Source organism: Paenarthrobacter sp. NEAU-H11 (assembly GCF_050573415.1).
Lineage (GTDB): Bacteria > Actinomycetota > Actinomycetes > Actinomycetales > Micrococcaceae > Arthrobacter.
Genome location: NZ_JBNZGA010000011.1, coordinates 1 through 115,343, shown reverse-complemented (window position 1 = coordinate 115,343; position 115,343 = coordinate 1). Strand labels below are relative to the sequence as shown.

At 64.0% G+C, this 115,343-nt stretch carries 97 protein-coding genes and 2 pseudogenes (1 of these 99 running past the window's edge); 60 read left to right on the top strand and 39 right to left on the bottom strand.

Annotation, left to right across the window (positions count from 1 at the left end):
- A protein-coding gene (locus tag ACQ3DC_RS14805) for an aldehyde dehydrogenase family protein (RefSeq protein ID WP_157238340.1) crosses the window boundary here: on the bottom strand, positions 1 to 551 show its 5' end (the start). 829 nt of this gene lie to the left of the window's left edge; only the first 551 of its 1,380 coding nucleotides appear in the window; it begins with the start codon at positions 549 to 551; its stop codon lies beyond the left edge, outside the window.
- A gap of 156 nt (positions 552 to 707) precedes the next feature.
- Here ACQ3DC_RS14805 and ACQ3DC_RS14800 point away from each other — a divergent pair, with 156 nt between their 5' ends.
- The 5 genes from ACQ3DC_RS14800 (at position 708) to ACQ3DC_RS14780 (ending at position 5,328) form a co-directional block, all read left to right on the top strand.
- On the top strand, positions 708 to 1,508 hold the full coding sequence (locus ACQ3DC_RS14800; RefSeq protein WP_157238339.1) for an SDR family oxidoreductase: 801 nt from the start codon (positions 708 to 710) through the stop codon (positions 1,506 to 1,508).
- A 146-nt stretch (positions 1,509 to 1,654) separates the two neighbouring features.
- The gene (locus tag ACQ3DC_RS14795; protein ID WP_157238338.1) at positions 1,655 to 2,494 is read left to right on the top strand and encodes an IclR family transcriptional regulator; all 840 of its coding nucleotides are present in this window, start codon (positions 1,655 to 1,657) and stop codon (positions 2,492 to 2,494) included.
- A 164-nt stretch (positions 2,495 to 2,658) separates the two neighbouring features.
- Positions 2,659 to 3,624 (top strand): PDR/VanB family oxidoreductase, encoded by a 966-nt coding sequence (locus tag ACQ3DC_RS14790; protein ID WP_157238337.1) that lies wholly within the window; start codon positions 2,659 to 2,661, stop codon positions 3,622 to 3,624.
- 89 nt (positions 3,625 to 3,713) lie between these two features.
- Complete coding sequence (locus ACQ3DC_RS14785; protein ID WP_157238336.1) at positions 3,714 to 4,913, top strand: cytochrome P450; 1,200 nt, start codon at positions 3,714 to 3,716, stop codon at positions 4,911 to 4,913.
- Positions 4,914 to 5,178: 265 nt separating this feature from the next.
- Positions 5,179 to 5,328: a hypothetical protein gene (locus ACQ3DC_RS14780; RefSeq protein WP_157238335.1), complete on the top strand. Its 150-nt coding sequence runs from the start codon at positions 5,179 to 5,181 to the stop codon at positions 5,326 to 5,328.
- 1,802 nt (positions 5,329 to 7,130) lie between these two features.
- Here the strand turns inward: ACQ3DC_RS14780 and ACQ3DC_RS14775 are convergent.
- Positions 7,131 to 7,994, bottom strand: coding sequence for a sugar phosphate isomerase/epimerase family protein (locus ACQ3DC_RS14775; protein WP_157238366.1), 864 nt, complete (start codon positions 7,992 to 7,994; stop codon positions 7,131 to 7,133).
- 258 nt (positions 7,995 to 8,252) lie between these two features.
- On the opposite strand from ACQ3DC_RS14775, the gene ACQ3DC_RS14770 reads away from it, so the two are divergent.
- The 14 genes and pseudogenes from ACQ3DC_RS14770 to ACQ3DC_RS14705 all read left to right on the top strand — a co-directional run.
- Complete coding sequence (locus ACQ3DC_RS14770) at positions 8,253 to 9,242, top strand: substrate-binding domain-containing protein (RefSeq protein ID WP_370460761.1); 990 nt, start codon at positions 8,253 to 8,255, stop codon at positions 9,240 to 9,242.
- 73 nt (positions 9,243 to 9,315) lie between these two features.
- Positions 9,316 to 10,365: an ABC transporter permease gene (locus ACQ3DC_RS14765; protein WP_157238365.1), complete on the top strand. Its 1,050-nt coding sequence runs from the start codon at positions 9,316 to 9,318 to the stop codon at positions 10,363 to 10,365.
- 14 nt (positions 10,366 to 10,379) lie between these two features.
- Entirely contained in the window at positions 10,380 to 11,306 is a 927-nt protein-coding gene (locus ACQ3DC_RS14760) for an ATP-binding cassette domain-containing protein (RefSeq protein ID WP_157238364.1), read from the top strand.
- A gap of 31 nt (positions 11,307 to 11,337) precedes the next feature.
- Complete coding sequence (locus ACQ3DC_RS14755; RefSeq protein ID WP_430752586.1) at positions 11,338 to 12,768, top strand: aldehyde dehydrogenase family protein; 1,431 nt, start codon at positions 11,338 to 11,340, stop codon at positions 12,766 to 12,768.
- Positions 12,769 to 12,792: 24 nt separating this feature from the next.
- Positions 12,793 to 14,742: a 3D-(3,5/4)-trihydroxycyclohexane-1,2-dione acylhydrolase (decyclizing) gene (gene iolD / locus ACQ3DC_RS14750; RefSeq protein ID WP_430752585.1), complete on the top strand. Its 1,950-nt coding sequence runs from the start codon at positions 12,793 to 12,795 to the stop codon at positions 14,740 to 14,742.
- Entirely contained in the window at positions 14,739 to 15,527 is a 789-nt protein-coding gene (locus tag ACQ3DC_RS14745) for an HpcH/HpaI aldolase family protein (protein WP_430752584.1), read from the top strand. Before iolD ends, ACQ3DC_RS14745 begins: the two co-directional genes overlap by 4 nt.
- 26 nt (positions 15,528 to 15,553) lie before the next feature.
- Positions 15,554 to 16,765, top strand: a complete 1,212-nt coding sequence (locus ACQ3DC_RS14740) for a Gfo/Idh/MocA family protein (protein WP_430752583.1) — start codon at positions 15,554 to 15,556, stop codon at positions 16,763 to 16,765.
- Positions 16,766 to 16,767: 2 nt separating this feature from the next.
- Entirely contained in the window at positions 16,768 to 17,793 is a 1,026-nt protein-coding gene (locus ACQ3DC_RS14735) for a LacI family DNA-binding transcriptional regulator (RefSeq protein WP_157238361.1), read from the top strand.
- A 76-nt stretch (positions 17,794 to 17,869) separates the two neighbouring features.
- A complete protein-coding gene (locus tag ACQ3DC_RS14730) occupies positions 17,870 to 18,802 on the top strand; it encodes an NAD(P)-dependent oxidoreductase (RefSeq protein ID WP_430752582.1) in 933 nt (310 codons plus the stop codon).
- Between the two features lie 84 nt (positions 18,803 to 18,886).
- Positions 18,887 to 19,900, top strand: a complete 1,014-nt coding sequence (gene iolG, locus ACQ3DC_RS14725; RefSeq protein ID WP_430752581.1) for an inositol 2-dehydrogenase — start codon at positions 18,887 to 18,889, stop codon at positions 19,898 to 19,900.
- A gap of 3 nt (positions 19,901 to 19,903) precedes the next feature.
- Entirely contained in the window at positions 19,904 to 20,689 is a 786-nt protein-coding gene (locus tag ACQ3DC_RS14720; RefSeq protein ID WP_157238358.1) for an SDR family oxidoreductase, read from the top strand.
- Complete coding sequence (locus ACQ3DC_RS14715; RefSeq protein ID WP_157238357.1) at positions 20,686 to 21,573, top strand: sugar phosphate isomerase/epimerase family protein; 888 nt, start codon at positions 20,686 to 20,688, stop codon at positions 21,571 to 21,573. The genes ACQ3DC_RS14720 and ACQ3DC_RS14715 overlap by 4 nt, the downstream gene beginning before the upstream one ends.
- Positions 21,570 to 22,595 (top strand): Gfo/Idh/MocA family protein, encoded by a 1,026-nt coding sequence (locus ACQ3DC_RS14710; RefSeq protein WP_430752580.1) that lies wholly within the window; start codon positions 21,570 to 21,572, stop codon positions 22,593 to 22,595. Before ACQ3DC_RS14715 ends, ACQ3DC_RS14710 begins: the two co-directional genes overlap by 4 nt.
- Before the next feature lie 2 nt (positions 22,596 to 22,597).
- Positions 22,598 to 24,088 (top strand): annotated as a pseudogene (locus tag ACQ3DC_RS14705) (CoA-acylating methylmalonate-semialdehyde dehydrogenase); the annotation flags it as partial.
- 456 nt (positions 24,089 to 24,544) lie between these two features.
- On the opposite strand, the gene ACQ3DC_RS14700 reads toward ACQ3DC_RS14705, so the two are convergent.
- The 7 genes from ACQ3DC_RS14700 to ACQ3DC_RS14670 all read right to left on the bottom strand — a co-directional run bounded on the left by ACQ3DC_RS14700 (position 24,545) and on the right by ACQ3DC_RS14670 (position 29,796).
- A complete protein-coding gene (locus ACQ3DC_RS14700; RefSeq protein WP_430752579.1) occupies positions 24,545 to 24,883 on the bottom strand; it encodes a hypothetical protein in 339 nt (112 codons plus the stop codon).
- 25 nt (positions 24,884 to 24,908) lie between these two features.
- The gene (locus tag ACQ3DC_RS14695; protein ID WP_430752578.1) at positions 24,909 to 25,331 is read right to left on the bottom strand and encodes a (R)-mandelonitrile lyase; all 423 of its coding nucleotides are present in this window, start codon (positions 25,329 to 25,331) and stop codon (positions 24,909 to 24,911) included.
- A gap of 8 nt (positions 25,332 to 25,339) precedes the next feature.
- The gene (locus ACQ3DC_RS14690; RefSeq protein ID WP_430752577.1) at positions 25,340 to 25,672 is read right to left on the bottom strand and encodes a carboxymuconolactone decarboxylase family protein; all 333 of its coding nucleotides are present in this window, start codon (positions 25,670 to 25,672) and stop codon (positions 25,340 to 25,342) included.
- Between the two features lie 283 nt (positions 25,673 to 25,955).
- Positions 25,956 to 26,315 carry a nuclear transport factor 2 family protein gene (locus ACQ3DC_RS14685; RefSeq protein ID WP_430752576.1) on the bottom strand — a complete coding sequence of 120 codons (360 nt, stop codon included), beginning with the start codon at positions 26,313 to 26,315 and terminating at the stop codon, positions 25,956 to 25,958.
- Entirely contained in the window at positions 26,312 to 27,340 is a 1,029-nt protein-coding gene (locus ACQ3DC_RS14680; RefSeq protein WP_430752575.1) for an aldo/keto reductase, read from the bottom strand. Before ACQ3DC_RS14680 ends, ACQ3DC_RS14685 begins: the two co-directional genes overlap by 4 nt.
- Positions 27,341 to 27,364: 24 nt before the next feature.
- Positions 27,365 to 28,246 carry an aldo/keto reductase gene (locus ACQ3DC_RS14675; RefSeq protein ID WP_430752608.1) on the bottom strand — a complete coding sequence of 294 codons (882 nt, stop codon included), beginning with the start codon at positions 28,244 to 28,246 and terminating at the stop codon, positions 27,365 to 27,367.
- 74 nt (positions 28,247 to 28,320) lie between these two features.
- Positions 28,321 to 29,796, bottom strand: a complete 1,476-nt coding sequence (locus tag ACQ3DC_RS14670; protein WP_430752574.1) for an MFS transporter — start codon at positions 29,794 to 29,796, stop codon at positions 28,321 to 28,323.
- Positions 29,797 to 29,899: 103 nt separating this feature from the next.
- Between ACQ3DC_RS14670 and ACQ3DC_RS14665 the strand changes: the two genes are divergently transcribed.
- A complete protein-coding gene (locus tag ACQ3DC_RS14665) occupies positions 29,900 to 30,781 on the top strand; it encodes a helix-turn-helix transcriptional regulator (RefSeq protein ID WP_421093858.1) in 882 nt (293 codons plus the stop codon).
- 184 nt (positions 30,782 to 30,965) lie between these two features.
- Here ACQ3DC_RS14665 and ACQ3DC_RS14660 read toward each other — a convergent pair whose 3' ends face one another.
- From ACQ3DC_RS14660 to ACQ3DC_RS14630, 7 genes are all read right to left on the bottom strand, one after another.
- The gene (locus ACQ3DC_RS14660) at positions 30,966 to 31,118 is read right to left on the bottom strand and encodes a hypothetical protein (protein WP_430752573.1); all 153 of its coding nucleotides are present in this window, start codon (positions 31,116 to 31,118) and stop codon (positions 30,966 to 30,968) included.
- Positions 31,119 to 31,169: 51 nt separating this feature from the next.
- Positions 31,170 to 32,030 (bottom strand): phosphogluconate dehydrogenase C-terminal domain-containing protein, encoded by an 861-nt coding sequence (locus ACQ3DC_RS14655; RefSeq protein WP_421093860.1) that lies wholly within the window; start codon positions 32,028 to 32,030, stop codon positions 31,170 to 31,172.
- Position 32,031: 1 nt separating this feature from the next.
- Entirely contained in the window at positions 32,032 to 32,850 is an 819-nt protein-coding gene (locus tag ACQ3DC_RS14650; protein ID WP_430752572.1) for a sugar phosphate isomerase/epimerase family protein, read from the bottom strand.
- Positions 32,847 to 33,650 (bottom strand): triose-phosphate isomerase family protein, encoded by an 804-nt coding sequence (locus tag ACQ3DC_RS14645; protein WP_430752571.1) that lies wholly within the window; start codon positions 33,648 to 33,650, stop codon positions 32,847 to 32,849. The genes ACQ3DC_RS14650 and ACQ3DC_RS14645 overlap by 4 nt, the downstream gene beginning before the upstream one ends.
- A complete protein-coding gene (locus ACQ3DC_RS14640; protein WP_430752570.1) occupies positions 33,634 to 34,104 on the bottom strand; it encodes a ribose-5-phosphate isomerase in 471 nt (156 codons plus the stop codon). The genes ACQ3DC_RS14645 and ACQ3DC_RS14640 overlap by 17 nt, the downstream gene beginning before the upstream one ends.
- The gene (locus ACQ3DC_RS14635) at positions 34,101 to 35,858 is read right to left on the bottom strand and encodes a dihydroxyacetone kinase family protein (RefSeq protein WP_430752569.1); all 1,758 of its coding nucleotides are present in this window, start codon (positions 35,856 to 35,858) and stop codon (positions 34,101 to 34,103) included. The genes ACQ3DC_RS14640 and ACQ3DC_RS14635 overlap by 4 nt, the downstream gene beginning before the upstream one ends.
- Positions 35,859 to 35,966: 108 nt before the next feature.
- Positions 35,967 to 37,331: an MFS transporter gene (locus ACQ3DC_RS14630; RefSeq protein ID WP_430752568.1), complete on the bottom strand. Its 1,365-nt coding sequence runs from the start codon at positions 37,329 to 37,331 to the stop codon at positions 35,967 to 35,969.
- Positions 37,332 to 37,561: 230 nt separating this feature from the next.
- Here ACQ3DC_RS14630 and ACQ3DC_RS14625 point away from each other — a divergent pair, with 230 nt between their 5' ends.
- Entirely contained in the window at positions 37,562 to 38,272 is a 711-nt protein-coding gene (locus tag ACQ3DC_RS14625) for a FadR/GntR family transcriptional regulator (protein ID WP_430752567.1), read from the top strand.
- A 61-nt stretch (positions 38,273 to 38,333) separates the two neighbouring features.
- Here ACQ3DC_RS14625 and ACQ3DC_RS14620 read toward each other — a convergent pair whose 3' ends face one another.
- Positions 38,334 to 39,146, bottom strand: a complete 813-nt coding sequence (locus ACQ3DC_RS14620) for a substrate-binding domain-containing protein (protein WP_400575710.1) — start codon at positions 39,144 to 39,146, stop codon at positions 38,334 to 38,336.
- Between the two features lie 66 nt (positions 39,147 to 39,212).
- Positions 39,213 to 39,335: pseudogene (locus ACQ3DC_RS14615) on the bottom strand (LacI family DNA-binding transcriptional regulator); the annotation flags it as partial.
- Positions 39,336 to 39,724: 389 nt separating this feature from the next.
- Here ACQ3DC_RS14615 and ACQ3DC_RS14610 point away from each other — a divergent pair.
- The 7 genes from ACQ3DC_RS14610 (at position 39,725) to ACQ3DC_RS14580 (ending at position 47,734) form a co-directional block, all read left to right on the top strand.
- A complete protein-coding gene (locus ACQ3DC_RS14610; protein WP_430752566.1) occupies positions 39,725 to 40,984 on the top strand; it encodes an ABC transporter substrate-binding protein in 1,260 nt (419 codons plus the stop codon).
- A gap of 85 nt (positions 40,985 to 41,069) precedes the next feature.
- A complete protein-coding gene (locus ACQ3DC_RS14605; RefSeq protein WP_400575634.1) occupies positions 41,070 to 42,035 on the top strand; it encodes a carbohydrate ABC transporter permease in 966 nt (321 codons plus the stop codon).
- Positions 42,035 to 42,919, top strand: coding sequence for a carbohydrate ABC transporter permease (locus ACQ3DC_RS14600; protein WP_400575633.1), 885 nt, complete (start codon positions 42,035 to 42,037; stop codon positions 42,917 to 42,919). The genes ACQ3DC_RS14605 and ACQ3DC_RS14600 overlap by 1 nt, the downstream gene beginning before the upstream one ends.
- Before the next feature lie 39 nt (positions 42,920 to 42,958).
- A complete protein-coding gene (locus ACQ3DC_RS14595; RefSeq protein ID WP_430752565.1) occupies positions 42,959 to 44,710 on the top strand; it encodes a DUF5605 domain-containing protein in 1,752 nt (583 codons plus the stop codon).
- 79 nt (positions 44,711 to 44,789) lie between these two features.
- Entirely contained in the window at positions 44,790 to 46,532 is a 1,743-nt protein-coding gene (locus ACQ3DC_RS14590) for a hypothetical protein (RefSeq protein ID WP_430752564.1), read from the top strand.
- Positions 46,533 to 46,560: 28 nt separating this feature from the next.
- A complete protein-coding gene (locus tag ACQ3DC_RS14585) occupies positions 46,561 to 47,316 on the top strand; it encodes an SDR family NAD(P)-dependent oxidoreductase (RefSeq protein ID WP_430752563.1) in 756 nt (251 codons plus the stop codon).
- A 28-nt stretch (positions 47,317 to 47,344) separates the two neighbouring features.
- Positions 47,345 to 47,734: a Dabb family protein gene (locus ACQ3DC_RS14580; protein WP_430752562.1), complete on the top strand. Its 390-nt coding sequence runs from the start codon at positions 47,345 to 47,347 to the stop codon at positions 47,732 to 47,734.
- On the opposite strand, the gene ACQ3DC_RS14575 is transcribed toward ACQ3DC_RS14580, so the two are convergent.
- A complete protein-coding gene (locus tag ACQ3DC_RS14575) occupies positions 47,699 to 48,385 on the bottom strand; it encodes a TetR/AcrR family transcriptional regulator (RefSeq protein ID WP_430752561.1) in 687 nt (228 codons plus the stop codon). The genes ACQ3DC_RS14580 and ACQ3DC_RS14575 overlap by 36 nt on opposite strands.
- A gap of 186 nt (positions 48,386 to 48,571) precedes the next feature.
- On the opposite strand from ACQ3DC_RS14575, the gene ACQ3DC_RS14570 reads away from it, so the two are divergent.
- The 13 genes from ACQ3DC_RS14570 (at position 48,572) to ACQ3DC_RS14510 (ending at position 68,234) form a co-directional block, all read left to right on the top strand.
- Complete coding sequence (locus ACQ3DC_RS14570) at positions 48,572 to 50,092, top strand: ABC transporter substrate-binding protein (RefSeq protein WP_400575627.1); 1,521 nt, start codon at positions 48,572 to 48,574, stop codon at positions 50,090 to 50,092.
- Positions 50,093 to 50,161: 69 nt separating this feature from the next.
- Positions 50,162 to 51,103, top strand: coding sequence for an ABC transporter permease (locus ACQ3DC_RS14565; protein WP_400575626.1), 942 nt, complete (start codon positions 50,162 to 50,164; stop codon positions 51,101 to 51,103).
- Positions 51,100 to 52,941, top strand: a complete 1,842-nt coding sequence (locus tag ACQ3DC_RS14560) for a dipeptide/oligopeptide/nickel ABC transporter permease/ATP-binding protein (RefSeq protein ID WP_430752560.1) — start codon at positions 51,100 to 51,102, stop codon at positions 52,939 to 52,941. Before ACQ3DC_RS14565 ends, ACQ3DC_RS14560 begins: the two co-directional genes overlap by 4 nt.
- A complete protein-coding gene (locus tag ACQ3DC_RS14555) occupies positions 52,938 to 53,798 on the top strand; it encodes an ATP-binding cassette domain-containing protein (RefSeq protein WP_430752559.1) in 861 nt (286 codons plus the stop codon). The genes ACQ3DC_RS14560 and ACQ3DC_RS14555 overlap by 4 nt, the downstream gene beginning before the upstream one ends.
- A 69-nt stretch (positions 53,799 to 53,867) precedes the next feature.
- Positions 53,868 to 56,369 (top strand): beta-glucosidase family protein, encoded by a 2,502-nt coding sequence (locus ACQ3DC_RS14550; RefSeq protein ID WP_430752558.1) that lies wholly within the window; start codon positions 53,868 to 53,870, stop codon positions 56,367 to 56,369.
- Positions 56,366 to 57,877: a family 43 glycosylhydrolase gene (locus tag ACQ3DC_RS14545; protein WP_430752557.1), complete on the top strand. Its 1,512-nt coding sequence runs from the start codon at positions 56,366 to 56,368 to the stop codon at positions 57,875 to 57,877. The genes ACQ3DC_RS14550 and ACQ3DC_RS14545 overlap by 4 nt, the downstream gene beginning before the upstream one ends.
- A 53-nt stretch (positions 57,878 to 57,930) precedes the next feature.
- A complete protein-coding gene (locus ACQ3DC_RS14540) occupies positions 57,931 to 60,813 on the top strand; it encodes a family 78 glycoside hydrolase catalytic domain (RefSeq protein ID WP_430752556.1) in 2,883 nt (960 codons plus the stop codon).
- 28 nt (positions 60,814 to 60,841) lie between these two features.
- Positions 60,842 to 62,611 carry a DUF5605 domain-containing protein gene (locus tag ACQ3DC_RS14535; protein WP_430752555.1) on the top strand — a complete coding sequence of 590 codons (1,770 nt, stop codon included), beginning with the start codon at positions 60,842 to 60,844 and terminating at the stop codon, positions 62,609 to 62,611.
- A 110-nt stretch (positions 62,612 to 62,721) separates the two neighbouring features.
- Positions 62,722 to 65,136, top strand: coding sequence for a glycoside hydrolase family 2 TIM barrel-domain containing protein (locus ACQ3DC_RS14530; RefSeq protein WP_430752554.1), 2,415 nt, complete (start codon positions 62,722 to 62,724; stop codon positions 65,134 to 65,136).
- A 1,082-nt stretch (positions 65,137 to 66,218) separates the two neighbouring features.
- Positions 66,219 to 66,350 (top strand): hypothetical protein, encoded by a 132-nt coding sequence (locus ACQ3DC_RS14525; RefSeq protein WP_430752553.1) that lies wholly within the window; start codon positions 66,219 to 66,221, stop codon positions 66,348 to 66,350.
- 219 nt (positions 66,351 to 66,569) lie between these two features.
- Positions 66,570 to 67,079 carry a hypothetical protein gene (locus ACQ3DC_RS14520; protein ID WP_430752552.1) on the top strand — a complete coding sequence of 170 codons (510 nt, stop codon included), beginning with the start codon at positions 66,570 to 66,572 and terminating at the stop codon, positions 67,077 to 67,079.
- A gap of 150 nt (positions 67,080 to 67,229) precedes the next feature.
- The gene (locus ACQ3DC_RS14515) at positions 67,230 to 67,958 is read left to right on the top strand and encodes a PspA/IM30 family protein (protein WP_421094097.1); all 729 of its coding nucleotides are present in this window, start codon (positions 67,230 to 67,232) and stop codon (positions 67,956 to 67,958) included.
- Positions 67,959 to 68,063: 105 nt separating this feature from the next.
- Entirely contained in the window at positions 68,064 to 68,234 is a 171-nt protein-coding gene (locus ACQ3DC_RS14510; protein WP_430752607.1) for a helix-turn-helix domain-containing protein, read from the top strand.
- Here the strand turns inward: ACQ3DC_RS14510 and ACQ3DC_RS14505 are convergent, their stop codons facing one another.
- Positions 68,235 to 68,693 carry a hypothetical protein gene (locus ACQ3DC_RS14505; protein ID WP_430752551.1) on the bottom strand — a complete coding sequence of 153 codons (459 nt, stop codon included), beginning with the start codon at positions 68,691 to 68,693 and terminating at the stop codon, positions 68,235 to 68,237.
- A gap of 114 nt (positions 68,694 to 68,807) precedes the next feature.
- On the opposite strand from ACQ3DC_RS14505, the gene ACQ3DC_RS14500 reads away from it, so the two are divergent.
- Positions 68,808 to 69,095: a hypothetical protein gene (locus ACQ3DC_RS14500; protein ID WP_430752550.1), complete on the top strand. Its 288-nt coding sequence runs from the start codon at positions 68,808 to 68,810 to the stop codon at positions 69,093 to 69,095.
- Positions 69,096 to 69,171: 76 nt separating this feature from the next.
- On the opposite strand, the gene ACQ3DC_RS14495 is transcribed toward ACQ3DC_RS14500, so the two are convergent.
- Positions 69,172 to 69,951: a hypothetical protein gene (locus ACQ3DC_RS14495; protein ID WP_430752549.1), complete on the bottom strand. Its 780-nt coding sequence runs from the start codon at positions 69,949 to 69,951 to the stop codon at positions 69,172 to 69,174.
- 813 nt (positions 69,952 to 70,764) lie between these two features.
- Here ACQ3DC_RS14495 and ACQ3DC_RS14490 point away from each other — a divergent pair.
- Both ACQ3DC_RS14490 and ACQ3DC_RS14485 read left to right on the top strand, forming a co-directional pair.
- The gene (locus tag ACQ3DC_RS14490; protein WP_430752548.1) at positions 70,765 to 71,358 is read left to right on the top strand and encodes a lytic transglycosylase domain-containing protein; all 594 of its coding nucleotides are present in this window, start codon (positions 70,765 to 70,767) and stop codon (positions 71,356 to 71,358) included.
- 8 nt (positions 71,359 to 71,366) lie between these two features.
- A complete protein-coding gene (locus tag ACQ3DC_RS14485; protein ID WP_430752547.1) occupies positions 71,367 to 71,873 on the top strand; it encodes a hypothetical protein in 507 nt (168 codons plus the stop codon).
- Positions 71,874 to 71,894: 21 nt separating this feature from the next.
- Here ACQ3DC_RS14485 and ACQ3DC_RS14480 read toward each other — a convergent pair whose 3' ends face one another.
- Positions 71,895 to 72,572 carry an NADPH-dependent F420 reductase gene (locus tag ACQ3DC_RS14480; RefSeq protein ID WP_430752546.1) on the bottom strand — a complete coding sequence of 226 codons (678 nt, stop codon included), beginning with the start codon at positions 72,570 to 72,572 and terminating at the stop codon, positions 71,895 to 71,897.
- A gap of 134 nt (positions 72,573 to 72,706) precedes the next feature.
- Between ACQ3DC_RS14480 and ACQ3DC_RS14475 the strand changes: the two genes are divergently transcribed.
- The gene (locus ACQ3DC_RS14475) at positions 72,707 to 73,285 is read left to right on the top strand and encodes a TetR/AcrR family transcriptional regulator (RefSeq protein WP_430752545.1); all 579 of its coding nucleotides are present in this window, start codon (positions 72,707 to 72,709) and stop codon (positions 73,283 to 73,285) included.
- Positions 73,286 to 74,551: 1,266 nt separating this feature from the next.
- On the opposite strand, the gene ACQ3DC_RS14470 is transcribed toward ACQ3DC_RS14475, so the two are convergent.
- From ACQ3DC_RS14470 to ACQ3DC_RS14460, 3 genes are all read right to left on the bottom strand, one after another.
- Entirely contained in the window at positions 74,552 to 75,565 is a 1,014-nt protein-coding gene (locus ACQ3DC_RS14470; protein WP_421094116.1) for a YeiH family protein, read from the bottom strand.
- A gap of 181 nt (positions 75,566 to 75,746) precedes the next feature.
- Positions 75,747 to 76,808: a phosphotransacetylase gene (locus ACQ3DC_RS14465; protein WP_430752544.1), complete on the bottom strand. Its 1,062-nt coding sequence runs from the start codon at positions 76,806 to 76,808 to the stop codon at positions 75,747 to 75,749.
- A 72-nt stretch (positions 76,809 to 76,880) separates the two neighbouring features.
- Positions 76,881 to 78,245, bottom strand: a complete 1,365-nt coding sequence (locus ACQ3DC_RS14460) for an aspartate aminotransferase family protein (protein ID WP_430752543.1) — start codon at positions 78,243 to 78,245, stop codon at positions 76,881 to 76,883.
- A gap of 227 nt (positions 78,246 to 78,472) precedes the next feature.
- Here ACQ3DC_RS14460 and ald point away from each other — a divergent pair, with 227 nt between their 5' ends.
- Positions 78,473 to 79,594, top strand: coding sequence for an alanine dehydrogenase (gene ald, locus ACQ3DC_RS14455; RefSeq protein ID WP_157242464.1), 1,122 nt, complete (start codon positions 78,473 to 78,475; stop codon positions 79,592 to 79,594).
- Between the two features lie 94 nt (positions 79,595 to 79,688).
- Entirely contained in the window at positions 79,689 to 81,179 is a 1,491-nt protein-coding gene (locus tag ACQ3DC_RS14450) for a PLP-dependent aminotransferase family protein (RefSeq protein WP_430752542.1), read from the top strand.
- Between the two features lie 384 nt (positions 81,180 to 81,563).
- Here the strand turns inward: ACQ3DC_RS14450 and ACQ3DC_RS14445 are convergent, their stop codons facing one another.
- Together ACQ3DC_RS14445 and xsc are read right to left on the bottom strand one after the other, a co-directional pair.
- Positions 81,564 to 83,057, bottom strand: a complete 1,494-nt coding sequence (locus ACQ3DC_RS14445) for an NAD-dependent succinate-semialdehyde dehydrogenase (protein ID WP_430752541.1) — start codon at positions 83,055 to 83,057, stop codon at positions 81,564 to 81,566.
- Positions 83,058 to 83,296: 239 nt separating this feature from the next.
- Positions 83,297 to 85,183, bottom strand: coding sequence for a sulfoacetaldehyde acetyltransferase (xsc, locus tag ACQ3DC_RS14440; RefSeq protein WP_430752540.1), 1,887 nt, complete (start codon positions 85,181 to 85,183; stop codon positions 83,297 to 83,299).
- Positions 85,184 to 85,395: 212 nt separating this feature from the next.
- Here xsc and ACQ3DC_RS14435 point away from each other — a divergent pair, with 212 nt between their 5' ends.
- Genes ACQ3DC_RS14435 through ACQ3DC_RS14425 form a run of 3 tightly spaced genes read left to right on the top strand, consistent with a single transcriptional unit; the run spans position 85,396 to position 89,056 of the window.
- Positions 85,396 to 86,280 carry an IclR family transcriptional regulator gene (locus ACQ3DC_RS14435; protein WP_157242462.1) on the top strand — a complete coding sequence of 295 codons (885 nt, stop codon included), beginning with the start codon at positions 85,396 to 85,398 and terminating at the stop codon, positions 86,278 to 86,280.
- On the top strand, positions 86,268 to 87,269 hold the full coding sequence (locus ACQ3DC_RS14430; protein WP_323057284.1) for an AAA family ATPase: 1,002 nt from the start codon (positions 86,268 to 86,270) through the stop codon (positions 87,267 to 87,269). Before ACQ3DC_RS14435 ends, ACQ3DC_RS14430 begins: the two co-directional genes overlap by 13 nt.
- Positions 87,270 to 87,277: 8 nt before the next feature.
- Complete coding sequence (locus tag ACQ3DC_RS14425; RefSeq protein WP_430752539.1) at positions 87,278 to 89,056, top strand: cobaltochelatase CobT-related protein; 1,779 nt, start codon at positions 87,278 to 87,280, stop codon at positions 89,054 to 89,056.
- A 683-nt stretch (positions 89,057 to 89,739) separates the two neighbouring features.
- On the opposite strand, the gene ACQ3DC_RS14420 is transcribed toward ACQ3DC_RS14425, so the two are convergent.
- Positions 89,740 to 91,164, bottom strand: coding sequence for an amino acid permease (locus ACQ3DC_RS14420; protein WP_157242459.1), 1,425 nt, complete (start codon positions 91,162 to 91,164; stop codon positions 89,740 to 89,742).
- Positions 91,165 to 91,766: 602 nt separating this feature from the next.
- On the opposite strand from ACQ3DC_RS14420, the gene ACQ3DC_RS14415 reads away from it, so the two are divergent.
- The 4 genes from ACQ3DC_RS14415 to ACQ3DC_RS14400 all read left to right on the top strand — a co-directional run bounded on the left by ACQ3DC_RS14415 (position 91,767) and on the right by ACQ3DC_RS14400 (position 95,295).
- Positions 91,767 to 92,561, top strand: coding sequence for a sulfite exporter TauE/SafE family protein (locus ACQ3DC_RS14415; RefSeq protein ID WP_157242458.1), 795 nt, complete (start codon positions 91,767 to 91,769; stop codon positions 92,559 to 92,561).
- Between the two features lie 107 nt (positions 92,562 to 92,668).
- On the top strand, positions 92,669 to 93,595 hold the full coding sequence (gene pdxS, locus ACQ3DC_RS14410; RefSeq protein WP_430752538.1) for a pyridoxal 5'-phosphate synthase lyase subunit PdxS: 927 nt from the start codon (positions 92,669 to 92,671) through the stop codon (positions 93,593 to 93,595).
- 99 nt (positions 93,596 to 93,694) lie between these two features.
- Positions 93,695 to 93,946, top strand: a complete 252-nt coding sequence (locus ACQ3DC_RS14405) for a hypothetical protein (RefSeq protein ID WP_430752283.1) — start codon at positions 93,695 to 93,697, stop codon at positions 93,944 to 93,946.
- 143 nt (positions 93,947 to 94,089) lie between these two features.
- Positions 94,090 to 95,295, top strand: a complete 1,206-nt coding sequence (locus tag ACQ3DC_RS14400) for an MFS transporter (protein ID WP_430752282.1) — start codon at positions 94,090 to 94,092, stop codon at positions 95,293 to 95,295.
- Positions 95,296 to 95,344: 49 nt separating this feature from the next.
- Here the strand turns inward: ACQ3DC_RS14400 and ACQ3DC_RS14395 are convergent, their stop codons facing one another.
- Entirely contained in the window at positions 95,345 to 95,917 is a 573-nt protein-coding gene (locus tag ACQ3DC_RS14395; protein WP_157242455.1) for a hypothetical protein, read from the bottom strand.
- Positions 95,918 to 96,382: 465 nt separating this feature from the next.
- Here ACQ3DC_RS14395 and ACQ3DC_RS14390 point away from each other — a divergent pair, with 465 nt between their 5' ends.
- Positions 96,383 to 97,036: a hypothetical protein gene (locus ACQ3DC_RS14390; protein WP_157242454.1), complete on the top strand. Its 654-nt coding sequence runs from the start codon at positions 96,383 to 96,385 to the stop codon at positions 97,034 to 97,036.
- 268 nt (positions 97,037 to 97,304) lie between these two features.
- A complete protein-coding gene (locus ACQ3DC_RS14385; protein WP_157242453.1) occupies positions 97,305 to 97,583 on the top strand; it encodes a hypothetical protein in 279 nt (92 codons plus the stop codon).
- A 59-nt stretch (positions 97,584 to 97,642) separates the two neighbouring features.
- Here ACQ3DC_RS14385 and ACQ3DC_RS14380 read toward each other — a convergent pair whose 3' ends face one another.
- Positions 97,643 to 97,783 carry a hypothetical protein gene (locus ACQ3DC_RS14380; RefSeq protein WP_157242452.1) on the bottom strand — a complete coding sequence of 47 codons (141 nt, stop codon included), beginning with the start codon at positions 97,781 to 97,783 and terminating at the stop codon, positions 97,643 to 97,645.
- A gap of 525 nt (positions 97,784 to 98,308) precedes the next feature.
- Here ACQ3DC_RS14380 and ACQ3DC_RS14375 point away from each other — a divergent pair.
- Complete coding sequence (locus ACQ3DC_RS14375) at positions 98,309 to 99,040, top strand: FadR/GntR family transcriptional regulator (protein WP_323057270.1); 732 nt, start codon at positions 98,309 to 98,311, stop codon at positions 99,038 to 99,040.
- A gap of 99 nt (positions 99,041 to 99,139) precedes the next feature.
- Positions 99,140 to 99,907 (top strand): glucosamine-6-phosphate deaminase, encoded by a 768-nt coding sequence (locus tag ACQ3DC_RS14370; protein WP_430752281.1) that lies wholly within the window; start codon positions 99,140 to 99,142, stop codon positions 99,905 to 99,907.
- Positions 99,908 to 99,939: 32 nt separating this feature from the next.
- Here ACQ3DC_RS14370 and nagA read toward each other — a convergent pair whose 3' ends face one another.
- The 8 genes from nagA to ACQ3DC_RS14330 form a co-directional block, all read right to left on the bottom strand.
- The gene (gene nagA / locus ACQ3DC_RS14365; protein ID WP_430752280.1) at positions 99,940 to 101,178 is read right to left on the bottom strand and encodes an N-acetylglucosamine-6-phosphate deacetylase; all 1,239 of its coding nucleotides are present in this window, start codon (positions 101,176 to 101,178) and stop codon (positions 99,940 to 99,942) included.
- Positions 101,175 to 101,858, bottom strand: coding sequence for an N-acetylmannosamine-6-phosphate 2-epimerase (locus ACQ3DC_RS14360; RefSeq protein WP_430752279.1), 684 nt, complete (start codon positions 101,856 to 101,858; stop codon positions 101,175 to 101,177). The genes nagA and ACQ3DC_RS14360 overlap by 4 nt, the downstream gene beginning before the upstream one ends.
- A complete protein-coding gene (locus tag ACQ3DC_RS14355; protein ID WP_430752278.1) occupies positions 101,855 to 102,826 on the bottom strand; it encodes an ROK family protein in 972 nt (323 codons plus the stop codon). Before ACQ3DC_RS14355 ends, ACQ3DC_RS14360 begins: the two co-directional genes overlap by 4 nt.
- 22 nt (positions 102,827 to 102,848) lie before the next feature.
- Positions 102,849 to 103,778 (bottom strand): dihydrodipicolinate synthase family protein, encoded by a 930-nt coding sequence (locus ACQ3DC_RS14350; protein WP_430752277.1) that lies wholly within the window; start codon positions 103,776 to 103,778, stop codon positions 102,849 to 102,851.
- Between the two features lie 35 nt (positions 103,779 to 103,813).
- Positions 103,814 to 104,620: an ATP-binding cassette domain-containing protein gene (locus tag ACQ3DC_RS14345; RefSeq protein ID WP_430752276.1), complete on the bottom strand. Its 807-nt coding sequence runs from the start codon at positions 104,618 to 104,620 to the stop codon at positions 103,814 to 103,816.
- Positions 104,617 to 106,743 carry a dipeptide/oligopeptide/nickel ABC transporter permease/ATP-binding protein gene (locus ACQ3DC_RS14340; RefSeq protein WP_430752275.1) on the bottom strand — a complete coding sequence of 709 codons (2,127 nt, stop codon included), beginning with the start codon at positions 106,741 to 106,743 and terminating at the stop codon, positions 104,617 to 104,619. The genes ACQ3DC_RS14345 and ACQ3DC_RS14340 overlap by 4 nt, the downstream gene beginning before the upstream one ends.
- Before the next feature lie 3 nt (positions 106,744 to 106,746).
- Entirely contained in the window at positions 106,747 to 107,703 is a 957-nt protein-coding gene (locus ACQ3DC_RS14335; RefSeq protein WP_323057261.1) for an ABC transporter permease, read from the bottom strand.
- A gap of 111 nt (positions 107,704 to 107,814) precedes the next feature.
- Positions 107,815 to 109,440 carry an ABC transporter substrate-binding protein gene (locus ACQ3DC_RS14330; protein WP_157242445.1) on the bottom strand — a complete coding sequence of 542 codons (1,626 nt, stop codon included), beginning with the start codon at positions 109,438 to 109,440 and terminating at the stop codon, positions 107,815 to 107,817.
- A 117-nt stretch (positions 109,441 to 109,557) separates the two neighbouring features.
- On the opposite strand from ACQ3DC_RS14330, the gene ACQ3DC_RS14325 reads away from it, so the two are divergent.
- Positions 109,558 to 110,460, top strand: a complete 903-nt coding sequence (locus ACQ3DC_RS14325) for a DUF4862 family protein (RefSeq protein ID WP_421093630.1) — start codon at positions 109,558 to 109,560, stop codon at positions 110,458 to 110,460.
- Positions 110,461 to 110,512: 52 nt separating this feature from the next.
- Here ACQ3DC_RS14325 and ACQ3DC_RS14320 read toward each other — a convergent pair whose 3' ends face one another.
- The gene (locus ACQ3DC_RS14320) at positions 110,513 to 112,204 is read right to left on the bottom strand and encodes a sialidase family protein (RefSeq protein WP_430752274.1); all 1,692 of its coding nucleotides are present in this window, start codon (positions 112,202 to 112,204) and stop codon (positions 110,513 to 110,515) included.
- A 177-nt stretch (positions 112,205 to 112,381) separates the two neighbouring features.
- On the opposite strand from ACQ3DC_RS14320, the gene ACQ3DC_RS14315 reads away from it, so the two are divergent.
- Positions 112,382 to 115,300 carry an exo-alpha-sialidase gene (locus ACQ3DC_RS14315; protein WP_430752362.1) on the top strand — a complete coding sequence of 973 codons (2,919 nt, stop codon included), beginning with the start codon at positions 112,382 to 112,384 and terminating at the stop codon, positions 115,298 to 115,300.
- Positions 115,301 to 115,343 lie beyond the last annotated feature (43 nt).

Genomic DNA, 115,343 nt, shown 5'->3' with positions numbered 1-115,343 from the left:
GTCCGGACTTGCAGCACCCCTGCGGGGAGGACCTCATTGAGCAGGTCCACCAGCGCAATGGTGGACAGGGGAGTGGAGGGGGAGGGCTTGGCGATAACGGTGCAGCCGGCTACCAGGGCGGGGGCGAGTTTCACACTGAGCAGGGAGATGGGGAAGTTCCACGGTGTGATGGTGCCAACAACCCCCACCGGCCGGTACTGGACCTCCAGGCTGCGGTCGGCGCGCGGTTCAAGCTGCTGGGCTTCGTCCCATTTGAGATCCGCATAATATTCGAAAAGGCCAGCAGCCACGGAGAATTCACCCTCAGCGTCCGCCTTGGGCTTGCCCTGCTCCCGGGAGAGCAGGGTGGCCAGCGAATCCAGATCGCGGCGGATCAGGGCAGCGCCTGTGCGAAGGGCAGCACGGCGGGCTTCGCGGTCGGCAGCCCAGCGGGGCGCGGCCCGGCGGGCGGCGGCAACCGCCTGCTCGACATCCTGGTCGGTGTTTTCCGGAGCGTGCCCCACGAGCTCAAGCGTGGCAGGGTCCAAAACCTGATAGTGGGCTGCCGTCATGGCCTGTCCTTTCGGCGGAATGGGATTTCTCATCCCAGTCTCATGGCACCGATCACACTCTGCCCGGACCTTTCCGTCCAACGGAAAGGCTGCGAGAATGGAGTGGTTCCCTGTCACTATGGAGTGAATCACGTCACGCACTAACGAGGAGTCTCCATGTTCCAAGAGCAGCTGCCCATCGTCCTTACGGGGGTTTCGTCCGGCATCGGCGCCCGGACAGCACAGATCCTCAGCAAGCGAGGTGTCCCGCTGATCGGCATTGACCGCAACGCTCCCACCGAATTCAGCGGCACATTCGTGCAGGCGGACCTGTCGAGCCAGGCCGGCATCGAGGCGGCCGCCGCAGCTGTCACGGCTGCCGCTCCCAACGGCATCGCGGGCCTGGCAAACATTGCCGGAGTCCCGGGCACCGCCCCGTGGCGCACTGTGCTCTCGGTCAACGTCTTCGGCGTCCGCGGGCTGGTCCGTGCGCTTGCCCCGCTGCTTGGCGAGGGTGCCGCCGTCGTGAACCTTGCCTCCAGCGTTGCCGTGAACTGGCGGGACGTGAAGGCGAAATGTTCCGATTTCGCGCTCGCGGACGATCAGGCCGCCGCCCTGGAAGCGGTTGCGGACGATGACGAGATCACAGGCGAGTCCTATCTCTTCTCCAAGCAGTGCGTGCGGGTGCTCACCGAGCACCTCGCAGCTGAACTGCTCCCGCAGCGCATCCGCGTCAACAGCGTCAGTCCGGGACCCGTGGCCACCCCCATCCTGGAGGACTTCAAGAAAGACCACGGCCGCGACAAGGTGGAAGGTGCCGGCGCCCTGCTGGGCCGTTTCGGTGACCCGGGGGACATTGCGCCGGTTATCGACTTCCTGCTCCGTCCGGAGTCGGGATGGGTGAACGGCTCCGACATCCGCGTGGACGGCGGCCTGGGTGCGTACCGCGGCTCCGGCCTCGCCTCTGTGCCCGGCTGAGTTCCCTCTACCGGAGCATGCATTAGATCACGACGACGGTGTCTCACCGTTCGCGCTAGGGGGCGCCGGCGTCGGGCCTTGAAATGGCAGGTGCGGCGTCGCACCCAATACGGCGCCGAGCTCGCCAGTACTCAGAAGGGTGACTCATGGCAAACCCTGCCCCGGCCGGCCGGTCCACACGCCGCCCGGGTACTACGGCGGCCCACAGACGTCCAGCTGACGACGGCGATGCTGCCGCCCATCAGGCAGCCAGTGTCACCTCACGGGCCCTGGCCTTGTTGGGCACCTTCGACACCGAACACTCGGTTCAAAGCCTGAGCGCAATGGCCCGGCGGGCAGGGCTGCCGGTGGCCACCGCGCACCGCCTTGCCGGTGATTTGGTTGCCTGGGGCGGCCTGGAGAAGCTGAACGGCGAGTACCGGGTGGGGCAACGGATCTGGCGGCTTGGCCTGCTGGCCCCCGCACAGCAGAACATCGCGGAGGTGGCTGCCCCGTTCATGCAGGACGTCCTCTTCGTCACCCACAACGTGGTGAACCTGTTCATCCTGGAAGGGCACGAGGTTCTGCTGGTGGAGCGGATGTCCGGCACTGGCGCCGGCCAGCCCTTCCGGCGGGTGGGCGCGCGCCTGCCACTGCATGCCAGTGCCGCCGGAAAGATCATGCTGGCCTACGGGCCCGAGGACCTGTTTTCAACGGCCGTCCAGCACCTGGAGCCGCACGCGCCCCGCACCATTACCAAGCCCGCAGCGCTGGCGACCGAAATCGAACGTGTCCGGGCCAACGGCTACGCCACCACTGCCGAAGAAGCCGGGCCGGACAACTACGGCCTGGCCGTCCCGGTGTTCCTGCCCAACAAGCAGGTGGTGGCCGCCTTGGGCATCGTGACCCGGGGCCGGTCCGCTCCGGTGGGAAGCGTGGTTCCCGTGCTCAACATCGCGGCGCGGGGCATTGCCCGGCGGCTCGGCGTGGAGCATCTCCCGAAGTAGCTCGGGCTTGCGACAGCTTCCAGCAGACACCCTTTCCGTTGGATGGAAAGCTTCCGGCGGCATGTGTCGTGGAACACCTAACCTCAAGTAAGCGCATAGTCCGGCCGGAGATCCGGCCTAAACCTGCTTTGCCAGGCGAGCCGTTCCAAAGGAAGTGAAGACTGATGACTGCATCTGCAGGAGCCACCATCGACGCTGTTGTCGACCAGGTGGACATTGTGGCGGACCAGGTGGTTTCCCTGGTGCTGCGGCGCGAGGACGGCCAGCCGTTCCAGCCCTGGCAGCCCGGCGCGCACATTGACGTCCATGTGGGCGACGGTTTGGTGCGTCAGTACTCCCTGTGTTCCTCACCGCAGGAGCTGGACCATCTGCGGATCGGCGTGCTGCACGTGCCTGAATCCCGCGGCGGGTCAAAAGCGGTGCATGCCCTGCTCCCCGGTACCCCGATCACCATCTCTGAGCCGCGCAACAACTTCCCCATGCGCGAATCGCGGCGCTACCTTTTCCTCGCAGGCGGCATCGGTATTACGCCCCTGATCCCGATGCTGGAGGCAGCCGAGACTGTCGGCAAGGAATGGACGCTGATCTATGGTGGCCGAAGCCGGAACACGATGGCGTTCGCGCAGCAGTTGGAGGACCGGTACGGCACTGACCGTATCCGTATCGTCGCCGAGGACGAGGTTGGCCGCCTGGACCTCGACCAGATACTCGGCATGCCCCGGGCTCACATGCTGGTGTACGCGTGCGGTCCCGGGGGACTGCTCGGCGCGGTGGAAGAGCGCTGCATGGGCTGGCCTCCGGGTGCACTGCACACCGAACGTTTCGTCGCCTCCACGCTTGGTGCTGCGGCGGCCAACGCGCCGTTCGAGGTGGAACTGGCCAGGACCGGAACAACCGTGACAGTGCCGAACGACAAAACTATCCTCGAGTCCGTTGAAGAGGTGGGCGTGCGCGTCCTGTCCTCCTGCCGCGGCGGGTTGTGCGGCACCTGCGAAACCCAGATCATTTCCGGTGAGCCCGAGCACCGCGACGCTGTGCTTTCGGAAGAGGACCGCGAAGCCGGTGAGGTCATGCTGGTCTGCGTCTCGCGCGCTGCCGCCGGCTGTCCGCGCCTCGTTCTGGATTTGTAGAAAAGCTCTGCCTTTTCGCGGTAGCCCACCTGTGGTCCAGTCGCTGACTGGACCATCCCAGCCAAGTTTCGTCACCAGGAGTGATTCCAATGACCGTAACCACCCATGAAGCCAATGTATTGGGCGAGGACCCCTTCGAGACCGCAAATCTCCTTGATCCGTACCCGTTCCTGGGGCGGCTTCGCGATGCTGGCGCCGTCTCCTATCTGGAGAGCACCGGCAGCTACGCTGTGGCCGGCTACCAGGAGGTATACGAGGTCCTCACAGACTTCGAAACCTACATATCTTCCGGTGGCCTGGGTCCGCGGGACATCCGGAAAGACTCGGGTTGGCGCCCGCCCAGCATCCTCGAATCAGATCCGCCCATCCACACGGTGATGCGCCGCGCCCTGACCGGTGTCATCAACCCCTCCACAGTCCGTGCCCTCAGGGAACCGTTTACGCCACCGGCCGTTGAGCTGACGGAGCAGTTGGCCCGCAGCGAGCGCTTTGACGCCATCACCGACCTCGCCGAGAAGTACCCCCTGCGTGTCTTTCCGGACGCTGTGGGGATTCCCGACGTCGGACGTGAACATCTACTGCCGTACGGCAACATGGTGTTCAACGCTTTCGGTCCGGAAAATTACATCTTCAAGCAGGCTTTCGCCCAGGGCGATGAGCACGCTGCCGCGGTAATGCGGAACTGCCAGCGCGAAAACCTCGACGACATCGGCTTTGGTGCCCAGATCTGGAAGCGCGTGGAGGACGGCCTGATCACCGAGCAGCAGGCCACGCTGCTGGTCCGAGCACTGCTGTCCGCCGGCGTGGACACCACCATCTTCGGCATAGGCAATACACTGTCGGTGCTGGCCCGTTACCCTGAGGCGTGGGCCCGGCTGCGGGAAAACCCCAAAATCGCGAAATTCGCCGTCGATGAAGCTTTGCGTCTGGAATCTCCGTTCCAAAAGTTCCACCGAACCGTCGCTGTGGACACCGTCCTGGGAGGCGTGCATCTCCCGGCCGGAGCGAAAGTGCTGGTCTTCCTGGGCGCCGCGAACCGGGACCCACGCAAATGGGGGGACAATGCCGACGAGTTCGACCTCGACCGCAATGCCTCCGGCCACGTTGCCTTCGGCATGGGCCTTCACCAGTGCGTGGGGCAGCCGATCGCCCGACTCGAAATGGAAATAGTGCTCCAGCAGCTGCTCCAACGGGTAGCAGCAATCGAACCGGACGGCGCGCCCGTGCCGATCCTGCACAACGTTCTCCGAGGGTTCGAGTCCCTGCCGGTGCGGATCACGGCGGCTTAGGCTTCGATTCGGTGCAAACATGGGCCTGCTCTTTCTGGCGTCGTTTGCCATCAGGGATTGAAGTTCAGCATCAGTCCGGCTAACAACAGGGCCGCCTTGAAGTCGACTCAGCCGCAGTGCTGGCACCTGCGTCAATCGCCAAGATTCCGGGGAAAAGATACGCGAGGCCGTGTCGCCCATATCGACCCTCCTGCCGCCGTCGACTCCGCGCCATGTGGATGGGGCGGAGACGGAACGGCTTGTGAGTCGGACTGAAAGGAAGACCATGAATTGCCTGGTTCGCTACCTGGGACTGATGTTCCAGCTGTCCCGCATCCAGGACCTGGCGTTGTGGGAGGCGGAGATGACGGAACCCACAAGGGCATTGACCTCGTCCGCTTGGATCGGCTGGTACGAGGAGGACGCTGCGGGCTGACCTGCGTCAGGGATCGAGATTGTCCCTGCGCGCAATCGTCTCGGAAGAGCATCTCACCGAAGATTCGTTTCAACGGTGATGTGTGTGGCATTGCAGACGAAGGTGCCAACAGTACCTGGACCTGCCGATGCTGCAGAAGTGGAAGAACTTACGTCGTCAACGATGTGAGTAGTCGGGCTTGCTGTTGTCGGCCAACCGTGCCCGCCAAGGGTCGAAATACGGCTGTGGACATTGTCCACACTTTCAGCTTCAGATTGTGTCGTACTTCCCTCGAACTGCTTCGGATTGCGCATGTTTCCTCGGGCGTCCAGTGTTTGCAGGGCGGGAATGTAGTTCGAGTCCCACCTCGGGCACGACGTTTTCCCTCGTCAGAGGCGATTTTGCTTTGACGTGTGTACAAAGCTTGTGGTCGCGTCGCTCTGACGGATGGTTCGCGGGCTTTGGCCTGGCTGCCGCGGAGCCTATTCAGGTGTGGGGGGTGGCGGGTTCAAGGCCCTGGCTGGTGGGCCTTCCGCCTGCTGTGGGCTTGGTTTGTGCGGTTCCTCGTTCCGATTCTGTCGGGTTGGTCGGGGGTGGCCAACACCTGTTCATCGGCCGGGGCCGCGGTCACAACATGACTTCGCTGTTGTTGGTGCGAAAGCTCCTTGGAAAGCACCTTCTTTTGCGGCACGGAAGCTTCGGGGTGCTCGCTTTGTCCTCTCAAAGGGGGTGTGGACAGTGTCCACACTTATGTCTGCTTTTTAAGGTTGTTCAAGGCGGCTGAAGAGCGCTGCGCCAAATTCGGATTGCCGACGAGCGCACGGCCTGATAGCACAGAGGAGTTGCCCGGCGTCTGTGGAGTTCAGAATGACAAACCGCGAAGCTGGATCTGGTTGTTCAAGAGCGTAGGGAGCGGACCGACCGTTGACGCACCTGAGTGCTTGGGCCGACGGCAGTGGCTGGGGCGTGGGCGCGCCAATCGCCGGGGATAATTTGCCCTGCAGTTTGGCCAATCTGGTCGACTCGGATACGTCAAGGGGCGGTATGTATCGTCGAGTGACCGGGCCAACGAAAGTCAAGTGTCGCTGCACATTGAGCCGAGTAAGGAGTGTCAGGTTTCGATCTCAGAGGTGTTAGAAGCTCTTATTCAGCACCTTCCTGACGTCAGGTTGGGGTGTATTTCAATCGGGCATGATGCAGCCTCGGCTGGCCATTTCTGCTGCCGACCGATACTCGCCCGTAGATAGCTGAGCGGAGCAAGTTGCGTGAGTTATCACTGCTGGTGCTTCCGTTCAGGGTTTGTTCGCATCCAGTGCGTCGCTGCGCTGGCTGTCGAGATGGCCTTTGAACGCTTTTTCCGATTCGCAGCAGCGGGGGAGATCGCGCCAGGATCAGCTAGCTGCCGTGGCTGAGGCGCTTCGTGACTTCGTAGTGGAAGCCCGCGCGGTCCTCTGCTGCCCATGCCTCATAAGACTCGGCTTTCTCAAACAGCCTCCGGTTCTGCGCTATCGGTCGCAGCCAGAGAATGGTTCCGTCGTCAGTGACAGCATCAACGTGTCCGCTACAGATAGGACTGCCTTGCTGGCGAATCTCGATACTGGCCCCGGTGAGTTGCGTCCAATCTGTGATGCGTCTCAGATCCACAGTTTCCTTCGTCCTTTCGAAGTGGAGGGTTGACGCCGTGCCGTTCCGGCGCATGCCGGCTTCGTGCGCGGGGGAGGGGCATTTGCTAGACCTAAGCGGTCGACCGACCCCGTGGCCGGCATAAGTTTTCCTTGTACCAGCCATCCTTTCAGCCTTTCAGCCGGGATTTTTGGAAGTGACTAGTCCGTTGGAAAGCAGGCCGATGCTGTGGCATGGGCCATCTGCAGAGCTTCCTTGACGGGAAGTGCGCGGTGTTCGCTGGACAGGATTTCGACGCCCCAGGGACCATTGAAGCCGAGGTTCTTCAAGGAGCGGATGAACCCGGTGACATCCTGGTCACCGTGCCCGCACAGGCGGCGGTTGTCCCGGGTGTCCTCGAAGAGAGTGCCCCGGATCTCCCTCGCCGCGTCGTTGAGTTCGACGCCGAAAATCTGGTCTGCGGTAAGGCGCGCAGACAGTTCTTCCAGCGTTGTTCCTGCTCGGAAGACGTGCCAGTAGTCAACCACCAGCCCACAATCGGGCATGTCCACCTTGCGCATGAGGTCGGCGGCGGCGGGGACGCTTCCGACCATCGAAAACGGCATCGGTTCAAGGGCAATCCGCGTACCCCGCAGTGTGGCCTCGGTGGTTAGCTGCCGGAGGGGTTCAATCAGGAAGTCGAGGTCCTCAAGGGGCTGGCCCAGGGAAGTTCCTACTTTGATGAACCGTGCACCGAGCGTTTCGGCAGCTTCAAGGAGGAGCTCGAATTTGGGCCGCCAGTCCGTTGCGAGACTCTCGTCCCACCAGTCGGTGAGGAGTTCAACTTCGATGTAGCGCAGGCCGGCGTCGTCGATAAGCCCCCGCAAGGCCGGAAAGCCAATGGTGGCGCGTGCGGCGGCGAGATCATCATGTGCGAGCCCAAAGCCTGACCATCCGGTGGCAGCGATGGCTTCGACGCGGTCCGCAAGTGGCACGGGGCTGGTTTCGGGTTGTGCCAGCGGCGCCACATTGCCGGCGCTGGTCCAACACGATGCGACGAGTTCCGGGGAGGTGGTCGTTGTCATTGTTCTCCTTCGAAGCAGATGAGTGCCGCGCCGGGTGCCATAAGGGATGCAATGAAGCGCGTGAAAGTATCAAACCACAGATCATTGGAACGGTCTATTGACTTCTGTGATCCCCGCGATCTAGTGTTGGACCGTTCCACAAAGCGATGTGGATCACAAACGATCAACAACGCCGACCTCGACACTTCGGCCCACGCCATTGTGGGCCAGGAGCATTTACGAGGGGCGACAAATGGCGCGAATCAAAGGAGATTTCACGTGGCAAAACTCACTTGGCACCGGGGCGTTATGGCTCTGGCTGTCGTTCCGCTTCTGGCGCTGTCGGCATGCTCAAGCGGCGGCAAGACCGAGACAGGAACATCCGGAGAAGCCGGGCAGGTTGCTGACACGGCCCGAATCAAGATCGCGATGATCACTCATGCCGCAGCCGGGGACACGTTCTGGGACATCGTGCGCAAGGGCGCCGAAACCGCCGCGAAGAAAGACAACGTCGAGCTGCTTTACAGCGGTGATGGCGATGCCGGCCGCCAGGCGCAGCTTGTGCAGCAGGCGATCGACCAGAAGGTGGACGGCATTGCGGTGACGCTGGCGAAGCCGGATGCATTGAAGGATGTCGTTCAGAAGGCTCTGGCTGCCGGGATTCCTGTAGTGAGTTTCAACGCAGGCGAGGACCAGTACAAAGCACTGGGAGTCATGGCCCACTTCGGGCAGAGCGACAAACTTGCCGGCGTTACGGTGGGCAAACGCCTGGCCTCCGAGGGCATCAAGCACCCAATCTGTGTGATTCAGGAGCAAGGCCACGTGGGGTTGGAGAACCGTTGCGCCGGAGTCAAGGAGAACGTCCCCGGGTCGGAAATCGTATACGTCAACGGTGCGGACATGACGTCCGTGTCCTCGACGGTCACGGCCAAGCTGCAGTCGACTCCGGATGCCGACGCCATTATCGGCCTCGGTGCGCCTTTCACTTTGACCATTGTGAAATCCGTCAAGGAGACGGGGAGCAAGGTCAAGGTTGCATCCTTTGACCTGAACGCCGATCTGGCCGCGGCGGTCGTGGATGGAAGCGTGGACTTCACAGTGGACCAGCAGCCCTACCTTCAGGGCTACGGCACTGTCGACGCCATCTGGGCGCAAAAGGTCGGCGGTTTCACGGTCGGCGGAGGGCAGCAGGTCTACACCGGTCCCGCCATTGTGGACAAGACCAACGCCGCGGACGTCTCGAAATTCGCGCAGGCCGGCATCCGCTAGGCCCCACAGGAATACCTGGCTGCGGGAAGACCGGTCCTGGTTCTCCCGCAGCCAGAACAACAAGGAGTTTTGTATGACACAGACGTTAGCAAAGCCGGCACCGCTGGCCACGGATGAGCGGATAGGGCGCCGGAGTCCTCTGCAAAACCTGCTGGGACGGCCGGAAGTTGGCGCCCTGGTGGGTGCCGTTGTCCTGTTCGTCTTCTTCTCACTCGTATCTACTACTTTTACCCAGCCGAACGCTTTTGCCACCGTCCTGTATGGCAGTTCCACGATCGGGATCATGGCTGTGGGGGTGTCGCTGCTGATGATCGGCGGCGAGTTTGACCTTTCCACCGGCGTGGCCGTGATCAGCTCGGCGCTGACCGCGTCGATGTTCAGCTGGTTCTTTAGCGTGAACGTCTGGGTGGGCGTAGCGCTGGCATTGGTCATGTCACTTGCCATTGGTTTTATCAACGGCTGGATCCTGATGAAGACCAAGCTGCCCAGCTTTATCGTCACGCTGGCGACCTTCCTGATGCTCACAGGCCTGAACCTGGGCCTGACCCGTCTGATCGGCGGCGGGGTCTCATCCCCTTCCATCTCCGCCATGGACGGTTACAAGTCCGCGCGGGCCGTCTTCTCCTCCTCCGTGAACATCGGTGGTGTGGACGTGAAGAACACCGTCTTTATCTGGATCGCCCTGGTGGCTGTCGCATCCTGGGTATTGCTGCGCACCAAAGTGGGCAACTGGATCTTCGCCGTCGGCGGGGAGGAGAACGCGGCACGTGCTGTGGGTGTTCCTGTCAAAGCCACAAAGATCGGCCTGTTTATGGGCGTTGGCTTCTGCGGTTGGATCCTGGGCATGCACAACCTGTTCGCCTTCGACGCCGTGCAGTCGGGTGAGGGTGTGGGCAACGAGTTCCTCTACATCATCGCCGCTGTCATCGGCGGCTGCCTGTTGACCGGCGGCTATGGTTCGGCGGTGGGAGGTGCGATCGGTGCCTTCATCTTTGGCATGGCCAACAAAGGCATTGTCTACGCGCAGTGGAACCCGGACTGGTTCAAGTTCTTCCTGGGCCTGATGCTTCTGCTGGCCACCATCGTCAACCTCATCGTCAAACGCCGCGCCGAGCTCAAGTAAAGGGGCGGAGAAAAATGAACGCCAAGCAAATTGACCAGCAGACCCTGCTCAAGAACGAAAAGGATCCGCTGACGCACACCCCGGTTCACCTGCTCTCCCTTGACAATGTCGGTAAGCACTACGGCAACATCGTGGCGCTCAAGGACGTCACTATGGCCGTGGACAACGGCCGCGTTACGTGCGTTTTGGGAGACAACGGCGCCGGTAAGTCCACGCTGATCAAGATCATCGCGGGCCTGCACCAGCATGACGCCGGGACACTGAACATCATGGGGGAGGAGCGGAAGTTCACTTCCCCCCGCGACGCCCTCGATGTCGGCATCGCGACGGTTTACCAGGACCTCGCGGTGGTTTCCCTGATGCCCATCTGGCGGAACTTCTTCCTCGGCTCGGAGCTCACCACCGGGTTCGGCCCGTTCAAGAGCCTCGATGTCCAGAAGATGAAGGACATCACCAAGAAAGAGCTCGCCGACATGGGCATCGACCTGCGCGATGTGGAGCAGCCCATCGGCCAGCTTTCGGGCGGCGAGCGCCAGTGTGTGGCCATTGCCCGGGCAGTGTACTTCGGAGCCAAGGTCCTGATCCTGGACGAGCCGACGGCGGCCCTGGGCGTCAAGCAGTCGGGCGTAGTTTTGCGCTATATCCTCCAGGCGAGGGACCGGGGCCTTGGGGTCATCTTCATCACCCACAACCCGCACCACGCCTTCCCTGTCGGGGACCGGTTCCTGCTGCTCAAGCGGGGCAAATCCATCGGCTACTACGACAAAAAGGACATCACGCTGGACGAGCTCACGGCCCAAATGGCCGGCGGCGCCGAACTCGCTGAACTCGCGCACGAGCTCGAGCAGCTCGGCGGCCACGGCGACATCGTCAAGGAAGTCCAGGCCGAAGTCGCCGACGTCACTGACGCAGCCCACGAAGGCACCACCCGGCGCCACTGAGCGCCACCGTTTTCAATCAGATGGAGCAATCATGCAGATGCTAATCGCCGGAACCTGGCGCGGTGCCGCCGACGGCAGGACCGAGGACGTGCGGTCGCCTTTCGACGGCCGGATCATTGACACAGTCCCCGTCGCCACGGTCAAAGACGCGCAGGCCGCCCTCGACCGGGCTGAGATCGGTGCCAGCTTGCAGCGGTCCACGCCGGCACACGTTCGGGTGGACATCCTCCTGCGGGCTGCTGCCCTGGCGGATGAGCGTGCGGAGGACATTGCACAGGCGATCAGTGCGGAAACCGGGAAGCCGATCACGGAAGCACGGGGGGAGGCCGGCAGGTCGGGAAACATAATCCGGCTTGCTGCCTATGAGGGCAGCCAGCTGTACGGTTCCACTCTTCCGCTGGATGCCAACGCAGGCACCGGGCTGGATAAGATCGGGTTCACCCTGCGGCAGCCCGTGGGCATCGTTGTTGCCATCACACCGTTCAACTACCCCGCCCTCCTGGTCCTGCATAAGATCGCACCCGCGCTGGCAGCAGGCAACGCCGTTGTCCTCAAACCCGCCCGGGCCACGCCGCTGACGGCGCTGAAGTTGGCCGAGTGCTTTGTCGACGCCGGCCTGCCGCCGGAGGCGCTGTCCGTGCTGACCGGGCCAGGCAGCACGCTGGGTGATGTGCTGGTCACCGACCCGCGGGTGCGGAAAGTCTCCTTCACCGGATCCACCGCCACAGGCACCCGGATCAGCTCCATCGCCGGGGTCAAGAAATTGTCCCTGGAGCTCGGCGCCTCCTGTCCTGTGATCATCCTTCCGGACGCCGACCTTGAACTTGCATCCAGCGCCGTGGCCGCGGGCGGTTTCATCAACGCCGGCCAGGTTTGCATCTCGGTGCAGCGGGTCATTGTGGACCGCCGTGTCGAAGCCGACTTCCTCGATGCACTCGTGCCCAAGGTCGAGGGCATCGCTGTTGGCAACCCGAAGGAAGCCGACACCCGGCTCGGGTCACTGATCTCCGAAGAGGAAGCGATCCGCGTCCACACCTCGATCGGAGAAGCCAGGCACTCCGGTGCCACAGTGCTTACCGGCGGGGACCGTGACGGCGCCGTGGTCACCCCGGCCGTTGTTTCCGGCGTCGACCCTCGCTCCCCGCTGAGCCGCAACGAACTTTTCGGGCCCGCCGTCGCCGTTTCCTCTGCACCGGATATCGAAACGGCAATAGCAATGGCCAATGACAACGATTACGGGCTCGGCGCCGGGATCTTCACCAGCGATGTCGCCGGCAGCATCCGGGCCATGCGGCAGATCGACGCAGGAAATATCCACATCAACTGGACGCCCCTGTGGCGGGCCGACCTCATGCCCTACGGCGGACTCAAGGGCAGCGGCATCGGCAAGGAAGGCGTCCGCTCCGCAGTGAATGAGATGACCGAAGAAAAAACGGTCGTCCTGCACGGACGCCCCTGGTAACCCACCACCGACTGGAATAAGGCAATGACCACTAACTCACAGACCATCAGGCTCACCACAGCCCAGGCCGTCATCAAATACCTGTCGGTCCAGCACTCCGTTGCGGACGGCGTCAGGCGCCGCTTGGTTCCGGCCGCCCTGGGGATCTTCGGGCACGGCAACGTCGCCGGCCTCGGCCAGGCCTTCGACGAACTCGCTGATGACATGCCGTTCATCCAGGGCCGCCACGAGCAGTACATGGCCCACATTTCGACGGCGTTTGCCAAGGCGAGCCGGCGCCAGGCCGTCCTCGCGGTGACCGCATCCATTGGCCCGGGTGCCCTCAACCTCGTCACCGCCGCCGGACTGGCGACGGTGAACAGGCTTCCGCTGCTCCTCCTTCCCGGCGATACGTATGCAACGCGGCATCAGGGCCCGGTCCTGCAGCAGCTTGAGCACCCGATCGAGGCTGATGCAACGGTCAACGACGCGTTCCGGCCTGTCTCGCGCTTCTTCGACCGGATCACCCGCCCGGAGCAGCTCCTGACCGCCCTGCCGCAGGCCATGCGCGTGCTGACCAGCCCCACCGATACCGGCGCCGTGGTCATTTCGCTGCCCCAGGACGTGCAGTCCCACGCATACGACTTCCCGGCCGAATTCTTCGAACCACGCGACTGGAAGATCCGCCGGCCCCTGCCGGACCCGGAAGAGATCAACGACGTCGCCCGGCTCATCCGCTCGGCTAGGCGTCCGGTGATCATCGCCGGCGGCGGCATCCACTACTCGGATGCCCACGCCGCACTTGAAGCGCTGGCAGGCCAGGTCGGAATTCCCGTGGTGGAAACCTTCGGCGGCAAGGGTGCCGTGACCAAGGATGAATGGTGGCAGGTGGGGGGCGTGGGCCTGGAAGGCAACTTCGCCTCCAACACGCTCGTCAAGCAGGCTGACCTGGTCCTGAACGTCGGCACCCGACTCACTGACTTCGCCACCGGTTCACAGTCCATCTTCGAAAACCCGGACGTCCGCTTCGCCTCCTTGAACATTGTGGACGCCGACACCCGCAAGCAGGGCGCCACCGGGATCCTCGCCGACGCCCGGCTCGGACTCGAAGCCCTCGCCCAGGCACTGGAGGGCCACAGCACCAGCGAAGCCTGGCAGGACACGGTCCAGGCAGAGAAGGCCGGCTGGGCCCCCATCCGGACCACGTGGCTCGACGCCGACACCGCCTACAACCCTGAAGACCACCCCGACGCGCCCGTCACCGAAGCCGTCCTCACCCAGCCGCAGCTGATTGGAATCATGCAGGAGCATGCCCGTTCCGGCGACACGGTTATTGCCGCCGCCGGCGGGGCCCCCGGGGACCTGCAGAAAGTCTGGGACGCCACCGGCAACCGGCACTGCCACCTGGAGTTCGGGTTCTCCTGCATGGGCTACGAGATCGCCGCGGGCATGGGTGTCCGCCTGGCCCAAGGCAACAACGACAACCGCGTGGTCACCTTCATCGGTGACGGCACGTTCCTGATGGCACCCACCGAGATCCTCACCGCCGCACAGGAAGGGCTCAACGTCACCATCATCGTCTCCGAGAACCACGGCTACCAGGTCATCCACCGCCTGCAGATGAACCGGACCGGCAAGGAATTCGGCAACGAGTTCCGCTACCGCACCACCGGAGGCAGCGTCGCAGCCGCCGACGCCCCCAAGGCCAGGCTCGACGGGGATTACCTCAAGGTCGACCTGCGGCAGATCGCTGAAGGCCTCGGCGCCCGTGCCATCCGCGCCACCTCGGCGGCCGAGGTCCGGGAGGCCCTGTCCTCAACCCGGGACACCCAAGGCCCTGTAGTCATTGTGGTCCCCACGGTGCCGCACGTGGACCTGCCCGGCGGCGACGTCTGGTGGGACGTTGCCCCGGCGGAAGTCTCCGAGCAGGAATGGGTCCGCACCCTCCGCACCGATTACGAGAAGGCACGCGGCAAGCAGCGGTGGTTTGGATGAGCCACGAACCAATGGCCTCAGGACCACTGAACGCAGGACAGCTGCGCTGGCGGCTTGCCGGGGGCGAAGTCACGATCGGTACCTTCGTCGGATTGTCATCTGCGACGGCGGCCGAAGTCTGCGCGGCTGCCGGAGCCGACTGGATCCTGATCGACCTCGAACACGGCTCCGGAGGCGAGGACGCGGTCCGGGACGGCGTTGTTGCCGCCGGCAGTTACGGCGTCCCGACCGTCGTCCGGGTCGAATCAGGCGACCGTATCCGCATCGGCCGGGTCCTGGACCAGGGAGCTGCCGGGATCATGGTTCCGCGGTTGAACACCGTCGACCAGGCCGCGGAATCGGTGAAGCACATGCTGTATCCGCCGCGCGGGGACCGCGGCGTGGCCACCTATAACCGCTCCTGCCGCTGGGGCATGGACCGCCGGACGCTCATCGAACCGGGCCAGGAAACCCTGGGAGTCATCCAGATCGAAACCCTTGAGGCGTTGGAGTCTGTGGAGGACATCGCTGCGCAGGACGGCGTCGACGTCGTCTTCGTCGGACCCCTGGACCTTTCTTATGCACTCGGGGTTCCGCTCCAGCTTGACAGCAATGTCTTTCAGGAAGCGCTGCAGCGCGTTGTGGCCGCGGCGCAGCTTCACAACAAGGCAGCCGGGATACTCGCCGTGGACGGCACGGGAGCTGCCAAGTACGTCCGCCAGGGCTTCCGGTTCGTAGCCATCGGTTCAGACTCCACCATCATGGCCGCGGCCTTCCGCGATGCCTTCGATACCGCCCGTAATTGACCAGAAAACAAGGAAAAGACAAGAACGTGAACGCAGAATCTCGCACTATCGGTGTCGGTCTCATCAGCGTCGGATGGATGGGAAAGCTCCACTCCAGGGCCTACCAGACCGTCCCCTACGCGTACCCGGACCTTGGCCTGAGGACAAAGCTCGTCATTGCCGCCGACACGGCACTCGGCCGCGTCGAGTATGCCCGCGATGTCCTGGGCTTCGCTGAAGGCACCACCGACTACCACGATGTCCTGAACCACCCTGACGTGGACGTCGTCTCCATCTGTGCGCCGAACTTTCTCCACGCCGAGATCGGCATCGCCGCCGCCAAGGCCGGCAAGCACTTCTGGATCGAAAAGCCTGTCGGGCGCGGCTACCAGGAAACCGCCGCTGTGCAGGAAGCCGCAGTGGAGGCCGGCGTCGTCACGTCCATCGGCTATAACTACCGCCATGCTCCGGCGGTGGAGCACGCGCGGAAGCTGATTGCCGATGGCCGCCTTGGCAGGATCACCAACGTCCGCGCCGTCTTCTTCTCCGGCTACGCGTCCGAGCCCAACGGTGCCCTTTCCTGGCGCTTTGACCGGAAGCTCGCAGGCACCGGTGTCCTGGCGGACCTCTTCAGCCATGCAACGGACCTGTGCCAGTATGTAGTCGGACCCATCGCCGAGGTAACCGCGCTGACCAGCACGGTGTACACCCAGCGGCCGAAACTGGCCATGGGATCCGGCACGCACTTCGCAGTGATCGAGAACGGTGAAATGGGGGAGGTCGAGAATGAGGACTACGCTGCAGCGCTGGTCCGCTTCGGCCCGTCCGCTGTCGGCGCCGGAGCGGTTGGCACCATCGAGTCGTCCCGCGTTGCCGTGGGCCCCGAGTGCGGTTACCAGATTGAGGTCTACGGCACTGAGGGCTCCCTCAAGTGGGACTTTGAGCGCATGAACGAACTGAAGGTCTGCTTGGGACGGAACAACGAGGAGCAGGGCTACACCACCGTCAATGCCAGCCCGCGGCACGGCGACTACGCCCACTTCCAGCCCGGCCCCGGCAACAGCATGGGCTTTGACGACCTCAAGGTGATCGAGGCGAAGAAGTTCCTCGTCGCCGTCGCCGGTGGAGCGCAGGAAAACTCCAACATCCACGATGCCGCCTCCGCCGCCGCGATCGTCAGTGCCGCGGAAGCATCTTCGCAGTCCGGCCAGTGGCAGAAGATCGAGGAAATCCACGGCACCACGGCAGCACGGGTGTAGCGATGAGCACTGCATCCGCCCGTCGGCCAACGATCAAGGACGTCGCTGAACGCGCCGGCGTTTCCAAGTCCTTGGTTTCGCTCGTCCTGCGCGACTCACCGCGCGTCAGCGACGAACGCCGCAAGCGGGTGCTCGAAGTTGTCGAGGAGATGGGCTATGAGCTGAACCTCGCAGCCCGCTCCCTGGCTACCCGGGACAACGGAACCATCGGCGTCCTGGTCAGTGACATGCACAATCCGTGGGCGTTCGACGTGGCCGACGCCGCCCGTACGGTGCTCGAAGAAGCCGGACACACCGTCCTCTTCAGCGCGGTGACGGCCAGCGGCAGGGGAGTGGACCAGTCCATCCTCCAGGCCTTCAGGGATTTGCGCGTGGCGGGCCTGCTGGTGGTCGGGACGGTGCCCGACAAGGCACCGTTCAACCGGGCAGTTTCCGGAGGGGCTGTGGTCTTTGCCGGCGGCGGACCGGACTACATCGACACCGCCGATGTGGTCCGCAGCGACGACACCCTCGGCATGAGCATGGTCGTTGAACACCTGATCGCCCAGGGACACGAGAACATCGCGCACCTCGGCGGCCTGGGCGGCTCGGTAGGCAGGGCACGCGTGGATGGATATTCCGCCGCCATGGAAGAGCACGGCCTGGCCCGCCACATCCACGTCGTCGACGCCGACTTCTTCCAGGAATCCGGCTACGTCGCCGCCCAGCGGGCCCTGGGCTCCTCGCGGTCCAGGCACCAGCGCCCCACAGCGCTGGCGTGCATCAACGACCTCGCCGCCTTTGGCGCCATGACTGCTGCCGATGAACGCGGCGTCGAAGTGGCCATCACCGGCTACGACAACATCGCGCTGGGTGCCATGCCCCGCCTGGGACTGACCACCGTCGACCCGGACAGTTCCGGCATCGGCGTTGCAGGAGCCAAAACGCTCCTGCAACGCATCCAGGACCGTGACTTCCATGGCGGCTTCGTCCACCAGCCGATCGTCCCTCAGCTGGTCATACGCAAGTCCAGCCTGCTCGGCCTCTAACCTTCCACCCAACCTGTCACCCCGCGGGCTTTCCAGGCCCTCCCGGGAGTGCACCCCCACATCTTCAAGGATGACGATGGCAACATTCAGCACACCCCAAATACTCGTAGCCCTTGGCAGCGTCGAGGCTGGCCTGGTGGAACCGGAGCTGGCTCCGCACCAGCGACTCATCCACAACCCCACCGAGGCAGACCTCGCCCGGGCCGATGCCGCCATTGTCCGAGCCGCCTACCGTGTGGACCGCGAACTCCTGGACCGCATGCCGGCCCTGAAGGTCATCGCCAGGACCGGCGTCGGCACTGACCTCGTGGATGTCGCGGAGGCGAACCGCCGTGGTATCCCCGTGGTCATCACGCCCGGGAGCAACACCGCCTCCGTCGCCGAAGGCGTGTTCTCACACTTGCTGGCCTTGGTCAAGAAGCTGTCGACACTGTCGTCCCTGGTGCGGGACGGCCGTTGGGAGGAACGGTCCAAGGTGGCCGTCGGGGACCTGGAGGGCTTCACCCTGGGCATCATCGGCTACGGGCGCATCGGGCGCCGCGTGGCCCGGATCGCCGAGGCCTTTGACCTCAAGGTCCTGGCCTTTGATCCGTTCGCAGACGTCCCCGCCGGCATCCGCTGTGCAACTGTCGAGGAACTGCTGCGTCGCAGCGATTTCGTCACCCTGCACGTGCCCTTGACCCCGGAAAACCACAACCTCATCAATGCCGAACGCCTCGCACTGCTGCCGGCCGGGGCCATCCTCGTCAATTGCAGCAGGGGCGGCCTCGTGGACCTGGAAGCCGCCCACGAGGCTCTTCTCTCAGGGCAGCTGGGCGGCCTCGGACTGGACGTCTTTGACCCCGAACCGCCGGCCCACCACGCCGTCTTTGACCACGCGAACGTCGTCCTGACGCCCCACCTCATGGGATTCACCCGCCAGGGAATGGCCCACACAGTCCGGGACGCCGCCAAGGGTGCCGTCGACGTCCTGGCCGGACGCTCCCCGGCTGCCGTGGCAACCCCGTGACCAACAGCCTCACCAAACTCAACCAAGCTCCATCAACCGCAGGCGAACCATCCGCCAGCGGGAATCAGGAAAGGACCCCCACCCATGTCCAGTGACCGACCACTCAAGGTTGCACTCTTCGGATCCGGCCGCATCGGCCAGGTCCACGCCCGGAACATCGCCGACCACCCTGACCTGGAACTGGCCTGGATCGCTGACCCGTTTATCAAGGGTGCGCAGGACCTCGCCGCCGCCACCGGGGCCCTCGCCGTCGAAACCGCTGATGAGGTTTTCGCAAACGCTGACCTGGACGCCATCATCATCGGTTCGCCGACGCCCACCCACGTGGACCTGATCTCCCGGGCAGCAGCCGCCGGCATCGCCGCCCTCTGCGAAAAGCCCATTGACCTGGACATTGACCGGGTCCGCGTGTGCCGGGACCAAATCCGCGGCACCAGCAGCCCACTGATGCTTGGGTTCAACCGCCGCTTCGACCCCAACTTCGCCTCCCTCCGCACCCGAGTGGAGGCCGGGGAGATCGGCCGCCTCGAGCAGCTGACAATCATCAGCCGCGACCCCGCCCCCGCCCCCAAGGCGTACATCGAGACCTCCGGCGGGATCTTCCGGGACCAGAGCATCCACGACCTGGACATGGCACGGTTCTTCGTCCCGGACATCGTTGAGGTCTCTGCCACCGGATCCAACCTGTTCTGCGACTACATCGAAGAGGCCGGCGACTTCGACTCGGTGGTCATCAACCTTCGCGGCCGCGGCGGCGAGCTCATCACCATCATCAATTCCCGCCACAGTGCCTACGGCCACGACCAGCGGCTGGAAGCTTTCGGCAGCGAGGGCCTGCTGACCGCCGGAAACATGGCCCCCACCACCGTACGCAAGTACAGCGCCGCGGGGACCGAAGAGTCCGACCCCTACCTGCCGTTCTTCCTGGAACGCTACGGCCAGGCCTACCGCAATGAGCTGGACAGTTTCGTCAAGGCCATCCGCGGCGGAACGAGTTGCAGTCCCGGTTTCGACGACGGCGTGATGGCCCTCGTCCTTGCCAACGCCGCCGATGAATCCGCCCGGTCCGGCCGCGTTGTCACCATCGGAAAGGAGTAGGAAATGAACAGCCCGCTTCTCGCAGGCAAGGTGGTCCTCGTCAGCGGCGGCACCCAGGGCCTGGGCGCCGGCATTGCCCGCCGGGCAGCAGCCGAAGGCGCCGCCGGAGTGGCCGTCACCGGCCGCAACGCCGGCTCGGGCGAAAGGCTCGCGGCCGAACTGGAGGAGTCCGGCGTCAAGGCACGCTTCATCAAAACCGACCTCGCAGATGTGGACCAGGCCCGGAACTCGGTCCTGGAAACCATCTCCGAGTTCGGGCGGCTGGACTGCGCTGTCAACGCTGCCGGCCTGACAACCCGCGGAACCATGCTGGATACAACACCTGAACTGTTCGATGCGCATATCGCGGTGAACCTGAAGTCGCCGTTCTTCATCATGGCCGAAACGATCAAGCACCTCCGTGAACGGGGAGCCCCCGGCAGCATCGTGAACGTCATCTCCATCGCCGAGCTCGGCGGCCAGCCCTACCTGGCCCCTTATGTCGCGGCAAAGGCCGGGCTTGCCGGTGTTACCCGGAACGCTGCACACGCACACCGCTGGGACAAGATCAGGATCAACGGCCTGGACATCGGCTGGACGGCCACGGAGGGGGAAGCCGAGACCCAGCGGAAATTTCACGGCGCAGGGGATGACTGGCTGGAAAAGGCCAATGCCTCTGTGCCGATGGGCAAGCTCGGTCAAGTGGACGAGATTGCCGAATTTGTAGTCTTTCTCCTCTCCAACAGGAGCGGAGTGGTCACCGGCTCGGTCATTGACTGGGACCAGAACGTACTTGGAGGATCAGATTGAACACCATCACCAGCCGCCTCGCCGCCGCCCCCATCTCCTGGGGCGTGTGCGAAGTCCCCGGATGGGGGCACCAAATGGAGGCAGACCGCGTCCTGTCCGAGATGACCGCGCTGGGCATCACCGCAACCGAATTCGGACCGGCAGGCTTCCTGCCTGAGGAAGCCGCGGCGCGCGCCGAGGTTCTGCAGCGGCACAACCTCCAGGCCATCGGCGGATTCTTTCCGGTCATCCTGCATGATCCCGCCAAGGACCCGCTCGAGGCGGTCTCTGCGGAGCTGGACGCCTACCAGGCGGCAGGGGCCAGCGTCATGGTGCTGGCCGCCGAAACCGGCGTCGCCGGATATGACCAGCGCCACGAGCTCGACGCCGAGGGCTGGCACCTGTTCGGCCGGAACCTGGATACCATCGTCAAGGCCGCCGCCGACCAGGGCATCCAGGCAGTGGTGCACCCGCACGTGGGCACCATGATCGAGACGACGTCGGACGTCAACCGCGTGCTGAACGACACCGGCGCGAACCTTTGCCTGGACACCGGCCACCTCCTCATCGGCGGCACCGACCCAGGGCAGCTCGCCCGCGACTACGCCTCCCGCATCGGCCACACCCACCTGAAAGACGTACGCAAGGCCGTCGCCGAACGGGTCCAGAACGGTGAAATCTCCTACACCGACGGCGTCAAAGCGGGAATGTACGTACCGCTGGGCCAAGGCGACGCCGGAATTGCCGGCATCGTCCTGCACCTGCTCGAGGCAGGTTACGGCGGATGGTTCACCATGGAACAGGACACCATCCTGGAGTCCGCACCGGCAGGCGACGGACCGGTACGGGATGTCCGGCAGTCAGTGGCCTTCCTCCGCGACCTGGAAGCCGGGCTAGCCAAGTGAGCGCGGTGCGCTGGGGCGTTCTCACTACCGCCCGCATCGCCCAGGACAGGTTCCTGCCGGCCATGCACAAAGCCCGCAACGCGACCGCCTCGGCGATCAGCAGCCCCAACGGGCGCGCCGCCGAAGTCGCCGCCCGCTTCGCCATCCCGGCCGCCTATTCCTCACATGAAGAACTGCTGGCCGATCCGGCCATCGAGGCTGTCTACCTTCCGTTTCCCAACGGCCTGCACGCTGAATGGATCATCGCCGCGGCCGAGGCCGGCAAGGACATCCTGTGCGAAAAGCCATTGGTGGGAAGCCTTGAGGACTACGCACGCGTCGTCGAGGCCTGCCAGCGCAACGGGGTAAGCCTGATGGAAGCGTTTATGTACCGTTTCCATCCTCAGCACCAGAAAGTCCGTGAGTTCATCGACGCCGGCCGCATCGGCCAGATTGTCTCGATGCACGCGCGCTTCCACTTTGTGATGGACCGCAGGCCGGGCGAGGTCCGTCTGCAGACGGGCCTTGAGGGAGGTGCCGTTAATGATGTGGGATGCTACGCGGTCGACATCATGAACATGGTGATGGGACGGGCACCTGTCAGCGTATACGCCAAAGGGACCAGCCCGGCGGACCCCGTTGAGACCACTGTCGCCGCGATCCTGGATTACGACGGCGTCTTGGGAACCCTGGACTGCGGCTTCGAGGGACCCCGCGTGAACACGTTCCAGATCATCGGCACCAAGGGACAGATCACGCTCGACAATGCCTTTGACCCCCTTCCGGGGGAGGCAGCACGCGTGACCGTTTCGCTTAGGGACGGCAGCACCGAGGTCTTCGATGTCATCGAGGACCCGTTCAGGCTCGAAATTGAACGGTTCAGCGTCTGGGCCCGCAGCGCCGGGCAAGAGGTTGTCCACCAGGAACTGACTGAGCAAAACCTGGCCGTCCGCCTCGCCCTTCATGAATCCCTCGCCGCAGGACTCCCACGCACCGTCGAACCGGTGCACGCCGTGGAACACCACTTACTACAGGAGCAATAACAATGACCGTTATCAACCACTTCATCAGCGGCTCCGAGGCTGCAGGATCCGGAACCGATACCAAGCCCGTCTACAACCCGGCCACCGGCGCCGTCACCGCAGAGCTGCGGCTGGCCACCAGGGCGGACCTCGACGCGACCGTCGCCGCAGCCAAAGCCGCCGCCATCACCTGGGGCGACATCTCCCTGGCCAAGCGCACCGCCGTCCTCTTCAAGTTCCGTGAACTCGTGGCGTCCCACGTGGACGAGCTCGCGGCGCTTATCACCGCCGAGCACGGCAAGGTCCTGTCGGACGCAAAGGGCGAGATCGGCCGCGGCCTGGAAGTCATTGAGTTTGCGTGCGGCATCCCGCAACTGCTCAAGGGCGAGTACTCAGACCAGGTCTCCACCGGCATTGACGTGTTCTCCTTCCGCGAGCCGATCGGGGTCGTCGCCGGCATCACCCCGTTCAACTTCCCCGTGATGGTGCCGCTGTGGATGGCCCCGATGGCTATCGCCACCGGCAACGCCTTCATCCTCAAGCCTTCCCACCGGGTCCCGTCCGCAGCCATGTTGCTGGCGGACCTCTTCAAGCAGGCCGGACTGCCCGACGGCGTATTCCAGGTCCTGCACGGCGACCGCGAAGTGGTCTCCGGCCTCCTCACCCACCCGGACGTGGACGGCATCTCCTTCGTGGGCTCAACCCCCGTGGCCAAGCACATCAATGAAGTTGCAACCGCGCACGGCAAGCGGGTCCAGGCCCTGGGCGGAGCGAAGAACCACGCCATCGTCCTGCCCGACGCCGACCTCGACAACGCTGCTGACCACCTGGCCGCCGCTGCCTTCGGCTCCGCAGGCCAGCGTTGCATGGCCATCTCGGTCGCGGTCGCCGTCGGTGACGCCGCCGACCTGCTGGTCAAGAAGGTCGAAGAGCGCGCCGTCGCCGTGAAGGTCAAGAACGGCACCGAACCGGACGCCGACATGGGCCCGGTCATCAGCGCGGACTCCAAGAACTTCATCGTAAAGACCATCACTGAAGCAGAAGCTGCGGGAGCCGCCATGGTGGTGGATGGCCGGGACCTGGTGGTCCCCGGCCACGAGGACGGCTTCTGGGTGGGCCCTACAGTCATCGACCATGTGAAGTCCGAGATGAGCGCCTATACCGAGGAAATCTTCGGACCCGTCCTCGTCGTCGTCCGTGTGCAAGACCTGGAGGAGGGCATCAAGCTCATCAACTCCAACCCTTACGGCAACGGCACGGCAATCTTCACCTCCTCCGGCGCCGCGGCCCGGAAGTTCCAGCGCTCCGTGGATGTGGGGATGATCGGCATCAACGTGCCCCTGCCGGTACCGGTGGCCTACTACTCCTTCGGCGGCTGGAAGGCATCACTCTTCGGCGACAAGCACATCTACGGCCCTGAAGGCGTGTCCTTTTACACCCGCGGGAAGGTCATCACCTCCCGCTGGCCCGAAACCCACCACGCCTCCGGCGCCTCCTACAACTTTCCGTCCAACACCGACGACAGCCATGCCGTCCGCCACGACGGAATCGCGGACGGACTTCCCGACGAGCTGGCGCATGGAGAAGACGCCGTTCCAGGCCGGGCCGACGACGCCACGGAAGGCCGCGGCCGTCGCGACTGACCTTCGCCTGTAAGGCGGCCCGCCCCCGCCGCCCGACGGGAGCCGCTGCCTTAGGCACTGCTGCCTCCGGCGCCTTCACTCGGAAGGCGCCGGAGGCAGCGTCACTTTGTACAGTGCGCCTTCAGGTGAAGCGCTACGGTCCGGAGTCGCTGTACTTCCGATTGGTACGGGGCCTGCAACGGGCAGGTAGAGCCGGCGCGATCCGCTGTGAACCAAGCTTCCGTCACGACAGGCCTTGGCTTACGAACTCAATCTCGCCCCTCAACAGTTCGCAGCGCCTAGGCATAGCTTGAGCGAAAAGGTGTCCCGACGGCGACCAAACTGGAGCTAGGCGCGGGGGTCCCGCAGTCGTGGTTGTGCCGGAAGGGGGGCAAAAGGAATCATGGCGGCCGGCAGTGCGGTCGCGAAACCCAGAACTACGGCGAGCAGGAGCGTCAGCGCGCCACAGGCCAGCATCGGGCCCAGGTAGTCGCCCTTTTTGTCGGCGTAGGCTGGCAGCAGCAGTGAGGCGATAAAACCGCTGCTGTTGTAAACGCCAAGCACCCAACCCACCTCAGCCGTGGTGGCCCCGTAGAGATTGACAAGGAGCAGAGCCAGGGCGGGACTGAGAAAGGCCAGCTGCAGGCCCCACAGCACCGCAGATGATGGCACGAAAAGCTTATTCACTGGGTTCCGTCCCTGTAGGCGTTGCTTACCTGACGTTCAGATAAAGGTCATGGCCGTTGTATTCGTCGTCTGTGATGTGCTCGGCCCATCTGGTGGTCCTGGATGGGTCGTCGGCGTTTTGGAGCATGGCGATGTGTTCCATGAAGCAGCCGGGGGCGGCGGTGTGCCAGTGCTCCTCGCCGGGTGGGGTGTAGATCGTCTGGCCTGCGTGCACGTCGACAATCTTTCCGTCGCGGGTGCCGAATCGGCCTACGCCTTGGGTCACGCGCAAATATTGGCCGTGCTCATGGGAGTGCCAGGCTGTCCGCGCTGCGGGAGCGAATCGGACGGTCGCGACGATCATCGTCTGGCCGGGCTCGTTTGGGAGCGCGATCGGATCCAGCCATACGTCGCCGGCGAACTGTCCCGGCGGGTTCTTGGTAGTCGGCACCGTGGGTTCGATATTCATAATGGTCCTTACTTGTGGTCGGTGAAGACTTGCTTGGCGGTGCCCATTGCTGACATGCCCCTTGGCCAGCCGGCGTAGAGCGTGACATGGGTGATGGCTTCAATGAGCTCGTCCTGTGTCACACCGTTCTCGATGGCGCGGCGAAGATGGGAACCAAGCTGTTCTGTGTTCCCTCCGGCGGTGAGCACGGCCACCGTGACGAGGCTGCGGTCCCGTGCGCTCAGTTCGGGCCGGTTCCAGACATCCTCGAAGAGCATGTCATCGGTGAGTTCAGCGAGCTTCGGCGCGAAAGTCCCGAACATCTTTCGGCCGCCGCCGATCTGTTTGGGTTGGTCAGTCATGATCTTCCCTTTCTTCGTTTGGACCCACAGTTGATGGGTACATCAAACCGGGTCTGGATTCGCGGCTACGGTGTCATCCACCGTGCCGGCGAGGCGAAGTTCCAGAAGCACTTCACGCTTCCGCTCCAGTAGGGCGTGACAGAGCCCAGAAGGTGCGCGACGGCGGCAACGACCAGCAAAGTGCTGAGCAACACGATGCCGCGCAGATCCCGCCGGATGGCCCGGAGCGAGGTAGTCAGGCTTTCCCAGAAGGCTTTCAGGTGCGGCGGTTACCAGGTCGATGTCACGGTGCGTGTGATCTCCCAGATGTCTCCATGGGGTTCAAACGAGGGTGCAGCGTCAGTCGCCATGTGGCTCCGGGGCCCCAGATCGTGGCGTCGGTGAGGGTTCGGGCGGTCAGTTCTGGCGCCGCGGGGTCTGCGCCGTGGGTGGCTTCCCTCGTTTCCATCCGGTGGTACCGCATCTCGCCGGCTCGAATGGCCTCAAGCCACTCGGCCTTGGGCTGCACGTACCCCGTCATGTGCGTCAACGTGTAGTCCTGGGCGAGGATGCTGTCCAGCTGTGCTACATCGCTGGACACCATCGCTTCGCATAGGACGTCGTGGAGCTCCCGCACCTCCGCGGGGATGATGTCGTCGCTCACGCCAGGTTCCGTCGTCGTGCCTGTACGGTGAGTTCGTGGGCGCCGTAGCTGTTGTCGTCGGGGTTGATGGTGACGCCGGGGGCCACGAGCTGGTCGATGCGGTCCAGCACCTCGGGGGCGAGGGTGGTCTCTGCCGCGGGCAGGTAGGACTCGAGCTGTCCCATGGTACGGGGACCGACGATGGCGGAGGTGACGCCGGGGTGGTTGATCACGAACGCGATGGCCAGTTCGATGAGCGTGGCGCCGGCCCATTGGGCCACCTGGGCGAGTTCTTCGACGATGTCGAGCTTGCGCTGGTTGGCGGGTTGGGTCATGTCGAACCGGGAGCTGGGGCGGGCACTGGACGCGGGGCTGGATGCGGAGTCTTTCCGCCAGCGGCCGGAGAGCCAGCCGCCGGCCAGCGGGCTGTAGGTGAGGGTGCCCATCCCGTGGCGCTGAACTGTGGGGAGGATGTCCTCTTCGATGCCGCGGGTCAGGATGGAGTAGGGCGGCTGTTCGGTGACGAACCGTTCCAGGTTGAGGTCCCGGGAGGCCCACTGGGCTTCGACGATTTGGGAGCCGGAGTAGGACGAGGAGCCGATGTAGCGGACCTTGCCCTGGCGGACCAGGTCGGTGAGCGCGCCGAGGGTTTCCTCCACGTCTGTGTCGGGGCTGGGCCGGTGGACCTGGTAGAGGTCGATGTAGTCGGTGTTCAGCCGGCGAAGCGAGTCCTCTACGGCCCGCATGATCCAGCGGCGGGAGCCGCCGCGCCGGTTGGGGTCGTTCTCATCCATGGGCATGAAGAACTTGGTTGCAAGGAAGACGTCGTCGCGGCGTCCGGCCAGCGCCTCGCCAACAATCTCTTCCGATACGCCGCCCGAGTAAACATCGGCGGTGTCGACGAAGTTAATGCCGGCGTCCAGGGCGCGGTGGATGATGCGGGTGGAATCGGCGCGGTCGTGGTTGCCCCACGGGCCGAACATCATTGCGCCAAGGCAGAGGGGGCTGACCTGCACGCCGGTGCGGCCAAGCGGGCGGTATTCCATGATGGTTCCTTCTCTCTGGCGGTTTTAGGCTTCGGGAATGACCATGGCGAACCGCTCCGGGCGGGCCACCTCCGGGTCCGGACCGCTGCGGATGCCGGTGTCCAGCGCGTCGATGGCTTCGAGCTCGGCCGCGGAAAGCTCGAAGTCGAACACGTCAAAGTTCTCGGCGATGCGGGCCGGGTTGGTGGACTTGGGGATGGCGGAGCGGCCCTGCTGCAGGTGCCAGCGGAGCATCACCTGGGCGGGGGTCTTGCCTTGGGCCTGCGCGACGGCGGCAATCGCCGGGTCCCGCATGACGTTCTTCCGGTTTTCGCCCCAGCCGGGGTAGAAGGTGATGCCGCCGATCGGCGACCACGCCTGGGTCAGGATGCCATGTTCCGCGTCCGCCGCCTGGACCTTCCGCTGGGCGAAGTAGGGGTGCAGTTCGATCTGGTTGACGGCGGGAACCAAATCCGTTGCGTCGAGCAGCTGCGCGAGATGGTGCGGCAGAAAGTTGCTGACGCCGATGGCCCGCACGCGCCCGTCCTTGAGCAGGGTTTCCAGCGCCTTATACGCGGCGATGGTCTTCTCGAACCGGTCCGGGGCGGGCTGGTGCAGGATGAACAGGTCCAGCTGCTCCACGCCCAGCTTGCCGGCGGCCTTGTCCCAGGCGTGCAGCGCCTGGTCGTAGCCGTAGTCGCTCACCCAGACCTTGGACTCGATGAACACGTCGGCCCGGTCCAGGGCTGAACGGCGGATGCCCTCGCCAACCTCCCGCTCATTGCCGTAGGCGGCGGCGGTGTCGATGTGCCGGTAGCCCACCTCGAGCGCGGTCTGGACGGCCGCCGTCGTCTCTTCCGGGGGACTCTGGAAGACGCCCAGGCCGAGCGCCGGCATTGTGATTCCGTTGTTGAGCGTGAGTTCCATAACCATGCCTTTCACGGTATTGGGGTGGACGGGTTTGTGGGAGGGGCAGCCAGTACCCCTTTTCGGGTGAGTACTCACCGGGCGGGCTGGGGCTGTGTGGTGCGTGCCGCCGTCGGCCGTTTCTCCGTCCGGCGTGCGGCGAGGTCGGCGGGCAGGATGAGGGCCGCGGTGACGGCCAGGGCCAGGAGGAGGAGGACGCTGCCGGCGGTGAGGGCGGCGCTGACATGGGCGGCCAGATGTGCGGCGGCGAGTCCGGATGGGGCGGTGGGGGCGGTTGCGGCGGCGGCGACCGCGACGGCGAGTCCCAGGCAGGTGCCGATCTGGTGGAAGGTGTTCAGCAGTCCGGAGGCGGCGCCGGCGTCGGCGGCGGGTGCGCCTGTGATGCCGAAGGATGTCAGGGGCGCGAATGCCAGGCCCTGCCCTGTGCCGATGAGGACCATGGGCACGGCGACGCCGGGAAGGTAGGAGGAGTCGATGCCGGCGCGGCTGAGCCAGGCCATTCCGGCGAGGGTGAGGAGGATCCCGGCCAGGAGCGGGATGGAGCCGGGCATCCGGCGGGTGATGCGTGGGTTGGCCATGGCGACGGCGAAGTTGACGGCGGTCATGGGTAGGAATCCGATGCCGGCCTGGAGCGGGTCGAGGCCGAGGACTTCCTGCATGAACTGGGTGGTGAAGAAGAAGAATCCGATCATCGCGCCCAGGTAGAGGAAGCGGGCCAGGTAGGCGCCGGTGCGGCGGCGGCTGGCGAAGAGCCACAGCGGCATGATGGGCTGGGCGGCCTTGCGTTCGATCAGGACGAAGGCGATGAGGAGTACGACGCCGACACTGACGGTTGAGAGGGTCAGCGGCGAGTCCCAGCCTGCTTCGGCGGCGTTGATGATGCCGAACACCAGGGCCCCGGCGCCGAGGGTGGCGGTGAGTGCTCCGGCGATGTCGAAGCGACCGGTGGCGCGGCCGGTTTCGCGGAGGAACCTGGGGGCCAGGACGATCATGGCAGCCCCGATGGGGACGTTGACGAAGAACCCGGCGCGCCAGGAGATCCAGTGGGCCAGGGCGCCCCCGATCACCAGTCCCAGGCTGGCGCCGATCCCTGCCGTGGCGCCATACAGCGCCACGGCCCGGGTCCGTTCACGGCCTTCGGGGAAGCTGGCCGTCAGCAGGGACAGGGACGCGGGCGCCACGATGGCAGCCCCGACGCCTTGCACGGCCCGGCCGGCAATGGCCCACCCTGCCGATGGGGCCAGGCCGATCAGCAGCGACGCGATCGAGAACACCACCAGTCCGAACACGAACACCCGCCGCCGGCCCAGCAGGTCACCGGCCCGGGCGCCGAGAAGCAGCAGGCCGCCGAAGACCAGGACGTAGGCGTCCTGGACCCACGTGAGCTCAACAGTGGTGAGCCGCACGTCTTCTTGCAGATTCGGCAGGGCAGTGAAGATCACCGAGTTGTCCAGCAGAATCATGAAGTAGCTGGCCAGGATGATCGCCAGGATCGCCGCCGGGCGGGCAGGCGCCGCCGGGAGGGCGGTGGGTGCGGATGCAGGTTTCATGATTTCCACTCAACCGTGATCTCCTGGCCCCCGGGAGTCACGGCTTTTCAGGGTAACGCCAGTGCCTCCCTCGCCCCGGGGGCGGCGGCGTAGCGTGGATGCCATGACACACAACGACGACGTGCGGAAGTTCCTGACCTCCCGCCGGGCCCGGCTAACGCCCGATGAAGCCGGGCTGCCCGTCTATGGCGGCAATCGGCGGGTCAAGGGCCTGCGCCGCGAGGAAGTCGCGATGCTCGCGGGAATGAGCATCGACTATTACATCCGCCTGGAGCGGGGGAACCTTTCCGGCGCGTCGGACAGCGTCCTGGAGGCGCTTGCCCGCGCTCTGCAGCTGGACGACGCTGAGACCGCTCACCTTTTTGATCTGGCCCGCGCGTCCATGTCTGCGCCGCGGGTGCGCCGCAAGCGGAGCCCGCATACGGTGCGGCCCAGCGTGCAGCGCGTCATTGATGCGATTACCACAGCTCCGGCCTGGGTCCGCAACGACCGCGGCGACATCCTGTCCTCGAACGAGCTCGGCCGGGCGCTGTACCTGGAGATGATGACCGACGGCGGCACCCCGCCCAATAGCGCACGGTTCACCTTCCTGAATCCGAAAGCGCGGGAGTTCTTCGCCGACTGGGAACGCGCCGCGGACGATATTGTTGCCGTGCTGCGGTCCACAGCAGGGAAAAACCCGTACGACAAGGACCTGTCGGACCTGATCGGCGAGCTCTCGACCCGCAGCGAGGAGTTCCGCACCCGCTGGGCCCGGCACGACGTGAAGTACCACCGCACCGGCCGCAAACGCCTGCATCACCCGATCGTGGGGGACCTGGACCTAAGCTTTGAGGCCCTGGAACTCCCCGCGGACCCGGGCCTGCGCATCAACGTGTACACCGCAGAGCCGGCCACCCCTTCCGAGGACGCCCTCAAAGTCCTGGCCAGCTGGGCCGCCACCCAGCGCGAAACCACAGCGGCCCCAGTCAAAGAGAAACAATGAACCACCGGCCCTCCACCGCTCTGGTAATCGGTGCCACCGGAAGCATCAGCCGTTACGCCACGGCAGCGGCGCTGCGCCAGGGTTGAACGGTCCGTGCGCTTGTGCGGGATCGCGTCCGGGCCGCCCGCTTGCTGCGCTTTTGCTTATTGCCAACAGATGGCGCAGAAGCCTGAGGATGTTTCCGTCAGCAGTTAGCGTCGCCCCGTCCTTGGTCCAGCAGTCCCTTGCGGTGGTGTACCTCGACGTCGCAGCCCTCGAGCAGGGTCCAATCCTCGGCTGGTTGCCAGGCTTTGTAGTTCTCGAGGGCCGCACCGCCGGATGTTACAGGTGTATTCATCGCCTGGATTCCTGGAGGGAGGGGGCAGCGCTGAGTTGCCTCCTCCGCGGGTTAGCCTTTGACGGCGTCCAGCTTGAGCATCTTGGCGATGACGCTGTCGAGTTCGGAGTCGTCGAAGATCTTCTTCCAGTCGTCCTTGATGATGGTGTCCTTGCCGTATTGGATGGCGATTTCGCAGGCCTCGGAGAACGGGTTGGAGCCGCGGAGGGCGTTGGTCAAGGCGATCTGGACGTGGCCGAACAGCATGGCCTTGGCGGCTTCCTCGGGCACCCCGGCGGTGTGTACGGTCTCGTGCAGTGCCTCGTTCAGCAGGGTGCCGATCATGCAGGCCACGGTTTCCACCAGGGTTGGTTCCAGGATGGCGAGCTGCTTGACGGTGACCCAGTGGACGTCGATGACGGGGGCGTAGATGACGCGGATGGTTGCCTCGGCAGCTGCTTTGGCCTCCTCGGAGGCGTCGTCGTCGATCGCGGCAACCACGTTCTGCGGGGCGCCTTCGCCGCCGAAGGTGTCGGCCCACTCTTCCTTGGTGGTGCGCTCCAGGAACACGGACGGGTGGCAGGGGTGCGCAACCGCCTGGACGACGTCGTCGCGCTTTGCCAGCAGGCCGGCGTAGGCGGCGGCGGGGTCAAGGGTGAGCAGGATCGCGCCTGCCTTCATCTGCGGGACGACGCCTTCGGAGACGATGCCCAGGACGGTGTCCGGGACGGCGAGGATGACCACGTCGGCCCCCTTGACGGCGTCGTCAGTGGTGCTGATGTCGCGCCCTTCGGCCTTGATGCGTTCCTGCCCGGCGGGGGAGTTCTCGCTGTAGAACACGGTGTGGGCGCTCTTCTGGAGGTTCCGCGAAACGCGCATTCCCATCTTGCCTCCGGCTCCGATGACGGCGACGGTCAATTTTTCTGCTGACATTTCATTTGCTCCTTAGGAATTCGATGCTGTGCCGGGTCCACTGGTTTTCGAGGCGGATGGTTTCGGCCTCGGAGTCCTGCCAGGGCAGCCAGTGTTCGACGATCTGGTTGATGTTTTTTTGGTGGGGCTTGATGGTGCTGACCATGTAGTCGTAGTCGAGCAGGCCTTCGCCGAGCGGGGCCCCGGCATAGGTAAAGCCGACCCAGCCGTCCTTGCGGCTGAACGCGAAATCCTTGATGTGCATGTTCAGGACATGGGGCGCGACGGCGTCAATCACCTCGCGCGGGATTTCCAGCGCCGCGACGGTGTTGGCGGGATCGCTGCAGATGCCCAGGTACGGGCTGTCCACGCCCCGGATCACGTCCAGGATCCGGGAGGTGGGAACCTGCTCGTAGGTCTCCACCGCGATCTTCACCCCTGCGGCCTCGAACGCGGGCATGACCTCCTTGAAGATTCCCACCGCCTCCTCGTTCGTTGGGGTGTGGCCCGGGGTGTTGAACATGGTCCGCAGCAGGGGAGAACCCAGTATCCCGGCGATGTGCAGGAACTTCCGCAGGTGCTCCGGGCGGATGCCCTTGGTGCCGAGCTCCAGGGAGATGCCCAACCGGTCCGCTGTGGCCCGGACTGCTTCCAGTTCGGAGTCCGTCATGGCTTCCAGCGGGGCGTAGTCGCAGACCTGGAAGAGGTCCACGCCCAGGTCCGCTGTGCGCTCCAGCGCGTCGTGGATGCTTAGCGGCTCCGAGACCTTGTCCGAGAGCTGCCAGAAGAATGCGTAGCTGCTCAGGCCAATCCTTGAACCCTGCCCACTGCGTGACGTCATACTGTCACCTCCGCTGCGGCTAGCCGTGCGGCGGTCTCGTCCAGGATGGTCTTCAGCGCCTTGGGATCGTGGGCGAAGCGGCCCAGGAAGAGGCCGGCGACGGCGGAGTCGAGTTTGGTGATCAGGCCCGGGCCGGCGCTGCCGCCGTAGATCACGCGGCTGTTCTCCTGGCCGGGCAGTGCGCGCAGGTGGGCGTCCAGTCCGGTGATGACGGCGCTGATGTACTCCGGCGTCGCGGGTTCCGGGGCGCCGATGGCCCACTGCGGCTCGTAGGCCACGATGGTCCGGCCGGCCGGTCCGAGGGTCCGGGCCCGGTTGATCGCGGCGTCAATCTCCGCGGAGCAGCGTGTGATTGCCTCTTCCACGGATCCCTGATGCAGCTCACCGGCACACAGGACCGGGGTGAGGCCGTTGCGGTAGGCGGCGGCGGTCTTCAGGCCAATGATCCTGTCGTCCTCGCCGAAGATGCGGCGCCGTTCGGCGTGGCCCACTTCGGCGTAGCGGCCGCCGAGTTCCGCCACGGTTTTGCCGCCGACCTCGCCGGTGAAGGCGCCTTCGTCCTCCCAGAAGATATCCTGCGCGCCGGTGGCGGCTCCCGCGGGGCCCAGGATGCGGGCGGCCTCGGGAAGAACCGGAAGGGTGGGCAGTACGAAGAGTTCAACGCCGCCGCTCCGGACTGCCGGGTGTGCGAGGGCGATCGCCGCCACGTCGCGGCAGTAGTCCACCGAGCGCTGGTAGCCGAAGTACATCTTCAGGCTGACGCCGATGATGGCCTTCGGGTTGTTAGCAGGAAGTGACACCTTCGTAGTCCTTAATCAGCGTGACTTTCTCTGCAGACGCGGAGCTTTCGTCGAAGGTGTAGGTGAGCCATTCCTTGGCGAGGCGACGGGCGAGTTCCAGGCCGACCACGCGCTGGCCGAAGGTGAGGACCTGGGCGTTGTTGGAGAGGATGGAGCGTTCTACCGAGAAGCTGTCGTGCGCGGTGACGGCGCGGACTCCGGGGACCTTGTTAGCTGCGATGGCCACGCCCAGGCCAGTGCCGCAGACGAGCAGTGCGCGGTCTGCCTTGCCGGCGGCGATGAGCTCGGCGGCGGCGATAGCCACGGACGGGTAGGGGGTGTGGCTGGCGGCGTCCACACCGACGTCGGTCACGGATCCCACCAGTTCGGAGGCTTCCAGGTCAGCTTTTAGGGCTTCCTTATACTCGAAACCGGCGTCGTCGGCTCCAATGACCAGGCGCAGTCTGGCGCTCATGCTTTCTCCTTAGTTGGGGTGTTCTCGGCAAAAGTGTTGTGGATTGCCCGGATGATCAGTGCCATGGAGACGGCGCCGGCGTCCGGGGTGCCCAGGCTCTTCTCGGCGTGCGGACGTGCCCGGCCCATCAGGGGAAGCAAGTTGGCTGTGGCGTCGGCGGCTTCCTGGGCGGTGGCGGCTGCGGTGCCCCAGGCTTCGGTGAGGCTCTTCCCGGCGACCACCTCTGAGGTGAGGGCGTCGCGGAACGGGACCAGGACGTCCACCAGGGTTTTGTCGCCGGGCTTGGCCTTGCCGAACTCCATGATTGCCGCAGCTGCCCCTGCGACCCCGGCGGCGACAGCATCGCCGTCGGGCGCTTTGATGTCACCCACGGCGTCGGCGACGGCGCGCAGGGCCATTCCCCAGAGCGCGCCGGAGGTGCCGCCTGCTTTGTCGGCCCAGGCGTCACCGGCGAAGTACAGGGTGGTGGCTGCCCCAGCCCCGCGTCCGACGGCGTCCGTTGCGGCTTCGACTGCGGCGCGGACGCCGCGTTCCATGCCAATGCCGTGGTCGCCGTCGCCGGCGATGGCGTCGATCCGGCCCAGCTCGTGGGCGTTGGCGTCCACCACGGTCTTCGCAGCATCCAGCGCGGCGAGGACCCGCGCGGCGGCTGCCCGGGAGTCCGCTGTGGCACCGGGGATGGAAAGTTCGACGTCGGCCTCTTCAACCGCGTCCCTTGCCTCCAGGGCATCGGCGGTGACGGCGCCGCGGCGGAAAGCGGGAGCATCGGCGGGGGCGTTCCACAGGGTTTCGAGTTCGTCGTCGAGCCAGAACAGGCTAAGGGAGGTTCCGGCCATGTCGAAGCTGGTAACGAGTTCGCCCACCTGTGGGTCCACCGCTTCCAGCCCGGTCTCGGCCAAGAGTTGGGCAACCCGGCGGTAGACCACAAAGAGCTCTTCGTATTTCACGCTGCCCAGGCCGTTGAGGATGGGAACCACGCGGGATCCCGTTTTGTCCCCGGCAAGGGTGACGCCGTCGGGGATCTCGGTGAGCAGCCTGGACACCAGCAGCTCGGCGAGTCCATCCGCCGTCGGAATGTCTGTCTCGCCGATGCCAGGCTCGCCATGGATGCCCATGCCCACGGCCATGCGGCCCTCCGTGACAGAGAACAGCGGGTGGTCCGCGCCCGGCAGGGTGCAGCCGCTGAAGGCGACGCCGAAGGAGCGGGTGCGGTCGTTGGCGCGCTCGGCGATGTCCACCACGGCGTCCATGGAGTAGCCGGCCTCTGCGGCTGCGGCGGCCACCTTGAAGACGGTCAGGTCGCCGGCGATGCCGCGGCGCTTGGCGCGTTCGGCCAGCGGGGCCGAGGAGACGTCGTCGGTCACGGCGATGCTCCGGCAGTCGATACCTTCCCGGCGGAGGCGTTCCTGGGCCTGTGTGAAGTGCAGGACGTCGCCGGCGTAGTTGCCGTAGCCCAGCAGCACGCCTGCGCCGTTGTCCGCTGCCTTGGCCACGTTGTAGACCTGTTGCGCGGACGGGGAGGCGAAGAGGTTGCCCATCGCGGCGCCGTGCGCGAGGCCCTGTCCCACCAGCCCTGCGAAGGCAGGGTAGTGGCCTGAGCCGCCGCCGATCACCAGGGCCACCGTGTCCGGGGTGCTCTTGGTGTTGCGGACCACGCCGCCGGAGACGCGCTTGACCCAGCGGCCGTGGGAGGCGACGAAGCCATCGATCATTTCGTCAGCGAAGGCTGCGGGTTCGTTGAACAGGCGGGTCATGGGAAAGCTCCTGGGACTGACGTGGTGGGAGATCGTTCGGTGGTGCAGTTTGGGGCGGTGGCGCCCCCGGGTGAGGGGGACGCCACCGGGTTTTGTGTCGCGCGGTATTTACGGCTCTGCGTGCTGTCCGGCTCCGGCCGGGTCCAGCGCCTCGGTTTGGCCGCCTTCGCTGACCTTGCCGGCGCTGCTGAGGGTCACCATGAGGATGCAGGAGAGGAACATGAAGCCGCCGACGACGAACATGGGAACCGTATAGCTGCCCGTCAGGTCCTTGAGCCAGCCGGTGATGTAGCCGGCGCTGAAGCCTGCCAGGTTGCCCACCGTGTTGATGAGAGCGATGCCCGCTGCTGCCGCGGCGCCGGTGAGGAACTGCGTGGGCACCGTCCAGAAGTTGGGCAGCGCCGCGAAGATGGACATGGCGGTGATGGTGATGACGGCGATGGTGGCTGCCGGGGAGCCGGCGAACAGGGCCAGCGGGATGCTGATCGCGCCGGTCAGGGCGGGAAGCGCGATGTGCCAGGTCCTGACGCCGCGCTTGGTGGCATCCTTGGACCAGAAGTACAGGGCGAAAACCGCGGGCAGGTATGGGATTGCCGTGATCAGGCCCTTCTGGAACACGTCGAACTTGGTGCCGTAGATGCCTTCGAAGCCGGCGATGATGGTGGGCAGGAAGAAGCCGAGTGCGTACAGGCCGTAGATGAAGCCGAAGTAGATGAGCGAGAGCATCCAGACGCGGCCGTTGCCGAAGACGGTGCGGACGCTGACGTGCTTGTTGCTGGCGGCGGTTTCCTGCTTTTCCTTTTCCAAGGCGCCGGTCAGCCAGGTCTTCTCCTCCTGCGTCAGCCAGGTGGCAGTCGCGGGGGAGTCGGCCAGGTAGAACCAGGCGATGACGCCGACGATGATGGCGGGGAGGGCAACGCCGAAGAACATGACGCGCCAGCCTTCAAGGCCGAAGAGGCCGTGCTGCTGGATGAGGAGGCCGGCCAGCGGTGCACCGATCACGGTGGTCAGAGGCTGGGCCAGGTAGAAGAGGGCGAGGATCTTGCTGCGGTGCCGGGATGGGACCCAGAGGCTGAGGAAGAGGATGGCGCCCGGGAAGAAGCCAGCCTCGGCCACACCCAAAATGAAGCGCAGGATGTAGAGCTGCTCCACGTTGCCCACCCAGGTGAACAGCAGGGACACGATGCCCCAGCTGACCATGATGCGGGCGAGCCAGCGGCGGGCGCCGAACTTGTGCAGGGCCAGGTTGCTGGGGACCTCCAGCAGGATGTAGCCGATGAAGAACACGCCTGACGCGAAGCCGAACTGTGCGGCGGAGAGCGCTAGGTCCGTGTTCATGCCGTTGGGGCCGGCGAACGAGATGGCGGTGCGGTCCAGGTAGTTGATGAAGAACATCAGGGCGACGAACGGGACAAGCCGGATCGCCACTTTCCTGATTGCTGATTTTTCGACCACCGATTGGATGGTGTCCACGTTGACTCCTAGATAGTGATGCCCCCGGAGCGTCCCTCTCTGGAAGCTCCGGGTCTGTCTCATGCCGGAAAGGGTCAGCGAACCGGGCCGGCGGCTAAAGCATGCGAGTTCAACCATACGAGCCAAATCAAAATTGGTCAACCGGTTGATATCTGGCTGGCCGAGCCATCAGACGGTCATCCGGTTGCTACCCTGTGAAGATGACAACAGACTCCTCTGCGATACATCAGATGACCGCAGCCCTTGCACCCATGGAGCAAGGATCCGTTGTCTCTGAAGTGGCCGAGCGGCTCCTCGCATATTTCACCAGCGGGGACATCGCACCAGGTACAAGGCTGCCTGCGGAACGTCAGCTGGCAGCGACGCTTGGCGTTGGGAGGTCAGCCGTTCGGGAGGCCCTGGCGGCCTTGGAGATCCTAGGTATTGTTGTGGTCCGGCCCGGATCCGGAACGTATCTTCGCGACGGGGTCTCGGAGCTGCTGCCGCGTACGCTCAGTTGGGGCATGATGCTCGGCGCGCCCCGGACCCGTGAGCTTGTGGAACTGCGTGGCGGCCTTGAAGTCCAGGCGGCCCAGCTGGCCGCCGAGCGGATCACGGACGAAGCTCTCGACAGGATGCAGGGCCACTTGGACATTATGGCGGCCACCCTTGATGACCTTGCTGCCTTCGTGGAGGCTGACGCGGCCTTCCACCGGGAAATCGCCGAGAGCTCGGGAAACCAAGTGCTGCAGGAACTGCTGCAGAGCATCCGTTCCCTGTTGCGGATCTGGGTGGACCGTGCCCTCACTGACGAGGGCCACGCGGCCGCTGCCCTCAAGGAACATGCAGAAATTCACACTGCCTTGAAGGCGCGGGACTCCGCCGCGGTCACAGCCACCATGCGCTCCCACATGGAGACCGCCTCCCGGCGCCTGCTCCTCGGATTTGATGCATCGCAGTAGCTCCCAGGGTCGGCAGGTGCCGCAGGGGCCGGGCTTGCGGCCTCGCCGGGGCGCAGGTAGGTCAGGGGTTGCGGGCTACCGAGGTTGATGCACGCACGACCAGTTCAGGTTCCACGACGTGATGCTGGGCCCGTTCTCCCGTGAGGATCTGGTGATGAAGCATTTTGAACGTTGCGAGGCCAAGAGCCCTGAAGTCAAGCCGCATGGTGGTCAGCGGGGGTGAGAAGTAGGCGGCTGCGGGCATGTCATCAACTCCGACAATCGAGAAATCCTCAGGTGCCCGCTTACCGCGTCTTTCCAGGGCGCTCATGAAGCCAAGTGCGATCTCGTCGTTGGCTGCAAAGACACCTGTGAATCTTGCCGGATCCGCCAGTTCGCCGGCACGGAATCCTGACACCGATGACCAGTCATCCGCCACATGAAGCACCTGCGGTACAAGCCCGGCGCCCAGCATAGCGTCGCGGTAGCCCCGCTCCCGCTCCCGCGCCTCATTTCGGGTCGACGGGCCGGCAACATGCACGATGTCCCGGTGCCCCAGCCCGATGAGGTGCTGTGTTGCTTCAAGGCCGGCCGCATGGGAATGGGTGCCGGCGGAGCCTTCGTCCGTCCATGGCAGTTCGGAGACCGTGATCAGGGGAGTGGATTGGTCCCAGTCGGCAGTCAACTTGTCCACGTCCGGCAGTGGGGTGGAGAGAACGATCCCGTCGACCTGTACGGACTTGAAGTGCAGCAGCGCCCGCCTCGCCTCGATCTCCCAGCCCTTGGCCTCAAAATCCAGGTCCAGCGCAGCAATAGTGAGCGTGACGTCTGCCTCGCGGGCAGCAAGGCCCAAGCCGGTAAGGACGCCGGCGCTTCCGTAGTTGAACGCGCCCATGGTTAGGACTCCAACTGAGTTTGTCCTGCTCGTGCGAAGAGTGCGCGCGGACTGGTTGGGCACATACCCGAGTTCTTCAATCGCAGCAGCAATCCGCTCCCGCGTTTCAGTCCGGACATAACCGACCCCGGTGAAATAGCGCGACACTGTCTGTGTCGACACATTGGCCAGCCTTCCGACGTCAGCCATGCTTGGCCGCATTGACGTTCTTACCTTCGTCACGTTTCCACCCTCATCGCCTCCCCTCCCGGACCGGCACGTATTGCCGTCCACGAGGCCACTGCGGAGGCCTCACATTGGGGCTGCCCGCAGAATAAGTTTACGATAACCTACGCACGTGCCCCGGCGTTGGGAACGGGCCAAAATCCATTTCCTGTTTACTAGCACAGGGCAGCGGCTTGGGGCTGGTGCCCGGCAAGCACGAGTTCGAGAGATGAATTGGTCAACCGGTTGACATAGGTTATCGTAAACCTACATACTCGGTTATGGGCCAGGTCACACCCGCAACTTTTCGAGGGGGCGGCCGACTATTCAGTGACGAAGGCACCCCCAACGTAAACCTACGAAAGGACGCGACGATGCGTTTGCTTGCCAAAGGCGCTGTTGCTCTAACGGCCATTGCCGTACTGGCCGGCTGCTCTGCCGGAGCAGGATCCGATACTTCAGGCAAAACCCAGCTGGACTGGTGGGTTATCAATCCCGCCTCCCCATCTGCATCGGAGGCACAGGAGAAGATCATCAAGGACTTCGAGGCCGCCAACCCCGACATCAAGATCAAGAAGACCAACCGGGCAGTCGATGCCCACAAGGATGCCCTGCGTACGTCCATCGGCACCGCAGCTGCTCCCGATATCTATGACTACTGGGCGGGGCCGGGTCTTGGCGGTGAGTTGGTCAAGAACGGCGCCAGCGCCGACCTGACCGCCCAGTACACCGAGTACAAATGGCCCGAGAGGTTCACCGAGGCGGCCTTGGCCCCTGTTACGCAGTACGGCGGTTACCACGGTGTGCCGTGGAAGCTCAACGGCGAAGCGCTCTACTACAACAAGGCTTTGTTTCAGCAGGCCGGCATCACCGAACTGCCTAAGACCCTCGATGAGCTGAACGCCGTGGCCGCCAAGCTCAAGGACGCCGGCATCACCCCCATCGAATTCGGGGGCACGGTGAACTGGCACGTTATGCGCCTGCTCGACACGTTCCTCGAAGGGTACTGCGGCTCGGAAATCTTCGACAAGCTGGTCACCAAGCAGGCCAACTGGGGCCAGGAGGAGTGCGTGACCGAGTCCTTCACCAACCTGCAAAAGTGGTCCAAGGACTACTTCAACCCCGGATTCATCGGCATCAACAACGACGAATCCTCGTCCCTGTTCTTCAACGGCAAGGCCGCCATGGCTCTTGAAGGAGACTGGTTCAACGCCCAGATCCAGGACAACGCTGCCAAGCCCGACGACATGGGCGTGTTCCCGCTGCCAACAGGAACGGGCCGCATGTACGGCTTCGAGCAGGCCATGTACATCACCAAGGACAGCAAGGACGCAGCTGCGGCCGCCAAATTCCTGGACTTCATGATGTCCACTCCGGTGCAGAAGGAGACTCTGGGCAAGTTCTCGACCCAGTCGGTGAACAAGGAAGTGAAGCCCACCGCCACGGATGAACTCAGCAAGTCCTGGGAGGGAATCTTCGAAGATGCCAAGGGCCTGTACATGAACAATGACCAGAACCTCAGCCAGTCCCAGACCACTGAGTACTGGCGCATTCAGAACCTGGTTGCCACGGGCGGCCTGGACCCGGCCAAGGCCGGGGCTGAGTTCCAGAAGTTCCTGGATTCGAGCAAGTAGCTCCTCCGCTAAGGGTGGGGCCGTGCGCCCCGCGCGCAGTCCCACCCTTAGCCCCTTAACCGATCCAAAGATCAAAGGCGACCTCTTGTCCAAGCTCATAGCCGCGCCCCACCAGACGCAGGTGCCCGCGCCGCGGAATCTTCCGAAAAAACCCTTCCTGAAGCGCCTTGGCAAAGGTGGTTTCGTCGCGGCGCTGCCGTTCCTCGCCCCTGCCCTGGCCGCATACGTAGTCTTTGTTATCGGCCCGATGGTCAGCGCCGTGCGATTGAGCCTGTACGAATGGTCGGGCTTCAACACCGACCCGCAAGTGTTCGTCGGGTTCCAGAACTATGTACGTCTCTTCACCCAGGACCCGGTGTTCTGGACGGCAATGCAGAACACCATTGTCTGGGTCCTGCTCTCCCTGGTAATCCCCACCACGCTCGGGCTGGTGATGGCCCTGGCCCTGAACCGGCCCATCTTCGGACGAAACCTCTTCCGATCCGTGTTCTACATTCCCGGCGTCCTGGCCCCCATCGCCATCGCCAACATGTGGCGCTGGATGTACAACCCGAACTACGGCGTGTTCTCCGAGCTCGCCAAGGCCTGGAACATCGGCGACGGCTCGGGAGTCACCTTCCTCAGTGATCCCAAAGTCGCCATCTACGCCATCTTTGCTGCCTTCGTTTGGCAGATCGCCGGCCTGAACATGGTCCTGTTCCTTGCCGGCCTCCAAAGCGTGTCCAAGGATCTGGTCGAATCGGCCAAGCTGGACGGGGCGAACAACTGGAAGGTCTTTCGCCACGTAACCTTCCCTGCCCTCCGGCCCACCGTCGTCGTCGTCCTCGTCCTGACGATCGTGCACTCCATCAAGGTCTTCGACCTGGTGGTCGGCATGACCGGGGGCGGCCCCGCCCAGTCTTCGCAGGTGCTGGCGCTGTGGTCCTACTCCCAGTCCTTCCTGCAGCACGACTTCGGCATGGGCAACGCGATCGCCACCGTACTGCTCGGAATCACCCTTGTCCTTGTCATCCCTTACCTGATCTGGTCCACCAAAGGAAACGAAGACTGATGAGCACCCTGACACTCGGGCGCGCAAAGCACGCCGACGGAACCTCCCGTCCACGCCGCAATGTCGACTACGTAAGGATCGGGCTGTGGCTGGCACTGGCCGTCACCATGGCGATCTGGGCTATGCCGCTGCTCTTCGTGATGTTCACATCGCTGAAGTCCGAATCGGCGATCTTCAACACCTCCTCCTTCACCCTGCCTCTGGCTGCTGAATGGGAGAACTACACCGAAGCAATCGAAACCGGAAACCTCCTTACCGCCGGCGGCAACAGCCTTCTCATCGCCGCTATCAAGGTACCGCTGGGCCTACTCTTCTCGGCAGCGGCAGCATTTGGCTTGTCGCGTATCCGTTTCAGGCACAGCAAGCTGCTACTGGGTGCGTTCGCCCTTGGTTCCATGGTGCCAATCCAGGTCGCCTTGGGTCCGCTGTTTAAGACGATCCTCGATATGGGCCTGCTGAACAGCCCCGTCGGCGTCATCCTCCCGTACATCGGTTTCGGCCTGCCCATCCAGATCTTCATCCTGCACGGGTTCTTCAGCGCCATCCCCAAGGAAATTGACGAAAGCGTCCGCGTCGACGGCGGCGGGAACTGGCGCCTGTTCTGGCAGATCATCCTTCCCCTGTCCAAACCGGCCCTCGCGGCGCTGTTCATTTTGGACTTCGTGGCCACCTGGAACGAATACGCCATCGCCCTGGTGATCCTGCAGGACCAGGCAGCCCAGACCATCCCTCTGGCGATCCAGGGCTTCCAGTCCCAGTTCACTAGCTCCTACGGCCCGCTGAACGCCTTCACGATCATGTCGATCCTCCCGGTCCTCATCGTGTATCTGCTCTTCCAGCGCTACTTCGTCGAGGGTATGTTCAGCGGCGCCGTCAAGGGCTAAGACACCCGCCCCGATCTTTACATCACCAGAGAGGTACCAATGCCATCCTTCACCGCGACGACGCCGTTGTTCGAGGTCATGCGCGACCCGTCCGCCCACGGGATCATTTCCAAAGAGATCCCCGAACTGGCGAACAACCCCATCCTGCATACGCTCTACCACTACCCGCTGGGGCTCATTTTGGGCACCGAGGAACAGCTCCGCGCCGATGACACCCGTCGCGCTGAGATCCTGGCACGCCTGACCGCCATCGAGCCCGCAGCAGTGCGGGAACAAGCAAAGGCCCCCCGGCCTCAGCCGCAGCAGGATTACGAACCAGCCGACACTCCCGAGGCCAGCGCCCAGACCAGCTTCCCCTCAACCTCAGCAAAATGGTCTGCCTTTGAAATTGAACTGAACGGCCCCGGCCACGGGAACCCCTTCACCGACGTCGATCTCTCCGCCAACTTCAGCAGCAACGGTTCGAGCTTCACTGTGCCTGGCTTCTACGACGGGGAAGGCACCTACCGCATCCGCCTGCTGGTTCCGGAAAGCGGCACCTGGTCCTTTACCACCGCCAGCAACGCACGATCACTGAACGGCATCAGCGGCAGTTTCGAAGCCGGAGCTGCCACCTCCCTTGGGGTCGTCCGCGTAGTGAAGCAGTTCCACTTTGCCTACGATGACGGCACCCCCCACGTCCCACTGGGCACTACCTCCTACGCCTGGACGCATCAGGGGGATGACTTGGAGCAAGAGACGCTGAGGAGCCTGGCCAACGGGCCCTTCAATAAGATGCGCATGTGCGTGTTCCCGAAGTCCTACCTGTTCAACGAAAACGAACCGGAAATCTACCCCTATGAGGGATCAGTGGATAGGGGTTTTGATTACCTTCGCCCTAACCCGGCCTTCTGGGCCCACCTGGAACGCCGGATCGACCAGCTCGAAGAGCTCGGCATCGAAGCCGACCTGATCCTGTTCCATGCATACGACCGCTGGGGTTTCTCCACCATGGGCCCGGACGCGGACGACCTATTCGTCAAGTACGCCGTCGCCCGCCTGGCCTCAAAGCGCAACATCTGGTGGTCCCTCGCCAACGAGTACGACCTCCTCTTCGGCAAGAACACCGAGGACTGGGAACGCTTCGCGGACATCGTCACCGCCAACGACCCCAACGGGCACCTGCTCTCCATCCACAACTGCCGCGAGTTCTACGACCACTCACGGCCTTGGGTAACGCACTGCAGCATCCAGCGCCGCGACATCTACAAGACCGCCGAGATGACCACCGAATGGCGCGCACAGTACGGCAAGCCCGTGGTCATCGACGAGTGCGCCTACGAAGGCAACATCGACCAGGGCTGGGGCAACATCACCGGGGAAGAGATGACCCGGCGGTTCTGGGAAGGGGCCATCCGTGGCGGCTACGTCGGACACGGCGAAACCTACATGGACCCTAACGACGTCCTGTGGTGGGCCAAAGGTGGCTCCTTCAAGGGAACAAGCCCGGACCGGATCGGTTTCCTGCGCCGCATCATCAGCGAAGTTCCGGGTGGCCGGCTTGAACCCCTGGAGGGTCACTGGGACGTCATCAGCGCCGGCCTTGAGGACGAGCACGAGCTGATCTACTTCGGCTTCTTTCAGCCCACGTACCGACGGTTCGTGAAGCCTCAGGACATCACCTTCGAGATCGACGTCATCGACACGTGGAACATGACAGTGGAAACACTTCCCGGCACCTTTCAAGGCCGGTTCCGCATCGACCTGCCCGGACGGCAGTACATCGCCGTCCGGTTGCGCGCAGTAGCCTGACGTCTATCCAGTCGCCGGGGGCGTTCCAGCAGCCCCCGGCCATCGCCGCCCCCGCCCACCCCAACCTGAAAGTCCAACGATGCTTGCGGAGAACGAGTCCCGGCTCCTTACACCTGCCCAGGAACTTGCACACGGACCCTGGCGGTTCCAGTTGCGCGGGGACGAACTCGCCGAGATTGAATACCGCGGCCGGCCAGTCCTTCGGGCCATCCGTGCCGTGGTCCGGGACCACGACTGGAGAACTCTCTCGCCCACCGTCGAATCTGTCACCGCCAGCGGAGAAGCCGGAATACTGAACGTGGTCCTCGCTATCCGATTCACCGGTTTCGGCTGCGAGTACACGGCCGAACTGGCTCTCCAGGCTTCCGGCAATGATCTTCACGTGTACTTCGAAGGCACTGCAACGCAGGATTTTAGCAGCAACCGCATAGGTCTCGTTGTCCTTCACGGACCGGATGACGCAGGCCGCGATGTCACCATCACGTCGCCCGAACACGCGGAGACCAAAGGTGCCTTTCCCCCGGAGATCAGCCCGCACCAGCCCTTCGTGGATATTGCCGCCATGAGCTGGGAACGCGACGGTACGGCCTTTCGGCTGGACTTCAGCGGCGACGTTTTCGAAACCGAAGACCAGCGGAACTGGACGGACGCCTCGTTCAAGACCTACAGCACCCCACTATCCCGGCCCTTCCCCGTCAATATCCACGCCGGCCATCAGATCCATCAAAGTGTCCGGCTCAGCGCCGCACCAACGGCGGCGGTTGCGACAGCCTTTGTCGGGCCGTCCGCAACGGAGGTGTTGACCGTTCGGAAGGATGTCCGGGGGAGCGTCCCGGCCCTGGGCACATCAGCATCGCAATCGGCGGTAAAACTGCCGTTCTTGCCCGGCCTGGAGGCCTTACTCGTGGAGCTTCCCGGCAGCGATCCCGCCGCGGCCGCAGGGCTGCTGGCGCACGCCTCGGGGCAGGCCGCCGAACTTGGCAGCCGCCTGGATGTGCGGATAATCGCTGCCACCGCCGCGGACATCCCACCGGTAATGGACCTGCTTCCTCTGGGGAATGTCATTAGAATCGGGACGTTCAGCTCCCAGGGACACGTAGCGGAGCCGGAGTTGTGGGAGCAGCTGCGCACCGAGGCGAAACGTCTCGGATTCGCCGGTGCATTGCTTTCCGGCGCCCGTTCACACTTCACCGAGCTCAACCGCCGGCGGGACTCCATTCGGGCAGACGCCGACGCCATCACCTACAGCATCACGCCCCAGATGCACGCCACCGAAGTGCCGCACATCGTCGAGAGCCTGCTGATCCAGCGGCAGACGGCGCTGAACGCCCACCTTCTCGGATCCGGCAAGCCGCTGCACGTCGGCCCCGTGACACTCAGGGCACGCTTCAACGCCGTCGCCACCGACGGCGCCTACGACCCCGCCACCTTGGAGGCCATGACAACCGACCCGCTTCAGGCGGAGGAATTCACCGCCGCCTGGCTGCTGGGCAGTATCCACGCACTGACGGTGCCCGGGGTGGAATCCATCAGTTACTTCGAGGCCAGCGGCCCTAGAGGCCTCATCACGGCAGAAGGATCTCTTACGCCGTCGTTCGGGATCATGGCAAAGCTGGCCGCCTTGCGCGGCGCTGACGTGCTGCACGTCGATGGTGCCGTCCCCGGTCTGTTGCTGTACCCGGTCGCATCCCGAACCGCGGTGCTGCTCTTTGCCGCGAACCTCACCGCTGACGCGCTGAAAATTGCTGTCAAACTTGAAGGCGGCTATGCGCTGATCCTTGACATTCCGGCATGGTCGGCCATCACCCGGCCGCTGAGCTGACTCGACCCACCACGAAAAGAGGAACAAGATGTCCACCAGGCTTGCAGGGAAAACCGCCCTCGTCACGGGTGCTGGATCCGGCATCGGGCTGGCAGTGGCCCGGCGCTTCACCGCCGAAGGTGCCCGTGTGTACTTTGCCGACATCAACGTCGAAGCTGCCGAAAAGGCCGCCGCGGCCAGCGGCAGCGAACGGGCCACGGCCCTGCCTGTGGACATCTCCGATGAGCACAGCGTCGAAGCCGCCTATGCTGCCATCGCTGCCGAGGGCGCGCTGGACATCGTTGTGGCCAACGCCGGCGTCCAGCTCTTCGGGCAGGACGCGAAGGTGGGAGACCTTTCCCTGGAGGTCTGGGACAAGACCGTAGCCATTAATCATCGCGGGGCGTTCCTTACCCTCAAACATGCCGTGCGTGCACTGGAGGGGAGGGGAGGATCGATCATCTGCACCGGCAGCCCCACAGCCGTCGTGGCCTGCGGGCAGACCTTCACCGCATATTCCAGCTCAAAGGCCGGCGTCCATGGACTGGCCAGGGTTGTGGCCGCAGACTACGCCAAAGACGGCATCCGGGTTAACACCGTAGTCCCGGGATACACCGAGACCCCTCTCGTGCAGACCATCGCCGATGATCCCGCCAGCCGCGCCGGCCTGGTTAATTCCACCATGCTCGGACGGGCAGGCACCGCTGCCGACGTCGAAGGCATCATGGTCTATCTCGCCAGCGATGAATCAGCGTACGCCACCGGCGGCCTCTTCACGGTCGATGGCGGGCTGACCGCACTATGAGCCCGGCGTCCTCCCTTGGGGGCACGTCGTGAATGACTCGATCATCACAGCTCCCGACTATCGCCCCGGGTTGCTCAGGCACATCGTTCTGTTCGGATACCGGGACGCAACGACGCGTGAACAACGCCGGGAAATTGAGAACCGGTTCCACGCCCTGGCCGAATCAAGAAGGCGAGGAAATCGCTACATCGTCAGCATTGAATCCGGTCCGCAAAACAGTCCGGAAGGCCTGCACGGTGGACTGGAGCACGGCTTCATTGTCACTTTTCGATCCGAGGGCGACAGGAACTACTATCTCGGGGAGCCGCTGGTTACGGATCCGTCCTGCTACGACCAGGTCCATCATGACTTCAAACAGTTTGTGGGCCAGTATTTGCGTCCGTCAGGCGTTCTGGTCTTTGACTTCAGAGTCGGATAGGCGCGCCCCGGCCTGGAACGTTCCAGTGGTGACGGCCTCCAGGAACGCAGCCACCTCGGCGGGCATGTCCACAGAGTCGTTGTCCAGCAGCCACTGCACCTGCAGCCCGTCCATCAGGGCGATGAGCTGCCGCGTGGCTGCAAGGGGAACGATGCCGGGGCGGAGCCTGCCAAGCCTTGCGACTTCCGCAAAGGCCCCGGAGATGGTGTCCCGGACCCAGGTATAGCGGCGCAAGAAGTATTCGTGGGCTGGATGCTCCGGGTCAGTTGCTTCCGCCGAGAGTATGCAGTACAGGGACACCAGGCCCGGGATAGTGGTGTTGTAGCGCGTCAGCTCAACCAGCCCCCGCAACAGGTCCATGCCCTTGGCGTCGGCGGTGCCAAGCCGGTCCACCGACTCCTCATCACGAAGGGTCAGCACCGCTTCCAGCAGCGCTTCCTTGCTGGGGAAGTGGTGCAGGAGCCCAGCCTGGGTCAGGCCCACTTTGTCAGCCACATCCTTCAATGACCCCGCCCGGTAGCCTGACGCCGCGAAAACCTCGAACGCGGCCGTCAGGATTTCCTTCCGGCGGGCCTCAGTCTTGGCATAGCTGCCCCGCGGCCGGCCCCTGCGGGGAGCATCGGCAACCGCCACGGCAGGAGAATCAGTCATCACAAAACCCTATCAAGCGAGCCGCCGGACAAGTGGCGCGGGCGGGTCGGCCACTGTGTGGGGCGTCACATTTCGTATCGATTCAAGATTCCAGAATGAAAACCTAGTAGGCACTAGGTTTTCATGTTACGGTCTTTCCCAATGGCCGTCCATGGTGGACGCCACTGACCGTGAAAGGGACCAAAGATGTTCCGATCGAAGCGAATGGCCGCAATTGTTGCCGCCGTTGCCCTGAGCCTCGCCGGCTGCTCCGCGGGCGGAGATGCCTCCGGAGAACAGTCCTCCGAAACCCTCACCCTTGGCGCCCTGCTGGCGCCGAAGACCTTTGCCGCCGACCAGTCCGAGTTCGCCAACCTCTCGCCGTTCTACCAGGCCGTATACGACACCCTCATCCGCATGGAGCCGGACGGAACGCTTGTCCCGATGCTTGCCACGGAGTGGAACTACAACGAGGACAAGACCGTCCTCACCCTGAAGCTGCGCGATGACGTGAAGTTCACTGACGGCACAGCTTTCAACGCCGACGCCGCCAAGCAGAACCTCGAGCGCTTCAAGGCCGGCACCTCCCCGGACGCGCAGTTCCTCGCTGCCCTGCAGACCGCTAAGGCCGTGGACGCCACCACACTGGAATTGACCCTCTCCGCTCCGGACCCGGCCTTCCTGAACTACCTGTCCAAGGACGCATCGTTCATGCAGAGCCCGGCTTCCTTCGGCAATGCGGACATCGCCACCAATCCTGTCGGCTCCGGACCCTACATCCTGGATACCGCCGCAACGGTCACGGGCACCTCCTATACCTACAAGAGCAACCCGGATTATTGGGCCAAAGACCTCCGTCACTATGACAATCTGGTCCTGAACGTCTACAGCGACCAGACCTCGCTGCTGAATGCCATCAAATCCGGCACCCTGAACGCCGCCAATACCATCGACAACAACACGTTGTCGGAAATCGAAGCAGCCGGCTACAAGGTCAACCCCCTCGAGCTGAACTGGTCCGGCCTGCTCATCTTCGACCGCGCCGGCACCACCAACCCGGCACTGAAGGACGTCCGCGTCCGCCAGGCACTCAACTACGCCTTCGACTCCAAGGCCATGCTGGAATCCATTGGCCAGGGCTACGGTGAGCTGACCACCCAGGTGTTCCCGCCGTCGTCGGACGCCTATGACAAGTCCCTTGACTCCCGCTACACCTACAACCCCGCCAAAGCCAAGGCCCTGCTGGCCGAAGCCGGTTACGCCAGCGGGCTCACCCTGGAACTGCCGTCCTCCACCCTGCTGGGCAACACCATCCCGGCGCTGATCACCCAGCAGCTCAAGGACGTGGGCATTGACGTAAAGTTCACGGACGTCGGAAACAACTTCATCGCCGACCTCCTGGCCCCGAAGTTCGGCGTCAGCTACATGATCCTTGAACAGCAGTCAGACTGGCAGCTGATCAACATGAAGCTCACCCCCAACGCCCCCTGGAACCCGTACAAGTACGAGGACCCCAAGGTCGACGAACTGGTCAACAAGATTCACATGGGTTCCGCTGAAGAGCAGAAGTCCGCTGCCAAGGAACTGAACAAGTACATCGTGGAGCAGGCCTGGTTTGCCCCGTGGTACCGCCCCCAGTCCAGCTTCGTGACCGACGCAAAAACCAACGTCGAGGTCCAGACGGGCAACGCCTACCCGTTCCTCTGGTCCTTCACCCCCGCCTCCTAGCGGACCGGCTGCCGGACGGGCCCCTCGCCCGGCCCGGCAGCCTCAGGAACCTTCCTTAAGGAATTTCGAATGTACCGATTCGTGCTGCGGCGCCTGCTTGCCGGTGTCCTCTTGCTGTTCGTCATCACCACGGTGGCCTACCTGTTGCTCTACGCCGGCGGCGGCGACATCGCCCGCCGCATCGTGGGACCCACCGCCAGCGATGCCCAGGTTGCGCTGAAGGCCAATCAGCTGGGCTTGGACCGCCCGCTTGTTGTCCAGTACTGGGACTGGCTGGGCGGGGCCCTGACGGGCGACCTTGGCAGATCCTGGTTCACCGGCCAGCTCGTCAGCGTCGGGGTCAGCAGCCGCGTCTCCGTCACCATCTCCCTGGTCCTCGGTGCCACCATCATCGCTGCGGTCGTGTCGGTGGTCGTGGCCGTCTGGGCGGCAGTGCGCCGCGGCTGGGTGGACCGTATGGTCCAGTTCGTGGGCGTCCTTGGCTTCGCCATCCCCGGGTTCCTGATCGCGCTGGGGCTGGTGTCCCTGTTCGCCCTCAACCTCAAGTGGTTCAAGGCCACAGGGTATGTACCAATTACGACGTCATTCGGCGGCTGGGCGGCCACAGTCACCCTGCCGATCATCGCGCTATCGATCGGCTGCATCGCTGCCGTGGTGCAGCAGATCCGCGGGTCACTGATCGATGCGCTCCGCCAAGACTACGTCCGAACGCTGCGCGCCCGCGGCCTGTCCTTCAACCGGGTGGTCTACAAACACGTGCTGCGCAATGCCGGCGGTCCGGCCCTGGCCGTGCTGGCCGTGCAGTTCATTGGACTGCTTGGCGGCGCCGTCATCGTTGAACAGATCTTTGCCCTGCCCGGCCTTGGGCAGATCACCGTCGCCGCCACCGGCCAGGGTGACATTCCGGTGGTGATGGGCGTCGTCGTTGCGACGGCTGCCATCGTGGTCACCGTCAACCTCATCATCGACCTCGCCCAAGGCTGGCTCAATCCGAAAGTTCGGCTGTCATGATCGAAGCTCCCATCGTACTGCCTACCACGGCAGCTAAGGTTTCCCTGTTCCGCAAGCTCCTGACCCACCCGACGGGTGCTGCTTCGCTGCTGGTCCTGTTCCTGGTGGCACTGGCCTCGATCCTGGCCCCGGTGCTGGCAACGCATGATCCCAACGCTGCCAGCCTCAAGGATGTGCTGGCCAAGGCCGGATCCGAACACCTCCTCGGCGCTGACAGCGCGGGCCGCGATGTCTTCAGCCGCCTGCTGTTCGCCGGCCAGTTCAGCCTCGCCGGAGCCCTGGTGGCCCTTGCCGTGGCACTGGTCATCGGCGTCACGGCCGGGCTGATCGCCGGCTACTACGCGGGCTGGTTCGATTCGGTCTCCTCCTGGCTCACCGGCCTGATGATGGCTCTGCCGGGCATGGTGGTCCTGCTGGCGGCCCGCGCCGTAGTTGGCCCCTCCATGTGGCTCTCCATGGTGATCTTCGGTGTGCTGCTTTCGCCGGCGTTCTTCCGGCTCGTTTATGCATCCGTCACTGCAGTCCGCAACGAGTTGTACGTTGATGCGGCGCGCGTCTCCGGCCTCAGCGATTTCCGGATCATCGGCCGGCATATCCTGACCGTGGTCCGGGCCCCTGTCATCATCCAGTCCGCTATGGTCCTCGGCATCGCCATCGCCATCCAGGCTGGACTGGAGTTCCTTGGCTTGGGCGACCTGAACATCCCCACCTGGGGCAGCATGCTCAACGACGGCTTCATCAATATCTTTAAATCCCCCAGCCTGGTCCTGTGGCCCGCCCTGATTATTGGGCTGGTCTGCATCGCCCTGACGCTCCTGGCCAACGCCATGCGCGACGAGCTGGAACGCAGCCGCGGACCGGTCAAGAAGAGCCGCAAGGCCGCCGCTGCAGCCGCTGCAGCCGACGCAGAGGGTGCCGCCGAGAAACGCGGTGCGGCCGCCGTCGTCCACGCCGAAGAATTGAATGAGAATGCCGGCGAGCTGCTGCTGGAAGTCACCGACCTCGGCGTCGGCTACGACCAGTCCGACGGCTCCACCACCCACGTGGTGAACCACGTGAACCTGACGGTCCGCCGCGGCGAAGTCCACGGCCTGGTGGGGGAGTCCGGATCCGGAAAGACGCAGACCGCTTTTTCCATCCTCCGGCTCCTGCCCCAAGGCGGGCGCATCACCGGCGGGTCCATCTTCTTCGAGGGCCAGGACCTGGCACATCTTTCCGAGAAGGAGATGACCAAGGTCCGCGGGAAGCGCATCGCGTATATCCCGCAGGAACCCATGTCCAACCTGGACGGAGCCTTCACGATCGGCAGCCAGCTGATGGAGCCCATGCGCGTCTGCCTGGGAATCTCCAAAGCCGAGGCCCGGACACGGGCGCTGGCACTCCTGGCCAAGGTGGGCATTCCCAACCCGGAACGCACCTTCAATGCGTACCCGCACCAGATCTCCGGCGGCATGGCCCAGCGTGTCCTGATAGCCGGCGCCGTGTCCTGCGAGCCGGACCTGCTGATCGCCGACGAACCCACCACTGCCCTGGACGTCACCGTGCAGGCCGAAGTCCTGAACCTGCTCCGCGAACTCCAGGACGAACTGAATATGGGGGTAATTCTGGTCACCCACAACTTCGGCGTGGTGGCCGACCTGTGTGATCGTGTCTCGGTCATGCAGACCGGCCGCGTGGTGGAGACCGGACCCGTCCGGGCCATCTTCAACAACGCACAACACCCCTACACCCGGCAGCTGCTGGACGCGATCCTCGAGGACACCGCACCCCGCGGCCCGCTCGCCCCTGCTGACGCGGCGACAGACGGAACCAAGGAACTGAAGGAAGTGACGTCATGACAGAGACGCTGCTCGACGTCAAGGACGTCGTGGTCGAATACCCGCTCAAGGGCTTCCGCCGGGAACCGTTCCGGGCGCTGAAGGGCGTCTCCCTGGACATCAGGCCGGGCGAGACCGTGGGACTGGTGGGAGAATCCGGTTCCGGGAAGACCACCCTGGGCCGTGCCGTACTGGGACTGGCACCGGTCACCGGCGGCAGCATCAAGTACCGCGGCCAGGAAATTTCCAAGGCCAGCCGGGCCCAGCGCAAGGAACTTAGCCACGAGATCCAGGTGGTCTTCCAGGACCCGTACACATCGCTGAACCCATCTATGACGATCGAGCAGATCCTGACCGAGCCGCTGACGGTCCGCAAGGTGGAGCGGCAGGCCGCCAACAAGCGCGTCGCTGAACTGCTGGACCAGGTCCGGCTGCCGCACGATGCCGCGCACCGCCTGCCTCGCGAGTTCTCCGGCGGCCAACGCCAGCGCGTCGCGATCGCCCGGGCCTTGGCCTTGGATCCGAAGCTGATCGTCTGCGACGAACCCGTGTCCGCGCTGGACCTCTCCACCCAGGCCAGGGTGATGGAACTCTTCATCGAGATCCAGGAACGCACCGGCGTCGCCTACCTCTTTGTCTCCCACGACCTCGCAGTGGTCCGGCACCTCAGCCACCGCGTGGCCGTGATGTACCACGGCGAGATCGTGGAATGGGGCGACGGCGAGCAGGTTACCGGGGCTCCCGAACACCCCTACACCCAGCGGCTTTTCATGGCCGCCCCGATTCCCGATCCCGACCGGCAGGCCAAGCACCGTGCTGACCGGCTCCGCCTCCTGGAACTCCAGCACCAGCAGGACCTCCAGGCCGGCGTCGCCTGACCCGAGGCCAGCTGGCCTCTTTAGCCGCACACGCACCACGTCCTCCACAAAACAGCCAAGAAAGCCACGATGGAAACCCTCACCACTGACACGAACACTGACCAGAGCACCGACGTCCGGCTCAAAGCCCTCCTGGCTGAACTGACCCTCGAAGATAAGGTCCAGCTGCTGACCGGCCGTGACTTCTGGACCACTTGGCCGCTGGAGAAGATTGGCCTGCGCCGGATGCTGTTCTCGGATGGCCCCACCGGCGTCCGTGGCGAGGTGTGGGATGAGCGGGAGCCGTCGATGAACTTCCCGTCCGCCGCGGCGATCAGCTCGTCCTGGGACCCGGCCATCGCTGACCGACTCGGCGCAGCTTCCGCCGTTGAAGCCCGGCGAAAGGGCGTCGACGTCGTCCTTGGTCCCACGATCAACCTGCACCGCTCCCCGCTGGGCGGCCGGCACTTCGAAGCATTCAGCGAAGACCCGGTCCTCACCGCCGAACTCGCCGCGGCGTACGTTGCCGGGGTGCAGCGCAACGGGGTGGGAGCCACCCCCAAGCACTACATCGCCAACGACTCCGAGACGGACCGCTTTACCGTGGACGTGAAAGTGGGGGACCGGCCGCTACGCGAGCTCTACCTGCTCGCGTTCGAAAAGGCCATCGTTGAATCGAAGGCGTGGCTGGTGATGAGCGCCTACAACTCCATCAACGGCGCCACCGCCACCGAAAACGACTTGCTGGAAACCCCGCTGAACAGCGAATGGGGCTTCGACGGTGTGGTCATCAGTGACTGGACCGCCGTCCGCAGCATTGACAGCGCCAACGCGTCCCAGGACCTGGCCATGCCCGGGCCGGACGGCCCCTGGGGCGAAGCCCTGGTGGTGGCAGTGAAAGCCGGTCGGGTTCCGGAATCCGCGGTTGACCGAAAGGTGCTCCGGATCCTGCAGCTCGCCGCCCGTGTCGGCGCCCTGGAGGGTTTCGAGCCGGTGGCTGCAGAACCGGCGGACCGGGAGGACCCCGCCGCGTTCGCCCGTGAAGCGTCCGCCGCCGGCACCGTCATGGTGAAGAACGACGGAGTGCTGCCGCTGGATCCTGCCTCAGTGAAGAAGGTCGCGGTGATTGGGCACAACGCCCGCTACGCCCGCACCCAGGGCGGCGGCTCTGCCACGGTGGTGCCGGAAAAGGTCATCACCCCGCTGGACGGGATCCGCGAAGCGTTCGGTGCCGACAACGTGACCTACAGCGTGGGCGCCGTGGTCCAGGAAGGCATCTCGGAACTGCCGCTGGAACAGCTCACCAACCCCGCCACCGGAACCCCCGGCCTGCGGGTCCGGTTCCTGGACTCTAACGGGAACGAACTCTTCGCCGAGGACCGCCGCTCAACTGCCTTGGTCTGGTTCGGCGGGGACGCCCCCATCGCAGCCTCCTCCATGGTCCAGTTCCACACCTTCTTCACGCCCGAGGAGACTGGACCGGTCAACCTGGGTTTCTCCACCGTGGGCCACGGCCGGATCTTCGTCGACGGCATCCTGGCCCGTGAAGCCACTATCGAAGCCACCGGCACGGACCTCGGCGCGGCATTCCTCGCCCCGCCGTCCGCGTCCGTCCAGGTCCAGGCCACGGCAGGCGTCCCCTTGGAGGTTCGGATCGAACTGGACACCCATGACCGCGAGGGCGCCCTGTCCAACGCCCTGGCCGTCACCATCGGCATCGAAGCGGACGACGCCGACCCGGACGCCCTGATCCGCGACGCCGTGGAGGCTGCCCGCGCGGCCGAGGCCGCCGTCGTCGTCGTGGGCACCAACTCGCGGGTCGAATCCGAAGGTTACGACCGGACGTCCCTGGCGCTTCCGGGCCTGCAGGACCGCCTGGTCCACGCAGTCGCCGCCGCCAACCCCCGCACCATCGTGATCGTCAACTCCGGCTCACCTGTCCTGCTGCCGTGGCGCGAGGAGGTAGCGGCGACCCTGATCGGCTACTTCGGCGGCCAGGAGTTCGGCCACGCCCTCACCGACATCCTCACCGGCGCCAGCGAACCCGGCGGCCGGCTGCCCACCACCTGGCCAGCCACCCAGGAGGACGTCCCCGTCATCAACGTCACCCCGGCACCCGACGGGACCCTGACCTACGACGAGGGCATCCACATCGGCTACCGCGCCTGGCTCAAAGCCGGCACGGAACCTGCCTATGAATTCGGTTATGGCCTCGGCTACACCGGCTGGACCCTGGACAAAGCCGACGCACCCGCACACGCTGGCCCGGGCGCCGTCGTCCCCCTTACCGTGACCCTGACCAACACCGGTACCCGGCCCGGCAAGAACGTGGTCCAGGTTTACGCCGAAAAACCGGGCTCCGCCGTCGACCGCCCGGTCCGCTGGCTCGTCGCCTCTGCTCCGGTTTGGGCCGGCCCCGGCGAAACCGCCTCCGCCGCCCTCGAAGTACCCACCCGCCTCCTGGCCTACTGGGACAACGGCTGGACCTACGAACCCGGAACCTACACCCTCCGCATCGGCACCTCCGTAACCAACGTGCCACTCGAAACCGCGCTGACGCTGTCCGCAGCAGACCAGGAAGACGCCGCATGAGCCTGCCAAACCCCCTGATCCCCGGCTTCAACCCGGACCCCAGCATCGTCAAGGTGGGCGGGGACTACTACCTGGCTACCTCCACGTTCGAATACCTCCCCGGAATCCCCGTCTACCACAGCACCGATCTGGTCAACTGGACCCGGATCGGCCACGTGGTGGACCGGGAGGGCCAGCTGGATTCGCGGGACGTGCCCACCCTCGGCGGCGCCTGGGCACCGACCATCCGCTTCCACGACGGCCTGTTCTATGTCGCCGTCACGGACGCCATGGCCCGCGGCACGCTGGTTTTTACCGCCAAGAACCCCGCCGGCCCCTGGAGCGACGGGCTCGCCATCGAAGGTGCCATCGGCATCGACCAGGACCTCGCCTGGGACGAGGATGGCACCGCCTACATGACCTACTCCGGGCTGGACACGGTCACCGGTAACATCAACGAGCACGGCGGCATCCTCCAGGTCCGGGTTGACCTTGAGTCTGGCAAGGCCTTGGAGGAACCGCGCAGCGTCTGGTCCGGTACCGGCCTGATGTTCCCCGAGGCGCCGCACCTCTACAGGCATGGCAGCTACTGGTACCTGATGATCGCCGAGGGCGGCACCGAACGCGGCCACAGTGTCAGCATCGCCCGCGGAACCTCTCCGGCCGGCCCGTTCGAGGGCAACCCGGGCAACCCCATCCTGAGTGCCCGGAGCACCGACAGGCCCATCCAGAACACGGGCCACGGTGACCTGGTGGAGACCCCCGACGGCAGCTGGGCCATGGTGCTCCTCGGCATGCGGCCCAAGGGCATGACACGCGCCTTCTCCGCCCTGGGCCGGGAAACGTTCATCACCCCGGTCGCGTGGGAGGACGGCTGGCCCGTTGCCGAGCCGGTCATCCTGAACCCCCGCGACGGCGGCTTCGCGTATCAGAATGACTTTACGAACACGGACCTCGACGGCGGCTGGGTCGCCGTCCGGCGCTTCCCTGGCGCCTTCGCCTCCAGCGAAAAAGTCCCCGGGCGCCTCACCCTGACAAGCGACGGCGCGGACCTGGACGATGCCCGTCCCGCGTTCCTGGGCCGCCGCCAGCAATCCCAAGTGGAAACCATCGCTGCTTTGGTGAATGCCGGATCGCCAGAGTCCGGCAAGGGTGCGGGCGGCCTGGCAGTCCGCTACGACGAGGCCCACCACTACTCGATCCAAACGGACGGAGTCACCATCACGGCCCGGGCCAGGATCTCCTCGATCGAACAGAGCTGGACCCGACCGGCGCCCGCCGGTCCGGTGGAACTGCGGATCGAAACCCGGGAGCCGAACCCGGACAACGCCATCGGCAGCTTGAGCTCGGACACCATCGCACTGCAGGCCGTCATCGACGGCGAACCCGTCACCCTGGCCGAGCTCGACGGCCGGTACCTCTCGGCCGAGACCGCTGCGTCCTTCACCGGACGGGTGGCGGGCGTCTTTGCCAGCAGCGGAACCGTCTCGTTTGACTGGTTCCGCAGCGAGGGCCGCGAACCCCGCTAGCTCCGGGACCGCCCCAGCCGTCTCGACACCCGTGCCCCCTTGAAAGGTCTTCTGTGACATCCACCTTCCTGACACCGCAGTCAGCCACCCGCCAGCAGCCCGCGGTCGCGCGGTTGACCGCCGAGTACCGGACGGACACGCCGTTCGTCGCCGTTCCCCGGCCGCGGCTCAGCTGGACCACGACCACCGGGAACGTGGACTGGCGGCAGGTCCGGGCCGAGCTTCGGCTGACCCGTGCCGGGACGGTGGAGTCCACCGTGCACGAAAGCCCGGAGTCCGTGCTGGTGGACTGGCCCTTCGGGGACATCGCCGCGGGTGAGCAGGTGGAGGTAGAGGTCAGAGTCACCGGGAACGACGGCGGCACCACGGACTGGAGCGCACCCCTTTCCCTGGAGAGTGGTTTTGTGGACGGCCCGTGGCAGGCCCAGGCCCTCAGCCTCCCGGCCGCGGCCGGGGAGGAACACCCGCCGGGCCAGCCCGGCCAGCTCCGGCACGAGTTCACCGTGCGGGAGGGACTGGCCAAAGCCACCCTGTTCGCTACCGCCCACGGTGTCTACCAGGCCGAAATCAACGGCTGTGAGGTGGATGACCAGGTCCTGAAGCCGGGCTGGACGGCCTACGCGGACCGGCTCAACCACGAAACCACCGACCTTACGGCGCTCCTGGCTCCGGGCCCCAACGCCATCGGCGTCTGGTTGGCCGGCGGCTGGTTCACCGAAAAGTACGGCTTCCACGGCTTCGCCAAACCGTTCTACGGGGAACAGCCGGCGGTCAAGGTGGAACTGCGCCTTGAATACACCGATGGAACGCGGGAAACCGTGGCCAGCGGGCCGGCCTGGCGGGCTTTCACCGGTGGCCCACTGGTGTCCAGCGGGATCTACGCCGGCGAGGCCTACGATGCCGGGCGCGCCGAGGCCGGCTGGTCCGAAGCCGGTTTCGACGACGCGCACTGGCTCCCCGCCGCCGTCGACTCGGGAAAGAGCTGGGCGGAGGCCACCCCGGCCACAGCCCCGCCCGTGCGCCGCATCGAGGAGGTGCCCGTCCGGGAGGTCCTGACCACGCCGTCCGGGGCCACCGTGCTGGACTTCGGCCAGAACCTGGTGGGCCGTTTGCGGATCCGCGTTTCGGGCGAAGCCGGCCACACCATTACGTTCCGGCATGCCGAAGTCCTTGAGGACGGTGAACTGTCCCTCCGCCCGCTGCGCCAAGCCGCCGCCACCGACACCTACACCCTGGCCGGCAACGGCGAAGAAGAATGGGAGCCGCGCTTCACGTTCCACGGCTTCCGATATGCCCAGGCGGACAACTGGCCCGGCGAGCTGGACCCGGCGGCGATCACCGCCGTCGTCATCCACAACGACATGCGCCGCACCGGTTGGTTCGAATGTTCGGAGCCGCTGCTGAACCGGTTGCACGAAAACGCCCTCTGGGGGATGCGGGGCAACTTCCTGGCACTGCCCACTGACTGCCCGCAACGCGACGAGCGGCTGGGCTGGACCGGCGACATCCAGGTCTTCAGCCCCACCGCCAGCTACCTTTATGACTCGCTGGGCTTCCTCGGCTCCTGGCTGCAGGACCTGGCCCTTGAGCAAGGCCACCGCGACGGCGTGGTTCCCATTATCGTGCCGTCCGTGCTCGACATGCTCGAATCGCCTGTGGCCGCGTGGGGCGACGCCGCAACCGTGGTCCCGTGGGTGCTGTTCGAACGCTTCGGTGACACCGGCCTGCTTCGTCGGCAGTACGCCAGCATGCGGGACTGGGCCGATGCCCTCCTGAAGGTCCGGGACAGTTCCGGACTCTGGCAGGGCCAGATGCAGCTGGGTGACTGGCTCGACCCCGCCGCGCCGCCGGACAAGCCCGGCGCTGCCCGCACGCACGGAGACATTGTGGCCAGCGCATACCTGTTCCGGTCCCTGGACCTGGTGGCACGGGGCGCCGCCGTCCTCGGTTATGACACTGACCGGGGTAAGTACGAGGCCCTTGCTGAGGCGACCCGGCTCGCCTTCCTGGCCGAGTACGTCACTCCGGCCGGCCGGATGGTCTCGGACGCCCAGACTGCCTACTCGCTGGCCCTGATGTTCGGGATCAGCACCGACCCGTCCCAGCGCCAGGCTCTCGGGGACCGGCTGGCCGAGCTCGCCCGCCTGGGCGGCTACCGGATCGCCACCGGATTCGTGGGGACGCCGCTGATCGCCGATGCCCTGACCGTCACCGGCCACCTGTACGCTGCCGAACGGCTGCTGACCCAGACGGAGTGCCCGTCCTGGTTGTACCCGGTCACGCAGGGCGCCACCACCATCTGGGAACGCTGGGACTCCATCCTCGAGGACGGCAGCGTCAACCCCGGCGAAATGACGTCCTTCAACCACTACGCGCTGGGTGCGATCGCCGATTGGATGCACCGCACCGTCGCCGGCCTGGCCCCGGCAGCTCCCGGGTACCGGAAATTGGCCATCGCGCCCCGTCCGCTCAGCAGCCTCACGCACGCGTCGACGTCGCACGAGACCCCCTACGGCCTGGCCCGGGTTGCCTGGAAGCGCGTGGGTGACCGCATCCTGGTGGAGGCCACCGTGCCGCCGGGCACTAGCGCCGTGGTATCGCTCCCTGGTGGTTCCGCGGAGTTTGAGGTGGGCTCAGGCCGGCATCGCTGGGACGTTGCCGGTGCGGAGCCGGCAGCTGCATCCGGCACGGTGTCCCTGTCCTCCCCGCTCGCGGACGTCATGGACGACCCCTCGGCGTATGCCGCCGCGTGGAAGGCAATCGACGCGCATAATCCCGCCGAGGCTGTAGCTTTCCGCAGGGACACCATCTGGTACCGGCAGACCACGTTGGAGCAGAGCCTGCTCTTCACCCAGCCCGCCGTCAAACACGACATTGCCGCTGCGCTGGCCGCGCTGGCCGACCGGCGCTCTGCCGGAAATCCTGAAAACTCCTGAACCAAGCCCCTTAATCCAGAAGGTCTCGATGACTACTTTCACCGCAGAAAGCCCGCTGTACTTTGTGATGCGGCATGCCGAGGGCAACCGCATCCTCACTGAACACGTCCCCACACTGACGAACAATCCCCTGCTCCACACGCTGTACTTCCACGAGGTGGGCATGATCCTGGGAACCGAGGAGGCACTGAAGGGCCGGCCCGCCGAGGTGGCCGAGATTCTCCGGCTCATCGGTGAACTGGAGCCGGAGGACTCTGCAGCGGAACGCGCTGCGGCAGCCGCCGTCGACGTTCCGGCTCCGGACGCGGGCTATGAGCCGGAAACCGTGCTGCGGGGCAGCGCGGCTGTTTTCCTGCCCACGACGGCGGCGGCGCAGCAACGCTTCGAAGCCGCCTTCGCCGGCCCCTCGCACGGCAACCCGTTCACCGACGTCGAGCTCCGCGCAGTGTTCACCGCCCCCTCCGGCCAGGAACTCAGCGTCCCCGGCTTCTACGACGGGGACGGCAGCTACAAGGTCAGGCTCCTGATCCCCGAAGCGGGGGAGTGGACCTTCGTCACCTCCAGCAACGCACGCTCGCTGGACGGCGTCAGTGGTTCGTTCCGTGCCGCGGAAGCCGCAGCAGGTGCCAAGGGCGTGGTGCGCGTGGCCGGCACCTTCCACTTCGCGTACGACGGCGGCACCCCCTACCTGCCGATCGGCACCACTGCCTACGCGTGGACCCATCAGGGCGATGCCCTCGAAAAGCAGACCCTGGAGACGCTCGCCACAGGACCGTTCAACAAGATGCGCATGTGCGTCTTCCCCAAGTCCTACCTGTTCAACGAGAACGAACCGGACCTGTACGCGTTCGAGGGCTCCCTGGCAGGTGGCTTCGACTATGAGCGGCCCAACCCGGCGTTCTACCGCCACCTCGAACAACGCATCACCCAACTGGACGAGCTCGGCATCGAGGCCGATCTCATCCTGTTCCATGCCTACGACCGCTGGGGATTTTCCACCATGACTCCCGGCCAGGACGACCGCTACCTGAAGTACGTGGTGGCCCGGCTCGCTTCGCACCGGAACGTCTGGTGGTCGCTGGCCAACGAATACGACCTGCTGTTCCGCAAGACCACCGGGGACTGGGAACGCTTCGCCGGCATTGTCCAGGCCAACGATCCGTCCGGGCACCTGCTGTCCATCCACAACTGCCAGGACTTCTACGACTACAGCCGGCCGTGGATCACCCACAGCAGCATCCAGCGGCAGGACGTGCACAAGACCGCGGAGTTCACGGGGGAGTGGCGGGACCGCTGGCAGAAGCCGGTGGTCATCGACGAGTGCGCCTACGAGGGCAACATCGATCAGGGCTGGGGTAACATCACCGGCGAGGAAATGACCCGCCGGTTCTGGGAAGGCTCCCTCCGCGGCGGCTACGTCGGCCACGGCGAGACCTACATGCACGCCGAGGACATCCTGTGGTGGGCCAAGGGCGGGGAGTTCCACGGCAGCAGCCCGGAGCGCATCGCCTTCCTCCGCCGCATCATGGAGGAAACCCCGGGCGGATTCCTGGAGCCGCTGCCCGGCGCCTGGGACGTGCCCACCGCCGGGATCCGGTACGAATACGAGATCAGCTACTTCGGGTTCAACCAGCCCACCTACCGGAACTTCGTGATGCCCGCCGGACGGAAGTACGAAGTGGACGTCATCGACACCTGGAATATGACCATTGAAACCCTTCCGGACACGGTGGCGGGACGGTTCCGCGTGGAGCTCCCGGGCAGGCAGTTCATGGCAGTCAGGTTCCGGGCAGTGTAGCCCTGCATCGGCTGTGTGGCCATGTGAACGTGCCTCAACCCGAGTCCGGAGCCGCCGGTATTCTTCGACTCGAATCCTGACCCACCTACCCTATGCCGGGAGGCATTTCATTGAACCGCATTTCTTTTGTTGACGGCTGGACGGTTGGTCCCAAGCTCGGTGCCTTCGAGTCGCGGGATGCCGCGACGGCAGCTGTACCGGTGGCCGTCCCGCATGATGCACTGCGGGACCTGCCCAGGTCTGCGGACGAGGGCGTGCACAGCGGCTACATCCCGGGAGGAGTCTTCGAGTACTCGAAGACCTTCGATGTCCCGCTCCAATGGCGGGACAAGTCAGTGCGCGTCGAGTTTGAGGGCGTCTACCGCGACGCCTCCGTCTACATCAATGGTGATTTCGCGGTCCATGAGGCGAACGGTTACGCCGCATTCGTCGTGGACGCTGATCCTTTTCTCCGCTTCGGTGAGCCGAACACCATCACTGTCGAAGCCCGCGTCCACAAGGACAGCCGTTGGTACACCGGCGGCGGCATCTACCGTCCGGTCCACCTCATTGTGGCTGACCCCGTGCACATAGCGCTCGACGGCACGGTTGTCACCAGTACCGACATCGATGATGAGCGGGCGATCGTGGAGATCGCCACGCGCATCGAGAACAAGACCCGTCATACGGCCACCCGGCGGCTGAACTGGGTCGTGGTCGACGAGGATGGTGCCGAGTCGGCTTCCGGCACGTCGCCGGTGACGGTGCTTCCCGGCGGCAGTTCCGTCGCGCGGGTGCGCCTGCCTCTGTGGAACCCCCGTCTGTGGGGTCCGGATGCCCCGCACCTCTACCGCGTCCAATCCGTGCTGACCGAACTCGACGGCGGCGCTGAATCCGATGCGGACGAGACCCGCTTCGGAATCCGCCGTCTGCAACTGGACACGAAACACGGTTTGCGAATCAATGGCGTCACCCTGGACCTGCGCGGTGCCTGCATCCACCATGACAATGGCCCGCTGGGCGCGGTTTCGGTCGCGGATGCGGAGGAACGCCGCGTGCGGCTGCTCAAAGCCGCCGGGTTCAACGCGATCCGCAGCGCCCACAACCCGGCCAGCCGTGCGTTGCTTGATGCATGCGACCTGCACGGTGTGATCGTGATGGATGAACTGACCGACGTCTGGACCAAGTCGAAGACGTCCTTCGATGCGTCCATCGGCTTCGATGAGCGCTGGCAGCGCGACATTGCGGCTCTCGTGGCAAAGGACATCAACCACCCCAGTGTGGTGCTGTACTCAATCGGAAACGAGATTCTTGAACTGGCTACGCCGCACGGGGCCACCTGGAGCCGGCGTCTTGCCGAGGAGTTCCGTGCGCTTGATCCCACTCGGTTCATTACCAACGGCATCAACGGGATCATCGCGAATCTGGACCGGATGGGCGAGGCGATGGCTGAGGCTGGAGCCTCCGATCCCAACACAATGATGGCGAACATGGGCGAGAAAATGGCACTTGCGAACGCCTCGTCGTTGGTGACCGACTCGACCGAAGAGTCCGCCGCGGTGCTCGACGTCGTCGGTTTCAACTATGCCGACTCCCGCTATGCCCTTGACGCGGAGCTTTTCCCCAATCGCGTGATCGTCGGATCCGAAACGTTCCCCGACCGGATCGCGTCGCTGTGGGCCGACGTGCGTCGGTTCCCACACGTGATCGGCGACTTCACCTGGACGGGCTGGGATTACATTGGTGAGGCAGGCATTGGCCGGGTGGACTACACCGACGGTGAGGACTACGAGCCAACCGGGACGGCCGGCCCCTATCCGTACCTGCTGGGCGCATGTGGTGACATCGACATCACCGGCCACCGTCTTCCGGCGTCGTATTATCGCGAAATTGCCTACGGACTGCGGGCGGATCCGGCGATCGCGGTGCATCGTCCGCAGCATCACGGCAGACCCACAATAAAAACGCCGTGGTCCTGGGACGATGTTGTCTCCAGTTGGACATGGGGCGTACCAGCGGGGTCTCCGGTGACCGTTGACGTATACGCCGACGCTGACGAAGTCGAACTGTGCCTCGACGGGACCGTACTCGCCCGATCTGCCATCGGAACCCAACTGCCGTTGATTGCGCGGTTCGAGACGGAATACCATCCCGGGGCGCTCACCGCCGTCACTTACACAGACGGCGCAGAGGTCTCCAGAACCAGCCTGCACACCGCCGGCCGGCCGGCACTTGTGGCTCGTGCCGAGTGCGGCGAAATTGCCAGCAACGGGGTGCTCGGATACGTCGTGATCACGATTCAGGATGCCGGGGGAACAGTACTCTGCGACTCGGACCGGCTCGTGACCGTCGAAGTCTCTGGGGGTGAACTCGCCGGGATCGGCTCGGGACGGGTGCGCACTGAGGAGTCTTTCGCGGGCCCTTCATGCACCACGTACGACGGCCGGTTGCTGGCCATTGTGCGCCGGACCGGTCCTGGCGAGATTCGCTTGACTGCGTCCGCGACCGGCTTCGACCCGGCTGTTGCGGTGATTACCGCCTTGTAGCAGTTGTCTGGGCCGTAGGAGGCGCACCCGGCCCTGCCATGCAGACAGCAACTGCGACGCTGGACTGAGCGGAGTTCAGGCTCTATCAGCTTCTCATTCGGAGATGACAGCGCCCACAGCGGATACGTGCACCGGTTGCTGAGCCAAGAGGACTCTCCCTCGACCCATGCCCAAGGTCCTGAAGGGCCATACGGCGTGGGGTGCCTCGCAGATCGCCGGATCCCCGTCGAAAGCCCTCAATAATTGGAAGCATTTTCCGGGCTGTGGTTCCGGCCCTTGCTTTACGCACACCGGAACCTTGCTGCTGGTCAACTCGATCGTCGGGCTGCCCGGAGGACAAATCCGGGGTGTGGACAATGTCCACACTTAGCGTCTCGGATCGTGTAGTACGGGGGTCGGTCTGCTTCGGATTCCGCATGTTTCCGCAGTTTCCCAGTGTTTTCAAGGGCTGGAATGCAGTTCGAGTCCCACCTCGGGCATAGCGTTTTCCCCAGGTCAAGGACTTTTTGTCTTATTACTGTTGACAAAGCTTGACTTTTAGCGAATTGCCATGCCGGCAATACTCCGAAGCTCTCGCAGTACAGGTGTACGAGCATGGCTCGGTCACCCCGCAACCCGCAAGTGGGGAGTGACGGGTTCCCGGGCAATGTGGCGAAGTCGAAAACGATCGTTTCTGGGTTGCCGCTGGAGGCGCGCTGGGGGAGAGCCCGACTGGGGTCAAAGACGCCTGAAAGCCATGCTGGGGCAGTGTCGCAGGACAAGCTAGTGCTTCGGTTTCTTAACGAATCCTCTGCCTCTCATCCAGGCATGGAAGAACTCATCTGCAACTTCGCGGGAAGCCCGCGCTGCATCGAGCTTCGCATTTAGCTTCCGCTCTACTTCGATGGTCCTGATCGGCCTCGGGATATGGCACGCGGGCTGGCACATCTGGCTGCCCAACCCCGCCGATCAGGAAGAGGTCTGGTTCGGTAACCGCTACATTTTCGCCGGGTGCGCGCTGTCCCTCGTGGCCGCCGTCTGGTCGGGCGCGCGGGAGAACCGTGTCTGGGTGACCGTCTGCGTCGGGCTGCCGGGGGGTTCTGGTGGGCTGGGCGGCTCTGGATTCCCCGTACGACCTGAAGCGGTTCGTGGCCGCCGTGGTGGCGTTCCCGATGGCGCTGGCAGGAATCGCTGAGGTCATCAGGGTTCGTGGCCGCCGGCAGCAGGAGTGGTAGGCGGGCAGGTCCGGGGCGCTGCCGTAACGAAAAACCCCGGATATTAGTAGGGTAGGGCGGCCTGGGGCCGACAGGTGCACGGGGGCGTAGGTTGAAGAGTACGGGAGCCTCCGTTTAGCGGGTTGCCCCAAGATGCAGGGATTGGCTGGGAGCCCTCCACTCAGCGCCGCTATCTGTCGGCGATTTTGCTTCACCTCGTGTCCTTTTCAGGAGACAACCATGTTCAAGCGCATTCTGGCGATTCTCGCCGCCCTCTTTACGGCCATCCTTCTCTTCGGCGGGCCGGCACAGGCCGGACCTCCCAACGGCAACCCGCACTTCATCAAGAACGCCACCAGCGCGTCCCTGTCCGGGTCCAGCCTCGTCGTCTCCTTCAAGGAGACCGGCCTGCCCTCCGGTGCTACCGAGTACGTGACCGCCTCGGCCGACTTCAGCGGTACCTACCAGTGCATCAATAAGGCAGGGCACAACCCGTCCGACATCAAGAAAACAGTCACCGATGTCCCTGTGTACTCGTCCGGAACATTCACGGCAGACAAGAACGGCAACATCACCGGTTCGCTGACGTTGACCCCTGCTGCTGCTAATACCGTCCTGGATTGCCCCTCAGGCCAGACGGCAACCCTTACGGCGTGGTCGTACACCAATGTCGCCATAACCGACGAAACCAGCGGCGCGACCCTGGCCATCCCGGGCACCTACGGCGGAGGAAGCCGCGTAGTCCGCTAAGACCAGCAAGGAAGTCAGTTCCAAAGGGTCCGGCGTCTACGCGCCGGACTTTCCGCTGCCCCCGGGGGACGTTGATGCGGCTCCTCGGGATGTGGTCCGAGCGCTGCCGTACACATAAAATGCGAATCAACCACCGATAGAAAGACCCCCGTGAAGCAGAGTATTTTCGCCCGCGTTGCCCAGCTCGCCAAGGCCAACCTGAACGCCCTCCTGGACTCCGCCGAAGACCCGCAGAAGATGCTGGACCAGATGGTCCGGGACTACTCGGAGAACATCCGCGAAGCCGAGGCCGCGGTCGCGCAGACGATCGGCAACGTCCGCATGGCCGAAGAGGACTATCGCCGGGCCGTCAACGACGCCAACACCTGGGGCAACAAGGCCATCGCCGCCTCCCGGAAAGCCGACGAGTTCCGCGCCGCCGGTAACAGTGTGGACGCGGACAAGTTCGACGCCCTCGCCAGACTCGCTCTACAGCGGCAGATGACCGCCGAAACCACCGCCAAAGCCCAGGAGCCGGGCCTGGCCGCGCAGAACGAGATCGTCGACAAGCTCAAGGGCGGGCTCGACCAGATGAAGGGCAAGCTGCACGAGCTGACCGCCAAGCGCAACCAGCTGGTGGCCCGGTCCCGGACGGCCGCCGCCCAGTCCCAGGTCCACGACGCCCTCAAGTCCCTGGACGCCGGCGACCCGACCTCGGCGATTGGCCGGTACGAGGAGCGCATCCGCCGCCAGGAAGCCACCGTCCGCGGCCAGCAGGAACTCGCCGCCTCATCCCTTGACGCCCAGTTCGCCTCCCTGGAAGACCTCGGGGAGCAGACCGAAGTGGAAGCACGGCTCGCCGCGCTGAAGTCCATGGACCGAAAAGCCATCGACAACTAGGAACAGCTCCCGCACAAGGCCCTGGATCCTCACAGTCCGGGGCCTTCGGCGTTGCCGCACATAGGATGAACCGGTGACCGATGAACCCGTAAAGCCCGTCGATTCCTGACAATCTCGCAGGCGGCCGAAGAGCTGAACGTGAACCAGAACCAGATCAGGGCCCTGCTCAGCAGTGGGGAGCTTCGCGGAATCCAGGTCGGTGGCCGGGGCCTGTGGCGTATCGCCGAACGGACCGCCGCCGTTGAGCTTAAGGACCAAGTCGGGGAACCGGAGTAGCTAGTCCGGGGCCATGCGGGCCCTGATGTTCAGGCCGACTTTCTGAGGTTCCCCCGGGCCGGGGCTAGCGACAGAGAGCCAGTAGGTGAATTCGCCGTCCTTTCCCGTGAAGATGCAGATGGTGCTGTTCCCGATGACGTTGGACTCTCGCTTGCACGGTCCGTCGGCAGTCATCGCGACACCAACCCCCGAGACTACTGCCGCGACGTCGTTATCGGTGAGCTCTTTTCCGGTCTCCCAGCGGCGCGACAGACTCGGGCACGGGTTCGTGCTGATGCACATGAACCGCTCGGGGCGGACAATCTCGTCGGCCGGTTTCCAGTCGGCCGGGATGGCGAATCGCCCGGCGCGGGAAAGCATGTCGGCGGTGACCTTGTCCTCGGCGGAGCGGACCATGAAGTGCGCCGTGACCCCCAGCGCCAGGATCACCGCGAAGACCAACCAGATCCTGCGTTTCACTGGATCCCCCAATCCGCGCCTGTTCCGGTCAGCCTAACCCGCGACTGCCCCTGCTTCCAGGACACGCCCGCCGTCGTCCACCATACTGTCGGTGCCCGGGAGCACCATGGTCCTATGACGGCTCCAACAGTTGAGGCGGCGATCCACGAACTGATGGATCTCGCCTGGAATGTTGTCTACGACCTGCTCGAGGAGCGGGGCCTGCTCGGTGACGGGTTGTTCGTCGAGGAGTACACCGGGATCCATTCCTGGGTCGAAGACCTGACTCGCTACACCGTGGTCCACTCCAGGGATGTGGCGATTCTGTTCGTTGACACCCGGCCCGTGGACGCCATTGCCTTCCATCATGACCTGCTGGGTACCGATGATCCGAAGGCCTATTTCAGGCTCCCATGGGCTTAGTGCCGGTATGCCGTATTCTTGCTTGCCCATGCAATGAGTCGGCGCCACAGGCGGGATCGCCTATCGCATCAGCTGGTCACTTGCCGGACCTGAACACGATGGAGTCGAAGACGGCGCGTGCCTCTCTCGTCAGCTCCGGGTTGATCGATTCGTGGAGTTGGCTCACCGCGATCACAGCGCGCTGGCCGCTCAAGTCGACCACCCGGTAGGTTTCGCGTTCAGCCACGCTTGAGTACCAGCGTGAGCATTCGTATGAGGATCCTGAGTGGATGCATAATTTGCCGCCGTCGCAGGCTGTGATGTCCGCGTCGCCCTCGACGGAGTGGTCGAACTCGAAGCCGGAGTAATTGCCCACCATGACCTCGACGGCAGGGGTGCTTGCCGTTGACGTCTGCGACGCCATCGCATCGACGAAGGCCTTAGGCGACGAGTCGACCTCGGCGAGCTTGCCCACCCACGTGCATGCGTCCGTCGCCACATAGTCGGCGGGCCAAAAAGTGAGGTAAACGGCCCATTCATCCGGGTGATCCGGGTCGTCCTTGATCACGCTGTCGCCGTCGAAGGACTTCCAGCCGTCTGGGACAGTGATCTCGAAAGGCTCCGTGTAGCCGGGGACGAGGACGAGGTATGTGCCGGCGTCGATGTCGCCATTCTTCGGCAGAGGTGGGACCGTGCCAGTGTCGCCGCCGTTCGGCAGCGGTGGGGGCGTGCGAACCTCCGTAGTCGGAGTACTGGCGGACGGGAGGGAGACGTCGTCGGACTCATACTGGCACCCGCCGAGACATCCAATCAGGGCGATAGCCACCAAGGGCCAGAGATGGCGCGACTGCTGAGCGGCCAGTTCGAGGGGTGTCATGGAACTCATCGATCCACCAAGCCGCTACAGGGGTGCTGTGAGGCCCTGCAGCCGGGTGGCCCCCGCGGGCGGTCCGGGATGGGATGCCGTCGCCTCAAGTCTCCTCCGGCACAGAACCCGTGACAATGAAGAGTTGTACGGAGATCAGTTTCGACTCAAGCAATCCCCCGAAATGACAGGAACGCGCTGAGGCAGTGTTGAGGAAACGCCAAATATTGGGCAGCGCGGAAGGAAACAGAATCTCTCCTGTGGCCAAAAACCCAGGGTGTGCCCCATAAAGCTGAGGACATCTGGTGGTGTTCTAATCGTAAGCTTTTCCATAATCCCGTTGATTCCCCTCACCTGGTGTTGCCGGGCTTTTCTCCGGTTATTGGTTGTGGGTGTCGTTCTGGTAGGGGGACCACCCGCTGGTCTAAGGGGCCGAAGTGCAACTTGGGAAACCTGTGTCGGGAGCGAAAACTTCGTTTCGAAGCCATTCCCCTCCGGTCTGGCAAGTATTCGGTCCTGGGGTCGGCGCGGTAGCGCCCTGGTTGCGCGGAGGACCCGCCCAGCGATTATGGGGGCATATCAGAATGACAAGCAGTTCGTACTTCTGCTCATTCATCTGGGTGCGGAGAACAGGCAGCATGACTTCTGCGGTGGTTTGATTGGTTGGTGCTTCGTCTCAGACGCCTCGTGGTTCTAATCGTGTTTGCAGTTTGTGTCACAACCGCTTCATTGTCCTGGGCGCTTGGGCAAGCTGGCGTTGAAGCGCGGCGTGCCTTTTCTCCACCGCCGCGAGCGGAGGTTGAGCTTGAGATGCTGCCTGGCGGCATGACCACCGCCGTGAATGTCACCAGAAACCCGGATGCCGACTGGGTTGTCCGGGCTGCTGGGCAGACCGGGATCCCTGAACGCGCGCTGCGGGCGTATGTCGCCGCGGCCGCGACCGTGAATGTTGCTGCTCCGACGTGCGGGATCGGTTGGAACACCGTGGCGGCCGTTGGTTTCGTCGAAACAGCACACGGGACGTACGGCGGCGGCAGCCTGACCGCCGCGGGGGAGGTGAGCCGACCGGTTGTGGGCCCGGTTCTCGACGGTGCCGGTTTCGCCGCTATCGCTGACACAGATGCGGGTGCCCTGGACGGGGATTCCCGTTGGGACCGTGCTGTGGGACCGATGCAGTTCATTCCTTCCACGTGGCAGCTCGTCGGGCGGGACGGTAACGGGGATGGCACGGCGGATCCATTCAATATCGATGATGCCGCCCTCAGTGCGGCGACGTATCTGTGTTCCGGCGGCCGTGACCTCACCACTACGGACGGGTGGACCGAGGCGATCTACGCCTACAACCAGTCGGACGCGTACATCGGTCAAGTGCGTGACCAAGCCATTGCATATGCCTCGAAGACTGGTACCAGGGGATGAGCAGGAGTGTGGAGAGCCCATCCCCTCCTTCGTGTGAAGAAAACGTCGGACGTGCCTATATGGCGTTCTGGCGGGACCCGAAGAGTCGCGAGCAGCAGGGCCTAACAGTTGCCTCCGAAACTGAGGCTGAAACGCTCAAACGGCTGCTGGACGGGAATGGTCAGTCCTTCGAGATCGCCCAGCATGCGATCCTGTCAAACGAGACCCGCGTTCCCACAGTTGACGAGATCGTCCAGGAACACATCGATCTTTTGATCCGTCCGTCCAGTGGAACCACCAGGACGTACCAGGTAATGCTGGACCTGCACATCCGGAACATCATTGGTCGACAAAATCGACTACCGGCTCCTCAATCACTGGGCCAAGTCGATGATGGCCAAGGAAAAGGCGCCCAAGACTATCCCCAGCGTTCACGGCCTGATTTCGGCAGCCATGAATACCGCGGAGATGCTCGGCTATATCGCGCGGAACCCTTGCCATGGGTGCAGCTTCCGGGCCACTGTGGCGGACGGTGATCTGCTGCCTTGTCCAGTGTCCTAGCGGACGATCTTGAAGTTGAAGGCAGGTGTGCCGAGTGCGCCCCAAAGGCGGAGCCAGACGGGGAGGAGCATTTCGGTGCCCCGCGCTGTCGTAATGTCGCCGAGGTCGATGACATCCTGGTGGCCGAACTCCTTTAGCAGTTCCGTGACGGTTTGCTTGGCGGCAGAATCATTCCCGGAGACAAAGACCGTGCTGGCTTCGGGAAGGCTACCCGGACGGGCCATGAGATCGGCGTTAAGGGTGTTGAGCGACTTCACGACTCGGGCGGCGGGGAAAGCGCGCTGGATCTGCTCGCCGAGTGAATCAGTGTCCTTGACGAACAGGGTCGGCGGCATGCCCTGGCTGAAGTCGAGGGGGTTGGCGATGTCCAGAATGACCTTGCCGTCGAGGTGTTCCACCCCGGCCTGGGCCAGAACGTCCAGGGAAGCGGCGCCATTCGTGGCGTTGACAATGAGTTCAGCCCCTGCTGCGGCGTCCGCGAAGCCGGCCAGGGCGACGCCGGGGTTCTCCGCTGCCCAGTCGGCGAAAGGTGCGTTGCCCATGGCGTCGGCCTCCGTGCGAGCAAGTGTGGCCTCACGATCGCGGGTGCCGATAGTGACACCGTGTCCGAGTTCGACCAGCCGTGCGGCGATAATGCGGCCTACGGTGCCGGTTCCGAGAATGGCGGTCTTCATGGGCTGTCTCCCGTTGTCGATTACTGGATCCGATGTGACGGATCGTTCTCCCACAGTTTGTGACGGATCGATCCGTCTGTCAAACTTGAAGCAGCAAGACCTCTGGTGAGAGTTCAAATAGGAGTGGGATTTCCGTGGCACGCAAGACCGGCGAAGAGAACCGGCGCAACGTTCTCGAAGTGGCGACCCGCCTGTTCTACCAGCGCGGCATCCGGGCCGTCGGGATGGACACGGTGGTCAAGGAATGCGGCGTCGGCAACGCCACCATTTACCGCCAGTTTCCCACCAAGGACGCTCTCGCCACCGCCTACGTGCAGGGCCGCGCGGAAGCCTGGTTCGAACGGATGCGGCAGGCTGCAGAGGAATTCCCGGACCCCCGCGACAAGCTCGTAGCCGTCTTTGAGGTACTCGCCGGTGACACAGCAGGAGCCTCCTATCGCGGGTGCCCGATGCTGAACACGAACACCGAGTTCCCGGAAGGGGAGCACCCGGCGCATTTGGTGGCCGTGGAGCACAAGCAGAAGGTACGGGACTGGTTCCATTCCCTCGCCGCCGAGGCCGACGCCAATGACTCCGACCAGCTCGCGGATGAACTTCTTCTTATCCTCAACGGCGCCTATGCCACAGGCTCCGTACTGGACGGCGCTGCCTACGGGACACGCGCCCTGGGCCTGGCCCGGCGCATCGTCCACGATGCCTGTCCCCGCCCCTAAATCCCGGACTGCTGCTCTGCTGGCCACCCCGGTCGACGCTGGCCGTCTCCAGCAAATCGGCACGGATTTCGTAGCTTTGAATCTGATTGTGAAAGAACACAACCCTTCATGAACCCCGCATCGCACCCTCGTCGTCGTTGCCCACCCTGATCTGGAAAATTCGCGGATCACCGCACAGCTCACCGCAGCCGCCACGGAAATGGATCACGTCACCGTCTGTGTTCTCTCCGCTGCCTATCCAGCGACTGCGTGAAGTGAAATCAGAATGATCCAGGACGAAAGTATGGCCCGGAGCCTAGCGGAAAGTGCCGCAGAGGGTTCCGCTAACGGGCACGAACGGTGCGGTGATCCATAGGCGTGTGACTCGCAGCGAAGTGGAAATCCCTCGATCAGGCATGTGCGGCGGGTTCCGCGCCGTGGAACCGGGCCGCTTAGGGTCGGGGGTCATGAGGCGCATGCCCCGGCCGGGATGCTAGCAGCGCGGAGCCATTTCAAGGCCTCCTGCTCGTCTGTGAAATACCTGCTCGGGCACTTTGGCGGGGGCAGTCCGCGCCGCCCGTGGGCGATGACCCGGTCCACTGACGTGCTGCCGAGGATTGCAAAGGCTGTGACGGTTACGGCTTCACTGAAGACACGGACGGCATCGCGGCTGACATGCTCAACGCCCGTGACCTGCAGTAAGACCGCGCAGCCCGCGCCTCCGGTCAGGGTCAGGAAGCGCTCCCGCACGGAGGTTCCGTCCGCGGCAGTAATCTGACTTCCGGGACGCAACGTAATCCGGAGAATCCGTTCGCTTTCAACGGTGAGGGTGAAGTTCGTCGAGCCGGGCTCTGAGGCTGCGGGTCCGTCCCCGGAGCTTTCGTCTGCCAGAGAACGCTGTTCGTCTTCGGCATGGACCGGTGTGGTCATCGAATCCCCCCGGATGCGGTTCAACGGCGTCCCCGCCGGCGCAGTGAGCCCGGTTTTACCCCAGAGCTTTGCAGGCCAGAGTACCTCGGGGCGGGCCCAGGGTCCATGAAAGACCGGATACTGGTCCGAAGCCGCGATCTGGGACCTTGCTCACGGCGACGTCGTGCTGCTCATCGGCTCGCTCCTGGCAATCTGCCCTATGAACCGTTACTTCTCCGCCACGTCCAGGGCGCCTTATTGGATATGAGCCCAAAAAGGTACATGCGCGCGTTCCATGTCCAAGAAAAGCAGCGAAAATATCCGGAGCGGGGTGTCGTTGGAAACCACTTGGAGGAACGGAGGGGCGAATGCTTTCAACTAGATGAGCTGGACGCCCACATAAGCCACGACGGCTATCAGTGCCCATGACAACATCGCCGCGGCGACTGCCCTTCCGCCGGTTTTCAGCAGGGAGCGGACTTGCACCGACGCTCCCAGTCCGTAGAGTGCGGCGGCTAGAAGAAGATCCTGGGCCACCCCGGCGACTTGGAGTGCCGCAGGCGGCAGGATCCCTACTGTGCGTAGAACAATTGCGGCCATAAACCCGGCAACGAACAGCGGAATCAGCGGCGGAAGCTTGGCGTCACCTTCGTCAGCGTTGGTCCCGGCCCGCCGTCGGCGGTGTCTTTCCACGAATGCGGCTCCCGTTACCATGGGCGCAAGCATGAGCACGCGGGTCAGCTTAATGATCAAGGCCCCGGCCAAGGCGGCTGTGCCTGCGGTTTGGGCCGTAGCTACAACCTGTCCAACGTCATGGACGCTTGCTCCCACCCAATGGCCGAATTCAATGTTGTCCAACCCGAGCGGTCCCTTGAGTGCCGGCAGGACACCGATTGCCAGAGTGCCGCAGAGGGTCACCAGGGCAATGGGGACAACGGTGTCCCGGTGATCGGTCTTGGTCGCTCCGCCCATCGCTCCGATGGCGGACGCACCACAAATGGAGAACCCGGTTGCCAGCAGCAGAGGCTGATTGCCCGGAAGTTTCAGTGCTTTGCCCAGCAGCAGTGTTCCGACAAAGGTTAGAAAGACGATGCCGATGACGATCCCTACTGTTGTCCAGCCCAGCGCGACCACATCGACGAGGCTGAGCTTGAGGCCAAGTAGGACGATGCCCATCCGCATGAGCCGTCTTGCGGAGAGTGCCAGCCCAGGCTGGAGAACTCCTTCAACTGCCGTACTTATCCCTGGAAGATTTGCGGAAAGAATTCCCAGGATGACGGACACGGTGAGGAAGGGCAGCATCGGGACCGCCGAGTGAATCAGCCAGGCGATGGCCACGGCCGCGGCAGCCGCCGCCAGCCCCGGTAGCGTCTTCTGCTGCAGAGCCCGCATGAGGAAGGAGTCATGTCGTCCGCTTTTTGCCGATGTGGCCACGTCTTGGGTCATGGTTCTCTAGAATTCGGCCCGGGCCTGCAGATACAGGATCGGACCGAATCTCCTTTCTTGAGGACAGAAAATGGATGAGCGCCGGAGGCATCTACGGCTCCGGGGGCTCGAGGAGGATGGCTGGAAGTCAGGACGTGGAGGTGGATGACGCTTTGTTATGGCGGTTCGGAAGTGATTGGACGGCGCTCAACAGACCGAGGAAGATGATGTCTTCTGCCCTGCATCCCCGGGACAGGTCGTTCATGGGGGCATTTAGGCCCTGCAGTATCGGTCCCACCGCCACAGCACCGCCGAGTCGCTCCGCGATCTTGTATCCGATATTTCCTGCATCCAGGGTGGGGAAAATCAGCACGTTTGCGCGGCCTGCGACTTCTGACTGCGGCGCCTTCGATGCCCCAATGTGGGGAACCAGGGCAGCATCAAACTGTAATTCCCCGTCGACTTTAAGCAGCGGGTGCCGGTCGCGCAGGATCTTCATTGCATCCTTAACCTTTTCCACGTCCGGATGGGCAGCACTGCCTTGGGTGCTGAAGGACAACATGGCCACTTTCGGGTCCTGCCCTGTCAGCACGTGATGGGTGTGGGCTGCGGATGCCGCTATGTCTGCCAGTTGTTCTGCAGAAGGGTTGGGTACGACGGCGCAGTCGCCGAAAGAAAGTTCTCTTTCGTCCGGAAGTAACATCAGGAAGGAGCCGCTCAATGTTGTGCAGGCAGGAGCGAGGCCCACAACGCGGAGAGCTGCCCGTAGGACGTGTGCCGTGGGGCTTCCTGCTCCGGCGACGGAGGCGTCCACGAACCCGGCCCGCAATGCAGCAGCGGCGAGATGAACTGATTCATGCCGCGCCATGGCCAGCTGTTCGGGCCTGCTGGCGTAGGCCTCCTCCAGGCATGACCTGATGGTGGTGTCGTGGGCGAGGCTGCAGCAGTCGAGGATTGTGTCTTCCGGCAGAACACAGCCGACGTCCTTGGCCGCCTGCCTGATCCGGGCACTTCTGCCGATCAACCGGGGTTGAATGATTCCTTCGGCCGCCAGTGCGCTGGCGGCAAAGACTGCCCGTGGATCCTCTCCATCGGCGAATGCGACAACCTTCGCCTGGCCGGACAGTTCTTGGCGCCAACGTTCAGAGGTCGCGATGCCTGGAAGAGCCGCTGCCTGCGCCCGATTCCGATCAATTAGAGCGATTCCCATGGCTCCCCTTCTTGAATTGATCCGTGGGGGTCCGCGACGGCGGACCCCCACCTCTTAAACCGGAGGCACGGCCTAAGGCTGAATGGCCTTTTCGATGTCATTGAGCATTCCATCCACACCATGGAGGAGTTCGGACAGCACATCGCTGTCGGCGACCAATGGCGGGGAGATCATGATCATGGTTGCGCCCCGGTCATCGCCTCGCAGGATCACCTTCGTCCGTTTGAAGGATTCGGGCAGCACTTCGCGTAGTACGGTCAGCGATTCAGTCTCAGTCAGTTCCCGGCCGCTGAAACTGTCAGCCATGAGTTCGATTGCGTAGAAGAAGCCCGTACCCCGGATGGCCTTGACACAGCGGTGTGAACTCTTCAGGGACTCGAGCGCCTCCATTATTTTCGGCCCGTTTTCCTGGACGTTGCCCAGGACGTTTTCGTCACGCATGGCCGTGATGTTGGCGACTGCGACTGCCGTTGATACCGGGTGTCCGCCCCACGTGGCGCCATGAGTGAAGACGCCTCCCTTGGAGGAGCTGAACAGCTCCTGGACCAGCTTTTCCCGGACAATCATGCCGCCGAGGGGCGCGTAACCCGAGGTGGATCCCTTCGCAAACGTAACCAGGTCCGGAACGACGCCTGTCAGGCCGTAGCCGAAGAAATGTCCAAGACGCCCAAAGGAGCAGATCACCTCGTCAGATACCAGCAGGATTCCGTACTTGTCACACAACGCACGCAGCGCCGGCCAGTAGCCAGTGGGCGCCACCAGTGCACCGCGGCCGTTCTGCACGGGCTCGGCGAAGATGGCCGCGATTGTCTCGGGACCCTCTTCGAGAATGGTCCGTTCGATGGCTTGGAAGCATTCCAGTTCTGTGACTGGGCCACAGTCCCCGGTGTAACCGAGCGTGTTCGGAACGCTACGGATGCCCGGAAGGAGTTCGCCGAAGGGGTCCTTGATCTTCGGTAGCTGGGTGATGGAGAGCGCGCCCATGGTAGTGCCGTGGTAGGCCATGTTCCGGCTGATGACCTTGGTCCGCTGCGGCTGGCCTTGGCTACGGAAGTACTGGCGGGCGAATTTCAGCGCCGTCTCAACGGCCTCTGAGCCGGAGTTTACGAAAAAGGTGGTGCCCAGATCACCCGGAGCCAACTCAGCGATAAGAGCAGCAGCTTCGATTGCCGGCGGGTGCGCGGCTCCCCAATTGGAGGCGTATGCGAGGGTATTGATCTGTTCGCTGGCTGCCTTGGCTATGTCTGCTCGCCCGTGGCCCATATTGACGCAGAAAAGCCCCGCCAAACCATCCAGGTAACGATCGCCCTCGGTGTCGATGAGGTAGCTTCCTTCTCCGCGGACAAAAATGGGGAACTCACTGTCCCACGTGTCCTTGCGTGTGAAATGGGGTCCGAGGTGTCGTCGGGCCTGGGCCCGTAGCGTGGTTGCGTCCACGACCATCTCCTTCTTTCGAGGTGAATAGCAATGAGCGAAAGCCTAGGCCGGGTTTCTTTGGCGCGTCAGGGCCAAATGCCTCCTGACTGATGGGTCCAGTCTGGTTCCATAGGTTGGCGCCGTTCTGGACCTTCTGGACCTAATCACGCAGGGCCATACTTCGATAATGCTGTGCAGTCGGCACGGCGAGTGTTGAGAACACCCAACTACCGCACGGAGGTCCCCACATGAAAATCGGCGTCCCGAAAGAAGTAAAGTCCCACGAATACCGCGTGGCCGTCACTCCCGCGGGAGTACACGAACTCCTGAGCCATGGGCACGAAGTGTTCATCGAAGCCGGCGCGGGAGCTGGCTCCTCGATTTCCGACGATGCCTTTACGCTGGCGGGAGCCGTCATTGTGGACACAGCGGATGAGGTGTGGGCCATGGCCGATCTGCTGCTGAAGGTGAAGGAGCCGATCGCCGAGGAATACCATCGGATGCGGCCGGATCTGACGATCTTTACGTATCTTCACTTGGCCGCTGACCAGGCCTGCACCTGGGCGTTGCTGGACGCCGGCAGTACTTCGATAGCCTATGAGACCGTTCAGCTTGAAGACGGTTCTCTGCCGTTGTTGTTTCCGATGAGTGAAGTCGCCGGCCGACTCGCGCCGCTCGTTGGTGCTCAGTGCCTGACCCGACCCGAGGGCGGCCGTGGCATCCTGATCGGCGGGGTCTCTGGAGTGGCACCCGCACGGGTAGTGGTTATCGGCGCTGGCGTATCCGGTATGAATGCTGTTTCGGTGGCCGCCGGACTGTGGGCAGACGTAGTCCTCTTCGACAAGAACGTTGACAAGTTGCGCGCCGCGGATCGCATGTACCAGGGCCGCGTCCGAACGCTGGCCGCGAACCAGATGGCCATCGAACACGAAGTGCTTCAAGCGGATCTGGTGATTGGTGCGGTTCTGGTCCCCGGCGCCAAGGCCCCCAAGATTATCTCCAACGAGCTGGTCTCCCGAATGAAGCCTGGCAGCGTTCTCGTAGACATCGCCATCGACCAAGGCGGATGCTTTGAGGATTCACGGCCCACTACGCACCAGGAACCGACCTTCCGCGTTCACGGTTCAGTTTTCTATTGCGTGGCAAACATGCCGGGCGCTGTTCCCCATACCTCCACCTATGCTCTGACAAACGTGACGCTGCCCTATGTTCTGCAGCTCGCCGACAAGGGCATCGAACGTGCTCTCGCAGAGAACGCAGCGCTCCGGGCCGGCTTGAGCACCGTGGGCGGAAGCCTCACCAACGCGGCGGTAGGGGCAGCCCATGGGATTGCCGTAATTGATTCATCGAAAGCAATGGCACGTAGCTAGAGTAATAACGAGGTCATGGGCGGGGGAAGTTCAGCGCCGAACTCCCCCCGCCCCTTCCAGTTCCGATACCTCAGCTACCAATCTGGAGGCAGTCGTGGCACGGACGCTAATTGAGATTGATCGCGGTTCAAACGAGCCCCTTTACCGGCAGGTCCGGCGCGTGGTTGAGCACGGCATCGCTGTCGGAATATTCGACTCACGCCGTAGACTCCCCAGTTCCCGTGAACTGGCCGCCGAACTCAAGGTCTCACGCAACACCATCAATCTCGCGTATCAGGAGTTACTCACGGAGGGACTCGTGCTGAGCCACGAGCGCCGCGGTATTTTCGTAAATCCTGAGATGGTCGCCGCCGCTGAGGCTGACGTCCAGACGACGGATTCGATGATCGATTGGTCTTCCAGAATGCGCCGTTATGCCGACGAGGGTGTGCCGGAGGTGGAAAAGACGCCCGACTGGCATAAATATCCATACCCTTTCGTGGCCGGTCAGATCGATGTCCAGAGCTTTCCAGCAACGGCTTGGGTGCGCAGCCTCCGGGAGGCGCTTTACCAGCCCCATCGCTTCGCCAGCCTCCAGGACAGTGTCGGCGCGGACGATCCCATGCTGATTGACATGATCCGGCGCCAGATACTCCCGGCCCGCGGGATCGAGGCCGGCGCAGACGAAATACTTATCACCGTTGGGTCTCAGCAGGGATTGGACCTGCTGGCCCGGACGCTGCTCGGATCACATCAGCGTGTAGCGATCGAAAATCCCGGCTACCTCGACGCCCGCCATATCTTCCTGCGCACCGGCGCGCAGGTCTACGGAATCGATGTCGACAAAGACGGCCTCTGTCTGCCGACCACCCTCAACGGAACTGCCTTGGTATATGTCACTCCCAGCCATCACCATCCCACTAATGTGACACTGAGCATGGAGCGTCGCCATCGGCTTCTCAAGCTTGCGGCAGCCTCTGCAACGGTGGTTATCGAGGATGACTACGACAGCGAGTTCCGCTATGAAGGCAGCCCTAGTCCGGCGCTAAAAGCCTTGGATTCCACAGGAGATGTCCTGTATTTGGGGACGTTTTCCAAGTTCTTGTCGCCCGGTTTGCGCTTGGGTTTCCTCGTCGGCCCGGCCGAACTCATCCGTGAGTTGAAGAAGGTGCGCCGTTACCAGGTCCGTCACCCGCCAGGACATTTGCAGCGCGCGCTCGCTTTGATGATTGACAGCGGGGATTACCACCGGGCACTTCGGCGCCACCGCCGGCAGATGAAATCCCGTTGGGAAATGGTCAGCAATTTCTCAGCACAATACCTGCCTTGGGAGCAGAGCAGCTATCCGCCAGGGGGCGTCAGTCTTTGGGTTACCGGGCCGCCCGCATTGGATGCCTTGGAGCTGGTAAGGAGGGTGGAGCGACGGGGAGTCCTCATTGAGCGCGGGGACATCTATTTCATCCAACCAGATGCGCCGCGAAACTGCTTCAGAGTTGGCTTCGGCGCCATCCCCACGCGCTCAATAGGGGAAGGACTCGCGTTGGTCGGCGAGACAGCGAAAATCCTGCTTGCCGGCGGAGATTCAGCGGATAAAACAGCTGGCTAGCAGACCCCTCACGGCCGGCTGCAGCTGGCGCAGGACGTAGTTGACCGGTGTTTCCGCGCCGGACGCGGAACGGGTCTCTGTCCCGGTCCCGGCCCCTGGGCGCCGGGCCGGGCACTGCCGCAGCATGGCCCAGAAGCAATGGAGGAATGCTCCAGCCGCCCGCACTCTTCGGCCCGGCGGACTGCAAAGCGTACCGAAGGGATGATCAGCCGCTGCGAACGTGACAAGCCCGGGGGTCAGCCGCCGGCCCGCCTACGATGTGTCCGTGTCGTCGTGGATGGCCATTCCCGCCCGACCTGCACTAACATCCTCGCCGCCGGGACAAGCGGACCATGCAGCCTTCTCGCTGCATGCGAACGCCTGGTTTCACCGAGCCCACACTGCTCAAAGACGGGGAATGGCCATGTACTTGATCTCGAGGAATTCCTCGAGGCCAAGTCGTCCGCCTTCGCGGCCGAGGCCGGAGGCTTTGATGCCGCCGAAGGGTGCCGCGGGGTTGGAGACAAGGCCCGTGTTCAGGCCTACCATGCCGACCTCCAGTTCCTCGCCCACGCGGAAGGCGCGGTCCAGGTCCTGTGTGAAGACGTAGCTGGCCAGGCCCCATTGGGTGTCGTTGGCCATGCGGATTACTTCCTCTTCGGTGTCGAAGGGAATTATCGGGGCAACCGGGCCGAAGATCTCCTCGCTCATCAGTGCAGCGTCCGGGGTGACGTCCGAAAGAACTGTGGGGGAGTAGAAGTACCCTCTGCCTTCAGGGCGGGAGCCGCCGCAGACTACTATGGCACCCTTGGCGACGGCATCGTCCACCAGTTCCTGGACCTTGTTCAGCGCCTTCTCCTCCACCAACGGGCCGACGTCGGTGCCTTCCTCCGCGCCGTCGCCAACCTTGAGGGCTCCGAGACGCTTGGCGAGCCGCGCCGAGAAGTCGGCGGCCACTGCGCGCTGGACGAAAATCCGGTTGGCGGCAGTGCAGGCCTCGCCCATGTTCCGCATCTTGGCAGTGAATGCGCCTTCCACGGCCCGATCCAGGTCGGCATCCTCAAACACGATCAGGGGTGCGTTTCCGCCGAGTTCCATTGAGGAGCGCATGACGTTCTTTGCCGCCTGTTCAAGGAGGCGGACGCCCACTTTCGTGGAGCCGGTGAAGCTGATCTTACGGGCGATGCCGCTTTCCATCCATTGGGTGACCACCTCGGAGGCTTTGGTGGTGGTGACGACGTTGAGAGCGCCCTTGGGCAGGCCGGCTTCGATGAGGATGTCCACCAGTGCCAGCGAGGACAGTGGGGTGAGGTTGGCAGGCTTGAAAACCATGGTGCACCCGGCTGCGATCGCCGGGCCGATCTTTCGTGTAGCCATGGCCAGCGGGAAGTTCCAGGGCGTCACCAGTACGCACGGGCCCACCGGCTCCTTCGAGACGAGAATCCGGTTCTTGCCGTCACCGGTGGTAGTCAGGTCACCGCCGATGCGGACGGCCTCCTCGGAGAACCAGCGAAAAAATTCTGCAGCGTAGGCCACTTCTCCCTTGGCTTCAGCGAACGGCTTGCCCATCTCGGTCGTCATGATGAGGGCCAGCTCGTCCTGCCGGGCCATGATCAGTTCGAAGGCACGCCGCAGGATTTCGCTCCGCTCGCGGGGCGGAGTCTTGGCCCACGCCTTCTGCTCCCGGCCGGCCGTTTCGATCGCCCGGCGGGCGTCTTCGGGACCGCCGTCGGCCACCGTCGCGATGACCTCCTCCGTGGCGGGGTTGACGACGGCGAAACGGGCACCGGTAGAGGACTCTGCCCACTCGCCGTCTATGTACAGGCCGGTGTTGACTTTCGCAATCACATTAAGGACCTGGTGGGAGGCCGGGACTTTCAGGGTGGGGTGGGGTGTCATGTTGAGAAGTCCTTTTCTGTGGGGAGGCCGAAAAGCGGTCGGGCGGCGGTGGGTTTGGAAATGAATGAAGGGCTGAACCAGCAAGCGAAGATCAGGGGAAGTACGTCATTTCTGAGCAGGGGCATCTGATTTCCCGCCTCCTTGCACTGCTTGACGCGGGACTGCAAATACCTCGTGGAAAGACCTGTGGAGGCCTTCCAGGGAAGACCTCCACAGCGACCACAGGACTGGCTTCTGGCTTAGACGTAGTCCTTGTACTTCTCGAGCAGGCGGACCGGCTTCGCCAGCGCATCACGGCGGAAGGGGTCGCCAAGCTCTCGCGTGCACATGATCTCGATGACCGTGGTTTTTCCCTCGTTCATCTGCGCAGCGAGGGCACGCTGGAGGGCGGGGCCTACCTCTTCGAGCTGATCGACAACTACGCCTTCGGCCCCCATCGTCTGCGCCATGGCAGCGAAGCTCTCGTTCTCATTGTCGAGTTCACCGGCAACGAAACGCCGGTTATAGAACTCGACCTGGTTTTTCTTTTCCGCGCCCCATTGCCGGTTGCGGAACACGATCGCGGTGACAGGAATGTCGTGGCGGACAGCAGTGAGGACTTCTCCCATGCTCATCGCCCATGCCCCGTCGCCTGCGTAGGCAACCGCCGGCCTGTGCATGGCGGCCGCCTTGGCGCCGATCATGGTGGGCAGCGCGTAGCCGCAGTTGCCGAAGCTCATCGGCGCGAAGAAGCTGCGCGGCTTCTCGAAGCGGAGGTAGCTGTGAGCAACCGAGTTGATGTTTCCGATGTCGGTGGAGACCATGACGTCTTCCGGCATGGCCTTTTCCAGTTCGCGCAGCACCTGACGCGGGGACAGCCAATTGCCCTCCTCGTGCTTGTGCTCTTCGAGCATGTCAAGGCTGTAGTCATCCGTTTCATGGGTCCATGCCGACAGTTCTTGCTCCCAGCTTTCCTTCTCGGCCTTGATGGTGGCGGCGCGCTCTGCCTTGGTGGCATCGCATGCGAGGGTGAGCTGCTCCAGGCGGTTGCGCAGTTCGAGTGCCACAGCCTTGGCATCACCGCAAATTCCGACACTGATCTTCTTGACCAGGCCCAGCATGGTGTGGTCGGCATCGATCTGGATGATTTTGGCATTTGTGGGCCAGTAAGCCTGGCCATACTGGGGCAGGGTACCGAAGGGGCCGAGGCGGGTGCCGAGGGCGACAACGACGTCGGCCTGGGAGATGAGCTTCATGCCCGCCTTTGATCCCTGGTAGCCGAGCGGCCCCGCCCAGAGCGGATGGCTGGCCGGGAAGGAGTCGTTGTGCTGATAGCTGTTGACGACGGGAGCGCCCAGACGTTCGGCGAGAGCCTTGCATTCCTCGACTCCGTCGGCCATGACCACGCCGCCGCCTGAAACGATTACTGGAAATTTGGCCGTTGCCAGCAGCGCTGCGGCCTCGTCCAGGCTCTTCGTGCCGCCGGCACCACGGTCCACCCGGCGCGGTTGCGGGATTTCGGCTGTGATCTCGCCGTAGAAGTAGTCGCGCGGAATGTTCAGTTGAGTCGGCCCGTTTTCGGACATTGCCCGATCGAAGCAGCGGCCAGTGAATTCGGCCATACGGGCGGGGTGAGTCACGTGGCCCTGGTACTTCGTGAATTCCTGGAACATGGGCAACTGCTTGGCTTCCTGGAATCCGCCGAGACCCATGCCCATGGTGCCGGCCTCCGGCGTAACGATGACCACGGGGCTGTGGGCCCAGAAGGCAGCAGCGATGCCGGTGACGCAGTTGCTGATGCCAGGTCCATTTTGACCGATGACGACGCCGTGTCGGCCACTGGCGCGGGCATAGCCATCTGCCATATGGGCAGCGCCCTGCTCATGGACGACCGGAACCAGACGAATTCCTGCAGGCGCGAAGATGTCCATGGCGTCCATGAATGCAGACCCCATGATGCCGAAGATGTCAGTGACGTCGTTTGCCACCAAAGTCTCCACGAATGCTTCTGACGGAGTCATCTTTTGAGCACCTTGAACCACTGACCGGGGTGCCGTGGCAGAGGCCTCGCTGGTTGGCAGGTCATTTGTGGCCGGACCCGTTCCGGCGTCGGTGACGTCAGAGATGTCGATTGTGTCTTGGCTCATATTGCTTCTCCTCCTACAGGGCTGGCTAGCCCTACAGGACTGGCCGTGCTCGTTGAAATATCAAAAAACGGAACCTATCGTTCCTTTTTTTGGTGGTCAACCTGAGGTTAGGCGAAAAGCATCTACCGGTCAATGCCTATTCGAGAATATGGAACGTGGCGTACAATAAAACGACGAAGGCGCCGAGGATACATCGGGTGGAGGAGACGGTAATGGCTGAGATTCGCAGGCTAAACAACAATCAGGACGGTCAAACGCTGACTGAGCTGGCGGGGGAGACACCTACTATGCGTCTGTTCTCCCTGCTCGAACTGATCGCCACCAAGGACCAGCTCTTCACGCTTCAGGGGCTAGCGGAGGAGACCGGCACTCCTAAGCCAACCCTCCACCGCATGCTGCACCAGCTGGAAAGCTCCGGACTGCTGATTCGGGAGAACAACGGCAGGCACTACGGCACCGGAAGCCGCCTGCGGCGCATGGCCGAAGATCTCCTGATTAATGACATCCACCACGGGGCACGTCACGCGGTGCTCCGCAATCTGGTGAATGAACTGGGGGAGAGCTGCAATGTCACTGCTGTATCTGGCAGTGAAGTGCTATATCTGGACCGGATCGAAACCTCCGAGCCATTGCGGATCACGCTTCAGCCGGGTTCCCGGGTGCCTGTTCACTGCTCGGCAAGTGGAAAAATGATCCTCTCGCAGCTCAGTCCAGCCCAGCGGAAGCGGCTCATTGCATCCGCTCCGCTTGGCCGCTATACGAACAAGACTGTGACTGATCCGGACTTGATCGAGGCCGAGCTGCAGCGCGTCCGGAGGGATGGTTATGCCATCGATGACGAGGAGTTCCTTCCGGGGTTGGTCTGCGTCGCAGTGCTGGTCCCCACGACGAATGCTGTGTCCAATTTGTGTGTCGCGGTGCAGGCTCCCGTCATGCGGTTGACGCCGGAAAAAGGTCTGAAACTGCTCCCCGCGCTCCAGCGTGCGGCCGCCGAGATAGGTCGAATTGAAGCAGAGTCCTATACAGGCAGGACCGACGGCGGGGATGCGACCGAAGGATCGGCCAGCGATATTGAGGGGGAGCTATGGAGCAGCTGACAAGACTGATGCCGGATCATATGGTTTCTGTCCGGGACCTGTTCAACATCGACTCGGATCTCAAGGTAGCCGCCTTCCGTGAGCCCGATGACCATGTCCCTGAGGCTGACCCGGCCTACCGGTTCAACCACGATGTAACGCTGGCCATCCTGGCGGCCTTTACCCGGAACCGGCGAATGCTGCTTCAGGGACTCCACGGAACGGGTAAGTCCACACACATTGAGCAGGTGGCCGCCCGGCTGAACTGGCCGTGCGTACGTGTCAACCTGGACGGGCATATCAGCCGACTGGATCTGGTGGGGCGCGACACTGTTGTCCTTAAGGACGGCAAACAGATCACTGAGTTCCAGGAGGGAATCGTCCCCTGGGCCATCCAACGGCCGGTGGCACTTATTCTCGATGAGTACGATGCAGGGAGGCCGGACGTGATGTTCGTAATCCAGCGGCTTTTGGAGCGTGACGGCAAACTCACACTGCTCGATCAGAACCGGGTCCTGGACGTGCATCCAGGCTTCCGCCTCTTTGCCACGGCCAACACTGTAGGACTTGGCAATCTTAACGGTATGTACCACGGCGTCCAGCGTCTCAATCACGCCCAGATCGACCGCTGGAACATCGTCGCCGCCCTCAACCATCCTCCGGCCGAGGACGAGCTGGAAATCGTGATGGCACGGGTCCCGGAGATGGACCATCCGGCCGGGCGAGAACTGGTGGCTTCCATGGTGGCTGTGGCAAAACTGACCCGGGACGGCTTTAAGGTGGGCGACCTGTCTACGCTGATGTCCCCACGCACCGTGATCACCTGGGCCGAGAATATTGGGATCTTCGGCGATCCCGGCAAGGCCTTCCTGCTGTCTTTCGTCAACAAGTGCGACGAAGCCGAACACGCAATCATCGCTGAATATTTTCAGCGCTGCTTCGACCGTGAACTGGACGGACTCAGTTCTGCGGCTCATGTGCCGGACAGCGCCTTCGCTGCCGCCGGGTAAAGCCGCCCATGGCCTCGCTGACGGAAGATAAGGAACAGACGGACCGGTACGGGGCGGCAGCCGCATCCCGGGAGACCGCTGCCGTATTGCTGCGACGCCGCAAGCAGACCATGGAACTGGGGGCCGCTGCGCTGCGCGCGCTCAGCGGCCGGCGCGGCCTGCACTTCCGCGGCCCGGTCCTCTATCACGGGGAGAAGCCGGTGGCAATGCCGGCGCCGCATCTTCACCCGCAAACCTGCGATTCCAGGCCCGCGTCATTCCGTGGTGCGGCCGACGGCATGGCGCTGCGCCTGAAGAAGAGTGATGCCGTCCTGCATCAACGACTTTGCCCGGACACACCCGCCCGAGTCTTGGTGTTCGAGATGCTTGAGCAGTTCCGCGCCGAGTCGCTGGTCGATCCTGCCATGCCCGGGGTCAGGGCCAATCTCCACGAACGTTTCCAGCAGTGGTCCCGGGAGTTCGAGGCTTCCCCTCTGATCGACAGCGCGTTGGGAATCATCCTGTTCACCGTGGCCCAGGTTTGCCGCGCACGAATCACCACGGAGCCAATGCCTCCGGACATCGAAGACCGAATTGAATCAACCCGGATGGACCTTGCCCCGTACATCGGCGCCCACCTTGCCGCCCTGCGCCGCGAACGCTTCTCGCAGTCAGGTTTCGCCCCTCATGCCCTTGCCATCGCCGAGACCGTCGGGGCCCTAAGTGAGCAGCTGGAATCCAGGGAAACGGGACCCGCGCGCCCCAGCGGCCGATTGACTCAGTTCCAGCTGCTATTCGACCAGGACGCGAACGACGACCATATTCCCATCGCAGGATACGGGCGCAGCGACGCCCTTCAGATTGGCCAGGGCATCTATCGGCAGTACACCACCTCCTACGACCAGCAATTCCAGGTCGCAGGTCTGGTCCGCGCCGAGCTGCTGCGCGGCTACCGCAAACAGCTCGACGACGACATAGCCCGGCAGGGCATCAACGTGCCCCGGCTGGGGCGGGCCTTGGCCGCGATCCTGTCCGCAGACGACGAGGATGGATGGGACGGCGACGCCTTGGAGGGCCGCCTTGATGGCAGCAGGCTAGCCCGGCTCGTCACCTCCTCAGGGGACCGCAGGGTTTTCAGGACTGAACGCATCGAACGCCGTGCAGAGGCCAAAGTGACGTTCCTCGTGGACTGCTCCGGGTCCATGAAGGAGTACGGTGCCGCCGTCGCCGCGCTCGTGGACGTCTACGCCCGCGCATTGGAACTGGCAGGTGCGCGGTGCGAGATCCTGGGCTTTACTACCGGCGCATGGAACGGCGGCCGTGCCGGGAAAGACTGGATCCGGGCGGGAAGACCAGCGTATCCAGGACGGCTCAATGAGGTGCGGCACCTGGTTTTCAAAGATGGTGATACACCTTGGCGCCGGGCACGCTCCGGAATCGCCGGGCTGATGAAAAAGGACTTGTTCCGCGAGGGGGTCGACGGCGAAGCCGTGGACTGGGCATGCGCCCGGCTCGCGGAAGATGGCACCGGAATCGGTGCCTCGGGACGCCGGATCCTGCTCGTGATTTCCGACGGCAGCCCGATGGATGGTGCCACTGGGCTGGCCAACGACAGCCATTACTTGGAGCAGCACCTGCAGAATGTGGTGACCGCCCATGAGGTTTCCGGCAGCACAGAGATTTTTGGACTGGGGGTAGGGCTGGATTTGTCCCCCTACTACCGGAGGAACCTCGCGTTGGATTTGAGCCAGGGAACCACGCCTGCCGTCGTCAACCAGGTGCTCGGGATGCTGCTCAAAAGCCGCTAACGGCTATCGCGGTGACGGGACGATGCCGGCGTGCGCGGCCAAGTCTTGATGCCAACTCCCGGCATGCACGTCAAGACCTGGGAAAGCGGGAAGTCATCGAAAGCCTTTCGACTTCCCCGGACACGGTGACGCGTCGGCGTTCGAGCTCCTCGAGCTGGGCGCGACGCGGGGGAAGGACCCGCTCGACGGCTTCGGTGCCGACGGCGCTCACGCCCTGCTCATGTGCTCGTCCAGCGCCGAAAAGACCCCCTCCATAATGTTCAACAGGTCTTACGGCTGTGGTTCCTTACCCCGGGCAGCACGTTGCCACGCCCTGGCGCCCAGCCAGGTGCGCCGGGAGCCTGCTCCAGCACCGGGGATCGGGTCAGCACGGTTCCTGGCAAGACCTGCTCCAGGGCAGGAAAATCTGCACCCGCCCGTGCTGCTGCAGGCCCGGTGAACAGGTCGTGCAGCCGCGCCTCGCCCTCAGGAAACGGCTTGTCTAAGACGCCTTCACCCGCAGTAGACCTCAGGGCAAAAAAGTCATGCCGGACCCAGCGACCAAATCCCCGACCCGGCGGCAGGGCCCTCCGATCCACGGAGAACCAGGGGATCCTACACAGCCGCCGGCACGCAGAAACCCGCTGCGAGTAGCTCCATTGCCAATTCCCACAGCGGGTTTCCTTCGATGCTTCAAGGGCGGATTAGTGCAGCGTCCTTGTCAGGTCCGTCTCCATTTTTCCGGGCTGCTCTGCATCTTCTTCGTTAGCTTGGGCATCACCGGCCGCGTCCGCCCGGGTTGGATGTTCTTGCTCGCTTTCCGGACGTTTTCCGTACCGTCTCCGCATTTCGTAACTAAGCAGGATCACAATCAGTGTGAGGCCGCTCATCAGGAACTGTGACTGGGTGCTGGGAAGGATGGCCATTGCAGCTATGACGCTGAGCATGAGCGCTATGGTCGCGTAGCTTAGCCATGGGAACAACCACATCTTGAGTTTCAGGGCTGCGGGATCTTCCCGATCGAGTCGTTTACGCAGCACTACCTGGGAAATGGCAATCACCAGATAAACGAACAGAGCAACGGCGCCGTAGGAGTTCACCAGGAACGTGAAAACCACTTCTCCCCACAAATAGACGCATATAACCGAAATATAGCCAACCGTTGTTCCGAGCAGAATCGCACGGCGCGGCACGCCGCCTTTGGAGAGTTTGGTAAAGAACTTGGGGGCATCGCCGTTGCGCGTTAGAGCGAAAAGCATGCGCGAAGTGGTGTAGAGCGCAGAGTTCAGGCAGGAAAGGACCGCTGTCAGCACAATTCCGTTCATGATGACGGATACGGCAGGGATACCCATGACATCAAGTACTGCCGCGTAGGGGCTGATCCCGACGCTCTCGGCATCCCACCTTTGGATGCAAACGACCACAAAGATAGAACCCACATAGAAAGTCACGATTCTGGCGACGATAGAACGCATTGCCCGCTTCACGGAACGTTCCGGGTCTTCGGCTTCGGCTGCTGCAATGGTGACAATTTCCGCCCCGGTGTAGAAGGCGACACAAGGCACTACGGCGGCCATGACGGCTCCCCAGCCCAGGGGCGTGAAGCCCCCATGGTCAAAGAGGTTACCGAATCCCGGCGTTGAATCAGGCCAGACGCCGGTTATCCAGAGGATCCCCAGGCACAGGAAAACAATGATGGCTACCACTTTGATGGAGGAGAACCAGTATTCGAACTCACCAAAGGACCGGGCTGAAACCATGTTCGTGGCGCTCAAAATGATCATCAGGCCCAGGCTGAGTATCCACAGCGGGATATCGGGAAACCAGAGTTGGATTATCCGGCCGCCAGCTATCGCTTCGATAGCAACAACGATCACGAAAAAGTACCAGTACATCCATCCGGTAGCGAACCCTGCCCGTTGTCCCAGGGCCTGCCGTGCATAGACGTAAAAAGATCCGACCACCGGGCGGGCCACTGCCATTTCGGCCAGCATGCGCATTAGAAGCAAGGTGATAAGGCCTGCAATGGAGAAGGAGACGATTGCGGCTGGGCCAGTGCTGCTGATAACCACGCCGCTGCCGACGAAGAGGCCGGCCCCAATGACGCCTCCGATGGCAATCAGGTTCATGTGTCTGTTTTTCAGGCCCTTGCTAAGGCTTGGGCTCTCGGCTTGCCGAGGTTCGGCGCTGTCCACGTTTCCTCCAATGATTGACGGAACCAGCTAAAGTGCGCTTTTCGCCTGGGCTAAGAGGCGGAAGACCAGAGGGCGCCGTGAGATCTGCCCGCACAGTCTAGCTGTGAGTGATCCAGCCCACTTCATTTGGTGTAGCCCAAACCTACGTAGCCGATGTTGCGGTTCACAGAACCAGATGGAACTGAAACGAAGGAGCCAGCCCATTCCCTGAACTTACTCCGGCCCTCAACCTCGATGACAGGGCATGCGCATTTGGCCCTTGCCCAAAGTATCCGCCCGCAGGGCTCCGCGGGATGCCGGCATTGCGGTTCAGTCGTGCTCGCCGGTTCACGCGTTTCCATCAATGCATTCCGGAATTCGGAACGTGGAGTCATATATACTGGAATCCGGCCGAGTGTTTCTCCAGCGAAAGGATGTGTCCGTGCAGCAGGCATATGAGAAGAGCCTCGCATCCTTCCGTGGTCGATGTATGCGGCAAACGTCCGCAGGCAAGTCGGAAAAGGACCGCATGACTGCTGCCTTGGCCGGTAAGCGGCATGGCGCGGGAACTGAAAGTGATTGACGCGGTAGCCCTGGATCCGATTCCGGTGAATGCCGACTACGTGTGGGCCCTGGCAGCGCTGGGAGGAGCAACCTTCCTTGGCGCGTCCACGCAACGCATCACGGGTGTTGGATTCGCGCTCGTTGCCGCACCGTTCCTGAGCATGCTCCTCGGACCATTTAACGGCGTGCTGCTGGTAAATGCGTTGGGCACTCTCACGTCATTGCTGGTCTTGGTCCAAGTCTTCAGGGAAGTGGAGTTCCGCCGGGTGCTCCTCATGCTGGGGCCCGCCATCGTGGCCATTGTTCCCGGCTCGTGGGTTGCCATCCACATGCCGTCTTCCCTGCTTTCAATCATTGTCGGCGCCATGATCATAGTTGCCCTGGCCGCAAGCCTTACCGTACGCACGCCACCTGTAGTTCTCCGCGGCAGGCTGGGGGCGGGGATCGCTGGATTTATCTCAGGCTTCATGAATGTAACGGCAGGGGTCGGGGGACCGGCTGTGGCGGCGTACGCACAGGCCAGCCAATGGCAGCACAGAGCATTTGCAGCCAGCGCACAGCTTTACTTCTTAGGGGTGGGGCTTGCCTCCCTCGCCGCGAAACGCGAGATGCCAGCTCTTGATGGCCTCCAATGGTTGTCCTGTGGTCTGGCCCTCACGGGCGGAATAGTGCTTGGAAATGTACTCGGGCCACGGGTTCCGCCCAGGGCGAGCATGACCGCCGTCCTGGTGCTGGCGTTCACCGGCGCCGTTCTAATCCTTTTCAGGGGCGTTGCCATGCTCGCCTGACTATCGCAGGGAGGAGTGCCTCCGTTCGGGCTCTGGGTGATTCGCCTAGAGCTTCCAAAGTCCATTACCAGAAGCTGAAGTTCAGCTACTTCCGATAGGAGTACTCATTGTCAACACAAGGGAAAGCTTTCAGTTCCGGAAACTTCATCAAGAATGCAACGGGCAGCAACCGCGTCAAGCGCGGTATGGCTGAGATGCTCAAGGGCGGCGTCATCATGGACGTCGTCAACGTCGAACAGGCCCGCATCGCCGAGGACGCCGGTGCCGTTGCTGTGATGGCGCTGGAACGCGTTCCGGCCGATATCCGGGCCCAGGGCGGCGTGTCCCGCATGTCGGATCCGGACATGATCGAGAAGATCATCGATGCCGTGTCCATCCCGGTCATGGCCAAGGCCCGGATCGGCCACTTCGTGGAGGCCCAGGTCCTGCAGTCCCTGGGCGTGGACTACATCGACGAGTCCGAGGTCCTGACCCCGGCCGACTATGTCAACCACATCGACAAGTGGAACTTCAAGGTTCCCTTCGTTTGCGGCGCCACCAACCTCGGTGAGGCACTGCGCCGCATCAACGAGGGTGCGGCCATGATCCGTTCCAAGGGCGAGGCCGGCACCGGCGACGTCTCGAACGCCACCGGCCACATGCGCCAGATCCGTTCCGAGATCGCCAAGCTTGCGGCCCTGCCCGAGGACGAGCTGTACGTTGCGGCGAAGGAACTGCAGGCACCGTACGAACTGGTCAAGGAAGTTGCCGCCGCCGGCAAGCTTCCGGTGGTGCTGTTCACCGCCGGCGGCATCGCCACCCCGGCCGACGCGGCCATGATGATGCAGCTCGGCGCTGACGGCGTGTTCGTCGGCTCGGGCATCTTCAAGTCCGGCAACCCGGCCCAGCGCGCCGCCGCCGTCGTGAAGGCCACCACCTTCTTCGATGACCCCGACGTCATCGCCAAGGCCTCCCGCGGCCTCGGCGAAGCCATGGTGGGCATCAACGTCGACGAGATCCCCCAGCCCCACCGCCTCGCCGAACGCGGCTGGTAACACGGGAGTTCCCCACAACACGTTGACCGGAAGCCTGCTCGTGTCCAGAACAAGGTTCGGCACCAAGACCGCGGCTTTCGGCATCAATTAGGAGCACTAATGGCAATTGAAACCGCGTCACTCGAACTGCCCCCTCAATCCCTGGTGAGACCTCACTGGCGATCAGTCTCACGGGACGCGCTGGCGGAGGGCCAAGATGTGCGGGTTACAGACGGCGGAGGGTACGTGACGTACGGAACGATAGACTGCGCCACACCCGATGGATCACTTGTCTGGATAGTGCTCAAGGATCTTGGTGAACGCCGAATTTTCCATGGGAACGATGGTGTCACACTGGAAATCAGCGCCTAGCAGCGCAGGAATGTTCGCGGCACTCACTCACCCTTGGATAACCACTCCAGCTGCTTGGGGATCCCTTGCTCACTACCGGCAAGGCTGGAATCGGCTGGGCGCCTCGTGCGCTCCTAATCTCCTGAACGGTGGAAGAACGTATCATGCCCGTTGTCACCCGGAACGCCCCGGATCGCACTGTCAGGTTTGGCCTGGCCTTCATCGGGGTACTGCTCATCGCGGTTAACCTTCGGGTGTCCTTTGTCAGTGTGGGATCGGTACTCGCGAACATCAGCAGTGATCTTGAGTTTTCAAGCGCCGCAGCAGGGTTCCTCACAGGCCTTCCGCTCTTTGCTTTCGCAGTCTTCTCACCTGTGGCGCCCGGCTTCGCTTCCCGTCTGGGTCTCGACCGGGCGCTGTGGATGTCCCTGCTGATCCTTGCCTTGGGCATCGTGCTTCGCTCCTTACCGGTGCCCGGCTTCATCTGGGCGGGCACCGCACTGATCGGCATGGCTATCGCGTTTCTCAATGTTTTGGTGCCTTCCCTCGTGAAGCGGGACTTTCCGACGAGGGTCAGCCAGGTCACCGGAAGCTACACCGCCACACAGGCGGCCTTCGCCGCGATCGGGGCCGCCGTCGTCGTTCCCGTGGCAGAAACATCCCCGGGGGGCTGGCGGCTTGCCCTCGGAATCTGGGTGGGACTTGCCCTTATCGCCATGGCCGTGCTCCTGCCGTGGCTGCGCCGGCACAGGGCAGGCACCGCACACGTCATCACGCCAGACGCCTCGTACCTGTCGCCCTGGGTTTCGGCCTTGGGCTGGCAGGTGACGATCTTCATGGGGCTGCAATCGATCGCCTTCTACGTCCTGATGGCATGGTTGCCCACTATCGAGCAAGGCCAAGGGGTCCCCGCGACTACTGCGGGCATCCATCTGTCCGTTTTCCTGCTCATCAGCGTGTTCGCGAGCCTTGCCGCAGGGGGAATCCTTCACCGGGGTTCGGACCAACGGCTCGTATCCTTTACGAGCGGCGCGCTTATGTTCGTGACGTTTCTCGGGCTGGCCCTTGCGCCGGACCTCATACTGCTGTGGATCTTTCTCGGGGCAATCGGGTGCGGGAGCCTCATTGTCATCGCTCTGTCCCTGTTTAGCCTCCGGACCGTGAATTACCCGCAGGCCGCATCCCTGTCCGGCATGGCGCAATCTGTCGGGTACGGCCTCGGTGCGGTGGGGCCGGTAATGTTCGGCGGTCTTCGCGACGTAAGCGGAGACTGGACGCTTGCGCTCCTCGTCACCGCGGGCATCATGGCAGTGCTTACCGTGACGGGCGTTTTTGCCGGGCGTGATCGGGTGATCAGCGCTTCAAATTGACATGGGGTCGCTACTGGCACGAGACGCAGCGACGGGATGGCGGAGCGGCCTATGCCGAGAAGCCCGGCGCGTGCATGAAACAGCCTGACAACCTGGAGTCCGGTCGACGCTGGTGCGAGTATGCATGGTGGAGCAGTTGCTGTGCCCGCCCGATGCGTGACCACTTGGGTGCCTGGTCGGTTTGGGCGAACAGGATCAGCTCCATCGGTTCGTCCAGGCCGGGAAAGTCTGCGTTGAGCCGGTCGCGGATTCCCTGGAATTGCAGGCTGGCGAGAAGTGCGGGGCAGTCTTCATCGCTCGGGAAGGTTCTGGAATCGAGCACGTCTGCCCAGTGGTGCCGGCCTTGCCGGAGCGTCGCATCAGCTGGCTGGGATGCGATGGTTTCCACGGGGTGTTCGACGGCGGCCGCTTTGGCTGCTTCCTGACGGGTGGTCGGGAGCGTGATGCGGTCGGTGGGTTCGAGGAAGCTGCCGCGGCAGAAGAATTCGGCGTTGATCGCGCTGGTTTGGGTGGAGCCGACGGGCAGGGCGGCTGGTGCCGGGTTCGCCGTCGTAGGGGAGAAGGTTTCGTCTCCGACGATAGTGACGCCCTGTGCGGCGAGCACTCCGGTGAGCGCCGCCATGGTGCCGGCATGAGGTAGGCCTGTCCGCGGACGGCGGTTTCGCTGGTGTGGATGGTGGAAGGCGGATGGAGGTGGCGGTGGTGTCACTGGTGAGGTAGAGGGCGACGGTGCGCGCGTAGGGGAGTTCCTGGCCGGGTTGACGCCGGCGCGGTAGCGCCCTGGTTGCGCGGAGGACGCGCCCGGCGATTATGGGGGCATATCAGAATGACAAGCAGCGATGGAACTTCTGCTCATTCATCGGGGCATTGAGATCAGGCAGCATGACTGCGGGGGTGAATTATCACGCGTCAAGCATCCTGGCGGAACTTCGCGCCCTGGTCCGGACAGAAAGATATAGTCCCGGCTGGCAACTTGCGGGAAATGGACGCAAGCTGAGTAGGGGGTCATGAGGGTGTGCCTGATCGCACTCCCGTTGCACAGGAAGGACCTGGGATTCCACAGTCAAAAAGGCAACGCAGTCCGTTGTTGCGCAAGTACCTTAATGCGGGCCGCCCCGCCGATGCGAGAGCCGGTGACCTCGGCGTGCTCAAGCCGATCCAGCCGGCCGCCTGGCGGGAGGGGATGCCCCTCCTCGGCGATGATCAGGTCTACGTGATGAAGTACGGGAACGAGTACCACCCGGCGTGGTGCCACATTGTGGCCGATAAGTGGGCTCACGCACCCAGGGGACTGCTGGTGACCATGGTGGCCGACGTCGGGAGGCGCACCCGTTGCCCGGAATGCGACCGGGTCTTGAAGGCAGCCAGGACGTCGTCTGCCCGGCACTATCAGGTGCAAGCTCCGCCCTCTCCCGCACACCCGCCGCGTGACATGGTGATTCCGCTGCGCGTCGTTGGGGCCGCCCATGGAATCCTCTTCCTGGCGGCCACGGCGGAATTTCAGAACCGCCTGAGGGAGACCGCGGTGGAGCCGGCCACACCGCTGCTCGTGGACGGCCGGCGTGAGGGAATAGTGTTGAGGGTGGACGCGGCCCGCGAAGAGCCCCTCTTGGTTGTCCAGTTGGATCCCCGCGTCACGTTCAGGGATGGTTTGTACCAGGTCCGCCTTCGTCGTCCCCTGCAGCGCTCGGCGGCCAAGCCATTCGCGGTGGACTCGGTTGAATCGGTCCCGCGGGCGTAGCAGGCGCACACCTGTGTCAGTGAACTCGCCACGTCGCGTCAGGTCTCTTTCTGTCCGAGTTCTCGGCGTTCATGTGTCTGGTGGGTGTTCCTGAATGGGTTTCTGACCACGGCTGTCAGCGACCTTCCCGCGGGCCTTGCGTTGCAGTGATTTTGCGGCGTTCCAGCCACCGGGCGTAGAGCGGAGCGGACTATCCGTCCCTTAGGGGACGCCGAAGGCGTCTCTCCCCGGTTACCTGCTAGTAACCTTCAAGCGCAAGGCTGGGAGCATGGACGACAATTCCGACCTGACCGATTCCCGCGGCACATTCATTCGCTCCAACAGTGAGCTCACCTCCGGTGACTGCGTAGAGGCCTACTGCAAGGGCACCCTTGTCCACCGCGGTGAGGTGACGGAGCTGGCCCCCAATCATGAGCTGTTTTGGATGATGGACGTGCTCGCCGGGAGCCGGCGGCTTGTGGACATTGCTGAGCTTGAGGTCGTCCGCGCCGAGGCTCCAGTGCATCATCCGGACGGTTCCGAGAGCTTCTTCACTCTGCCCAAGTAGCTGCCAAGTGTTCCTGAACTGGCAACCCTCTAGCCGGCTAATGCTACGCTGCCTCGCCATCAGTCGTTTGGGCCTGCGTGCCTGATTTCAGCCGGAGGACGGCGCCGGGCTTTGGCCAGGGCAATCAACAAGGTCAGGATGGTGACCATCCAGGCAAGCCCTGTGAGGAACACCAGGCCGATTGCCGCTAAGGGGTGCATGGCGAAAGTCTAGGACGGCATGACCGGAGACCCGGGCGCAACTCCGTAACGCTTAGGCACGAAAAAAGCGCGCCCCGTTCGCTGAGCGCGCCCTTCTCGATTCTCCATGCCGTTCGTCTTCGGCTGCACATATCATAAGCATGCTTACGATAGGGTTTGCAAGTGGTGGCCTTGACCCGTAGCGCAAGCCCTAACCGCAAACCATGACTACCCGGCGCTGGGTGGATCGGGATGATGAAGGATAACTTCCACGGCCGTCCGTACTGGCCTGGCCCTGCAGTCGGGGGTGGGCGGGCCGGACGGGGCGGGGGTTCGCCGGCAGCAGGAACGCCGTAGCTGAAGTTCAACCAGGTGATCTTGAGCGTGAAGATCGCCATGCCCGGGACTGGCCGTCCTGGGAACTTGGGCACCTGCCCTGCCGGGAGCGGATAAAACATTTCCCGAAAACGAAGGAGGGACGTCCTATCTCCTGTACACTTACTAAAAGAGGAAGACCGCCGACAGAGTGCGGTCGAAGGAGATCACGTGACAGTAACACCCGCAGCGGTATCGTCGGCAAGGTTTAGCGCGCAAATCCGTTCCCAGGCACTTCAAACGCGCATCATGGAACTGATCCTGGAACGTGGCCTCGATGTTGGGGACGCGCTTCCCACCGAGAGTGAACTGTCCGCTGAGCTGGGTGTAGGCCGGAACACTGTCCGCGAGTCCCTCAAGGTTTTGCAGGCGCTCGGCGTCATAGAAATCAGGCACGGGTTCGGCATGTTCGTTGCCCCCAACAACTTCAGTGCCCTGGTGTCCGGACTGACCTTCCGCGGCAGGCTCTCGCTCAGGCACAAGGGCGAAGAAGCAATGGAACTCATTGATGTGCGGCAGGCACTTGAATCGGGTCTCATCGGTTCGGCCATCGACCTTTTGACGGAGGACCATCTTGCAGACCTCCGGTCCACCATGCAGGCGATGCAGGATGCCGCCGCAAAAGGCGAACCCCTCGCGGAGCATGACGCGGAGTTCCACCGCCGTCTCTACGCACCCCTGAACAACGAACTGCTCATCAACCTGATGGACGTGTTCTGGCAGGTGTACCGCCAAATCCATGAGGCGCTCGGTTCCGGGCCGGTCAACCTTGAAGAACAGGTCCAGATCCACTGGGACATCTACGAGGCCGTAGCCGGCAGGGACAAGACCCTGGCATCAGAGCGCCTCCAGCGCCACTTCGACGGCATCCGCCTGAAACTCAAGGACGTCGCGGCCTCCTGACGGACGCCCGCCGACTCCCTGCCTGGACTTCCTTCAACGCCCGCGCTCCGGGCGGCCTCACCCGTGCCCGGTTCCGTTTTTCGTAGAGAGTGCTTTGCCGTGGAAATTTTCGTAGTGCCTACCGCCCCAGCCACAGGCGCCGTCGCGGCCGGGATCCTGGCAGCCGTCATCCGCAGTAAGCCGAACGCCGTGCTGGGTGTGGCAACGGGAGGATCGCCCCTTCCGATCTATAAAGCTCTGGCCAGGCACCAGCTTGATGTGACGCGTACCAGGGCCTTCGCGCTGGACGAATATGTGGGCCTGCCGGCAGGACATCCTGAAAGCTACGCTGAAGTTGTCCGGCGCGAAGTGACTGAAAGGCTGCACCTTGACCCCGCGAAGGTTTCGGTGCCGGACGGGAGCGCCCCGGACCCCCAACGCGCGGCGGCTGACTACGAGGCTGCCATCGCCGGCGCGGGCGGCATTGACGTGCAGATCCTCGGGATCGGCCACAATGGCCACCTGGCCTTCAATGAACCGGGCTCGGCACTGGATTCCCGGACCCGGGTTGAAATGCTCACAGAACGAACCCGGCAGGCCAACGCGCGCTACTTCGACTCGCCGTCGGACGTGCCCCTGCTCTGCATCACCCAGGGACTGGGCACCATTCTTGAAGCCCGGCATCTCCTGCTGGTGGTCAACGGCGCGGACAAGGCAGGCATCCTTGCTGCCGCCCTCAACGGACCTGTGACATCGGACTGCCCTGCATCGGTCCTGCAGCTGCACCCTCACGTGACGGTGGTGGCTGACGAAGCCGCTGCTGCGCAATTGCCTCCAGGCAGCGGACAGGTAGCCGTGCGCGTGGGCGGTGCATCCGCCGCAGTGTAGGGCCGCTGCACAAGGAGCCGGAGACGGCAGGTTCAGGGCCGGGCTGCGGGGCGGCACAGGATGCGGCCAGCGCGCATGACCAGGACGCGGTGGAAGTCCCGGTCCACCACAACGACGTCGGCGCGGCGGCCCGCGCGGAGGCTCCCAAGGTCTCCGGCCCGGCCGATAATCGCCGCCGGAACGGCCGTAGCTGACTTAACGGAGGCGGCCGGATCCACACCTGCCTCGATGGTGCGGCGGACAACGTCAAGGAGGGTCGCGGTGCCGCCGGCCAGGGACCCGTTGCCGGTCAGTCGCGCCTCGGAATTCCTGACCGAGACGGAAGCAGGCCCCAGACGATAGTCACCGTCAGGCAGGCCTGTGGCGGCCATGGAATCGGTCACGAGAGCAATATTGTCCGCGCCCACCAGTTCGAAAACCATCTGAACGGTATCCGGGTCAAGATGCGCGCCGTCGGCGATAAGTTCGACGGCCACCCTGCCGGCGCCGGCCAGCCGTAGGCAAGCGGCAACAGGGCCCGGGCTGCGGTGGTGAAGCGGAGGCATCCCGTTAAACAAGTGTGTGACCGTGGGGCGCGAGATCGGTTCGCGGCCGGAGGCGGCAAGCAGTTCCGCGGCCTCCGTGAGGGAAGCCGCCGCAGTCCGTGCGTCAGAATCCGTGTGGCCCAGCGACGGAACCACGCCGTTCTCCGCAAGCTTTCGGACCAGGGCCTCCGCGCCGGCCAGTTCCGGCGCATAAGTCATGGTCCGCAGGTGACCGCCGGCGGCGTCCAGCAACTCGTCCAGCAGGTCCAGGTCGGGGTCCAGCAGGAACCGCGGGTCCTGCGCCCCGCAGCGGGCGTCGGACAGGAACGGGCCCTCGGCATGTATGCCCGCGATGAGCCCCTCGTCAGTCAGCAGCCGCAGGGCCATCATGCCCTTCAACAGGTCTTCGCGCGGCGCGGTCACCAGGCTGGCCAGCAGGGTAGTGGTACCGCTGCGGTGGATGAAGTCTATGGCAGTGCGGGCCGCGGCCAGGTTGCCGCTTGGAAAGTCTCCGCCGGCCGCGCCATGGCAGTGCAAATCCACCAGGCCTGGCAGGATCATGCTTCCGGCCGGAGGTTCGAGCGGTTCAAGTTCAGGCAGGACGGAGCGGTCAAGATCGGCCAAGGGCCCCACGTAGGCGATGATGCCGTCAACTACGGCGACCGCGGAATTCGCGGCAGAATGCCCGTCCGTCACAACTGTGCCCGAGATGAGGTAGTTGCCGGGCGGCGCGGCCGGCGGCGTCATTTCAGGGCCTCGGCGAACCAGCCGGCGATGGTGGCCGGGTGCGTGATCGCTGTCCCGACGACGACGGCGAAGGCGCCGGCGTCGAGGGCCTGCCGTGCCTGGGCGGGAGTATGGATGCGGCCTTCGGCGATGACGGGGACCCCAAAGTCCGCTCCCGCGATATGCCGAAGGAGGTCCAGGTCGGGGCCGGAGGTTTTGGGACGCTCGCCGGTGTAGCCGGACAGCGTGGTGCCCACAAGGTCTGCTCCGGCTTCGACCGCTGCCGCGGCGTCGTCGAAGGAACCACAGTCCGCCATCACGAGGGCGTGGGATTCAGCATGGATGCCGGCCACCGTCTGCGCCAGGGTGAGGCCGTCCGGCCGGCCCCGGCGGGTGCCGTCGATTGCCACAACATGGGCGCCGGCGTTGGCGACTGCCAGTGCGTGCCGAAGGGTGGGAGTAATGAAGACGCCGTCATGGCCGTCTTTCCAGAGCCCGATCACCGGGACCTCTACCGCGGAACGCGTGTGCTGCACGTCGGCCAGGCCCTGGACCCGCACGGCGGCAGCGCCTCCAATAACCGCGGAGGCGGCTACCTGCCCCGTGGTCCGGGGATCGCGCATTGGCTCCCCGGGATAGGCCTGGCAGGACACAATGAGGTGCCCGCGCAGGGCCTCGAGTGCTTCGGAAGTCAGGATCACTGGTCGGTTCCTTCGGAGGGGTTTGTGTGCGGCAGGACAAGGCGCGCAGCGCCCGCGATAGCCGCTGCGTTGCCGAGCTTGGCGGGCAGGACCGGAAGCCCGGACAAGGCGGGGAGGAGCTCGGCCCGCAGCGCCCGCTCCATGGGTTCCCACCAGGGGGCGCCGGCATCGGTGAGTCCGCCGGAAACAACAACTACCGCCGGGTCGAGGACGTTGGCCAGTCCGCCAACAGCCTGGCCGGCGGCAGACGCGCCGAGCCTTACGGCTCTGATGGCCGTAGTGTCGCCCGCTCCCGCCAGCGCGAAAACGGCCCGCGTGTCAGCCGCCTCCCCCTCGCGGCCGCCGAGCCTCAGATAGGTGGCGTGGATGGCGGGCCCGGAGGCTATGGCCTCGACATGGCCGGAACCGCCGCAAACGCAGGGAACCGGAGTGCCGCCGTCGTACGCGTAGGGTGAAGCGAAGTGGCCCACATGGCCGCCCACGAACCGGTGGCCCAGGACCGGGTGCCCGGAGAGCACAAAGCTTCCGCCGACGCCGGTGCCGAAAGCCACCAGGAGCGAACTGGCGGTTCCAGCGGCGGCACCTGCCCAGGATTCACCCAGGGCGTGCGCGTGGACATCGTTCACGGCCTTGATGGACGACGGCGGCAGGCCCAGCCGCGTTGCCAACCCGCCGGTGAGTGCCGTCCCGGTCCAGCCGAAGATCGCGTCCGTCGCCGACACCACCACGCCGCGCCCGGCATCAATCACCCCGGCAGAGCCTACCCCGACACCTGCAACATCCAGGCCTTCAGCCCGGGCCCGGCCAAGGAGGGATGAAACCAGTCCAGCGGTGGCATCGAGGAGTGCATCACTGCCGGCCCGGTTCAGAGTAGGAATCGTCTCCGGGAACAGGACCTCGCCGGCGGAGGAAACAACGCCCGCAGCAGTCTTGGTGCCGCCAAGATCAACACCGATCGCGTACTGCATCTGCTCTCTTTCTTGGGCGGTGCTAGAGCAGCCCGTTGCGTTCCAGGATCACCTTGATGGCCGTGGTCTCGGTTTCGTTGAGGGAAAGCATCGGCACGCTCATGGTGTTGGATTCGATGATGCCCATGAGCTGCAGGGCCGTCTTGAAGGCACCGAGGCCTGCCGCCCCGCCGGAGACGCGGCCATTGGGGGTGTACACAATCTCGAAGAGGTCTGCGAGGCGGTCCTGTTCGGATGCGGCCTTTGCCCAGTCGCCTGCCTGGGCGGCGTCGACGAGGCTGCGGTAGCCGCGCGGGTCCACGTTGCCCAGGCCGGGCACCACGCCTTGTGCACCGCCCAGGAGGGCGCCGTCGACAACGACTTCGTGGCCGGTGAAGATGTCGAAGTTCGGGATGTCCTTCGCCGCCAGCAGCAGTTGGCGGAAGGAGACGTCGTCGCCGGAGGAATCCTTGACGCCGGCAATCACGCCGTCACGGCCCAGCCGGACCAGCAGGTCGGTGGGGAGCTTGAAGTGCGTGCGGACCGGAACATCGTAGGCGAAGATCGGCTTGTCGACGGCGGCGTGGACGGCGCGGAAGTGCGTTTCAGTTTCTGCGGCGTTGCCGATCGCGTAGTACATGGAGGTCACCACGATGGCGTCGGCGCCGAGGTCGATGACCTTTTTCGCCTCCTCGATGACGCGGTTCGTGGTCTGCTCGTTTGCGCCGACGATCAGCGGCACGGCGTCAGCACCAGCAGACGCGTTGGCTTCGGCGATGGTGCTGACCACCAGCTCACGCTCGGCGTTGGTCATGTACGGAACCTCTGCAGAGGAGCCCAGGACGAACAGTCCGGATACGCCGCCGTCGAGCAGATGCTTGGTGACGTTGGTCAGCGACGCCGTGTCGATGCTGCCGTCGGCGTGGCGGGGGGTGACAACGGGCGGGATGACGCCCTGGAACTGGGTGGACACGTAGGTTCTCCGATGATTGGTGCTGATGGGGGGATCTAGATGTGGAGAAGGCTCGGGGCAGCGCCCAAGAGCTTCTTGGTGTAGTCGTTGGTGGGGTTGTCGAACACCTGGGCTGCGCTGCCTTGCTCGACGATCTTGCCGAAGTACATGACGCAGATGCGGTCGGAGACATACCGGACGGTCTGGATGTCGTGCGAGATGAACACCATGCCGAGGTTCAGTTCGGTCTTCAGGTCAGAGAGCAGGTTCAGCACCTGGGCACGGACGGACACGTCGAGTGCCGAGGTGGGCTCATCGGCCACAATGATGTCCGGGTCCAGCGCCAGTGCCCGGGCGATCGCCACGCGCTGCCGCTGGCCGCCCGAGACCTGTGACGGCGTCACTTCGGCTGCGGACTGCGGCAGTCCCACCAGCGCCAACAGTTCCTTGACCTTCGCTGCACGGGAAGCGGCGGTGCCGATCCCGTGGATCTGCAAGGGATCCGTGAGGATGTCCTGGACCGTCATGCGCGGGTTCAGTGCAGTGGCCGGATCCTGGAAGACCACGGACACCGACCGGCCGAACTCCTTGCGCAGCGCGGCGTTCCGCTTAATGGCGGGCCTGCCGTGGAACAGCACCTGGCCCGACGTCGGCGGCTGGAGCCCCACAAGGACCGACGCAAGCGTGGACTTGCCACAGCCGGACTCACCCACTATGCCGACGGTTTCGCCGCGGCTGATGGTGAAGTCCACGCCGTCCACTGCTTTGACTATGTTGGGCCGGAAGAGTTTGCCGCCCCGCGCCTGGTGGTAGACCTTGACGTCCTTGAGTTCGATGACCGGCTTGCCGGTTGATTCACTCATTTCGCATCCTCCTTCAGGTGGCTTGCCCAGTAGTGGTCGGCATCGCCGCCGGCCGCGGCTCCAACCGGGGTCAGGACCAGCTTCTGGTCGGGATCGGCGTCGGACCGCAGGGAACGCGGCGCGAAGCGGTCGCCCGGTGCGAAGTCGCGCGGTGAGGGAACGGTGCCGGGGATCTGGTGCAGGCGGACGGCGTCGGCCTCAATGGAGAGGACAGCGCCGAGCAGGCCGCGGGTGTACTCATGTTTGGGATTGCGCAAAAGCTCGGATGCCTGGGCGGATTCCACCACCTGGCCGGCGTACATCACGGTGATCCGGTGCGCCAGGGACGCCACCAGGGCGAGGTCGTGGCTGACGAACACCATGGCGAATCCGAGCTGCTCGCGCAGCTCGTTGAGCAGGTCGACCACCTGTTTCTGGACGGTCACATCCAGGGCGGTGGTGGGTTCATCGGCCACCACGATCTTGGGGGAGCGCGACAGGGCCATGGCGATCAGCACGCGCTGGCGCTGCCCGCCGGAAAGCTCGTGCGGGTAGCTGGCCAGGGTCCGTACCGGATCGAGCTTGACCATTTCCAGCAGCTCGGCGGGGGTCTTGCGGCCGCCGCGCCTGGTCAGCTGCTCCATCTGGTCCTTGATCTTCATGGACGGGTTGAGGGAGCTCAGGGCGTCCTGGTAGACCATGGCGATCTGTTCACCACGGAGGCCTTCGTAGGCCTTGATGCTGCTGTGCTTCGTGGCCGGATCCAGCAGTTCCTTGCCGTCGAACTTGATGGACCCGGTGACCTCTGCCGTTTTGGGCAGAAGCCCCATGACCGCCAGGGACGTGATGGACTTGCCGCAGCCCGACTCGCCCACCAGGCCCATGGTCTCGCCTTCGCGGACTGTGAACGAGACGTTGTCCACGATTGCGATGTCACCAAAGCGGGCCGGGAAACGGATGGATAGGTTCTTCACTTCCAGCACGTTGCGGGCGCCCGGTTCCACTTGGGGGAGCCTGTCGGTGCGCCTGGCTTCGATGGCGGCCAGCAGTTCCAGTTCCTTATCCAACAGCAGGTGCGGGTTCGCCGCAGCAAGCTTCGGGTCGGACAGGACGGCGGCCTGGTTGTAGTCCTCCTCGGTAAGGACGCCGCCGGGAGCCGCCTGGACGCCGTCGAGCTCGTGCTGTTCCACGACGGAGGACTGGGCCACGGACGTGCCAACTTCCGTGTCCACCGCAACTGCAGCGCCAATAGCCGCAGCTGATCCGTCGTCGTCCTTTACGGCCGCCGCCTTGCGCAGCCTGGGGTTCACCATGGCGTCGGTAAGGCCCTCGGCGAGGATGTTCAGCGACAGAACCGTGAGCAGGATGGTGGCACCGGCGAAGGTTGTGGCCCACCAGCCGCCGGAGAGCACCAGGTTGCGTCCGTAGGAGATCACGTTGCCCCACGATGGCGCGGGGTCCTGCACGCCGGCGCCCAGGAAGGAGAGCGACGCTTCGAGGATGATGGCGTCGGCCACCATGACCGTGGCGAACACCAGCACGGGGGCGGCCGTGTTGCGGACGATGTGCTTGAGGAGGATGTAGAACCGGCCCGCGCCGATGACGCGTTCGGCGCGGACGTAGTCCTCGCCGTACTGGGACAGCACGTTGGCGCGGACCACGCGGGCCAGTTGCGGGGTGTAGATGATGGCGATCGCAATGATGATGGTGGGAACCGAGTTGCCGAACGCTGCCAGCAGTACCGCCGCCAGGGCGATGCCGGGGAAGGCCATCAGGATGTCCATGAGGCGCATGATCAGTTCGTTCACGGCCTTGCTGGACGTCGCTGCGAAGGAGCCCAGCAGGGCGCCCACCAGGATGGCCAGGCCAACGGCGCCGAGGCCGATCAGCAGCGAGGACTGGGCGCCGAAGAGCAGGCGGGAAAAGATGTCGCGTCCCAGCCGGTCGGTGCCGAAGAAGTGCTCGGCGCCGGGCGGGGTGGCCGGGATGAAGGTCTCAAGCGGATCGTGCGGGGCGAGGACCGGCGCGAGGATGGCGGCCAGGACGACCGCGATGAGGAAGAGGAGGGCGATGCGGGAGCCCCAGGGTAGGGCTTTGAACCGGAGGCCCGGGGCGCTCAGCCGTTCAGCGAGTTTGCTGCGCATGGGCTATACCGTCCTGATTCGGGGGTTGATGAGCAAGTACAGGAGATCCACCACGATGTTCACCAGAACGAAGGTGACGGAGATGGTGAGCACCACGCCCTGGACGAGGTTGACGTCCAGGTTGGTGATGCCGTTCAGGATGAGCTGGCCCATGCCGGGCAGGGCAAAAATCATTTCAATCACGACGGCGCCGCCCAGCAGGTAGCCGACGCGGAGTCCCAGCACGGTCACCGGAGTCACCAGTGCGTTGCGCAGCACGTTCCGGGAGACCACCTCACGGTAGGGAACACCGTTGCCGATGGCTGTGCGCACGTAGTCCCGGTCCAGTTCCTCCACCATTGAGGTGCGGACCACGCGGATCAGTGATGCCGAGACGGGAATGCCGAGGGCGAGGGCCGGGAGGGCCATGGAGTTCAGCCATCCGCCAAAACCTGATTCCGGCGTCGCAATTCCGCCTGAGGGGAACAGGGGACTGGAGCCCAAGGCGAACCACTGGATGAGCAGGATGCCCAGCCAGAACGACGGTGTGGCGATGGCGGCTATGGAGAAGACCCGGACCAGCTGGTCCGGCCACTTATCACGGTAAAGTGCGCCGAGGATTCCGAATACCAGGGATACGACCACCGCGATAATGACGCCCAGGAACGTCAGCTGGAGCGTGAGCGGGAACGCTGAGCCGATCATCGACGCCACGGACTTGGCGGGCGGTGTGGTGACACCGAGGTCGAATTGCAGCAGCTTTGCAAGGAAAGCGAAGTATTGGACGACCAGCGGATCGTCCAGCCCATTCTCCTGGCGGTACTGCTGCTTTGCTTCTTCGCTGGCGCCTTCGCCCAGTGCCGAGCTTGCCTGATCGCCCGGTGCGGCCTGCAGTACGAGGAAGACCAGCAGGGTGATGCCCAGGATCATCAATGGCAATGCTGCGAGCCTGCGGCCCAGCAGGCGCAATATCGTGACCAATTTATTCTCCGGTGTGTTTGGATGCTGCAGTTCAATAAGTTGCGAGGCCTGCCCTGGCTGCTCCCGAGGGGATCAGGTGCGCGGGGCCGGCCTCGCAACGCAAGGGGCTGCCTAGGACGTGCGGCCGACGTCGATGAACGACATGCCAGTGGTGGGCAGCGGCTTGAAGCCGTTGAGCTTCTTGTCGTCCCACGCGCTGGGCAGCTGGCGGTGGAAGATCGGGTACAGGGGAAGTTCCTCTGAGACGAGGTCCACAATTTCGCCGGTGATCTTCTTGGCATCTGCCGCAGCTGCCTGCGAACCCTTATTCATGAGTTCCTGCAGTTTGGCGCGTTCAGGCGCGGTCCAGTAGGCACGCTTTTCCATCCAGGTAGCGCCCGAGTAGAACCAGCTCAGGAGCAGGTCCGCGTCATTACCGAAGACTGACGGATCGCCCGGAGCCGCGACGACGGAGTAGTCACCGGCGCCAACGCGGTCCGCGTACAGCGCGCCGGACTGGATGCTCTTCACTGTGACCTTCACGCCCGGGATCTTGTTCCAGGACTCGAGGATCAGCGGCGCGACATCCTTGACCCAGGCGGTGTCCGTGGTGAGCAGTTCGAACTCAAGGCTGGTGACGCCGGCTTCCTTGAGCAGCTGTTCAGCTTTACCGGCATCGTAGCCATAGACGTTCTTGGCCTTGACGTAGTCCGGGTGGCCTTCCTGGAAGTAGGAACTGGCCGGCTTGGCGTTGCCGAAGAGGGCCTTCTTGATGATGGCGTCTTTGTCCAGCCCGTAGTGCAGCGCCTGGCGGACGAGCTTGTTGTTGAAGGGGGCTTTTGCGCAGTTGAACATCAGGAACATCAGGCCAAAGGACTGGACGGATTCAACCTTGACCTTGGACTTGAGTCCTTCCACGTCCAGGTAGGGGACGTCCTCGATGGCCTGGACACGGCCGGACTGCACGGCGGTGACGCGGGCAGCGGCGTCGGAGAGCAGGTGCCAGGTCATGCCCTTGGCCAGCGCAGGCTTGGGGCCGTTATAGTCGGCGAACGCCTCGAAAACGATCTTGTCGTCCTTGACGGCGGAGATGAGCTTGTAGGGACCGGAGCCCACCGGCTTGGCATCAAAGGCCTTCAGGTCGCTGGCGAGTGCCTTGGGGACGATCTTCACCACGGAGATGCGGGGGCCGAACCCGGGGAAGGCGTACTTCAGGGTGAACTCCACCGTCTTTGCGTCGACGGGCTTTACGTCCTGGATGAACGGGATGAACTGCGAGAACAGGGACTTGTTTGCCGGGTCCATGACGCGGGTGAACGAGAAAGCGACGTCCTCGGTGGTGACGGGCGAACCGTCGTGGAACTTGGCACCATCGCGGATGGTCACCTGGTACGTGGTGTCGTTGACCTTCTTGGGGTCCGCGGCTGCCAGGGCGTTATACGGCTCGCGGGTGGCCGGATGCAGCTCCACGAGGCCTTCAAAGATGTGCAGGTTCGCGGCCATGGGCGTGGCTCCGGAGGAACTCAGGGGATCAAAACCGGTGGAGAGTGCGTAGGAGATGCCCGCCTCAATGATGAGGTCCTTGTTGATCGCGGCGGCGCTTGCGGCGCCTCCGCCGGTGGTTGTGGCTGCCGGGCTGCCGCACGCAGCCACTGAAGCGGTGAAGGCCGCGGCGACGCCCATGGCGCCAGTCAGCTTGAGGAAGTTCCGGCGGCTGGCGTCATTGACCAGCGGCAGGTTCTTGGAGGAGATGTTCATGTGGGCCTCGCGATTCCAGAGGGTTTATCGGATGTAGGACGTCCGAGCTCGTGATAAAACTGTAAGTCCCATCACAGCGCATCGTCAAGTGCGTTCGCCATCCACAACGGAGTCCAAATGTCGTCCCTCATCGTTGGTGCCTATCCTGCCCAGCCGGAAGACCTGCCGCAGCGCTTCTACCAGGAGTTGGGCTGTATCCCTTCAATCCGGGGATTGGAGCTGCCCTACGGCCCCCATGGCGGAAGCCCGTGGCCGGCGGGGGCTCCCGAGGGGTGGTCGGCCGTAGTGACCGCAATTCCCGGCACCATGAAGCGAGTGAGCCAGGCCCCCACTTTCGGCTTGGCCTCCAGGGACGATGAAGGGCGGAGGGCGGCGCTGCAGTTTGTTTCAGGCGTGCGGGATTATGCCTCCCGCCTCGCGGGCGAGGGGCACAAGGTGGAGGCAATTGAGCTGCACTCTGCGCCGCCCCTGCATTCCTCGTCCCGCTTGTTTGAGGAGTCCCTTAAGGAAGTACTCGACTGGGAATGGGGCAGCACGCGTGTGCTCGTGGAGCACTGCGACGCTCCGCGGCGGGGGAGTAGGCCGGAGAAGGGCTTTCTGACATTCGCTGAGGAGGTCAATGTCGTCGCCTCGCTCCAGGGCCAGGGGTGGGATCAGGTTGGAGTCCTGGTCAATTGGGCGCGGTCGGTCATTGAATCAGGGGACACCGGCACCGCAGTTGAGCATTTGCTGCTTGCCCGGGAAGCAGGCGTCCTCGCGGGGATTATGTTTTCCGGATGCTCCCCGGAGCCAACAGAGTTCGGATACCCATGGATTGATGCCCACCTCCCTGCTCTTGAGGTTGATGGTGCCCCGCCGAGCTCGCTGCTGAACCGCGCCGAGGTCCAGCGCTGCCTGGCGGCGGCGGGGCCGGTAGCCATCTCAGGCTTCAAGATCGGGCTTCCCCAGCATGGCCTGTCGGCCGGCGACAGGGCAGGGCGCCTGCGGCAGATGTGCGATCTGGTGGAGGCGCCGATCTGACCGGGATGGAGTGCCGTAACTGCAGATCAGTGACGGTCCGGCCGGAAGCCGGTCACGACCAAGGCCTGTGTTCGACGCGGACCGCCCCTGTTGCAGTATCGAAATGAAAGGTCCGGGACGTGCGGTGGCGGGAACCGCCCACGACTCCCTCGACCGTGTACGCCACTTCTACGGACCCTCGCTCTACCTCGGCTTCGGTCACGGTGTGCGTGGGAGTGAAGTAGAGCGCTTCCGCCCCGGGCAGGAGATCCGCAGCGGGGAACGCATCCGCGCCCGGGCCGTCCAGGCGCATCTCGGTCACTGGGAGAGTGCCGCGATTGCGTGCCCTGCCGGTGAAAGCCAGGATGTCACCGGCCCTGTAACCGGGTGTGACAGGGCCGTAGTTCAGGTCCTGTGCCTCCCGGGTGCCGATAACTTGCGCTGATTCGTCGGAGTAGCCCTGGCCGATCTCCTTCCAGGTATGGACGTTCCAGCCTCCCGTATTGGCAGGCATGACGTGGAAATCACCCGCGTTGAGCCAGGCGGCCGGGCGTCCGGGGGTGATGGAACGGAGTTCCATATCGAATACCAGTCCAGGTTCCTCCCCCGGCGCAGTCTCGGGAGGCGCAGCACGTTGTTGCGTGAGCTGCTCCGGCGGCACGGAGGCGAATACGATCTCCCGGTAACCCTGCCGCTCATACAGGACGCCGATATTGCCGTCGGGGAGACGCGCTGCCGTCGAGTACGCGGAGCTTCCCGGGCACAGGACCAGTTTCGTTGGCCAGGTGCGGCCGTTGTCCGGCGACAGGCTGAGTACAGTGTTCCGCCGCAGGGCCGTGTCGTGGTTGTTGGTGGCCAGCAGCCACGAGTCGGTGGCGCCGTCCGTCCGGCCGGCCACATTGGGCAGGCCGTCGAAACGGACAAGGGAACCGTTGTCGCTCGGATCCGGAAGCTCCTCAACGGGACTAAGCGCACTCCAGGTGGCCCCGCCGTCGTCTGATGTTGCTGCCAGGCGGCGCGGCGTGCCGCGGCTGTGCAGCAGGAGGCGGCCGTCCGCCAGTGCAACCACCTTGTTTTCGTTGGGGCTGAAGCCGTGCGTACACTCACCAACAGGCTGGCCGAGGGTCCAGGAGTCTCCGTGGTCATCGCTGTACGCGGAGGCGGCCATGATGGTGCCCTCGCAGAGGACAACGAACTGCTGCACCAGCCGGCCCGTAAAAGGTCCTGAATGGATTTGGATGCCCTGGCCGGCAGCAGCAAAGATTCCCGTGACCGGGCGGTCAGTACTGTTCTTCAGTTGGCTGGTGATCCTGCGGTGCTGCCAGGTCAGGCCGTCGTCGTCGGAGAAGCTGAGATCGCAGTGCTGGACGTACTCATCGTCCGGATCGTGGCCCGCGGTGGCTTCGAAGAATCCCGCCCGGGTGCCCGCCGCATGGAAGAGAAAGATGCGCTGCGTTTCCATGTCCACCAGCAGGCTCGGATCCCCGAAACCCTCGAGGCCTTTTCCCGTGCGGACCACGGCCTGCTTGCCCCATGTGCGGCCGCTGTCCGTGCTGCGGCGGAGCAGCAAGTCAATGGGGCTTGGCAGGTCATCAAGGTTGGGCCGGCCATCGTAGGCGGCCAGCAGGGTTCCTTGTGCGGTGACGGCGAGGGCCGGGATGCGGTACTGCCGGTAGCCGCCGGTGCCGCGGGTGGCGAGGACGTGCTCCACGGCCGGGACGGCATCTGGGAGTCGGGGGACATGAGGGAAGATGTAGGACGTCACCCCTTAAGTCTAGCAATGTGAAGCCGACCACTATACGGTGGTAGGACGTCGTATGTAGAAGGTGCAGATTTTTGCCTCTCCCGACGGTCACCTCACCAGGCCCGCAAATGCAGCGGGCACCCCGAAAGGACATCTAATTTGGGTTCCACCAAAAGAAGAACCAGACGCGCAGCAGTGGTGGGAAGGAGTGCAGGAACAGCGGCCTTGGCCCTTGCCCTGCTGGCCGGAGCCGTTCCTGCCGGAGCCGCCCCCATCCCGCCGAACAGCCCCACGGCACCTCCCGGGACCTTGTCGGAAATGAACCTGGCGGCAGACCGGACCGCCAGCAACTTCTTCTACCGGATCCCGGCCATGACATACCTGGGAAACGGTGTTGTCCTGGCCTCCTGGGACGGCAGGCCGGGAAGCGCCGCCGACGCCCCAAACCCCAACTCGATCGTGCAGCGGCGCAGCACCGACGGCGGCCGCACCTGGGGTCCCGTGCAGGTCATCGCTGCGGGCCACACCGGCAATGCAACCACCCCCAAGTACGGCTACAGTGACCCCTCCTACATTTTTGATGCCGAGACCGGCAAGGTGTTCACCTTCTTCGTCTACTCCAAGGACCAGGGCTTCTTCGGCAGCCAGTACGGAAACGACGATGCCGACCGCACTGTCATATCCTCCGCCGTGATCGAGTCCTCCGACGGCGGCGTCACCTGGAGCCAACCGCGGCTGATTACCAGCGTCACGAAGCCGGGCACCAACAAGACGAACCCCGCAGCAGGTGACATCCGATCCAACTTTGCGTCTTCCGGAGAGGGGATCCAGCTCAAGTACGGCCAGTACAAGGGCCGCCTGATCCAGCAGTACGCCGGGGATGTCAGGCAAGCTGACGGCACCAATAAAATCCAGGCCTACAGCGTCTTCTCGGATGACCACGGGGCCACCTGGCACAAGGGTGCCAACGTGGGTGACCGCATGGATGAAAACAAAACCGTGGAACTTTCGGACGGCCGGGTCCTCTTGAACTCCCGCGACAACGCCAACCAGGGCTACCGCAAGGTGGCGATCTCCACCGACGGCGGCGCCACTTACGGCCCGGTAACGCAGGACACGGAACTTCCGGACCCGGCCAACAACGGAGCCATCGCCCGGATGTATCCTGCGGCAGCGGAAGGATCCGCTGAGGCCAGGAAACTGATCTTCACCAACTCCAATTCCAAGACCGGCCGGGAGAACGTATCGGCAAGGATTTCGTGTGACGACGGAGCGACCTGGCCGGGGGTCCGCACCATCCGTCCGGGCTTCTCCGCCTATTCCACCGTGACCCGGCTGGAAGACGGGCAGTTCGGGGTCCTTTACGAGGGCAACTACACGGACAACATCACGTTCTCCAAGTTCGACGACGCGTGGTTGAACTACGCCTGCGCTCCGCTGTCAGTGCCGGCTGTCACCACCGCACCCGGTGCCACCCAGCAGGTCCCTGTCACCATCACCAACCAGGAAGCCGCCACGCTCTCGGGCGCGAACGCCACGGTCTACACCCCCAGCGGCTGGTCCGCCTCCACGGTTCCCGTGCCCGACGTCGCGCCCGGCGCCTCGGTGACCGTCAACGTCGACCTGACCGCCTCAACCAGCGCCAGCGGTCCGCAAAACCTCAACGCGGCCTTTACGACGTCGGACGGCCGGGTCTCGCAGCACACCTTCACGGCCACCGTTCCGGTGGCGCCGCAGGTAGGCCTCTCCGTCGCAGGATCCGCACCTGCCAGGGACGTCATCGCCAACCCTTACCGTGAGGGCGAGGCGCTGGGCTACTCGTTCAACGTCAGGAGCACGGCCAACGTCACGGCGAACTCGGTGCCCGTATCCGGCACCTTCGACGCCGGCTTCCTTCCGCCGTCGGCTCCGAACTGCCGGTACAACAACCTTGCCGCCGGTTCAAGCTACAACTGCACCACGGCAAAGCACACGCTGACGGCCGAGGACATCGCACGCGGCTACTTTGTTCCCCAGGCGAGCTTCACCATCACGGCCAGCTCGACGCCATCCCTCACCAAGACAGTCACGTTTACCGGTGCGGCCGTTGCGTTACGGGACGGACTGGTTGCAGCGGACATCAGCGGCACCCGGAACGATGCCGGCCGTGACCTGGCCACCCAGCCCTACACCGCCGGGGAAGCCTTTCCCTACACATTCAATGTGACCAACACCAGCCCGCTGACGGAGAAGGTCGTTCCCACGGCCGGAAATTTCAGCCCCTTTGTCCCTGAAGGCCCCGGCAACTGCCGCTACGGTGTGCTGCCCGCCGGCCAGAGCTACGCCTGCACCACGCCGCGGCATGAAGTCACCGCGGCGGAAGCCGAGCAGGGCTTCTTTGTTCCGGCCACCACGTGGGAGGTCAGTTCTTCCGGCCAGTCTGCGCGGACCTACGCCGTTGATGGCGGGGAAGTGGACCTCAAGGTCCGTGATGCACGGCTTGAGGGCACCGTAGCAACGGAGTGGAAGGACACCGACGGGGACCGGTATGCCTCTGCAGGCGACACCGTCACCTACACCTACACCCTGGGCAACGCCGGAAATGTCTCCCTGACGGAACTGAGTGCCCCCGACGCTGCCATCTACGAACCGGGCCTGGGGGTGGGCGCCACCGTAACGACAACCCGCGACTACGTCCTGACCGCTGCCGACATCGCCGCCGGACGGCTGGAGGCTGTGGAGTTCGAGGTCACAGCCGCCAACGGTGCACAGCAGATCTCCGCAATGCTGGCCGGCGGCGAAACCGTCCTGGACCTGCAGCCGGCGCGCCCGGAAACCGTTCCGGCGCTGACCGTGCAGGACCTTGAGGAACAGCTTCCGCCGTTCGATCTGGGCACCGCGGAGAAATACCGCAACGGCCAGAAAGTGGTCCTCAACGGCCTCGAATACGGCCAGTGGTACTACGTCTACCTCAACAAGCACAGCCAGCGCATCGGTTGGTTCTTCCCCACCACTCACAACACTGTGGAGTTCATCCTGCCGGCTGACGTCCAGAACGGACGCGACGACGTCGTGGTCCTCGACCAGGACGGCAAACAGGCCTCCTTCGACAGGCTGCAGGTGACCCCGAAGGGATAACCGGCCAGAATTCAAGGAGAACAGAGTGGACAGGAACGGCCGG

Coding starts and splice junctions, on each gene's coding strand:
- ACQ3DC_RS14800 (WP_157238339.1), top strand. CDS start 708: ATGTTCCAAGAGCAGCTGCCCATCGTCCTTACGGGGGTTTCGTCCGGC.
- ACQ3DC_RS14795 (WP_157238338.1), top strand. CDS start 1,655: ATGGCAAACCCTGCCCCGGCCGGCCGGTCCACACGCCGCCCGGGTACT.
- ACQ3DC_RS14790 (WP_157238337.1), top strand. CDS start 2,659: ATGACTGCATCTGCAGGAGCCACCATCGACGCTGTTGTCGACCAGGTG.
- ACQ3DC_RS14785 (WP_157238336.1), top strand. CDS start 3,714: ATGACCGTAACCACCCATGAAGCCAATGTATTGGGCGAGGACCCCTTC.
- ACQ3DC_RS14780 (WP_157238335.1), top strand. CDS start 5,179: ATGAATTGCCTGGTTCGCTACCTGGGACTGATGTTCCAGCTGTCCCGC.
- ACQ3DC_RS14775 (WP_157238366.1), bottom strand. CDS start 7,994: ATGACAACGACCACCTCCCCGGAACTCGTCGCATCGTGTTGGACCAGC.
- ACQ3DC_RS14765 (WP_157238365.1), top strand. CDS start 9,316: ATGACACAGACGTTAGCAAAGCCGGCACCGCTGGCCACGGATGAGCGG.
- ACQ3DC_RS14760 (WP_157238364.1), top strand. CDS start 10,380: ATGAACGCCAAGCAAATTGACCAGCAGACCCTGCTCAAGAACGAAAAG.
- ACQ3DC_RS14755 (WP_430752586.1), top strand. CDS start 11,338: ATGCAGATGCTAATCGCCGGAACCTGGCGCGGTGCCGCCGACGGCAGG.
- iolD (WP_430752585.1), top strand. CDS start 12,793: ATGACCACTAACTCACAGACCATCAGGCTCACCACAGCCCAGGCCGTC.
- ACQ3DC_RS14745 (WP_430752584.1), top strand. CDS start 14,739: ATGAGCCACGAACCAATGGCCTCAGGACCACTGAACGCAGGACAGCTG.
- ACQ3DC_RS14735 (WP_157238361.1), top strand. CDS start 16,768: ATGAGCACTGCATCCGCCCGTCGGCCAACGATCAAGGACGTCGCTGAA.
- ACQ3DC_RS14730 (WP_430752582.1), top strand. CDS start 17,870: ATGGCAACATTCAGCACACCCCAAATACTCGTAGCCCTTGGCAGCGTC.
- iolG (WP_430752581.1), top strand. CDS start 18,887: ATGTCCAGTGACCGACCACTCAAGGTTGCACTCTTCGGATCCGGCCGC.
- ACQ3DC_RS14720 (WP_157238358.1), top strand. CDS start 19,904: ATGAACAGCCCGCTTCTCGCAGGCAAGGTGGTCCTCGTCAGCGGCGGC.
- ACQ3DC_RS14695 (WP_430752578.1), bottom strand. CDS start 25,331: ATGAATATCGAACCCACGGTGCCGACTACCAAGAACCCGCCGGGACAG.
- ACQ3DC_RS14690 (WP_430752577.1), bottom strand. CDS start 25,672: ATGACTGACCAACCCAAACAGATCGGCGGCGGCCGAAAGATGTTCGGG.
- ACQ3DC_RS14680 (WP_430752575.1), bottom strand. CDS start 27,340: ATGGAATACCGCCCGCTTGGCCGCACCGGCGTGCAGGTCAGCCCCCTC.
- ACQ3DC_RS14675 (WP_430752608.1), bottom strand. CDS start 28,246: ATGGAACTCACGCTCAACAACGGAATCACAATGCCGGCGCTCGGCCTG.
- ACQ3DC_RS14670 (WP_430752574.1), bottom strand. CDS start 29,796: ATGAAACCTGCATCCGCACCCACCGCCCTCCCGGCGGCGCCTGCCCGC.
- ACQ3DC_RS14665 (WP_421093858.1), top strand. CDS start 29,900: ATGACACACAACGACGACGTGCGGAAGTTCCTGACCTCCCGCCGGGCC.
- ACQ3DC_RS14660 (WP_430752573.1), bottom strand. CDS start 31,118: ATGAATACACCTGTAACATCCGGCGGTGCGGCCCTCGAGAACTACAAA.
- ACQ3DC_RS14655 (WP_421093860.1), bottom strand. CDS start 32,030: ATGTCAGCAGAAAAATTGACCGTCGCCGTCATCGGAGCCGGAGGCAAG.
- ACQ3DC_RS14650 (WP_430752572.1), bottom strand. CDS start 32,850: ATGACGTCACGCAGTGGGCAGGGTTCAAGGATTGGCCTGAGCAGCTAC.
- ACQ3DC_RS14640 (WP_430752570.1), bottom strand. CDS start 34,104: ATGAGCGCCAGACTGCGCCTGGTCATTGGAGCCGACGACGCCGGTTTC.
- ACQ3DC_RS14635 (WP_430752569.1), bottom strand. CDS start 35,858: ATGACCCGCCTGTTCAACGAACCCGCAGCCTTCGCTGACGAAATGATC.
- ACQ3DC_RS14625 (WP_430752567.1), top strand. CDS start 37,562: ATGACCGCAGCCCTTGCACCCATGGAGCAAGGATCCGTTGTCTCTGAA.
- ACQ3DC_RS14620 (WP_400575710.1), bottom strand. CDS start 39,146: ATGGGCGCGTTCAACTACGGAAGCGCCGGCGTCCTTACCGGCTTGGGC.
- ACQ3DC_RS14610 (WP_430752566.1), top strand. CDS start 39,725: ATGCGTTTGCTTGCCAAAGGCGCTGTTGCTCTAACGGCCATTGCCGTA.
- ACQ3DC_RS14600 (WP_400575633.1), top strand. CDS start 42,035: ATGAGCACCCTGACACTCGGGCGCGCAAAGCACGCCGACGGAACCTCC.
- ACQ3DC_RS14595 (WP_430752565.1), top strand. CDS start 42,959: ATGCCATCCTTCACCGCGACGACGCCGTTGTTCGAGGTCATGCGCGAC.
- ACQ3DC_RS14590 (WP_430752564.1), top strand. CDS start 44,790: ATGCTTGCGGAGAACGAGTCCCGGCTCCTTACACCTGCCCAGGAACTT.
- ACQ3DC_RS14585 (WP_430752563.1), top strand. CDS start 46,561: ATGTCCACCAGGCTTGCAGGGAAAACCGCCCTCGTCACGGGTGCTGGA.
- ACQ3DC_RS14575 (WP_430752561.1), bottom strand. CDS start 48,385: ATGACTGATTCTCCTGCCGTGGCGGTTGCCGATGCTCCCCGCAGGGGC.
- ACQ3DC_RS14570 (WP_400575627.1), top strand. CDS start 48,572: ATGTTCCGATCGAAGCGAATGGCCGCAATTGTTGCCGCCGTTGCCCTG.
- ACQ3DC_RS14565 (WP_400575626.1), top strand. CDS start 50,162: ATGTACCGATTCGTGCTGCGGCGCCTGCTTGCCGGTGTCCTCTTGCTG.
- ACQ3DC_RS14560 (WP_430752560.1), top strand. CDS start 51,100: ATGATCGAAGCTCCCATCGTACTGCCTACCACGGCAGCTAAGGTTTCC.
- ACQ3DC_RS14555 (WP_430752559.1), top strand. CDS start 52,938: ATGACAGAGACGCTGCTCGACGTCAAGGACGTCGTGGTCGAATACCCG.
- ACQ3DC_RS14550 (WP_430752558.1), top strand. CDS start 53,868: ATGGAAACCCTCACCACTGACACGAACACTGACCAGAGCACCGACGTC.
- ACQ3DC_RS14545 (WP_430752557.1), top strand. CDS start 56,366: ATGAGCCTGCCAAACCCCCTGATCCCCGGCTTCAACCCGGACCCCAGC.
- ACQ3DC_RS14535 (WP_430752555.1), top strand. CDS start 60,842: ATGACTACTTTCACCGCAGAAAGCCCGCTGTACTTTGTGATGCGGCAT.
- ACQ3DC_RS14520 (WP_430752552.1), top strand. CDS start 66,570: ATGTTCAAGCGCATTCTGGCGATTCTCGCCGCCCTCTTTACGGCCATC.
- ACQ3DC_RS14500 (WP_430752550.1), top strand. CDS start 68,808: ATGACGGCTCCAACAGTTGAGGCGGCGATCCACGAACTGATGGATCTC.
- ACQ3DC_RS14495 (WP_430752549.1), bottom strand. CDS start 69,951: ATGACACCCCTCGAACTGGCCGCTCAGCAGTCGCGCCATCTCTGGCCC.
- ACQ3DC_RS14490 (WP_430752548.1), top strand. CDS start 70,765: ATGACCACCGCCGTGAATGTCACCAGAAACCCGGATGCCGACTGGGTT.
- ACQ3DC_RS14480 (WP_430752546.1), bottom strand. CDS start 72,572: ATGAAGACCGCCATTCTCGGAACCGGCACCGTAGGCCGCATTATCGCC.
- ACQ3DC_RS14470 (WP_421094116.1), bottom strand. CDS start 75,565: ATGCGGGCTCTGCAGCAGAAGACGCTACCGGGGCTGGCGGCGGCTGCC.
- ACQ3DC_RS14465 (WP_430752544.1), bottom strand. CDS start 76,808: ATGGGAATCGCTCTAATTGATCGGAATCGGGCGCAGGCAGCGGCTCTT.
- ald (WP_157242464.1), top strand. CDS start 78,473: ATGAAAATCGGCGTCCCGAAAGAAGTAAAGTCCCACGAATACCGCGTG.
- ACQ3DC_RS14445 (WP_430752541.1), bottom strand. CDS start 83,057: ATGACACCCCACCCCACCCTGAAAGTCCCGGCCTCCCACCAGGTCCTT.
- xsc (WP_430752540.1), bottom strand. CDS start 85,183: ATGAGCCAAGACACAATCGACATCTCTGACGTCACCGACGCCGGAACG.
- ACQ3DC_RS14435 (WP_157242462.1), top strand. CDS start 85,396: ATGGCTGAGATTCGCAGGCTAAACAACAATCAGGACGGTCAAACGCTG.
- ACQ3DC_RS14430 (WP_323057284.1), top strand. CDS start 86,268: ATGGAGCAGCTGACAAGACTGATGCCGGATCATATGGTTTCTGTCCGG.
- ACQ3DC_RS14425 (WP_430752539.1), top strand. CDS start 87,278: ATGGCCTCGCTGACGGAAGATAAGGAACAGACGGACCGGTACGGGGCG.
- ACQ3DC_RS14420 (WP_157242459.1), bottom strand. CDS start 91,164: ATGAACCTGATTGCCATCGGAGGCGTCATTGGGGCCGGCCTCTTCGTC.
- ACQ3DC_RS14415 (WP_157242458.1), top strand. CDS start 91,767: ATGGCGCGGGAACTGAAAGTGATTGACGCGGTAGCCCTGGATCCGATT.
- ACQ3DC_RS14405 (WP_430752283.1), top strand. CDS start 93,695: ATGGCAATTGAAACCGCGTCACTCGAACTGCCCCCTCAATCCCTGGTG.
- ACQ3DC_RS14400 (WP_430752282.1), top strand. CDS start 94,090: ATGCCCGTTGTCACCCGGAACGCCCCGGATCGCACTGTCAGGTTTGGC.
- ACQ3DC_RS14395 (WP_157242455.1), bottom strand. CDS start 95,917: ATGGCGGCGCTCACCGGAGTGCTCGCCGCACAGGGCGTCACTATCGTC.
- ACQ3DC_RS14385 (WP_157242453.1), top strand. CDS start 97,305: ATGGACGACAATTCCGACCTGACCGATTCCCGCGGCACATTCATTCGC.
- ACQ3DC_RS14380 (WP_157242452.1), bottom strand. CDS start 97,783: ATGCACCCCTTAGCGGCAATCGGCCTGGTGTTCCTCACAGGGCTTGCC.
- nagA (WP_430752280.1), bottom strand. CDS start 101,178: ATGACGCCGCCGGCCGCGCCGCCCGGCAACTACCTCATCTCGGGCACA.
- ACQ3DC_RS14355 (WP_430752278.1), bottom strand. CDS start 102,826: ATGCAGTACGCGATCGGTGTTGATCTTGGCGGCACCAAGACTGCTGCG.
- ACQ3DC_RS14345 (WP_430752276.1), bottom strand. CDS start 104,620: ATGAGTGAATCAACCGGCAAGCCGGTCATCGAACTCAAGGACGTCAAG.
- ACQ3DC_RS14340 (WP_430752275.1), bottom strand. CDS start 106,743: ATGCGCAGCAAACTCGCTGAACGGCTGAGCGCCCCGGGCCTCCGGTTC.
- ACQ3DC_RS14330 (WP_157242445.1), bottom strand. CDS start 109,440: ATGAACATCTCCTCCAAGAACCTGCCGCTGGTCAATGACGCCAGCCGC.
- ACQ3DC_RS14325 (WP_421093630.1), top strand. CDS start 109,558: ATGTCGTCCCTCATCGTTGGTGCCTATCCTGCCCAGCCGGAAGACCTG.